The sequence below is a fragment of the Halomonas chromatireducens genome, assembly GCF_001545155.1.
GTDB classification, from domain to species: Bacteria; Pseudomonadota; Gammaproteobacteria; order Pseudomonadales; family Halomonadaceae; genus Halomonas; species Halomonas chromatireducens.
Genome location: NZ_CP014226.1, coordinates 3,877,267 through 3,973,651, shown reverse-complemented (window position 1 = coordinate 3,973,651; position 96,385 = coordinate 3,877,267). Strand labels below are relative to the sequence as shown.

88 protein-coding genes, 10 pseudogenes and 1 riboswitch (1 of these 99 cut by a window edge) are annotated in these 96,385 nt (G+C 63.9%); of the genes and pseudogenes, 63 read left to right on the top strand and 35 right to left on the bottom strand.

Annotated elements, in window-relative coordinates; all coding sequences use genetic code 11:
• From LOKO_RS19070 to mgtE, 17 genes and pseudogenes are all read left to right on the top strand, one after another.
• Nucleotides 1–357, top strand: a pseudogene (locus tag LOKO_RS19070) (transporter substrate-binding domain-containing protein); the annotation flags it as partial.
• A 100-nt stretch (nucleotides 358–457) separates the two neighbouring features.
• Nucleotides 458–1,129 carry an amino acid ABC transporter permease gene (locus LOKO_RS18450; protein ID WP_066452136.1) on the top strand — a complete coding sequence of 224 codons (672 nt, stop codon included), beginning with the start codon at nucleotides 458–460 and terminating at the stop codon, nucleotides 1,127–1,129.
• 21 nt (nucleotides 1,130–1,150) lie between these two features.
• The gene (locus LOKO_RS18445; RefSeq protein ID WP_066452135.1) at nucleotides 1,151–1,912 is read left to right on the top strand and encodes an amino acid ABC transporter ATP-binding protein; all 762 of its coding nucleotides are present in this window, start codon (nucleotides 1,151–1,153) and stop codon (nucleotides 1,910–1,912) included.
• 542 nt (nucleotides 1,913–2,454) lie between these two features.
• Nucleotides 2,455–4,350, top strand: coding sequence for a tRNA uridine-5-carboxymethylaminomethyl(34) synthesis enzyme MnmG (gene mnmG, locus LOKO_RS18440; RefSeq protein ID WP_066452134.1), 1,896 nt, complete (start codon nucleotides 2,455–2,457; stop codon nucleotides 4,348–4,350).
• Complete coding sequence (rsmG, locus tag LOKO_RS18435) at nucleotides 4,347–5,012, top strand: 16S rRNA (guanine(527)-N(7))-methyltransferase RsmG (RefSeq protein ID WP_066452133.1); 666 nt, start codon at nucleotides 4,347–4,349, stop codon at nucleotides 5,010–5,012. Before mnmG ends, rsmG begins: the two co-directional genes overlap by 4 nt.
• A 28-nt stretch (nucleotides 5,013–5,040) precedes the next feature.
• Nucleotides 5,041–5,811 (top strand): ParA family protein, encoded by a 771-nt coding sequence (locus LOKO_RS18430; protein ID WP_066452132.1) that lies wholly within the window; start codon nucleotides 5,041–5,043, stop codon nucleotides 5,809–5,811.
• 54 nt (nucleotides 5,812–5,865) lie between these two features.
• Nucleotides 5,866–6,780, top strand: coding sequence for a ParB/RepB/Spo0J family partition protein (locus LOKO_RS18425; RefSeq protein WP_066452131.1), 915 nt, complete (start codon nucleotides 5,866–5,868; stop codon nucleotides 6,778–6,780).
• Between the two features lie 206 nt (nucleotides 6,781–6,986).
• Nucleotides 6,987–7,391, top strand: a complete 405-nt coding sequence (locus LOKO_RS18420; protein ID WP_066452130.1) for an ATP synthase subunit I — start codon at nucleotides 6,987–6,989, stop codon at nucleotides 7,389–7,391.
• Nucleotides 7,392–7,403: 12 nt separating this feature from the next.
• Nucleotides 7,404–8,231 (top strand): F0F1 ATP synthase subunit A, encoded by an 828-nt coding sequence (atpB, locus tag LOKO_RS18415; RefSeq protein ID WP_066452129.1) that lies wholly within the window; start codon nucleotides 7,404–7,406, stop codon nucleotides 8,229–8,231.
• 65 nt (nucleotides 8,232–8,296) lie between these two features.
• Complete coding sequence (gene atpE, locus LOKO_RS18410) at nucleotides 8,297–8,524, top strand: F0F1 ATP synthase subunit C (protein ID WP_010625958.1); 228 nt, start codon at nucleotides 8,297–8,299, stop codon at nucleotides 8,522–8,524.
• A gap of 73 nt (nucleotides 8,525–8,597) precedes the next feature.
• The gene (locus LOKO_RS18405) at nucleotides 8,598–9,068 is read left to right on the top strand and encodes a F0F1 ATP synthase subunit B (protein WP_066452128.1); all 471 of its coding nucleotides are present in this window, start codon (nucleotides 8,598–8,600) and stop codon (nucleotides 9,066–9,068) included.
• Nucleotides 9,069–9,080: 12 nt separating this feature from the next.
• Entirely contained in the window at nucleotides 9,081–9,617 is a 537-nt protein-coding gene (locus LOKO_RS18400; protein WP_066452127.1) for a F0F1 ATP synthase subunit delta, read from the top strand.
• A 16-nt stretch (nucleotides 9,618–9,633) separates the two neighbouring features.
• The gene (atpA, locus tag LOKO_RS18395) at nucleotides 9,634–11,178 is read left to right on the top strand and encodes a F0F1 ATP synthase subunit alpha (protein WP_066452126.1); all 1,545 of its coding nucleotides are present in this window, start codon (nucleotides 9,634–9,636) and stop codon (nucleotides 11,176–11,178) included.
• A gap of 68 nt (nucleotides 11,179–11,246) precedes the next feature.
• The gene (gene atpG, locus LOKO_RS18390; protein WP_066452125.1) at nucleotides 11,247–12,128 is read left to right on the top strand and encodes a F0F1 ATP synthase subunit gamma; all 882 of its coding nucleotides are present in this window, start codon (nucleotides 11,247–11,249) and stop codon (nucleotides 12,126–12,128) included.
• 65 nt (nucleotides 12,129–12,193) lie between these two features.
• Nucleotides 12,194–13,570 (top strand): F0F1 ATP synthase subunit beta, encoded by a 1,377-nt coding sequence (atpD, locus tag LOKO_RS18385; RefSeq protein WP_066452124.1) that lies wholly within the window; start codon nucleotides 12,194–12,196, stop codon nucleotides 13,568–13,570.
• 25 nt (nucleotides 13,571–13,595) lie between these two features.
• Nucleotides 13,596–14,024, top strand: coding sequence for a F0F1 ATP synthase subunit epsilon (locus LOKO_RS18380; RefSeq protein WP_066452123.1), 429 nt, complete (start codon nucleotides 13,596–13,598; stop codon nucleotides 14,022–14,024).
• 160 nt (nucleotides 14,025–14,184) lie between these two features.
• On the top strand, nucleotides 14,185–15,558 hold the full coding sequence (gene mgtE / locus LOKO_RS18375) for a magnesium transporter (RefSeq protein WP_066452122.1): 1,374 nt from the start codon (nucleotides 14,185–14,187) through the stop codon (nucleotides 15,556–15,558).
• A gap of 11 nt (nucleotides 15,559–15,569) precedes the next feature.
• Here the strand turns inward: mgtE and LOKO_RS18370 are convergent.
• Nucleotides 15,570–16,292, bottom strand: a pseudogene (locus tag LOKO_RS18370) (TAXI family TRAP transporter solute-binding subunit); the annotation flags it as partial.
• A gap of 326 nt (nucleotides 16,293–16,618) precedes the next feature.
• On the opposite strand from LOKO_RS18370, the gene LOKO_RS20685 reads away from it, so the two are divergent.
• Nucleotides 16,619–16,897: an XRE family transcriptional regulator gene (locus LOKO_RS20685; RefSeq protein WP_066452121.1), complete on the top strand. Its 279-nt coding sequence runs from the start codon at nucleotides 16,619–16,621 to the stop codon at nucleotides 16,895–16,897.
• 168 nt (nucleotides 16,898–17,065) lie between these two features.
• Nucleotides 17,066–19,420, top strand: a complete 2,355-nt coding sequence (gene selD, locus LOKO_RS18360) for a selenide, water dikinase SelD (protein ID WP_066452120.1) — start codon at nucleotides 17,066–17,068, stop codon at nucleotides 19,418–19,420.
• Here the strand turns inward: selD and senB are convergent.
• Nucleotides 19,395–20,399, bottom strand: coding sequence for a selenoneine biosynthesis selenosugar synthase SenB (gene senB, locus LOKO_RS18355; RefSeq protein ID WP_201025342.1), 1,005 nt, complete (start codon nucleotides 20,397–20,399; stop codon nucleotides 19,395–19,397). The two genes, selD and senB, sit on opposite strands and share 26 nt — an antisense overlap.
• Nucleotides 20,400–20,478: 79 nt before the next feature.
• Here senB and senA point away from each other — a divergent pair, with 79 nt between their 5' ends.
• From senA to LOKO_RS18330, 5 genes are all read left to right on the top strand, one after another.
• The gene (senA, locus tag LOKO_RS18350; RefSeq protein WP_066452119.1) at nucleotides 20,479–21,828 is read left to right on the top strand and encodes a selenoneine synthase SenA; all 1,350 of its coding nucleotides are present in this window, start codon (nucleotides 20,479–20,481) and stop codon (nucleotides 21,826–21,828) included.
• A gap of 113 nt (nucleotides 21,829–21,941) precedes the next feature.
• Nucleotides 21,942–22,808: a putative selenate ABC transporter substrate-binding protein gene (locus tag LOKO_RS18345; RefSeq protein ID WP_066452118.1), complete on the top strand. Its 867-nt coding sequence runs from the start codon at nucleotides 21,942–21,944 to the stop codon at nucleotides 22,806–22,808.
• The gene (locus LOKO_RS18340; protein ID WP_066452117.1) at nucleotides 22,808–23,461 is read left to right on the top strand and encodes an ATP-binding cassette domain-containing protein; all 654 of its coding nucleotides are present in this window, start codon (nucleotides 22,808–22,810) and stop codon (nucleotides 23,459–23,461) included. Before LOKO_RS18345 ends, LOKO_RS18340 begins: the two co-directional genes overlap by 1 nt.
• Complete coding sequence (locus tag LOKO_RS18335; RefSeq protein ID WP_066452116.1) at nucleotides 23,461–24,942, top strand: PhnE/PtxC family ABC transporter permease; 1,482 nt, start codon at nucleotides 23,461–23,463, stop codon at nucleotides 24,940–24,942. Before LOKO_RS18340 ends, LOKO_RS18335 begins: the two co-directional genes overlap by 1 nt.
• Before the next feature lie 98 nt (nucleotides 24,943–25,040).
• Nucleotides 25,041–25,418: a DUF5362 family protein gene (locus LOKO_RS18330; protein WP_066452115.1), complete on the top strand. Its 378-nt coding sequence runs from the start codon at nucleotides 25,041–25,043 to the stop codon at nucleotides 25,416–25,418.
• A gap of 116 nt (nucleotides 25,419–25,534) precedes the next feature.
• On the opposite strand, the gene LOKO_RS18325 is transcribed toward LOKO_RS18330, so the two are convergent.
• The 6 genes from LOKO_RS18325 to LOKO_RS18300 all read right to left on the bottom strand — a co-directional run bounded on the left by LOKO_RS18325 (nucleotide 25,535) and on the right by LOKO_RS18300 (nucleotide 33,283).
• Nucleotides 25,535–27,016, bottom strand: coding sequence for a hypothetical protein (locus LOKO_RS18325; RefSeq protein ID WP_066452114.1), 1,482 nt, complete (start codon nucleotides 27,014–27,016; stop codon nucleotides 25,535–25,537).
• Between the two features lie 83 nt (nucleotides 27,017–27,099).
• Nucleotides 27,100–28,431, bottom strand: a complete 1,332-nt coding sequence (locus LOKO_RS18320) for a sensor histidine kinase (protein WP_144439701.1) — start codon at nucleotides 28,429–28,431, stop codon at nucleotides 27,100–27,102.
• Between the two features lie 71 nt (nucleotides 28,432–28,502).
• Nucleotides 28,503–29,174 (bottom strand): response regulator transcription factor, encoded by a 672-nt coding sequence (locus LOKO_RS18315; RefSeq protein ID WP_066452112.1) that lies wholly within the window; start codon nucleotides 29,172–29,174, stop codon nucleotides 28,503–28,505.
• A 192-nt stretch (nucleotides 29,175–29,366) separates the two neighbouring features.
• A complete protein-coding gene (ilvD, locus tag LOKO_RS18310; protein WP_066452111.1) occupies nucleotides 29,367–31,055 on the bottom strand; it encodes a dihydroxy-acid dehydratase in 1,689 nt (562 codons plus the stop codon).
• A gap of 129 nt (nucleotides 31,056–31,184) precedes the next feature.
• On the bottom strand, nucleotides 31,185–31,880 hold the full coding sequence (locus LOKO_RS18305) for a TenA family protein (RefSeq protein ID WP_066452110.1): 696 nt from the start codon (nucleotides 31,878–31,880) through the stop codon (nucleotides 31,185–31,187).
• Nucleotides 31,880–33,283 (bottom strand): sodium:solute symporter family transporter, encoded by a 1,404-nt coding sequence (locus LOKO_RS18300; RefSeq protein ID WP_066452109.1) that lies wholly within the window; start codon nucleotides 33,281–33,283, stop codon nucleotides 31,880–31,882. The genes LOKO_RS18305 and LOKO_RS18300 overlap by 1 nt, the downstream gene beginning before the upstream one ends.
• Nucleotides 33,273–33,386: riboswitch (TPP riboswitch) on the bottom strand. It overlaps the preceding gene by 11 nt.
• Nucleotides 33,387–33,520: 134 nt before the next feature.
• Here LOKO_RS18300 and LOKO_RS18295 point away from each other — a divergent pair.
• Complete coding sequence (locus tag LOKO_RS18295; RefSeq protein ID WP_066452108.1) at nucleotides 33,521–34,201, top strand: hypothetical protein; 681 nt, start codon at nucleotides 33,521–33,523, stop codon at nucleotides 34,199–34,201.
• A 44-nt stretch (nucleotides 34,202–34,245) separates the two neighbouring features.
• Here the strand turns inward: LOKO_RS18295 and LOKO_RS18290 are convergent, their stop codons facing one another.
• The 3 genes from LOKO_RS18290 to LOKO_RS18280 form a co-directional block, all read right to left on the bottom strand.
• Nucleotides 34,246–34,836: a peroxidase-related enzyme gene (locus LOKO_RS18290; RefSeq protein ID WP_066452107.1), complete on the bottom strand. Its 591-nt coding sequence runs from the start codon at nucleotides 34,834–34,836 to the stop codon at nucleotides 34,246–34,248.
• A gap of 73 nt (nucleotides 34,837–34,909) precedes the next feature.
• Nucleotides 34,910–36,769: a diguanylate cyclase gene (locus LOKO_RS18285; protein ID WP_066452106.1), complete on the bottom strand. Its 1,860-nt coding sequence runs from the start codon at nucleotides 36,767–36,769 to the stop codon at nucleotides 34,910–34,912.
• A gap of 257 nt (nucleotides 36,770–37,026) precedes the next feature.
• A complete protein-coding gene (locus LOKO_RS18280; RefSeq protein ID WP_066452105.1) occupies nucleotides 37,027–38,526 on the bottom strand; it encodes a CoA-acylating methylmalonate-semialdehyde dehydrogenase in 1,500 nt (499 codons plus the stop codon).
• A 224-nt stretch (nucleotides 38,527–38,750) separates the two neighbouring features.
• Between LOKO_RS18280 and LOKO_RS18275 the strand changes: the two genes are divergently transcribed.
• Nucleotides 38,751–39,692 carry a LysR family transcriptional regulator gene (locus LOKO_RS18275; protein ID WP_066452104.1) on the top strand — a complete coding sequence of 314 codons (942 nt, stop codon included), beginning with the start codon at nucleotides 38,751–38,753 and terminating at the stop codon, nucleotides 39,690–39,692.
• 12 nt (nucleotides 39,693–39,704) lie between these two features.
• Here LOKO_RS18275 and LOKO_RS18270 read toward each other — a convergent pair whose 3' ends face one another.
• The 6 genes from LOKO_RS18270 to LOKO_RS18245 are packed head-to-tail and all read right to left on the bottom strand — an operon-like array spanning nucleotide 39,705 to nucleotide 45,272.
• The gene (locus tag LOKO_RS18270) at nucleotides 39,705–41,117 is read right to left on the bottom strand and encodes an FAD-dependent oxidoreductase (protein ID WP_066452103.1); all 1,413 of its coding nucleotides are present in this window, start codon (nucleotides 41,115–41,117) and stop codon (nucleotides 39,705–39,707) included.
• The gene (locus tag LOKO_RS18265; protein WP_066452102.1) at nucleotides 41,117–42,070 is read right to left on the bottom strand and encodes a polysaccharide deacetylase family protein; all 954 of its coding nucleotides are present in this window, start codon (nucleotides 42,068–42,070) and stop codon (nucleotides 41,117–41,119) included. Before LOKO_RS18265 ends, LOKO_RS18270 begins: the two co-directional genes overlap by 1 nt.
• Nucleotides 42,071–42,073: 3 nt before the next feature.
• On the bottom strand, nucleotides 42,074–43,024 hold the full coding sequence (locus LOKO_RS18260; RefSeq protein ID WP_066452101.1) for a polysaccharide deacetylase family protein: 951 nt from the start codon (nucleotides 43,022–43,024) through the stop codon (nucleotides 42,074–42,076).
• Between the two features lie 34 nt (nucleotides 43,025–43,058).
• Nucleotides 43,059–43,733, bottom strand: a complete 675-nt coding sequence (locus LOKO_RS18255; RefSeq protein WP_066452100.1) for an isochorismatase family protein — start codon at nucleotides 43,731–43,733, stop codon at nucleotides 43,059–43,061.
• Nucleotides 43,734–43,755: 22 nt separating this feature from the next.
• Nucleotides 43,756–44,640 carry an isocitrate lyase/PEP mutase family protein gene (locus LOKO_RS18250; RefSeq protein ID WP_066452099.1) on the bottom strand — a complete coding sequence of 295 codons (885 nt, stop codon included), beginning with the start codon at nucleotides 44,638–44,640 and terminating at the stop codon, nucleotides 43,756–43,758.
• Between the two features lie 56 nt (nucleotides 44,641–44,696).
• Complete coding sequence (locus tag LOKO_RS18245; RefSeq protein WP_066452098.1) at nucleotides 44,697–45,272, bottom strand: nuclear transport factor 2 family protein; 576 nt, start codon at nucleotides 45,270–45,272, stop codon at nucleotides 44,697–44,699.
• A 155-nt stretch (nucleotides 45,273–45,427) separates the two neighbouring features.
• Between LOKO_RS18245 and LOKO_RS18240 the strand changes: the two genes are divergently transcribed.
• The 14 genes and pseudogenes from LOKO_RS18240 (at nucleotide 45,428) to urtE (ending at nucleotide 62,035) form a co-directional block, all read left to right on the top strand.
• Nucleotides 45,428–46,243 (top strand): GntR family transcriptional regulator, encoded by an 816-nt coding sequence (locus tag LOKO_RS18240; protein ID WP_066452097.1) that lies wholly within the window; start codon nucleotides 45,428–45,430, stop codon nucleotides 46,241–46,243.
• Nucleotides 46,244–46,390: 147 nt separating this feature from the next.
• Nucleotides 46,391–47,788, top strand: a complete 1,398-nt coding sequence (gene leuC, locus LOKO_RS18235; RefSeq protein WP_066452096.1) for a 3-isopropylmalate dehydratase large subunit — start codon at nucleotides 46,391–46,393, stop codon at nucleotides 47,786–47,788.
• A gap of 13 nt (nucleotides 47,789–47,801) precedes the next feature.
• Entirely contained in the window at nucleotides 47,802–48,440 is a 639-nt protein-coding gene (gene leuD / locus LOKO_RS18230) for a 3-isopropylmalate dehydratase small subunit (protein ID WP_066452095.1), read from the top strand.
• A gap of 95 nt (nucleotides 48,441–48,535) precedes the next feature.
• Nucleotides 48,536–49,537, top strand: coding sequence for a TRAP transporter substrate-binding protein DctP (gene dctP, locus LOKO_RS18225; RefSeq protein WP_066452094.1), 1,002 nt, complete (start codon nucleotides 48,536–48,538; stop codon nucleotides 49,535–49,537).
• A 79-nt stretch (nucleotides 49,538–49,616) separates the two neighbouring features.
• A complete protein-coding gene (locus LOKO_RS18220) occupies nucleotides 49,617–50,123 on the top strand; it encodes a TRAP transporter small permease (protein ID WP_066452093.1) in 507 nt (168 codons plus the stop codon).
• Nucleotides 50,123–51,436 (top strand): TRAP transporter large permease, encoded by a 1,314-nt coding sequence (locus LOKO_RS18215; RefSeq protein WP_066452092.1) that lies wholly within the window; start codon nucleotides 50,123–50,125, stop codon nucleotides 51,434–51,436. Before LOKO_RS18220 ends, LOKO_RS18215 begins: the two co-directional genes overlap by 1 nt.
• 537 nt (nucleotides 51,437–51,973) lie before the next feature.
• Nucleotides 51,974–53,609: pseudogene (locus LOKO_RS18210) on the top strand (sodium:solute symporter family protein); the annotation flags it as partial.
• A gap of 285 nt (nucleotides 53,610–53,894) precedes the next feature.
• Nucleotides 53,895–54,377, top strand: a complete 483-nt coding sequence (locus LOKO_RS19065) for a tripartite tricarboxylate transporter TctB family protein (RefSeq protein ID WP_083517752.1) — start codon at nucleotides 53,895–53,897, stop codon at nucleotides 54,375–54,377.
• Nucleotides 54,378–54,396: 19 nt separating this feature from the next.
• On the top strand, nucleotides 54,397–55,896 hold the full coding sequence (locus LOKO_RS18205) for a tripartite tricarboxylate transporter permease (RefSeq protein WP_066452091.1): 1,500 nt from the start codon (nucleotides 54,397–54,399) through the stop codon (nucleotides 55,894–55,896).
• Between the two features lie 309 nt (nucleotides 55,897–56,205).
• On the top strand, nucleotides 56,206–57,576 hold the full coding sequence (urtA, locus tag LOKO_RS18200) for an urea ABC transporter substrate-binding protein (RefSeq protein ID WP_083517668.1): 1,371 nt from the start codon (nucleotides 56,206–56,208) through the stop codon (nucleotides 57,574–57,576).
• Between the two features lie 186 nt (nucleotides 57,577–57,762).
• Complete coding sequence (gene urtB / locus LOKO_RS18195; protein ID WP_066452432.1) at nucleotides 57,763–59,352, top strand: urea ABC transporter permease subunit UrtB; 1,590 nt, start codon at nucleotides 57,763–57,765, stop codon at nucleotides 59,350–59,352.
• Nucleotides 59,353–59,355: 3 nt separating this feature from the next.
• Entirely contained in the window at nucleotides 59,356–60,501 is a 1,146-nt protein-coding gene (gene urtC, locus LOKO_RS18190; RefSeq protein WP_066452090.1) for an urea ABC transporter permease subunit UrtC, read from the top strand.
• Nucleotides 60,498–61,337: an urea ABC transporter ATP-binding protein UrtD gene (gene urtD / locus LOKO_RS18185; protein WP_066452089.1), complete on the top strand. Its 840-nt coding sequence runs from the start codon at nucleotides 60,498–60,500 to the stop codon at nucleotides 61,335–61,337. Before urtC ends, urtD begins: the two co-directional genes overlap by 4 nt.
• Nucleotides 61,337–62,035, top strand: a complete 699-nt coding sequence (gene urtE, locus LOKO_RS18180; RefSeq protein WP_066452088.1) for an urea ABC transporter ATP-binding subunit UrtE — start codon at nucleotides 61,337–61,339, stop codon at nucleotides 62,033–62,035. Before urtD ends, urtE begins: the two co-directional genes overlap by 1 nt.
• 50 nt (nucleotides 62,036–62,085) lie before the next feature.
• Here urtE and LOKO_RS18175 read toward each other — a convergent pair whose 3' ends face one another.
• Entirely contained in the window at nucleotides 62,086–62,652 is a 567-nt protein-coding gene (locus LOKO_RS18175) for a phosphoribosyl-AMP cyclohydrolase (RefSeq protein WP_066452087.1), read from the bottom strand.
• Between the two features lie 433 nt (nucleotides 62,653–63,085).
• On the opposite strand from LOKO_RS18175, the gene LOKO_RS18170 reads away from it, so the two are divergent.
• The 15 genes and pseudogenes from LOKO_RS18170 to LOKO_RS19975 form a co-directional block, all read left to right on the top strand.
• A complete protein-coding gene (locus LOKO_RS18170) occupies nucleotides 63,086–63,979 on the top strand; it encodes an urease accessory protein UreD (protein ID WP_066452086.1) in 894 nt (297 codons plus the stop codon).
• Nucleotides 63,980–63,996: 17 nt separating this feature from the next.
• Nucleotides 63,997–64,299: an urease subunit gamma gene (ureA, locus tag LOKO_RS18165; protein WP_066452085.1), complete on the top strand. Its 303-nt coding sequence runs from the start codon at nucleotides 63,997–63,999 to the stop codon at nucleotides 64,297–64,299.
• 24 nt (nucleotides 64,300–64,323) lie between these two features.
• Nucleotides 64,324–64,656: an urease subunit beta gene (locus LOKO_RS18160; RefSeq protein ID WP_066452431.1), complete on the top strand. Its 333-nt coding sequence runs from the start codon at nucleotides 64,324–64,326 to the stop codon at nucleotides 64,654–64,656.
• On the top strand, nucleotides 64,653–66,368 hold the full coding sequence (ureC, locus tag LOKO_RS18155) for an urease subunit alpha (protein ID WP_066452084.1): 1,716 nt from the start codon (nucleotides 64,653–64,655) through the stop codon (nucleotides 66,366–66,368). Before LOKO_RS18160 ends, ureC begins: the two co-directional genes overlap by 4 nt.
• A 194-nt stretch (nucleotides 66,369–66,562) precedes the next feature.
• Nucleotides 66,563–67,087, top strand: coding sequence for an urease accessory protein UreE (gene ureE / locus LOKO_RS18150; RefSeq protein WP_066452083.1), 525 nt, complete (start codon nucleotides 66,563–66,565; stop codon nucleotides 67,085–67,087).
• Nucleotides 67,077–67,811 (top strand): urease accessory UreF family protein, encoded by a 735-nt coding sequence (locus LOKO_RS18145; RefSeq protein WP_066452082.1) that lies wholly within the window; start codon nucleotides 67,077–67,079, stop codon nucleotides 67,809–67,811. Before ureE ends, LOKO_RS18145 begins: the two co-directional genes overlap by 11 nt.
• Nucleotides 67,812–67,897: 86 nt before the next feature.
• On the top strand, nucleotides 67,898–68,530 hold the full coding sequence (gene ureG, locus LOKO_RS18140; protein WP_066452081.1) for an urease accessory protein UreG: 633 nt from the start codon (nucleotides 67,898–67,900) through the stop codon (nucleotides 68,528–68,530).
• A 60-nt stretch (nucleotides 68,531–68,590) separates the two neighbouring features.
• Nucleotides 68,591–69,121 (top strand): HupE/UreJ family protein, encoded by a 531-nt coding sequence (locus LOKO_RS18135; RefSeq protein WP_066452080.1) that lies wholly within the window; start codon nucleotides 68,591–68,593, stop codon nucleotides 69,119–69,121.
• A pseudogene (locus LOKO_RS19585) lies at nucleotides 69,067–69,219 on the top strand (TraX family protein); the annotation flags it as partial. The gene LOKO_RS18135 and the pseudogene LOKO_RS19585, both read left to right, overlap by 55 nt.
• Nucleotides 69,152–70,489, top strand: a complete 1,338-nt coding sequence (locus LOKO_RS20535; protein WP_417935407.1) for a FlgK family flagellar hook-associated protein — start codon at nucleotides 69,152–69,154, stop codon at nucleotides 70,487–70,489. The pseudogene LOKO_RS19585 and the gene LOKO_RS20535, both read left to right, overlap by 68 nt.
• A 20-nt stretch (nucleotides 70,490–70,509) precedes the next feature.
• Nucleotides 70,510–71,808 (top strand): flagellar hook-associated protein FlgL, encoded by a 1,299-nt coding sequence (gene flgL / locus LOKO_RS18125; RefSeq protein ID WP_066452079.1) that lies wholly within the window; start codon nucleotides 70,510–70,512, stop codon nucleotides 71,806–71,808.
• Nucleotides 71,809–72,015: 207 nt separating this feature from the next.
• Nucleotides 72,016–72,378: an IS66-like element accessory protein TnpA gene (tnpA, locus tag LOKO_RS18120; protein WP_066452078.1), complete on the top strand. Its 363-nt coding sequence runs from the start codon at nucleotides 72,016–72,018 to the stop codon at nucleotides 72,376–72,378.
• Nucleotides 72,378–72,713: an IS66 family insertion sequence element accessory protein TnpB gene (gene tnpB / locus LOKO_RS18115; protein WP_066449715.1), complete on the top strand. Its 336-nt coding sequence runs from the start codon at nucleotides 72,378–72,380 to the stop codon at nucleotides 72,711–72,713. Before tnpA ends, tnpB begins: the two co-directional genes overlap by 1 nt.
• Before the next feature lie 91 nt (nucleotides 72,714–72,804).
• Nucleotides 72,805–73,059, top strand: a pseudogene (locus LOKO_RS19980) (transposase domain-containing protein); the annotation flags it as partial.
• Nucleotides 73,060–73,215 (top strand): annotated as a pseudogene (locus LOKO_RS19975) (transposase domain-containing protein); the annotation flags it as partial.
• 28 nt (nucleotides 73,216–73,243) lie between these two features.
• Here the strand turns inward: LOKO_RS19975 and fliR are convergent.
• From fliR to fliG, 12 genes and pseudogenes are all read right to left on the bottom strand, one after another.
• Entirely contained in the window at nucleotides 73,244–74,035 is a 792-nt protein-coding gene (gene fliR, locus LOKO_RS18105) for a flagellar biosynthetic protein FliR (RefSeq protein WP_066452076.1), read from the bottom strand.
• 7 nt (nucleotides 74,036–74,042) lie between these two features.
• Nucleotides 74,043–74,312: a flagellar biosynthesis protein FliQ gene (gene fliQ, locus LOKO_RS18100; protein WP_066452075.1), complete on the bottom strand. Its 270-nt coding sequence runs from the start codon at nucleotides 74,310–74,312 to the stop codon at nucleotides 74,043–74,045.
• 49 nt (nucleotides 74,313–74,361) lie between these two features.
• Nucleotides 74,362–75,066, bottom strand: coding sequence for a flagellar type III secretion system pore protein FliP (gene fliP / locus LOKO_RS18095; protein ID WP_144439744.1), 705 nt, complete (start codon nucleotides 75,064–75,066; stop codon nucleotides 74,362–74,364).
• 77 nt (nucleotides 75,067–75,143) lie between these two features.
• Nucleotides 75,144–75,581 carry a flagellar biosynthetic protein FliO gene (fliO, locus tag LOKO_RS18090; RefSeq protein ID WP_066452073.1) on the bottom strand — a complete coding sequence of 146 codons (438 nt, stop codon included), beginning with the start codon at nucleotides 75,579–75,581 and terminating at the stop codon, nucleotides 75,144–75,146.
• Nucleotides 75,578–76,153 carry a flagellar motor switch protein FliN gene (fliN, locus tag LOKO_RS18085; RefSeq protein WP_066452072.1) on the bottom strand — a complete coding sequence of 192 codons (576 nt, stop codon included), beginning with the start codon at nucleotides 76,151–76,153 and terminating at the stop codon, nucleotides 75,578–75,580. Before fliN ends, fliO begins: the two co-directional genes overlap by 4 nt.
• On the bottom strand, nucleotides 76,146–77,192 hold the full coding sequence (gene fliM, locus LOKO_RS18080; RefSeq protein ID WP_066452071.1) for a flagellar motor switch protein FliM: 1,047 nt from the start codon (nucleotides 77,190–77,192) through the stop codon (nucleotides 76,146–76,148). The genes fliN and fliM overlap by 8 nt, the downstream gene beginning before the upstream one ends.
• An 18-nt stretch (nucleotides 77,193–77,210) precedes the next feature.
• Nucleotides 77,211–77,684 carry a flagellar basal body-associated protein FliL gene (gene fliL / locus LOKO_RS18075; protein ID WP_066452070.1) on the bottom strand — a complete coding sequence of 158 codons (474 nt, stop codon included), beginning with the start codon at nucleotides 77,682–77,684 and terminating at the stop codon, nucleotides 77,211–77,213.
• 114 nt (nucleotides 77,685–77,798) lie between these two features.
• A complete protein-coding gene (locus tag LOKO_RS18070; protein ID WP_066452069.1) occupies nucleotides 77,799–79,079 on the bottom strand; it encodes a flagellar hook-length control protein FliK in 1,281 nt (426 codons plus the stop codon).
• 19 nt (nucleotides 79,080–79,098) lie between these two features.
• The gene (fliJ, locus tag LOKO_RS18065) at nucleotides 79,099–79,554 is read right to left on the bottom strand and encodes a flagellar export protein FliJ (RefSeq protein ID WP_066452068.1); all 456 of its coding nucleotides are present in this window, start codon (nucleotides 79,552–79,554) and stop codon (nucleotides 79,099–79,101) included.
• The gene (gene fliI, locus LOKO_RS18060; RefSeq protein ID WP_066452067.1) at nucleotides 79,551–80,951 is read right to left on the bottom strand and encodes a flagellar protein export ATPase FliI; all 1,401 of its coding nucleotides are present in this window, start codon (nucleotides 80,949–80,951) and stop codon (nucleotides 79,551–79,553) included. The genes fliJ and fliI overlap by 4 nt, the downstream gene beginning before the upstream one ends.
• Before the next feature lie 5 nt (nucleotides 80,952–80,956).
• A complete protein-coding gene (locus tag LOKO_RS18055) occupies nucleotides 80,957–81,703 on the bottom strand; it encodes a flagellar assembly protein FliH (protein WP_066452066.1) in 747 nt (248 codons plus the stop codon).
• Nucleotides 81,696–82,580 (bottom strand): annotated as a pseudogene (gene fliG, locus LOKO_RS18050) (flagellar motor switch protein FliG); the annotation flags it as partial. The gene LOKO_RS18055 and the pseudogene fliG, both read right to left, overlap by 8 nt.
• Here fliG and mltG point away from each other — a divergent pair.
• The 3 genes and pseudogenes from mltG to LOKO_RS19050 all read left to right on the top strand — a co-directional run.
• Nucleotides 82,570–83,154: pseudogene (mltG, locus tag LOKO_RS18045) on the top strand (endolytic transglycosylase MltG); the annotation flags it as partial. The pseudogenes fliG and mltG sit on opposite strands and share 11 nt — an antisense overlap.
• A 29-nt stretch (nucleotides 83,155–83,183) precedes the next feature.
• Nucleotides 83,184–83,837 carry a dTMP kinase gene (gene tmk, locus LOKO_RS18040; protein WP_066452065.1) on the top strand — a complete coding sequence of 218 codons (654 nt, stop codon included), beginning with the start codon at nucleotides 83,184–83,186 and terminating at the stop codon, nucleotides 83,835–83,837.
• Nucleotides 83,828–84,826 (top strand): annotated as a pseudogene (locus LOKO_RS19050) (DNA polymerase III subunit delta'); the annotation flags it as partial. The gene tmk and the pseudogene LOKO_RS19050, both read left to right, overlap by 10 nt.
• On the opposite strand, the pseudogene LOKO_RS18030 reads toward LOKO_RS19050, so the two are convergent.
• From LOKO_RS18030 to fliF (LOKO_RS18020), 3 genes and pseudogenes are all read right to left on the bottom strand, one after another.
• A pseudogene (locus LOKO_RS18030) lies at nucleotides 84,820–85,254 on the bottom strand (AAA family ATPase); the annotation flags it as partial. The pseudogenes LOKO_RS19050 and LOKO_RS18030 sit on opposite strands and share 7 nt — an antisense overlap.
• Nucleotides 85,251–86,450, bottom strand: a complete 1,200-nt coding sequence (fliF, locus tag LOKO_RS18025) for a flagellar basal-body MS-ring/collar protein FliF (RefSeq protein ID WP_417935406.1) — start codon at nucleotides 86,448–86,450, stop codon at nucleotides 85,251–85,253. The pseudogene LOKO_RS18030 and the gene fliF (LOKO_RS18025), both read right to left, overlap by 4 nt.
• On the bottom strand, nucleotides 86,447–87,223 hold the full coding sequence (fliF, locus tag LOKO_RS18020) for a flagellar basal-body MS-ring/collar protein FliF (protein ID WP_470303301.1): 777 nt from the start codon (nucleotides 87,221–87,223) through the stop codon (nucleotides 86,447–86,449). Before fliF (LOKO_RS18020) ends, fliF (LOKO_RS18025) begins: the two co-directional genes overlap by 4 nt.
• 352 nt (nucleotides 87,224–87,575) lie before the next feature.
• On the opposite strand from fliF (LOKO_RS18020), the gene fliE reads away from it, so the two are divergent.
• Nucleotides 87,576–87,905 (top strand): flagellar hook-basal body complex protein FliE, encoded by a 330-nt coding sequence (fliE, locus tag LOKO_RS18015; protein WP_066452062.1) that lies wholly within the window; start codon nucleotides 87,576–87,578, stop codon nucleotides 87,903–87,905.
• A 21-nt stretch (nucleotides 87,906–87,926) separates the two neighbouring features.
• Here fliE and LOKO_RS18010 read toward each other — a convergent pair whose 3' ends face one another.
• Both LOKO_RS18010 and LOKO_RS18005 read right to left on the bottom strand, forming a co-directional pair.
• A complete protein-coding gene (locus tag LOKO_RS18010) occupies nucleotides 87,927–88,295 on the bottom strand; it encodes a flagellar protein FlaG (protein WP_066452061.1) in 369 nt (122 codons plus the stop codon).
• Between the two features lie 203 nt (nucleotides 88,296–88,498).
• A complete protein-coding gene (locus LOKO_RS18005; RefSeq protein ID WP_235588902.1) occupies nucleotides 88,499–90,496 on the bottom strand; it encodes a methyl-accepting chemotaxis protein in 1,998 nt (665 codons plus the stop codon).
• A 396-nt stretch (nucleotides 90,497–90,892) separates the two neighbouring features.
• On the opposite strand from LOKO_RS18005, the gene LOKO_RS18000 reads away from it, so the two are divergent.
• The 4 genes from LOKO_RS18000 to LOKO_RS17985 form a co-directional block, all read left to right on the top strand.
• Nucleotides 90,893–93,415: an EAL domain-containing protein gene (locus LOKO_RS18000; protein WP_066452060.1), complete on the top strand. Its 2,523-nt coding sequence runs from the start codon at nucleotides 90,893–90,895 to the stop codon at nucleotides 93,413–93,415.
• A 174-nt stretch (nucleotides 93,416–93,589) separates the two neighbouring features.
• Nucleotides 93,590–94,618 (top strand): OmpA family protein, encoded by a 1,029-nt coding sequence (locus LOKO_RS17995; RefSeq protein WP_235588901.1) that lies wholly within the window; start codon nucleotides 93,590–93,592, stop codon nucleotides 94,616–94,618.
• A 205-nt stretch (nucleotides 94,619–94,823) separates the two neighbouring features.
• A complete protein-coding gene (locus LOKO_RS17990; RefSeq protein ID WP_083517664.1) occupies nucleotides 94,824–96,125 on the top strand; it encodes a sensor domain-containing diguanylate cyclase in 1,302 nt (433 codons plus the stop codon).
• A gap of 62 nt (nucleotides 96,126–96,187) precedes the next feature.
• Nucleotides 96,188–96,385: the start of a putative bifunctional diguanylate cyclase/phosphodiesterase gene (locus tag LOKO_RS17985; protein WP_066452058.1), read on the top strand. The gene runs 1,137 nt beyond the window's last position; the window shows 198 of its 1,335 coding nt (coding positions 1–198); it begins with the start codon at nucleotides 96,188–96,190; the stop codon falls past the right edge of the window.

Genomic DNA, 96,385 nt, shown 5'->3' with positions numbered 1-96,385 from the left:
TCTGTCGCCACCCGCATTGGTTCCACCAGCTACGACTTCCTGCAGGACACCCTTGGCGACAGTGCCGACATCACCCCCTACCCGGGCAACAGCGACATGTACATGGCGCTGCTGGGACGTAACGTGGACGCCGCCTTCTATGACGCCCCCAACGTCTCCTATTTTTCCCAGACCCGTGGCGAGGGCCGTACCAAGGTCGTCGGCCCCCTCTACGAAGGCCAGCAGTACGGCATCGTCTTCCACAAGGGCAGCCAGTGGGTAGAACCCGTGAACGAGGCCCTCGCCGAGATGCAGGATGACGGCACCTACGACGAGATCTACGAGAAGTGGTTCGGCGAAACCCCCGACGACGAATGATCTCCCAGGGCTGATCGGCCCATTCAGCGGGGCCGGGTGGCAAGACCCCCGGCCCCGCCTGCGTCTACGTTTCAGCCTCTGAGTTTCTGGAGTGACACCCGTGGAAGTGACCTTTCAATTCGACTGGGCGGCAGCGTTCCGCTCAATCCCCCATCTTCTGCCAGGCATTCCCTGGACACTGCTGATCTCCTTCGGTGGCCTTGCCATCGGCTTCTTCATCGGCATCTTCTTCGGCCTGTTGCGCATCAGCCCGATACGCTGGCTGCGCTGGCCCGCCATTCTCTATATCGAGGTGTTTCGTGGGACCCCCATCCTGGTTCAGGTGCTGTTCATCTTCTACGGCCTGCCCCAACTGCTGGGCGGCCCCATCAATGCCCTTACCGCCGGTATCGCCGCCATTGCGGTGAATTCCGGTGCCTACATCTCGGAAGTGGTGCGCGGGGGCGTGCAATCCATCGAACGGGGACAGCGGGAGGCGGGCCTTTCACTCGGCCTGTCTCGCAGCCAGGCGTTTCGCTACATCATCTGGCCCCAGGCATTTCGACGCATGATTCCACCGCTGGGCAACCAGGGCATCATCAGCATCAAGGATACTTCACTGTTCTCGGTGATCGGCGTCGGTGAGCTAGTGCGCCAGGGCCAGATCTACATTGCCACGACCTTTACCGCCCTGGAGGTCTATTTCATGGTGGCGCTGATGTATCTGGCCATTACCTGGAGCCTGTCCATCGCGCTGCGCATGCTTGAGCGCAGGGGCCTGGTCGGTCAATAAAGAGAAGCAAGGGAGCTTTGCATGACAGCGTCCACATCCGATCCCATCGTACGCATCGAGCGAGTCAACAAGCACTTTGGCGACCTGCACGTGCTGAAGGACATCGAACTGGCGGTGAAGCCCGGGGAAGTCGTCGTCGTCATCGGCGCCAGCGGTTCCGGCAAGTCTACACTGATCCGCTGTATCAACGGCCTGGAAGAGTTCCAGCAGGGCCACATCGAGGTCGACGGCAATGAACTGGTACCCGATGGAAAGAGCAGCAAGGCACTGCAGCGAATTCGTACCGAGGTGGGTATGGTCTTCCAGCAGTTCAATCTCTTCCCGCATCTCAGCGTGCTGGACAACGTGACCCTGGCACCCATGAAGGTGCGCGGCTGGAACCGGGCGGATGCCACCGAGACGGCCGAGCGGCTGCTCAACAGGGTCGGTATCAGCGACCAGGCCTCCAAGTACCCCAGCCAGCTGTCTGGGGGACAGCAGCAGCGCGTTGCCCTGGCCCGGGCACTGGCCATGGAGCCGCGACTGATGCTGTTCGACGAGCCTACTTCAGCACTCGATCCCGAGATGATCGGCGAGGTTCTCGATGCCATGCGCGAGCTGGCCCGCGAGGGCATGACCATGATTATCGTGACCCACGAGATGGGCTTCGCCAGGGAGGTCGCCGACCGGGTGATCTTCATTCATCGAGGCGAAATCGTCGAGGAAGGCCCGCCGAAGCAGGTGTTCGACTCTCCGGCAAATCAGCGCACTCAGAGCTTCCTGTCGCGGGTGCTCAAGCACTGAAACAGCACAGCTTTGCTTGATGAAAGCGTTGAAAAGGCCCTGTGGGGTTATCGAGGGGGCTTTTTGCGGGCTGGGGAAAAAATTTTTCCCGCAGGCTGCTTTTTCGCTCTGCAAGCCCCGCCGCAGGGGCATTGTCTAATCATCAAGCAGCTTGTTCACAGCCATGGTGACAAGGCAGGTAGCCGGCGGTGGACAAGCGGTGCAGGATTCCACCTGTGCGTAACTTTGCATTTCATCCACAGGCTCGTCACCGGTAGCCCTCAGGAGGCACGCCCCTTTCCACGCCACTAGTCAACAATCCAGAGTACTGAAAAATAAAGGGGTTAGTCAGTTACCCACAGATTTTGTCCACACTAGTAGTAACAACATCAACAGAACTACCTTTAAATCATTCTATTTATTTTATAGAAACCTGGAAGATCAAGGTCTCCCGGATGACGTGGTGTGGAAAACCCCTGACGCTTACCCACAGGAGGTTTATACTGCCAGGCTGATTTTCATCCCCTACGCAATATCCGCGCAGAAGCGCAATGAGGTGCACCTTGGATTACCCCGACCGCTTTGACGTCATCGTCATCGGCGGCGGCCATGCGGGAACCGAAGCCGCCCTGGCCTCCGCTCGCATGGGCTGTCAGACCCTGTTGCTGACCCACAACATCGAGACCCTGGGACAGATGTCCTGCAATCCCGCCATCGGCGGGATCGGCAAGAGTCATTTGGTCAAGGAAATCGATGCCCTGGGTGGTGCCATGGGCCTGGCAACTGACCTGGGCGGTATCCAGTTCCGTGTACTAAACGCACGCAAGGGACCGGCAGTGAGGGCGACACGAGCCCAGGCCGACCGGGTCCGCTACAAGGCAGCCATTCGCGGCATGCTGGAAAATCAGCCCAATCTGACGCTGTTCCAGCAGGCCGCCGGTGACCTGATCGTCGACAGCGACACCGTGCGTGGCGTGGTGACCGAGACCGGTATCCGTTTCCTCGGCGAAACGGTGGTGCTCTGCACCGGAACCTTCCTCGGCGGCGTGATCCATATCGGCCTCGACCAGAGTCGTGGCGGTCGTGCCGGGGATCCGCCCTCCAATGACCTGGCCAGGCGTCTGCGAGCACTGCCGTTCCGGGTCGATCGGCTCAAGACCGGCACGCCGCCGCGACTCGATGCCAAGAACGTCGATTTCTCGGTGCTCGAAGAGCAGCCCGGTGATACCCCCACTCCGGTGATGTCCTACCTGGGGAGTCGCGAGATGCATCCGCGGCAGGTGAGCTGCCATATCGCGCATACCAACGAGCGCACCCACGAGATCATCCTGGCCAACCTGGATCGTTCACCGATGTATTCCGGCGTCATCGAGGGGGTCGGTCCGCGCTACTGCCCCTCGATCGAGGACAAGGTGCACCGCTTTGCCGACAAGGCGAGCCACCAGATATTCATCGAGCCGGAAGGGCTCGACACCAACGAGCTCTATCCCAACGGCATCTCCACCTCGCTGCCCTTCGACGTGCAGCTGCAGGTGGTACGCTCGATCCCCGGACTGGAAAACGCCCATGTCACCCGGCCCGGCTACGCCATCGAGTACGATTTCTTCGATCCCCGGGATCTGAAACACTCGCTGGAAACGAAATTTATCCACAACCTGTTCTTTGCCGGGCAGATCAACGGCACCACCGGTTACGAAGAGGCCGGCGCCCAGGGCCTGCTCGCCGGGCTCAATGCGGCCCGCCGCGCCAGGGAGCTGGAAGCCTGGTGGCCGCGGCGGGACGAGGCGTATCTTGGGGTGCTGGTGGATGACCTGATCACCATGGGCACCAAGGAGCCCTACCGCATGTTCACTTCGCGGGCCGAGTATCGCCTGCTGCTGCGCGAGGACAATGCCGACCTGCGCCTTACCGAGGCCGGCCGCGAGCTAGGCCTGGTCGACGAGGGCCGCTGGGCGGCTTTCGCCACCAAGCGGGAGGCCATCGAACGCGAGAGCGCCCGTCTTGCGGCAACCTGGGTGCAGCCCGGTACCGCGGCTGCCGATGCCATCGCGGAGAAGACCGGCAAGGCGCTTTCTCGGGAGTACAGCTTGATGGACCTGCTCAAGCGTCCGGAGCTGAGCTACGGCGATCTTGCCCAGGTGGGCGGCGAACCGGTGAGCGACGAGGCAGTCGCCGAACAGGTGCAGATCCAGGCCAAGTACAAGGGCTACATCGACCGCCAGCAGGATGAGATCGATCGTCTCAAGCGGCACGAAGCCACGCCGCTGCCGGCCCAACTCGATTATGACCGAGTCGAGGGGCTCTCCCACGAGATCCGCCAGAAGCTCGGAGAAGCGCGACCGGCCACGCTGGCCCAGGCGTCACGTATTGCCGGTGTCACCCCGGCGGCGGTCTCCATCCTGCTGATTCACTTGAAGAAGCGTCGACTGCTTGACGACAGCCGAGTGGCCAACGGATGACGACGGACTCGACCACAGCGGTAGAAACACAGCTCGACCAGGGCCTTGAGGCTTTGGGCGTAGTCGCAACGTCGGCCCAGCGCAAGCAGCTGCTGGACCTGGTGGGGTTGTTGCACAAGTGGAATCGCGCCTATAACCTCACCGCGATACGCTCACCCGAGGAATTGGTGGCCAAGCACCTGCTCGACAGTGCCGCCGTGCTGCCTTTCGTCACCGACGAACCACTGCTCGACGTGGGGTCGGGGCCGGGGCTCCCGGGGCTCGTTCTGGCGATCCTCAAGCCCCGGCTTGCGGTCACGCTGCTCGACAGCAACGGCAAGAAGGTGCGTTTTCAACGTCAGGCGGTGATGGAACTCGGACTCGGCAACGTCACGCCGGTGCAGGCTAGGGTGGAGTCCTTCGAGCCACCCGCAGGAGGTTACGGCCAAGTCGTCTCCCGGGCTTTTGCCAGCCTCGGCGACTTCGTGTCGCTGACCCGGCACCTGCCTTCGCCCACAGGGCGCTGGCTGGCGATGAAGGGTCCCGCCGTGGATGACGAGCTGGCCGGGCTGCCCGACGCGGTGGTGATCCGTGAGCGTCATGGCCTGACGGTTCCCTTCACGACGGGAGTTCGTCAGCTGTTGATCGTCGAGCGATCCGATTCCAACCCTGGCCGCCGGTGAGCGTGCCATCGACGCAAGGATGTCGCCCGTGACCCAGATAATCGCCTTGACCAACCAGAAGGGCGGCGTGGGCAAGACCACCACCGCCGTCAACCTGGCCGCCAGCCTGGCGGCGCTGGACCGTCGCGTGCTGCTGGTCGATCTCGATCCTCAGGGTCATGCCACCATGGGCAGCGGTATCGACAAGCACAGCCTGGATGGCAGCGTGCTCGACATGCTGCTGGGCGACAAGAGCGCTTTGGAGGTGATGTTGGATTGCCCCGCGGCCGGCTACGCCCTGCTGCCGGGCAACGGTGATCTCACCGCTGCCGAGGTGGAGCTGCTCGATCGCCACGAAGGTCGCGAGCGCTGTCTGATCGAGTCCCTGAAGCCGGTCGCCGGTGAATACGACGTGGTGCTGATCGACTGCCCGCCGTCGCTCAACATGCTGACGGTCAACGCCCTGACCGCAGCCGATGGCGTGCTGATCCCCCTGCAGTGCGAATTCTATGCCCTCGAGGGGCTCTCGGCACTGCTCGATACCGTCGAGCAGATCAAGGATCGGGTGAACCCGGGACTGGCCATCTACGGTATCCTGCGCACCATGTTCGACTCGCGCAACAGCCTCACCCGCGACGTCAGCAAGCAGCTGCGGGACTATTTCGGCGAAGCCCTGCTCAAGACCACCATCCCGCGTAACGTGCGCGTGGCCGAGGCGCCGAGCCATGGGCTGCCGGTGACCAAGTATGCGCGCTTCTCGCGAGGCAGCCAGGCCCACCGGGTACTGGCCAAGGAGTTGATACGTCGGCTGTCGCTGTAACGTCGGTTCGTCGCTTTGCCGATACTTGCTCGTTGTGATGATGAGGGAAGATAAATGACGCGAAAACGCGCCCTGGGCCGCGGCCTGGATGCCCTGATCGGTGCCGGTGCCCGCCGCCGCGAGAGCCTCGAACTGCCTGAGGTCGAGATCGATGCACTCAAGGAAGGCGAGCCGCCGCCCACGGTGGTAGCCGAGGATCGGCTCGAGCGCTTGCCGGTGGGCCAGCTGTCTCGCGGCAAGTACCAGCCACGCCGGGATATCCAGCCCGAAGCGCTGGAAGAGCTGGCTGACTCGATCCGTGCCCAGGGGGTGATGCAGCCCATCGTGGTGCGGCCTATCGGCGAGGCGCGCTACGAGATCATCGCCGGGGAGCGGCGCTGGCGGGCCGCCCAGCTGGCTGAACTCGACACCATTCCAGCGGTAATCCGCGAAGTTACCGACGAAGTGGCCCTGGCTCTGGCCCTGATCGAGAACATCCAGCGCGAGGATCTCAACCCCGTCGAGGAGGCGATGGCGCTCAAGCGGCTGCTCGAGGAGTTCGAGCTGACCCAGCAGCAGGTCGCGGATGCCGTTGGTCGTTCCCGTGCCCAGGTGGCCAACCTGCTGCGTCTGTTGACGCTGGATCCGGAAGTGCAGACCCTGCTCGAACGCGGCGACCTGGACATGGGGCATGCCCGGGCCCTGCTGGCACTCTCCGGTGCCAGGCAGCGCAAGGCCGCCCATGAGGTGGTCAACAAGGACCTGACGGTTCGCGACACGGAGGCCCTGGTCAAGCGCCTGGTGAACGGTGAGCCGAGGAAGGCAGAGGCGGCCGCAACCAGCCCCGACGTAGCCCGCCTCGAGACCCGGCTTGGTGAAGTACTCGGTGCGCCGGTCAAGATTCAGCATGGCCGTGGCGGCAAGGGACGGGTGACGATTCGCTATTCGAGCCTGGATGAACTCGACGGTATCCTCGAGCACATACGCTAGGCGCTGTCATGTAGTTAGCTGGGGTACGAGTGTCGACAATCCTTGCACCTTTGGTCGCAAAGTCGCACCATTCGACAGCAAATGAGCGTTGTTCGGTTGAAGGCCCAGAGGCGCTTCCCTATAATCCGCCGTTGTTTGCCTGAGTGTCATGCTCGGTACAGCCGGCACCCGAACCCTGCCAAGGCGGGGCAGGAAATGTCGACAGGATGCACAGACACGTTGCCACAAGGCGCCGGCGCCCGGATTTCACACGCCTGTTCCTGGCTCAGGGTCTGGCCTCCCTGATGGTCGCATTGCTGGCTGGCCTTCGGCACGGCCACGAGGGGGTGCTGTCTGCCCTGCTCGGTGGCGCGGTCAGCCTGGTGCCCACGTTCTATTTCGTCTGGCGTGGCCTTCGCGTACGGGATGGCCGCCGGCCGCGGATCAGCGTGATGAATCTGTATCAGGCAGCGATGGGCAAGTTCGGTTTGACGGTAGCACTGTTCGTGATCGTCTTCGTCACAGTGCCCCCCTCAAACCCGGCTTTTTTCTTTGTCGCATATGTGGCGGCTCAACTCATGCACTGGCTCACACCCTGGCTCTTGCGTGACCGGCCGACCCACCAAACCTGAGGTAAGCAGCGTATGGCAGCAGATAATGAAATATCCGCCATCTATTACATACAGCACCACCTCCAGAACCTGACCTTCGGCAGGCATCCCGAGAATGGCTGGTCGCTTGCCAGTACCTCTGCCGAAGCCACCGAGATGGGCTTCTGGGCTATTCACCTGGATACCATGGGCTGGTCCATCGCCATGGGCGTGCTGTTTCTGGGGCTGTTCCACAAGGCGGGCCGCATGGCCACCACCGGCGTCCCCGGCGGGCTGCAGAACGCTGTCGAGATGGTCATCGAGTTCATCGAGAACCTGACCCGCTCCACCTTCCACGGCAAGAATCCGAACATCGCGCCGATAGCGCTGACGCTGTTCATGTGGATCCTGCTGATGAACACGCTGAAGATCATTCCGGTTGATTACTTCCCGGAGCTGTTCGGTCGCCTGGGCCTCGAATACATGAAGATCGTGCCTACCACCGACGTCAATGCCACCCTGGGCATGGCGCTGGGCGTGTTCTGCCTGATCGTCTACTACAGCATCAAGGTCAAGGGTGCCGGTGGGTTCGCCAAGGAGCTCTCGCTCACGCCGTTCAATCACTGGCTGCTGATCCCCTTCAACCTAATCCTCGAAATCGTCGGCCTGATCGTCAAGCCGATCAGCCTGGCGCTGCGTCTGTTCGGCAACATGTTCGCGGGCGAGGTGATCTTCATCCTGATCGCGCTGCTGCCATTCTGGGCGATCTGGGTGCTGGATGTGCCATGGGCCATCTTCCATATCCTGGTGGTGTCACTACAGGCGTTCATCTTCACGACGCTGTCGATCGTGTACCTGAGCGCCGCTCACGAGCACCACTGAGCCAAGCAATTTTGCAAACGCGGTAACTTGAAACCTGACCTCAACGTAAAACTAGGAGCAACATCATGGAAATCGTCTACCTTGCCGCCGCCATCATCATCAGCGTCAGCGCACTGGCAACCGGCATTGGCTTCGCCATGCTGGGCGGCAAACTGCTCGAGTCCACCGCGCGTCAGCCTGAGCTTGGCGACCAGCTTCAGACTCGTACCTTCATCATGGCCGGTCTGCTCGACGCCGTGCCGATGATCGGTGTTGGTATCGCGATGTACCTGATCTTCGTCGTTGCCGGTTAATGACAGCACCGAGCGCTGAGGCGCTCGGTTCGCTTCTATCCGGTCGCCACGAACCCGTCAGAGGTACATACCCGTGAATATCAACATGACGCTTATCGGGCAAACGATCGCCTTTGCGATCTTTGTCTGGTTCTGCATCAAGTACGTATGGCCGCCGATCAGCTCCGCGCTTCACGAGCGCCAGAAGAAGATTGCCGATGGCCTCGACGCAGCCAGCCGGGCGTCTCGCGACCTTGAGCTTGCTCAGGAGCAGGCAGCTCAGACCCTGCGCGAGAGCAAGGAGCAGGCCTCACAGATTCTCGATCAGGCGAACAAGCGTTCCAGCCAGATGATCGAGGAGGCCCGCGAGCAGGCCCGCGCCGAAGGCGAGCGCCTGGTGGCCGGTGCACGTGCCGAGATCGATCAGGAAATCAATCGCGCCAAGGAAGAGCTTCGCGCCCAGGTGGCCTCGTTGGCCATCGTCGGTGCCGAGCGTGTTCTGGAAGCCTCCATCGACGAGAAGGCACACCGCAAGCTGCTAGACAAGCTTGCTGCCGAACTGTGAAGGAGGTGACCCATGGCGGAAACGTCTACTGTCGCACGACCCTACGCCAAGGCCGCGTTCGAGTATGCGCGGGACCACAAGGCGCTTGAAGCCTGGTCCGACATGCTGGTCAAGCTGGGCCAGGTCGTCGCGGAGCGTGATGCTCAGAAATTGATCGCGAGCCCCAAGATTGCCACCGACCGCAAGGTCGACATGGTGATCGAGGTTGCCGACATCAGCGTGGATGATGCTGGTCGTCGCTTCCTCGAAGCCCTGGGTGACAAGGGGCGGCTATCGGCCTTGGGTGCCATCGCCGAGCAATTCGAGCGCCTGCGCGCCGACCACGAGAAGCGCATCGACGTTACTGTGGTCACGGCCTATGCGCTCGACGACAAGCAGCAGAACAAGCTCGCCGGCGCGCTCAAGAAGCGGCTGAATCGCGAAATCTCCATTACCACTCAGGTGGATCCGAAGCTTCTCGGAGGCGTCGTCCTGCGCGCCGGCGATACCGTCATCGACGGGTCGGTGCGCGGTCGACTGAATCGCCTCTCCGAAGCCCTTACCGCCTGAGTCTGAGGGACATGGCATGCAGCAACTGAATCCTTCCGAGATCAGCGACATCATCAAGCAGCGTATCGAAAAGCTGGATGTCGCATCCGAAGCCCGTAACCAGGGCACCATCGTCAGCGTCTCCGACGGCATCGTGAAGATTCACGGCCTCGAAGATGCGATGTTCGGTGAAATGATCGAATTCCCCGGCAACATCTTCGGCATGGTGCTCAACCTGGAGCGTGACTCCGTGGGCGCCGTGGTACTGGGTGACTACCTGCAGCTGGAAGAGGGCATGACCGCCAGCTGTACCGGTCGTATCCTCGAGGTGCCGGTGGGCCCCGAACTGATCGGCCGCGTGGTCGACCCGCTGGGCACGCCCATCGACGGCAAGGGCGATATCGACGCCAAGATGACCGACGCGGTGGAAAAGGTCGCCCCGGGCGTCATCACCCGTCAGTCCGTTGACGAGCCGATCCAGACCGGTCTCAAGTCGATTGACGCCATGGTACCGATCGGCCGCGGTCAGCGTGAGCTGATCATCGGCGACCGCCAGATCGGCAAGTCGGCCATCGCCGTCGACGCCATCATCAACCAGAAGGGCAAGGGCGTCACCTGTATCTACGTCGCCATTGGTCAGAAGCAGTCGACCATTGCCAACGTGGTGCGCAAGCTCGAAGAGCACGGCGCCATGGAGCACACCATCGTGGTCGCCGCCGGCGCCGCCGACCCGGCTCCGATGCAGTTCCTGGCCCCCTATGCGGGCTGCACCATGGGCGAGTACTTCCGTGACCGCGGCCAGGACGCCCTGATTGTCTATGATGATCTGACCAAGCAGGCCTGGGCCTACCGTCAGGTATCCCTGCTGCTGCGTCGTCCGCCGGGCCGTGAAGCCTACCCGGGTGACGTCTTCTATCTCCACTCGCGCCTGCTCGAGCGTGCCGCTCGCGTCAACGTCGAGTACGTCGAGAAGTTCACCAACGGTGAAGTGAAGGGCAAGACCGGTTCGCTGACCGCACTGCCGATCATCGAGACCCAGGGCGGCGACGTCTCCGCGTTCGTTCCGACCAACGTGATCTCGATCACCGACGGTCAGATCTTCCTCGAGACCGACCTGTTCAACGCGGGTGTCCGCCCGGCCATCAACGCCGGCCTGTCGGTATCGCGGGTGGGTGGCGCGGCCCAGACCAAGATCATCAAGAAGCTGGGTGGCGGCGTGCGTCTGGCACTGGCTCAGTATCGTGAGCTGGCGGCCTTCTCGCAGTTCGCCTCCGATCTTGACGAAGCGACCCGCAAGCAGCTGGAGCACGGCCAGCGCGTCACCGAGCTGATGAAGCAGAAGCAGTATTCGCCGCTGTCCGTGGCCGAGATGGGGGTGACGCTGTACGCCGCCAACGAAGGCTTCCTGGATGACGTCGATGTCAGCAAGGTGCTGGACTTCGAGCGTGCCCTGCACGACTACATGAAGTCCGAACATGCCGAGCTGCTCGATAAGATCAACCAGACCGGCGACTACAGCAGCGAGATCCAGGAAGGCTTGAAGTCGGGTCTCGAGAAGTTCAAGGCCACTCAGAGCTGGTAATTCCGCCGGCCCACCCGCGTGGGTGGGCCCTGGACATCTTCTGAGGGTCAAGAACGAGGTAGATCGCTATGGCAGCTGCAAAAGAGATACGCACCCAGATCGGGAGCATCAAGAATACGCAGAAGATTACCAGCGCCATGGAAATGGTGGCTGCATCCAAGATGCGTAAGGCACAGGATCTGATGAGGGCCAGCCAGCCCTATGCCCGTCAGATCCGCAACGTCGTGAGCCATATTGCCGACGCCAACCCCGAGTACCGCCACGAGTACATGATCGAGCGTGACGCGAAGCGGGTCGGCTATATCGTGGTCTCCACCGACCGCGGCCTGTGCGGCGGCCTGAACGTCAACCTGTTCAAGGCCGTGCTCAGGGATGCCAAGGCATGGCGCGACAAGGGCGCAGAGCTCGATTTCTGCGCCCTGGGCAGCAAGGCCAGCGGCTTCTTCAAGAGCTATGGGGGCAACCTGGTGGCGGCGAAGAGCGGGCTGGGCGAGTCGCCCGAGGTCGAGGATCTGATCGGTAGCGTCAAGGTCATGCTGGATGCGTATGACGAGGGGCGCCTGGACCGGCTTTTCGTGGTGTACAACGAATTCGTCAACACCATGACGCAGAAGCCGGTGGTCAGGCAGATACTGCCCTTGTCTCCCGATATGGGAGCGGAAACGCATGATGAAGACAACAAGCGTCCCGGTAGCTGGGACTACCTGTATGAGCCGGATGCCAAGGCGCTGCTCGATAGTCTGCTGGTTCGTTTCATCGAATCGCAGGTATATCAGTCGGTGGTCGAGAATGGCGCCTGCGAACAGGCAGCGCGGATGATCGCGATGAAGAGCGCCACTGACAACGCCGGCGGTCTGATCGACGACCTGGAGATGGTGTACAACAAGGCCCGACAGGCCGCCATCACCCAGGAAATCTCCGAGATCGTCGGTGGCGCCGCCGCCGTATAGCGCCAGGGGAGGGATAGCCCTCCCGGCATGCAGGTTTCATTTTCAGGTATTTGAGAGGAACCAAGATGAGCGGACGTATCGTACAAATCATCGGCGCGGTGATTGACGTAGAGTTTCCGCGGGACGATGTTCCCAAGGTCTACGACGCGCTGAAGGTCTCGGCTGCCGAGACAGTGCTCGAAACCCAGCAGCAGCTGGGTGACGGCGTGGTGCGCACCATCGCCATGGGCTCCACCGAGGGCCTCAAGCGTGGTATGGAGGTCAACAACACCGGGGCCGCCATCTCCGTGCCCGTGGGCAAGGAGACGCTGGGTCGCATCATGAACGTCCTCGGCGAGCCGATCGACGAAGCGGGTGACATCGGTGAGGCCGAGCGTATGCCGATCCACCGCAAGCCCCCGACCTATGCCGAGCAGGCGGCTTCCAACGAGCTGCTCGAGACCGGCATCAAGGTCATCGACCTGGTCTGCCCGTTCGCCAAGGGCGGCAAGGTCGGCCTGTTCGGCGGCGCCGGCGTGGGCAAGACGGTCAACATGATGGAGCTGATCCGCAACATCGCCACCGAGCATAGCGGTTACTCGGTGTTCGCCGGTGTGGGTGAGCGGACCCGTGAGGGTAACGACTTCTTCCACGAGATGACCGAATCCAACGTTATCGACAAGGTATCGCTGGTCTACGGTCAGATGAACGAGCCGCCGGGCAACCGTCTGCGTGTGGCACTGACCGGCCTGACCATCGCCGAGAAGTTCCGCGATGAAGGCCGCGACGTGCTGCTGTTCGTCGACAATATCTACCGCTACACCCTGGCCGGCACCGAGGTATCCGCACTGCTGGGCCGTATGCCCTCTGCGGTAGGCTACCAGCCGACCCTGGCCGAGGAGATGGGCGTTCTGCAGGAGCGTATCACCTCCACCAAGACCGGCTCGATCACTTCCGTACAGGCCGTCTACGTGCCCGCGGATGACTTGACCGACCCGTCGCCGGCGACCACCTTCTCGCACCTGGACGCCACCGTGGTACTGGCGCGCTCCATCGCCGAGCTGGGTATCTACCCGGCCATCGACCCGCTGGACTCCACCTCGCGCCAGCTGGATCCGCTGGTTGTCGGTGAAGAGCACTACGACACCGCGCGCGGCGTGCAGAACGTGCTGCAGCGCTACAAGGAGCTCAAGGATATCATTGCGATCCTGGGCATGGACGAGCTGTCCGACGAGGACAAGCTGGCCGTATCCCGGGCGCGTAAGATCCAGCGCTTCCTGTCGCAGCCGTTCTTCGTGGCTGAGGTATTCACCGGTGCTCCGGGCAAGTACGTGTCGCTGAAGGATACCATCCGTGGTTTCCAGGGTATTCTTGGTGGCGAATACGACGATCTGCCGGAGCAGGCCTTCTACATGGTTGGCAGCATTGACGAGGCCGTCGAGAAAGCCAACCAGATGAAGTAAGGCCGTCCACCAGGGGGACTTCGCTATGGCGAACAGCTTCAAGTGCAACATCGTCAGCGCCGAAGAGGCGATCTTCTCGGGTGAGATCGAGCAGCTCGTCGCTTCCGGCATGATGGGCGACCTGGGCATACTGCCCGGGCACGCCCCGCTGCTGACCGAGCTTCAGCCAGGTCCGATTCGAGTGATCCACGACGGTGGCGCAGAAGAGAACTTCTACGTCTCCGGCGGCTTCCTGGAAGTGCAGCCGGACGTGGTCACCATCCTCGCCGATGCGGCTTCACGGGCCGGTGACCTCGATGAGGCCGCCGCCGAGGAAGCCCGTCAGCATGCGCTGAAGGCGTTCAACGACAAGTCGTCGGAGCTGGATTACACCCGCGCTGCGGCTGAACTCGCTGAAGCCGTGGCCCAGCTGCGCACCATCCAGCAGCTGCGCAAGAAGGCCGGCAAGGGCTGAACCGGGCCCTTACCGTGTAAAACGCCCCTCGAACACTGTTCGAGGGGCGTTTTTGTCTCTGCTATGATGTCGCCCATGCCTCGGGTCGCTCCCGAAACGTCCTCATCCGCCCCGAGCAGGTGAAAGTCATCGACTTTCATGGTTGCGCCAGGAGATGCCCATGTCACTGAACGAAACGCTTCAGGAACAGAAAGATACCCTTTTGGAGGCGCTGCAGGATGAGCAGAGAGAGCACCTCGATGAGCTGCTCCCCGAACTGCGTGCCGCCGACCTGGCGGAGATCCTTGAGGATATCATCGAGGAGGAGGATGACCTTCCCCTCGTGCTGGGATTGCTGGACTGTCTCCCGATCGAGCGCCGGGCCAACGTACTCGGCTACCTGCCGGGTGATGAACAGTTGGAGATTGCCGAGGCGATTTCCGACGACATGCTGCTGTTGATTCTCGAAGAGATGGGGTCCGATGAGCGGGTCGACCTGTTCAACCTGCTGGGTGAAGACCGTCGCGAGACGCTGCTGCGCCGGATGGCGCGTCAGGAACGCGAGGATCTCAAGCGACTAGCGAGCTACGAGGAGGGTACTGCCGGGGCGATCATGACCTCGGATTACGTGGCGATCCCCAGTGGCATGACCGTTTCCCAGGCGATGATGCGTGTGCGGCAGACCGCACCGGATGCCGAGACCGTTTATCAGCTCTATATCATTGACGGGGATGGCCGACTGGCTGGCACCATGTCGCTGCGTCAGCTGATGGTTGCCAGGCCTGGAGCCCAGGTCGACGACCTCATGATCAAGGATGTGATCAGCATCTCGGTGGACGAGGAGCAGGAAGAGGTCGCCCGACTGATATCCCGTTATGACCTGCTGGCCATGCCGGTCACCGACCATGATGAGCGGCTGGTGGGCATCGTCACCCACGATGACGCCATGGACGTGGCGGAATCCGAGGCCACCGAGGATTTCCACAAGGGGATGTCCATCGGCCAGCTCGAGGATGGTGTCAGCCGGGTGCCGATATGGAGCCTCTATCGCAAGCGGGTGACCTGGCTGGTACTGCTGGTCTTTGCCAACCTATTCTCCGGCGCCGGCATCGCCTACTTCGAGGACACTATCGCCGCTCAGGTGGCGCTGGTCTTCTTCCTGCCGTTATTGATCGGCAGTGGCGGTAACGCTGGTGCTCAGGCCGCTACCCTGATGGTGCGTGGTATGGCCACCGGCGATGTCGGTGTCAAGGACTGGAGCAAGCTTCTCGGTCGTGAGCTATTGGTTGCCGGTGCGCTGGGCCTGACCATGGCGGTGGCGGTTGCCCCCATCGGGGTGATGCGCGGCGGTGAGGCGGTGGCAATGGTGGTGGCCATGAGCATGGTGACCATCGTTCTGTTCGGCAGCCTGCTGGGCATGTGTCTGCCCTTCGTGCTGGAGCGTTTCAAGGTGGACCCTGCCACTGCATCGGCGCCACTGGTGACCACCCTGATCGATGCCTGCGGCGTGGTGATCTATTTCACCATTGCCACGGCGATCCTGACAGGACTTTGAGCACTTTCAGCTACTGCCTCGTCCATGCCGTCGTACATGCCGGCACGCAGCTCATAGGCGGCAAACACCGGTTCTGCTTCACGGGCGTTCTCGATCTCTTCGTCCGAGAAACCGATCAGGCGAATGTCGCGGGTAGCCGCCAGGTTGAGGATCGAGCTGGTGGGCGGCCCCACGCTCCAGAAGCCGGCGTCGATGTCACCATCGCGAATGGCGTCGGCGGTTTCGTTGAAGTTCAACCGCTGCGGACGGAAGTCATCGTAGGAGATGCCATTGGCTTCCAGCAGGGCTCGGGCGTTGAGCTCGGTACCGCTACCCGGGGCGCCGACAGAGACCCGCTTGCCCACGAGGTCGGACAGCGACTGCACGTCGGAATCGGCCAGGGTAACCAGCTGCACGGCGTTCGGGTAGACCGAAGCCAGGGCGCGGGTGTTTTCGATCTGGCGGCCTTCGAAGTCACCGGTGCCGGACCAGGCCTGGTAAACGGTATCCGCCAGCGCCAGCGCCAGATCAGCATCGCCGCGCATGATCAGCCCCATGTTCTCCACCGAGGCCCCGGTCACTTCAGCGGTCGCACTGGCTCCCTCGATGTTGTCGTTGATCATCTCCGCAAAGCCACCACCGATCGGGTAGTAGACGCCCCCGGTACCGCCGGTGGCGATAGAGAGCTGCTGGGCTGCTGCCATGGGTGCTGTGACCAGCAGCGAAGCTGCCACTGCATACTTGAGAGCTCGCATGGAATTCCTCCGTCCTGAAACCGAACTGCTTGTGATTGTTGAAGCTGATTGCTGTACCTGCGCAAAAGCGCTGCCTGACGAAATCAGGCCCATCAGAAAGCTAGCACGCCACCCTCAGGGTAGCCACTCTCTACTTTCTACGTTTCAGCAAAGTTTCTGCAATAACACCATGGTAGCTTCCTCGGGAGGCTCCCTTCCCGGTTTTCTACCATGAATGGGACCTGATGTGGCCTTCCATGGCATGAGAAATACGCATCTAAACGACACTGGCAAAATCGAGAAAAAGCCCCCATGATGTACCTGTCGCAATCGCCCTTTGGAGCATCATGAGTACGGCATATCGCACGACAGGCGCGGACCTTCTCGACCCTCCGCGAAGTTGCCCTGACCTCGATGTCAGGGATTTGGAAAAACGTACACGCCTCATGCGCATCGTGACTCGGCTGATCGCCGTATCCGACCTGGGTTGCCGCGAGATCGCTCGCCGAGCCGGGTTGCCGGCACAGAAGATCAGTGATCTGCTGGCCGGGCGCCTGGAGCACCTTTCACTGGATGAGCTACGACTTCTCTATCGCACCATCAATCCGGAAGGCGCTCCGCACTAGCTTGCACTACCCGAACGCACCCCCCAACGCCCGGTCACCATGACCGGGCGTTGCCGTCTATGGCTATGGCACGGATCACTGACGGTAGGGCGAGATGTTTGTACAGGCCATGACGGCTAGACGGGACCCGCCAGGCGAACATCACCCAAATTCAGAGTGAGTCCCACGATGCAGCAACCGCAGCAGACTGTCTTGAGAGCGCTACGGGACATCGTCCTCGTTGGCGGCGGCCACACCCACGTGGGGGTGTTGAAGCGCTTCGCCATGAAACCTGAACCCGGCGTCAGGCTCACAGTGATCTGCCGAGACACCCATACCCCCTACTCGGGCATGCTGCCGGGCTATGTGGCCGGGCACTACAGCTATGACGACGTGCATATCGACCTGCGCCGCCTGGCGGAGTACGCCGGGGCACGCTTCTTCCGCGACGAGGCCATCGGCATCGACCACGAGGCGCAGACCGTCCTCTGCCGCTCGCGCCCGCCGGTGCCCTATGACTGGATGTCGATCAATATCGGCTCGACCCCCAGCGTGAATTCGGTCAGCGGTGCTGGCGAGCATGCGGTGCCGGTCAAGCCGATCCATCAGTTCAACGACCGCTGGCAGAGTCTGCTCGAACGCCTCACGCACCCACACACCGGGCAGCACCCGGGCCAGACCCGCATCGCGGTGGTCGGCGGCGGGGCCGGCGGCGTCGAGCTGCTGCTGGCCATGCAGTACCGGCTGAGCAACGAACTCAGCGCCCTGGCCCGCGACCCGAGTGAGCTGCGCTTCTCCCTCTTCACCCGTGGCGCGCAGATCCTGCCAACCCACAACTCCCGGGTGCGCGCCCATTTCCAGGCAACCCTCAAGCAGCGCGGCGTCGAGGTGTACACCGCCACCGACGTGGTCGGTGTCGAGGCGGGCCGGCTGCAGGCCGCCAACGGCAGCTGGCACGCCGCCGACGAGATCGTCTGGGTCACCAATGCCGGTGGGGCCGCCTGGCTGCGCGACACCCGCCTGGCACTCGACGACGACGGCTTTATCCAGGTCGGCGACACCCTGCAGTCGCTCTCCGACCCGCGCATCTTCGCCGCCGGCGATATCGCCAGCCAGGTCGACCATCCCCGCGAGAAGGCCGGGGTCTTCGCCGTGCGGCAAGGGCGCCCGCTGGCCGACAACCTGCGCGCCGCCGTGACCGGCCGCGCCCTGTCGCCCTACCGCCCCCAGGCGAAATGGCTGGCGCTGATCAGCACCGGCGACCGTCACGCCGTGGCCTCCCGCGGCGGCCTCTTTCTCGCCGGCGACTGGGTGTGGCGCTGGAAGGACGGCATCGATCGGCGTTTCATGTCCAAGTTCAACGACTTGCCGCCGATGGAAGAAGGCGCCATGCGGGCGCCCCGGGCCAGCCGCGTGGCGCTGAACGAGGAGGAGAGCGCCCAGGCGATCTCAGCCATCGCCATGCGCTGCGGCGGCTGTGGTGCCAAGGTCGGCGCCTCGGTGCTCTCCCGGGCCCTCTCGACCCTGCAGCCGGTGGAGCGGGACGAGGTGCTGGTGGGCCTGCACGCCCCGGACGATGCCGCCGTGGTACGGGTACCGCCGGGCAAGGACGTGGTGCATACCGTCGACTTCTTCCGCGCCTTCATCGACGACCCCTATGTGTTCGGCAAGGTCGCCGCCAACCACGCCCTGGGCGACATCTTCGCCATGGGCGCCGAGGCCCAGACCGCCACCGCCGTGGCCACGGTGCCCCAGGGCCTCGAGGCCAAGGTCGAGGACACCGTCTACCAGATGATGCGGGGGGCCGTTGAGGTGCTCAACGAGGCCGGCTGCGCCCTGGTCGGCGGGCACACCGGCGAGGGCAGCGAGCTGGCGCTGGGGTTTGCCGTCAACGGCCTGATCGACGCCGGTGGAGCGAGCGACAGCCCCACGGGAAAAGCGATCCTGACGAAAGGCGGCCTGCGCCCGGGCCAGGTGCTGATCCTGACCAAGCCCATCGGCACCGGCACCCTGTTCGCCGCCCATGCCCGGCTCGGCGCCCGGGGGCGCTGGATCGACGCCGCCCTGGAGAGCATGTGCCAGTCCAACCGGCAGGGGGCGAGCTGCCTACGCGAACACGGCGCCACCGCCTGTACCGACCTCACCGGTTTCGGCCTGCTGGGGCACCTGGTGGAGATGACGCGCCCTTCCGGGGTGGATGCCGAACTCGACCTGACGGCGCTGCCGCTGCTCGAGGGCGCCGAGGAGACCGTTGCCGCCGGTATCCTGAGCTCGCTGCAGCCCGCCAACGTGCGCCTGCGCCGGGCCATCCACGACCAGGCCGCCTGGGTCGACCACCCCCGCTATCCGCTGCTGTTCGACCCCCAGACCGCCGGCGGCCTGCTGGCCAGCGTGCCCGCCGAGCGCGCCGAGGCCTGCCTCGCGGCCCTGCACGCCCTGGGCTATGCCCGGGCCGCCATCATCGGCCGCGTCCTCGAGCCCGGCGACGCACTGGAGCCCATCCACCTGACGGATGGCATCAAGGAGTCAGCCCACAGGCGGTAATAACCCGCGCCAGCGCCTCCCGCTCCGCTGCGGGGCTGAACAGCGGCGCCCGCGCCAGCACCTGCCGGCGGAGACGGTCGACGAAGGCCGGTTCGGCCTCTGCTCGGCACAACAGGGCCCTCAGGGCCGCGGTGTCGGCCACCGGGAAGTAGCCGGCGTAGTCGTCGCCCAGCAGCCCGCGGTTTCCGGGGATATCGGAGGCCACCACCGGCAGGCCGGCCACGCAGGCCTCGCTGACCACATTGGCGCCCCCTTCCATGCGCGAGCTGATCCCCATCAGCCGTGCCCGGGCCATCCACTGACGCACCCGCCAACGGGGCAGGTCGCCGAGCCAGCGGTAACGCGCGTTGCAGGCCATCTCCTCGCGGGCGGCCTCGGCCCACTCCGGGCTGTGGGCGCCACCGAGTTGCACCACGCACAACCGCGACGTCGATGGCAGATCGCGCACGGCCAGGGCCGCACGCAGCGAATCCTTCTCCTCGCGCAGGTGGCCGGCGACCAGCACCTCGAAACGGCGACGGATGGGTCCCGGGGCACGGGGCGGCAGGGGCAGGGGCAGGGGCAGGGCCGACTGGTGGACGACATGCAGGCGCGACAGGAAGCGCGGCGGCAGATCCTCGGCCAGGCAGTCATGCAGGCCGATCAAGGCATCGCTGGCGGCGAGGCTGTCGAGAAACGCCTCCGGGTCGCTGTGCTGGAAGCGGTAGACGTCGGTTCCCGTCAGCACCACCACCAGCGGGCATGCCGGAAAGGCGGCGCGACAGGCGCGAATGGCGGCGTGGCTGCGCACCGCATGCAGCGCCAGCACCAGGTCGGGAGGCTGGCCGTCCAGGCGGCAGCCATCGGCGTCCACGTCGGATTGTGCAATGCGCACGCGACAGCCCAGGTCGTGCAGCAGCCCCGCCCAGCGGGTGGCCGTGGTCCGGTTGCCGGCATGAGAACCTCGACGCGCCGGCGTGATCAGCGCTACCTTCAACACTATCTCGACTCCTTAGCTCGACTCCTTAGCTCGACTCCCTATCCTTGCTCCCTGAGCACTCCACTGCGACGAGGTCGGCATGCTCTCCACACCACTCAGCACACCGCCTACGCCACCCCGGCCCGCCGTCGAGCTGGCGGCAATGCTCACCGATGCGCGGACGCGCAGCCTGGCGCTGATGCAGGACACCCTGGAGGCCCGCGAACTCGGCCCACGGCTGGCGATCGTCAATCCACCGCTGTGGGAGCTGGGCCACCTGGGCTACTTCCACGACCATTTCGCCCTGCGCGGCCTCTTTGGCCTGCCCGACTACCAGATCGCCGAGGCCGAGCGGCTGTTCGATTCCAGCAGCATCGCCCATGACGACCGTTGGTCGCTACCGCTTCCTTCACGGGAGCAGACCCTGGCGTACCTGTCGCGGGTCCAGCAGGCCATGCTCGAGCGCCTGCCCGACGGCGAGGCCAGCTCCGCCCAGAGCTATGTCTACCAGCTCACCACCCTGCACGAGGACATGCACGGCGAGGCCTTCCTCTATACCCGCCAGACCCTTGGCGACCCGGCCCCCGACCTGGGCACGCCACCGCCGGGGTTCGCCCCTGGCGAGCCCGCTGCCGGTGCGCCGCCCGGCGACGTCGCCATCCCCGGCGGTCGCCACCTGCTGGGCTCAGACGAAAGCGTTCCCTTCCGGTTCGACAATGAGAAGGCGCCCATGGAAGTCCATGTGGCGCCCTTCTCGATCGCCAAGGCGCCGGTGACCAACGCCGAGTTCGTCGCCTTCGTCGACGACGGCGGCTATACACGACGCGAACTGTGGAGCGAGGCCGGCAGGCACTGGTGTGAGCAGCAGGGCCTGCGGGCACCCGTCTACTGGCGCAAGGGCGCCAACGGCCGCTGGGAGGAGCGACGCTTCGACCGCTGGTTGCCGCTGGCCCCCCATCAGCCGGTGGTGCATGTGAGCTGGTTCGAGGCCGAGGCCTGGTGTCGCTGGGCCGGTCGTCGCCTGCCCAGCGAAGCCGAATGGGAGGTCGCCGCTAGCCGCGAGCCAACACCCGACGGGGCGTCACTCGCCCCCGGCAAGCGTCGCTTCCCCTGGGGCGACACGCCGCCGGTTGCCCGCCTGGCCAACCTGGACGGCTGGCGCCTGGCAGCGCTGGACGTGGCGGCACTGCCCGACGGCGACAGCGCCTTCGGCTGCCGGCAGATGCTCGGCAACGTCTGGGAGTGGACGGCCTCGCCCTTCGGCCCCTTCCCGGGCTTCGAGCCCGAGCTGTACCGCGACTACTCGGCGCCCTGGTTCAAGGAGGGCCGCTACGTGCTGCGCGGCGGGGCCTGGGCCACCCGGGGGCGGCTGATCCACAACGGCTACCGTAATTTCTTCACCCCGGAGCGCCAGGACATCCTGGCGGGGTTTCGTACCTGTGCGCTCTAAGAGGGGATAGATCTGCGTTTTTCGGTATCATGCCCCGTTCCGCTTACCCAGGCTCTATGCTTTAGAAGCCAAGATATTCTCGACTGGCCACTCCCCCACAAGGACGCCCTGACATGTTACGACGCCTGTTGCCTGCTATTGCGCTTGTCACGCTCATCACGCCCTCCCTGGCCGCCGCCCAGCCCCTGGGGTTCACCGCCATCCCCGACGAGGATGAGACACGCCTGCAGCAGCGCTTCCAGGCCGTGGCCGACTACCTCGCCGAGACGCTGGAGGTGGAGGTTCGCTTCATTCCGGTCACCTCCTACGCCGCCTCGGTCACCGCCTTTCGCAACAACCAGGTGCAGCTGGCCTGGTTCGGCGGCTTCACCGGCGTGCAGGCACGCCAGCTGGTACCGGGCTCCCGCGCCATCGCCCAGGGCGTGGAGGACCCCGAGTACAAGAGCTACTTCATCGCGAACCAGCGGACCGGACTCGAACCACACAGCGGCGAAACCGCCCCCGAGGGGCTGCGCGACCTGACCTTCAGCTTCGGCTCCCAGAGCTCGACCTCCGGGCGGCTGATGCCGGAGTACTTCCTGCGCGAGCACCTCGGCGCTTCGCCCGACGAGCTGTTTACCCGGGTCGGCTTCAGCGGCAACCACAGTCGCACCATCTCGGTGGTGCAGTCCGGCGCCTACCAGGCCGGCGTGGTCAGCTACAAGGCGTGGGAGAACGAGCTCGAAGCGGGCAACATCGACCTCGACCGGGTTCAGGTGATCTGGGAGACGCCGCCCTACCCCGACTACCAGTGGACGGTGCGTGGCGACATCGACGAGCGCTTCGGCGAGGGCTTCACCGAGCGCCTGCAGCAGGCGCTGCTCGACATGGATGACCCAGACCTACTGGCCAGCTTCCCCCGCGCGGGCTTCATTCCCGCCGTGAACGAGGACTACCAGGAAATCCTCGAGGTCGCGCAGTCCCTGGGGCTGCTCGACTGATGACCGTGCTGGCGCTGCGGGATGCCGTCGCCACCTATGGCGAGGTGCGCGTGCTCGGCCCGCTGAGCCTGACGCTGGCCCCCGGCGAACGCGTAGCGCTGGTGGGTCGCAGCGGTGCCGGCAAGTCGACGCTGCTGTCGGTGATGTATGACCGTTGGCGCGACCAGGGGGCGGCACTGATGCCCCAGGACCTGGGGCTCGTGACGACACTCTCGGTTTTCCATAACGTCTACATGGGCCGGCTCGACCGCCACCCCTGGTGGCGCAACCTGCTGACCCTGGTGCGCCCGCGGCCAGCCGACGTGGCGGAGATCGACACCCTGCTCGGCCGGCTCGGCCTGGCCGACAAGCGCTGGACGCCCTGCGGCGAACTCTCCGGCGGGCAACGCCAGCGAGTTGCAGCGGCGCGGGTGATCCATCAGGGCGGCGGCATGCTGCTCGCCGATGAGCCGGTCTCGGCACTCGACGGCCCGCTCTCCGAGGTGACCCTGACCGCGCTGACCGACGCCTACCCCACCGCGGTGCTGGCCATGCATGACGTGGACCTGGCGCTGCGCTACTGCACCCGGGTGATCGGCATCCAGGATGGCGCCATCGCCATCGACCAGCCCAGCCAGCGCCTCTCCGCCACCGACCTGCTGCCGCTCTACTGATGCCGTTGACCGCCACCCGCCGCGTCACCCTGGGGCTGACCCTGCTGGCGGCGGTGTGCCTGCTGTTCGGCGACTTCGAGATCAGCACCCACGACCCCTGGCATGCGCTGGGCCGCCTGTTCATGGGGCTGATCCAGCCCGACTTCTCCCGCGTCGACTTCCTCGGCGAGGCCCTGCTGCGAACCGTGGCCTTCGCCTTCGTCGGCGTGGGGCTAGGCTCGGCGGCGGGCATGCTGCTGGCCCTGCTCTTCCGGCATGTCTGGGTGCGCACCTTCTGCGCCTTCATCCGCGCCATCCACGAACTGTTCTGGGCGCTGATCTTCCTGCAGAGCTTCGGCCTGCACCCAATCACCGGGGTGCTGGCCATCGCCATTCCCTACGCCGGCACCTTCGCCAAGGTCTATGCCGAGATCCTCGACGAGTGCGACCCGCAGCCGGAACGCAGCCTGCCACAGCGCGCCGGGCGGCTATCGGCGCTGGTCTATACCCGCATCAGCCAGGCCTGGCCTCACCTGGTCAGCTATACCGCCTACCGCCTCGAGTGCGGCCTGCGCTCCAGCGCGGTGATCGGCTTCGTCGGTATGCCGACCCTGGGGTTCCACCTGGCAGGCGCCTTCGCCCAGGGCCACTACGGCACGGTGGGCGCACTGCTGCTGCTCTTCTACGCCCTGATCGCCAGCCTGCGGCTATGGGCGCGGCCACGGCTGCTGCCCCTCTACCTGGTGGCCTCCCCCTTCCTGCTGGGTACCGGGCTGCCGATCGTATGGAGCAACGTCTCGCGCTTCTTCACCGAGGACATCGTGCCCGCCCCGCTGCGCAACGGCGAGGGCCTGGAGGGCCTGTGGCCCTGGTTCGGCGACCTCCTCCTCGGCCAGGCCCTGCCCGGCATCTGGAACACCCTGCTGCTGACCCAGATCGCCCTGGTGCTCACAGGGGTGCTGGCGATGACGCTATTCCCCGTGATCTCGCGACACTTCACCGGGCGCCTGGGCGGCACCGCCGGACATGTGCTGCTGGTGGTAATGCGTTCGACGCCGGAGTACCTGCTGGCCTTTATCCTGCTGCAGCTGTGGGGGCCCTCAATGCTGCCGGCGGTGGTGGCCCTGGCGCTGCACAACGGCGGCATCATCGGCCACCTGGTGGGGCGCCGCAGCAACGAGATCCCGCTGCGCCAGGACGCCCCGGGCGGCATCAACCGCTACGCCTACGAGGTAGCGCCGCGGGTCTATGGCCCCTTCCTGGCGCTGCTCTTCTACCGCTGGGAGATCATCATGCGTGAGACGGCGATACTCGGGATTCTCGGCATCGCCACCCTGGGCTTCTACGTCGACAGCGCCATCCAGGAGCTGCGCTTCGACCGCGCCATGGTGCTTATCCTGATCACCGCGCTGCTCAACATAGCGGTGGATGTACTGGCCCGCCGACTGCGCGCCCACCTGCGCCTGAGCCACACTGCCCGGAGCGAGCCCGCCGCTGCATGACTGGGGCGATCCACCTGTTCGAACGGAGGGTGACAATCGGTCGGCACGGCCTAATAGTGGCAAGGCATCGCAACCACCATTGCACTAGGGGGAACATCATGGAACAGGGCAATACGCAGGCGGGCCTGCGCGACCTTATCGAGCCACCTCACCGGGGCAAGGTCTGGATGCAGCTCACCGGCGGGAAGCTGATCCTGTCGGGGATCGTGACGGCCCTTTCCATCGTCGGCCTGGTCGTGGCGTGGATTCCCATCTGGGCCGGCGTGGTGCTGATGCAGGCAGCAGGCTCGGCAGGCCGTGTCTACACCAGCGGTGATCCTGGCGAGATGAAGGTCGCCATGGGCAAGCTGAAGACCTACTTCACCATCTTCGGCGTCCTGCTCCTGATCTACCTGATTCTCGCCGTGGGCGGCATGGTCATCGGAATGGCCGGCATGAGCGGCATGATGGGTGGCATGGGTGGCATGGGCATGTAGTCGCCGATAGCGACCCTCCGGTCGCAACGAGCTGGCCGGCACCCAGCCTCGCAAGCTGGGTGCCGGCTTAATGAGCGCCCACAGGGCGCTCTTCGGTATTCTGCTAGTGGAAACCCTCAGTCAAGCAGGGTCAGCAGCCAGTCGTTGTTGGCACGGATGGCGTCATAGAGCTCACGGCTTCGCATCTCAAGCTCGGTGTCATCAGCCCAGTCGCCGGGGCGCTCGAAGAGTTCACCGCTACGGTAGGCGTTACTCGCCGTGGTGGCGAACCAGGCGATGGCAGCCACCTGATGGCGATCATCGATCACCTCGCCGTCTTCCACAGACAAGCGGCGATGCATCAGACCATCCTCGCCCAGTTGATGGTCCAGGGCAGCTTGAAGCAGTCGGTCACTCAGTTCGCCGATGCGCTCACCAAGCTCAGGCCGGGTCTCCAGGAAACTGGAGGTGCCGTCTCGCTCGCGCAGAGTGCCGAAGCCGCCGGTGAAGTGGTTCAGAAAGCGCCACTGACTCTCGGTGTCAATCCGATCACTGTCGACCCTGACGCCCTCAGAAGTGAAGACGACGCGTTCAGCCAGGCCCCAGTCGCGAACTGCCTCGTCACTGTCCAGCAGTGCCAGGGTCATCTCCGCCTTGCGCTCGAATAGCCGCTCGGCCAGTTCCCTGTCATCGTCGTCACCGAAGACGTAAAGGATCTCGTAGAGCGCCTTGTGGCCGCGCACCAGGCTGCCCAGGGTGTCCAGGTGATAGGCGCCGTCGTTGTCCAGGTCGTAGATCTTCCTCTCGTAGTCCCAGGCCTCATCCAGTGTGCCGGCCAGGTTGCGGCTGATCGCCACCAGGCGCTCGAGGGTAATGCCATGGGCGGCCTCCATGACCTCTTCGCTGAGCTGACCCATGTCATCGGCACCGCCCGGCTTGTGCCAGCGCACCCAGGAGTAGGCCAGGCTGTGGAGCACATCCAGGCCATGGGCCATGCTGGCGGCGTCGCGCTCGCGGCCAACGTCCTGGAAGCCGCGCTGGCCATAGTGATCCTGGTAGAGACGCTGGGTGATGGCCCCGAGGTAGCCGGCCGGGCCGTGGGTGATGGCGTTCTCGAGGCCGTGTTCGGCCCAGCGACCGCCGCTGTGGTGCATGTGGTAACTGAAGGCAGCCTGGGCAAGGTCGGCCAGGCTCATCTCGCGCCCGGGGACCCACTCGCCTTCCTCCTGGACCATGGTTCCCACGGCGCCCTCGTCAGTGAAGAAGGCCGAAGCCTGATGCTGCAGATCTAGCCATGCCTGGCCCTGAGCCGCCATGGGCTCGTCGGCCAGGCTGGCGTCATAGCCTTCGTGGCCCATCTCGCTGTCACGCATGATGCGCCCGACACTGGCCATGGCATGTTGCACGGCGGAGATGTCGCGATGGTAGAGCGCCTCCTGATAGAACAGCGCCTCGCCGTCGGCATCGACCTGGGCCGGGATCGGCAGGTCGACGCCGGTCGCCTCCGGCAGGGTGTCGTAGTTGGCTAGTGCCGACAGGCTGGTCAGGGCCAGGCTGCCCATGCCGGCGGCCACGGCGGTACGCATTAGGGAACGGGAAACAGGCGGTGTAAGGGTCATAGAAGTCTCCTTGTTGGCCATGACATCACACGATGCCGAGTCCTCACCCTAACTCGCCTTCCTGAAATCCAACTGAAAGCCGTTCAGATAGCCAGCGGCAGGGTCACCACCAGGCGGGTGCCCTCGCCCTCCCGGGAGAACAACTGCGCCTCACCGCCATGCTGACGTGCCACCTCATCAATGATGGCCAGCCCCAGCCCTGCTCCCGCCTGATGGCGCTGTCGGGAGGGGTCGCCGCGGTAGAAGCGCTCGAAGGCCCGCGCCAGCTGGGCTTCGCTCATGCCGGGGCCTGTGTCGACGATCTCCAGGCGCGCCCGCCCCGCCCGAGCCTGCAAGCGTACCTCGATGCGCCCATACTTCGGGGTGTAAGCCACGGCGTTGTCCAGCCCGGCCCCTATCAGACGTGCCAGCAGATCGGCGTCCCCAACCACGCAAAGTCCCGGCTCCAGAGTCATGCTGAGCGACTGCTGCCGAGACTCGGCCTGGGGCTGGCGCAGGCGCACCTGGCGCTGCACCACCTCATCCAGTGGCAGGTGCTCGTGGCGCTGCGATACCCCTCCGGCATCTATCCTGGCCAGCAGCAGCAGTTCCTCCGCCAGTCGCCCCAGGCGGCGCACCTCATCCCGGGCATCTACCAGGGTCTGGTGATGGAAGTTGTCCAGACGCTCACGACCCTCCCGCTCCACCAGGGCCAGGGCGGTGTTCATCACAGTCAGCGGTGCGCGCAGCTCATGGGAGGCGCTGGCGATGAACTCGCGCTGCTGGCGCAGCGCCTGCTGCAGGGGCAGCAGGCTGCGATCCGCCATCCACCAGCCGCCTAGCCCTGCCAGCACCACGAAGCCCAGCGCCAGCCCCAGCAACAGGACCAGCAATTGCTCCAGATGAACCAGGCTACCCCCCACATCAGTGGCGGCGTAGACACTGCCCAGGTAGCGCCCCTCGCTGTCCTTTACCGGGTGGCGCAGCAGGGCCAACTGCAGGGCACCCTCCTCGTCGGCAAGGATCTCCTCGAAGACCACCCGCCCCCGGGGCAGGGCGTTGCCCTTGAGCAGTGCCAGCACCTCTTCACGCAGAGCCGGGCGAGTCTCGTTGCCGTGTACCAGCCGCGCATCTGGCCCAAGAATATAATAGAAGGCGGTGCGATGGGGGCGAAAGCCGATGCTGACGTCATCGGGACCGCGCCGCCCCTCCATCCAGGCTTCCAGGTCCGGCTTATGGACCTCTGCCTCGCGCTGGGCAAGCTGCACAAGTTCGCTCTTCAGCGACTGCTTGACCAGTGCCGAGTGCATCAGATAGCCGACCAGCAGCACGGTGCAAAGCCCCATCGCCATGCCCAGGGCATAGCGCCAGGCCAGGCGGCGGCGGCTAGCCTCCAACTGGCGGAGATCGTGATGGGGTGGATCCGGGCGAGACATGCAGGTTTCCGAAAAATTGAATTGGCCCCTCAGCATACCCGGGGAAGCTGAAAGTCGCCTGAAAGTGCGACTCAGGGCGTAAAGCGGTAGCCCAACCCTCGTAGAGTCTCGATGGGCTGCCGGGTAGCGCAACGGGAAAGCTTGCGTCGCAGCAGGCGCAGGGTCGCATCCAGAGCGTTGTCGGTGACCACCTGGTCGCGTCCCCAGAGCCGCTCGTAGATCAGCTCGCGTGGCACGCTATGACTCGCCCGGCGCATCAACAGCTCGAGCAACTGGAACTCCCGCTGGGTCAGCTCGACAGCACGGCCCCGATGTTCGACGCGCCTCTCGTCGCAATCCAGCACCCAGTCGCCGACCTGCAATCGGCGGCCATCCAGAGGCCGACGAGCCCGTCGCCCCAGCGCCTCGAGGCGTGCCATCAACTCCTCAGGCTCGAAGGGCTTGAGCAAGTAGTCGTCGGCACCGACGGCGAATCCCTCCAGGCGGTCCTCCAGGGCGTCACGCGCAGTCAGCATCAGGATGCCGCCCTCGAAACCGCTGGCCCGGGCCCGCTCGCACAGCGCCACCCCGTCTTCGTAGGGCAGCATCCAGTCAAGCACCAGCAGGTCATAGTCGCCCTGCTGCATCAGTGCCACCGCCATGCGTCCGTCATGTGCCACATCCACCGTATGGCCCGCCTGACGCAGCATATGGTCCAGCAACCGTGTCAGGCGTTCATCATCGTCCACCAGCAGCAGATACATGGGTGCCTCCCTGTTCCGACTCTCTCGCCGGGTGGCGAGAAGCGAACATAGCTACCAGCCTTGTTCTCTGCAGACAAGTCCAGTTCGGTAGCCACACTCCAGGAAAGGATGGATATCCTGCAAAATCGGACCGCCCCCACCGGGAAACCGATAGGGGGCTAGAAAGTGATGCTTAGTGGATGGCGAGGCGAATCAATCCAGCCGGTCGGTCACCGCACCGGTAGAGGCGGAGCTGACCGTCCTGGCGTACTTGGCCAACACACCGCGGGTATAGCGTGGTGCCGGCTGCCGCCAGGCGGCCCGACGCCGCTGCATCTCGCCGTCATCGATCGCCACCTCGATGGTATTGGCCTCGGCGTCGATGGTGATGGTGTCGCCGTTCTCGACCAGCGCCAGCGGCCCGCCATCGAAGGCCTCGGGCGACACGTGGCCGACCACGAAGCCATGGCTGCCGCCGGAGAAGCGCCCGTCGGTGATCAAGGCCACGTCGTTGCCGAGCCCCCGGCCCATGATCGCCGAGGTCGGGGTGAGCATCTCGCGCATGCCGGGTCCGCCCTTGGGTCCCTCGTAGCGGATCACCACCACGTCACCGGCCACCACCGTGCCGTCGTTGATGCGTGCCTGGGCCTCCTCCTCCGAGCCGAACACCCGCGCACTGCCGGTAAAGCGCGTGCCTTCCTTGCCGGTGATCTTGGCCACGGCCCCTTCGGGCGCCAGGTTGCCGTAGAGGATCCGCAGGTGGCTCTCGGCCTTCAGCGGTGCCGACAGCGGCGCGATGATCGACTGCCCCTCGGCATAGGGCGCCACGTCGGCCAGGTTCTCGGCCAGCGTCCGGCCGGTGACCGTCAGGCAGTCGCCATGCAGCAGCCCGGCATCGAGCAGCATCTTCATCAGCGGCTGGATGCCGCCGATCGCCACCAGCTCGCTCATCATGTAGTGGCCGCTGGGGCGCAGGTCGGCGAGCACCGGCACCCGCTTGCCGATTTCGGTGAAGTCCTCGAGCGAGAGCGGCACCCCCACGGTGTTGGCCATGGCGATCAGGTGCAGCACCGCATTGGTGGAGCCTCCTAAGGCGATGACCACGGTGATGGCGTTCTCGAAGGCGTCACCGGTCATGATGTCCGAGGGCTTGATGTCCCGCGCCAGCAGCTCCAGTACCGCGGCACCCGCCGCCTCGCAGTCGTCGCGCTTCTCCTGGGACACCGCATTCTGCGCCGAGCTACCCGGCAGGCTCATGCCCAGCGCCTCGATGGCCGACGCCATGGTGTTGGCGGTGTACATGCCGCCGCAGGAGCCGGGGCCGGGAATCGCCTTCTCCTCGATCTGCTTCACCTCGATCAGGTCCAGGTCTCCGCGGGTGTAGGCACCCACCGCCTCGAACACCGAGACGATATCGGTGTGGCCCTCGCCGGGCAGGATGGTACCGCCGTAGACGAACACGCTGGGCCGGTCGAGCCGCGCCAGCCCCATCAGGCAGCCGGGCATGTTCTTGTCGCAGCCGCCGATGGCCACCAGGCCGTCGAAGCCCTCACAGCCGGCCACGGTCTCGATGGAGTCGGCGATCACCTCCCGCGATACCAGCGAATACTTCATGCCCTCGGTGCCGTTGGCGATACCGTCGGAGATGGTGATGGTGTTGAAGATCACCCCCTTGCCGCCGGCCGCGTCGGCGCCGTCACTGGCCCGCTCGGCGAGGGCATGGATATGGCTGTTGCAGGGCGTGAGATTGCTCCAGGTGGAGGCGATGCCCACCTGGGGCTTCTTGAAATCCTCATCGGTGAAGCCCACCGCACGCAGCATGGCACGGCTGGCGGACTTGCCGACCCCATCCACTACCGGGGCGGAATGACGGCGGCGCGGATCCTCGGGCGTATCGCTCATGATGCTTCCTCTATCGTTGTTCAGGGGAGGTAATAGAGAGAGGGTGGACCGCAGACGGGACGGCTGTCCATGCCAAACCGTCATGTCTTGCCACAAGACGAGGCGGCGACTGCACCTGCGCGCTCTGCCTCAGCGCGGCTGCACGGCGTCGTGGAAGGCACGCTCCTTCGCCACGGTGTCGCGGAAGCGCTCGGCCATCCGAGCGAAGGCGGTGTCATCGAGCGCCGCCGCCTCCTCGTCCAGGCGCTGGCGCAGCCAGGCCACGAACTCCTGAAAGGCGGGGTTGTCGTGCAGATCGATCCACTCCCCCATCAACGGGTGCAGCCCGTCTACGCGGGTCACCCGCAGCGCCCACTCGAGGTAGACCCACTCGGTGACCACCAGCACCGTCAGGATCTCGGCGTAGTCGCCGCCCTGGCCGGTGTCGTGCAGCAGCTCGCGAAACGCCAGGGTCTGCGGCAGGTAATCCGGCGCCTCGCGCAGGGACGCAGGCACCTCGAAGGCGTCGAAGGTGCGCTGGAAGGTGCTGTTCTCGTCGCTGGTCAGCATGCCCATGAACTGGCCCAGCACTACCCGGTCCGCCATGCTCGGCGCGTGGCCGATAGCGTGGCCGATCAGGGCGGTAAAGGGATCGACGAAGCCGTAGTCCTGCACCATGTAGGCGGCAAAGTCGCCCCCCACAAGCCGCCCCTCGGCCAGGGCGTCGAACAGCGGGTGGTTCACCGTGGCCGACCAGTCCGGCTCGCTGATCTCGCGAAGCCAGTCGGTGATGCGCGCCGATTCACGGCTGGCGGCCCAGGCGTTCCAGTCAGAGCGTGTCGTCATCAGGCGTCTCCCTTGCTTGCCAGGTGAAATTTCGTCCCGGGGCGCAGCCAGGCGATCAGCAGGCTGGCCAGGGTGGAAGCGAGCAGCGCACCGAGGAACGGCGCCAGGGTGGGAATGCTGTCGGGGAAGCTCGCCGCCAGCACACCGGCGGCCAGGCTGCCCTGGGCAACCCATCCCGGCACCACCGCGCCAAGCAGGCCCGCCACGCCGCCGGCCACCGCCGCCAGCGGTGACATGCGCCGCCACAGGCCCAGCAGCACCGGCACCACGATGGCCGCGCAGAGCAGGTCGGCGATCAGGAACAGCCGCAGCACCGAGAAGCCCTGAAGGGCCACCCATGCCACCGGTGCCATCAGCGCCACCGTGACGAGCCGTGCCCCGCGAACCGAGAGCCCGCGCCCCCCGGAGCTGGCCACAGCCATGGAGGCGATGGCGTTCTGCGGGGTATCCACGCTGGAGGCACCCAGCGTTACCGCCAGCACCAGAGCCGGAAGGCCCAGCCAGGCCGGCGCGGCGGAGAGCAGTGCGAAGAAGGGGATCGGCGGCTCGCCCAGCGGCAGCGCATGCATGGCCGCCAGCATGCCCAACCCGCCGATGGCCATCACCACCAGCAGGCTGCTGGCCCCACCCAGCAGCGCCCCGCGGCCCAGGGCGCGGTCATCCTCGGCCGCCCAGATACGCTGCCAGTAGCCCTGGTGGAAGAGGTTGGCCGCGGTGACCGCGATCACCAGGGTCAGCGCCACGGAGAGTGCGCTGCCGGTGGGAATCGAGGGCATGATCGCCCCGGCGGGCATGGGCGGCAGCCACCACCAGGCCACGCCGCCGACCAGTACCAGCAGGGCCAGCAGCAGCCAGGCCTGCCAGCGATCGGTGGCCAGGCTCGCCCGCAGGCCGCCAAGGGTGGTGTAGACCAGGGTGACCACCGCCACGCCGAGGATCACCAGTGAAGGCGGCACATCGGAGAGCAGCGCGGCAATGGCGCCGATGGCAGTTAGCTCGGCGGCCAGGAAGATGGCCATGTAGGCAACGGAAACGAAGGAGACCCAGCGCCGCACCCCGGCGCCATAGCAGGCCTCGGCGAATTCACCGATGCTGCGTCCCTGCGGCAGGTGGCGTCGGATGGCGGGGCCGTAGAGTCCCAGTATCAGGAACGGCAGCGACGAGCCGATGGCGTAGCCAGCCAGCGCCACAGGCCCGACGAAGGCGCCGATCTCCGGCGGCGCAAAGAGGATCCAGGCCCCCATGCTGGAGGCCAGGAACGACAGGCCGATGGCCTGGGCTCCCTGGGAGTTGCGGGCAGTCACGTAGTCATCGAGCAGGCCGTCGGCCCGCCGGGCGCGCAGGCCCAGATAGGCAAAGCAGAGCAGCGCCGCGCCGAGCACGGCAGACGTCAGGTAGGGCATGTCGCACTTCCTCCGCCGGTATGAACCGGATCAGGTTCCAGGGTCAGCGCTTGGCTCTCTCAGCCCCTGCCGGTTGCACGGCGGGACTCCCCTGGCGACAGTGAATGGATTGTCGAGTAATTTAACTCAAGTTATTGTCAGGATGGCCGATATAACCGTCTAGCGTCCATGATTGATGGGACGAGTGATGATACAACAGTCGCTACCAGCGAACGACCACTCTCGCCGAGACTACCGATGCCGTTTACCGAAGCCAAGGAACACGCCCCCGGACGGTTGCATGCCATCTTCGCCGACCCCTACAGCGCTTTCGACAACCAAGTGATCGAGCGGCAGCTGCACTTGCGGGTCGCCATCGATGACCTGCTGCTGCAGCCCATGGCCAAAGGCCAGCTAATGCTGAGGGTGATCCATGGCTGGGAAAACGGCAGCTTCGAGCCCGCCGACCTGGACCACAGCGACCATCGCATCGGCTCACTCGAAGACCTGCGCAAGGCGGTTGATCGTTACCACCAGGCCTTCGAGGCTTCGCAGCCTTTTCCCAAGGATAATGCCTCGCTGCTGGCCCGCCCGCTCGAGCATGCCATCAACCAGGCCGAAGCCAACGGCCAGGCCCTCGACGAGGAGACCCGCACCATTCCCGCCCGCTGGCCCGCCTTCGACCAGGGGCTCTATCTTTATACGTTCTTCAAGGTCTACCACCGCCTCACCTACGGCGAAGATGACTCCTACCGCACGGCACGCTGCACGACCCCGCACGGACCTCGCGAGATTCACGAATTCCATCTGGAGGAAGGTGAATTCGCCGTGATTTCCCCCACCGAGAGGGACGCCACGGTAGACACCGTGCTGGTGCTGCATGAAAGCCAGCTGGTTCCGGTGCTGCAGTTGTTGGAAGGATGCCGGGAAAGCGCCTGAGTGAGCTTCAATACACGTCGGACGCCTCGATTGCTTCCTACCTGTTAGACCTTCTCACGCGGCACCCGGCCCATCAGGTAAAACTCGTCGTTGGGCGGCGTGCCGGTGAGGGTAACCAGGCGATTGGAGAGCCCGAAGAAAGCGGTGATGGCGCCAATGTCCCAGATGTCATCCAGGGTGAAGCCGGCGTTCAGCAAACGCGTCTGCCATTCGTCGGTGAGTTCGCCCACGTCCAGGCCGCAGTGAAAGGCGAAGTCGAGCATGAGCCGATGGCGCTCGCTCAGCGGTGCCGTGCGGTGGTTGATGGCGACCTGATCGGCCAGCAGCGGGTCCTTGCTGTAGATGCGTACCAGGGCGCCGTGGGCCACCACGCAGTAGAGGCAGTGATTGCGGGCGCTGGTGGCCACCACGATCATCTCCTTCTCAGCCTTGGTCAGCGTGTCCGACTCCCGCTCCATCAGCGCATCGTGATAGGCGAAGAAGGCGCGAAACTCTGCCGGGCGATGGGCCAGCATCAGGAAGACGTTGGGCACAAAGCCGGCCTTCTCCTGTACCGCCAGCATGGCGTCACGAATATCCGCAGGCAGATCCTGGATCGATTCGGGTATGGGAAAGCGGCTGATGGGCGTCGACATGGCGGACTCCTGCTGGGACTCTATGGACTGGACACAGTTAACGTCAACGTAAACACATTGTCCATGCTCGTACTCAGTCGGACGCATTCAAATGCGAGCACGTCACCACCCGGTTCCGATGATGCGCCTTGGCCTCGTACATGGCGTGATCGGCAAGGCGGTAGAGGGTTCCAACATCACGCACGGCATCGCACCCACGACAGGCGACCAGACCAAACGAGGACGTGATAACCCCATAGCTGGACGTCTCATGGCGAATGCTCAGCTCCTGAAGGGCTCCGCGAAATTTTTCCAGCGCCCGCTGGCCCTCCTCCAGCGACTCTACGTCCAGCAGCAGGCCAAACTCCTCCCCGCCCAGGCGGAACAGGCGGTCGCCGGCCCGACGAAAATGCTCCAGCAAGAGAGTGGATACCCTCACCAGCACTTCATCGCCGGCATGGTGGCCATAAGTGTCGTTGTAGAGCTTGAAGTCGTCGATATCCATTATTGAAAACAGCAGCGGCTGGCCGCTGCGACGCCGTCGCTGCAGCTCCTCTTCCATCAACTCCTGAAACTGTCGCCGATTCAACAGCCCCGTCAGAGGGTCGGTGCGAGCCAGGGTGGTAAGCTGTTGGTTGGCTTTTTCCAGCTCCTGTGTACGCTGAGCCACCTCCCGTTCCAGGCGCTCGTTGAGCGAACGCTGCAGATCAAGGGTGGCGCGCTCGGCGGCGAGCTTTTCGTTCTTGAACTTGTTGATCTTCCAGGCCAGCCCGAGGGATAGCAGTAGAAACTCGATCCCCGACCCGACCTGGACGGCGTATTCCGTGACGACATTGTAGGGCAACACCCCCGCCACCCGCAGGAAGTAGAGCGTTATCCCGATGAGTAGCACGCTCCACGCCACCAGGTAAATGCGAGCCAGGGTGTCGCCGCTATAGCTGCGCCAGACTGCCACACCGAGCAACAGGCAGGAAAGCAGGATGGCACCGGGAATCATCAGGTGGAATACCGCCGCATAGTGACCGAAAAGTGCCGGTAGCGCGCTGATCATGCACAGGCCGGCAAGACCATACAGCACTCGGGTCAAGCGGGGTGCGTGCTGGCGAAGGTTCATGTAGCTTTCACTGAAGATTGCGAGGGTGACGGCGAACAGGCCGATATTGAGCGGCACCATCTGGTTGTTGAACATCGGCATGTCCGGCCACCAGTACTGAAAGGCGAAGCCTCGCGACGAGAACATCAGGATGAAGAAGGTGCCGAGATAGGCGACGTAGTGCAGCAAGGGCCGTTCACGGGTGGCAAGGTAAAGCAGCAGGTTGTAGATCAACAACGCCAACAGGGCACCGAAGTAGAGGCTGAATGCCATCAGCTCCCGCTGGGCCTTGGCCAGAAAGCTGGCATCATCCATGAGGTAGAGTGGCGTCGCATCATAGAGCCCGTCGTGGGTATCCAGCCGCAGGAAGACCTGCCGCGACTCGCCAGCCGGCACATGGATGGGCAGCACGAAGGTGCGATGGGAGATAGGCCGGGTGTCGAAGCTGCGACGGTTGCCAGTCTGCCACTCCCTGACGATTTCGCCCTGCTGGTCCACCACGTAACCATCGAGATAGTCGTGCAACGGCATGGCCAGTTCCAGCAGCCGGCGCACAGGGAGAGCGGTATCGTTCTCGACCCGCAGCGTTAGCCACCAGGCGGAATCGGAAAAGCTGAAATTGAGGGTTTGCTGGCGGGAGCGCTCCCACTCCAGTGCCTCACCGTGACGCAGCAGCCGCTCGATATCAAACTCACGCGCCCTGTCTTCCAGCAACAGAACGTGCGGACTGAGGTTAAGCTCCCCTCTCAGGGTACCGACATCGATAGCGGCCAGCGCATGCCCTGGCAGCAAGAACAGCAGCAGTGCCAGCCAGCGAAACGCCACGAAGGTTGGCAAGAAATACAAGAGGCGCCTGGTCACGTGAGCTCCTCGCTGGCAGGTGTTGAATCTACCATATCAGCTAATGAGACTTTGGCGCCGTTGAAAAAAGGGATATCCCCAAAACCAGCCAGGCAAGCCTTGACAACAGTCAGAGTGTCCGGCGGCCAAGCTCCGTGGTGGGCCGCCCCTTGTGGCCACCCTTTCTCCAACAACTGAAACGCTCCCGCCCAGAAGCTGAAACGGCCCCGCTTCTCGATGAAGCGGGGCCGGGCGTCAGGCGGTCAGCCGATTCCAGCTCAGCTCAACGAGATGGTGCTGTTGATACCGCTTGAGACGTTCTCGGGCTCGAACCAGCGCGCAGTGACGGTCTTGGTCTGGGTCCAGAAGGCGATGGCCTGCTTGCCGTTGGGGCCCAGGTCGCCCAGCTTGGAACCGCGGGAACCGGTGAAACTGAAGTAGGCCACGGGCACCGGAATCGGCACGTTGATGCCGACCTGGCCCACGTCGATGTCGCTCTCGAAGCGACGCGCCACCCAGCCGGAGTTGGTGAAGATCGAGGTGCCATTGCCGTTGGGATTGGCGTTGACGAATTCGATCGCCTCATCCAGGGTATCGACGCTGACCACGCAGAGCACCGGCCCGAAGATCTCCTCCCGGTAGATGGTCATCTCAGGCGTCACGTCGGCGAACACGGTGGGCCCGACGAAGTTGCCATGCTCGTAGCCCGATACCTCATAGCCGCGGCCGTCGACCAGCAGCTTGGCGCCCTCCTGCTCGCCGGCGTCGATCAGTCGAATCACACGGTCACGGGCGGCCGGAGAGACCAGTGGGCCGAGATCGGCATCGCGCTGGGTGCCGGGGCCGACCTTCATGTTGCGGGCGCCGTCGACGATATCATCGAGCCACGCCTTGGCCTCGCCTACCAGCACCACCACGGAGTTGGCCATGCAGCGCTGGCCAGCGGCACCGAAGGCGGAACCCAGCAGGTTGTTGATGGCCTGGCTGCGGTTGGCGTCGGGCATGACGACACAGTGGTTCTTGGCGCCCATCATCGCCTGCATGCGCTTGCCGGCCTTGGCGGCACGATCATAGAGCAGCGAGCCCACGTGGCTCGAGCCGATGAAGGAGAGCGCCTTGATGTCGGCATGGTCGGCGATCTGGTTGGCCACGTCCGGTCCACCGTGAACCACGTTGAGCACGCCGGCCGGTACACCCGCTTCGTGGGCCAGCTCGACCAGACGCATGGTGGAGCTCGGGTCCTGCTCGGAGGGCTTGAGCACGAAGGTGTTGCCGGTGGCGATGGCCAGCGGGAACATGAAGCAGGGCAGCATGATCGGGAAGTTGAAGGCGGTGATGCCGGCACCCACGCCCAGCGGCTGGTTGAGGGTGTAGACGTCGATCTCGGTGCCGGCGTTCTCGGCCAGCTCACCAAGCTGCAGCGAGGTGATCGAGCAGGCGTGTTCGATCACTTCCAGGCCACGACCCACCTCGCCCTCGGCGTCGGGCAGCGTCTTGCCGTGCTCTTCCGTGATCAGGGCGGCGAGCTCCGGGGTGTGCTCACGCACCAGCGCCTGCAGCTTGAGCATGATGCGCATGCGCTTGCCCAGCGGCACCTTGCGCCAGGTCTTGAAGGCTTCCTTGGCGCTGGCGACAGCGCGGTCGACCTCCTCGGCGGAGCAGAACGGTACCCTGGCGACCACTTCCTGGGTCGCCGGGTTGACCACGTCGCGCCACTCCTGGCTATTGGACGGGACGGGCTTGCCGTCGATGTACATCGGAATCTCGCGGACTGACATGGTGCGTGCTCCTCTCTTGTGTCTGCTGGCTCTAGTCTGCCTGCACTGTCTGCTTATCGTTGTGATGGGCTTGTCGCGGCAAGGCAGATATTAGACTTTGTGTGTATTAGCACACGGAATGGAATGCCATGAGTCTAGCCAGAGGTCGGATTGCCTGACAACGGGCACTCGGGCACATTGCTTGTGCGCCAATGCACAACCGCACCGCGCACCCGGAGGCCCTCATGCTCGACTGGCAGGACATACAGATCTTTCTGGAAGTGGCCCGCAGCCAACGGCTGACCGACGCCGCCCGGCGCCTGGGGCTTGACCACTCCACCCTGTCGCGGCGCACCCGCCGCTTCGAGCAGAAACTCAATACCCAGCTCTTCGAGCGTAGCACGCATGGCTACCATCTGACCGAAGCGGGCCAGCAGCTGCTGGCCCACGCCGAGGAGATGGCCCGGCACGCCTTCGAAGCCGGCGAAAACCTTACCGACAAGAACCACCAGCTCAGCGGCCAGATTCGCCTGGGGGTCACCGAGGGCTTTGGCACCTGGGTGATCGCCCCGCTGCTCTCCCTCTTCTGCGAACGCCACCCCGGCATCACCCTGGACCTGCTGGCACTGCCACGGGTGGTCAACCTGAGCCGCCATGAAGCGGACCTGGCCATCACCGTCGAGCGCCCGGTCAGCCCCGGCATGGTGATCTCACGGCTCTGCGATTACCGGTTGCGCCTGTACGGCAGCCGTGACTACCTCGCCCGCCACGGCAAACCCGCAGGGCTCACGGAACTCGGCCGCCACCGGCTGATCGGCTATGTGGATGACCTGATCTTCAGCGAGCAGCTCAGCTACCTGGAGCCACTGCTCGACCCCGCCGTGGTGGGCCAGCCGGGGCCGCACTTCTCGATACGCAGCACCAGCGTGACCACCCAGCATGCCGCCACGCTGAGCGGGGCCGGGCTTGCCGTGCTGCCCTGCTTCATGGCCGAGACCAGCGATACGCTCGACAGCGTGCTGGACGACGAGGTAGAGATCGTGCGCCATTTCTGGATCACCGCACGCCAGGAACAGCGCCGCCTGGCCCGGGTAAGGCTGCTGTGGGACTTCCTGCGCGAAGCGCTGGAGGTGAACCACGCCTTCCTGATGGGTGAGGCGCGTGAACTGGTGATGCCCGCGCCCTGAGCACTCTGTCTGTCAGGCCGTCCCGCCCCGCCGTAGCTGGCGTGACGCCTCACGCCCGGCAATGGCCCCCATCACCACGGCGCTGAGCAGGCCGTTGCCCGACAGGTAGCCGCTGTCATTCGAGCCCGAAACGCCCCGCGCCGCGCCGCCGGCGGCAAACAGGTTGGGAAAGATACTGCCCTCCTGCCCCACTACCCGCGCCTGGGTGTCGACTTCCAGCCCTCCCTGGGTATGGAACAGCGCACCGGTTACACGAATGGCGTAATAGGGAGGCACTAGCAGGGTCTCCGGCGAGAAGCTGCGACCGAAGGCATCTGCCTCGCCGTTCCCGGCCAGGGTCCGCATTTCGTCGAAGGTCTGTTCAAGGGCATCCAGTGGCAGATCCAGCCCCTTCGCCATCGACTCCAGCGTCGCGAAGGTGCGCACTGCCCCGGCAATATGCGCGTTGCGGTAGTCCTCGAACTCGAGCGCTGCATGATGGATACGCGCATCGAACAGGTTCCAGGCCACACGGCCCGGCTGAGCCAGCACCTTGGCCGCCTGCTCCGAATAGCCACCGTGCTCGCTGGAGAAGCGCCGTCCTTCAAGGTTGACCTGGATGCCTCCGCGCATCATCAACGCCCAACTGATCAATGTCTGATGTGGCGTGGCCAGGGAGCCATGCCCCTGGCAGGCTCCCAGATCCTTCAGGCTGGCTCCCATGGCCTCGCCCCAGAGAAGGGCATCACCCTGGTTCCCTTCGTGGCCGTAGTAGAGAGCATTTTTCAAGGTGGGCAGGTAGCGCGCCACCAGTTCCGGGTTGCCGCCGTAGCCGTTGCAGGCCAGGATCATAGCCTCGCAGCCAATGCGCTCCTGACTCCCATCGGGGCGCTCGAGGGTGACACCGCGCACCCGTCGAGCCTCGTCGACATGCAGATCGACCACCCGGGCCTGGGTCAGGATATCGATACCCGCCGTCTCGGCAGCGGTCAGCAAGCTCCCCATCAGTTCCTCACCGGTTCGCCGCGGCGTGGCATGCATCCGCATGCGGCTATGTCCGGGATAAAGAAAGCCGTCGACCAGGTCGAACGGCACGCCATGGGTATCGGCCAGCCACTCCACCACTCGACCGGAGTATCCGGCCAGCGTCTGGACGATGGCCGGGTCAGCCTCATCACCGTTCTTCGCCTGGATATCTTTCGCCATCAGCTCGGGGCTGTCGTCTACCCCCTTGTCGGCCTGAAAGCGGGTGCCGGCGGCGGGTATGAAGCCGGAAGACATGAAGGTGCTGCCCCGCGGCAATGCATCGCGCTCGAGCACCGCCAGCTCGATGCCACACTCCCGGGCCGCCAGTGCCGCCACCAGGCCGCAGGCTCCCGCGCCGACGATCAGCAGCGGCAGGGACACCTCGAAGGTATCAGCGTCATGGAAGGCCACGATGCCCATCAGCGCGCCTCCTCTTGGCCAGCGCCCTGGAAGGCGTCGAGTATCTCGCCGGCCGGTGCCTGCCAGACTTCGTCATGGCCGGCGATATGGGCCAGCACCTCCTCCAGGCAGGCGATACGGTGGGGTTGACCCACCAGCCAGGGATGCAGGCTGAGCGCCAGCATCCGTCCCCCTTGCTCCCTCGACTCCTGCAGGAGAAAGTCGAAGGCATCCTTGACCTGCTCGACCCAGGCGTCTTCCGAATGGAGGTTCTGGCACATCACGAACTGATCCTCGATCTCGGTCGACAGGGGCATCATGGCCAGCGGCCCGTTGTCCGTGGCGAAGGCGTAGGGCATATCGTCGTTGACCCAGTCGGCGCAGTAGGCGATGCCGTTCTCTGCCAGCAGCTCCGGCGTGTGCCAGCTCTGCGAGCGAGCCGGGCTGAGCCAGCCGCGAATGGGCTGTCCGATCTGCTCGCGCAGCGTCTCTACCGAGCGGCGTACGATCTCGGCCTCCTCGTCGCGATCCTGCCCGCCATAGTGCAGATGGTCCATGTTCCAGCCGTGGCAGAGGAACTCGCCGCCGTATGCCTTGAGACGCTCCACCAGGTAGGGTGTCTGCTCGGCAAGCTGGGCATTGATCGCCCAGGTGGGACGGATGCCATGCTTCTCGAAGGCCGCCAGCATGCGGTAGATACCCACCCGGTTGCCGTAGTCGCGCAGCGAGTAGTGGCGCAGGTCGGGATAGGGCATGGTCATGCCGTTGGGCACCTTGAAGGGTACCCCACGCTGGTTGAGCGGGTAGAACTGCAGCGACACGTTGATCCAGACCGCCAGGGTCTTGCCGCCAGGCCATTGGACCGGGGGCCGCTGTGCCAGCATCGACCAGTCGTAGCGGTCATGATCGTAGCCGTGTCGGCGCCAGGGATAGGTCAGGTAATCCTTGTCGAGAGACGAACTTTTCGAGGACATGGCTCAGCGCCTCCTGGCGGGGATGGCCCTGGCGTCGATGTCGCGCAGGGCATCGTCGTAGTGGTGGGCAAGATAGTGGCTGGCGATCACGCGGCCGGGGGCGAGCCAGACGTCGCTGTGGCCGGTGATGTACTCCAGCGCCTCCTCGAAGGCCTTGATTCGATGCGGGCAGCTGACCTGGTAGTTGTGGGTGGGAATGCACATCACCGTGCCCGATTCGGCGCCTTCGGCATAGAGCCGGTCGAAGTGGCGCTTGAGCATGGTCAGGTAATGGCGTGGCTCCACCTTGTTCACGGCGTAGACGATGGTGTCGTTCATCTCCAGCGAATAGGGCATGGAGACGAAGCGGCGGCCCGAGCGCAGCCGGATCGGCGTGGGCTGGTCATCGTGGAACAGGTCACAGGTATAGAAGCCCGCCTCGTCGCCGAACAGCGCCTGGCCCTCCTCGGCGAACAGGTCCAGGGTCCGCTCCGAATGGGAGAGCGCCGGGGCCAGGTAGCCCGCACACTTCTGCCCGGTGTGGCGGTGGATCGCCTCGAGGCTGTCGCGAATCATCTCCCGCTCCTGGGCCTCACCCATGCCATAGGTGTAGCGGGTGTTGTAGATGCCGTGGCTGAAGAACTCCCAGTCGCGCTCACGGCACATCTCGATGATCTCGGGATGGTGTTCGCAGAGCGCCACCGACAGCGACACCGAGCCGCGAATGCCGTACTTGTCGAGCAGGGCCATCTGGCGCTGGTGGCCCACTCGGTTGCCATAATCGCGAATGCTGTAGCCAGGCACCGAGGGGTGGGGCGTCGGCCATGGCTTGCGCTGCGGATTCTGGGGCGGGTCGAGCTCGTAGTACTCGATATTGGGTGCCACCCAGAAGGCGACCCGCGCCCCGCCCGGCCAGGTGATCTTCGGGCGATTCTCGTAGGGCCAGTAGTCATAGGCACCAAGCGTTTCCTTCATGTTGCACACTCCTCTTCCACTCTCGCCGAGACGCTCAGCCCTGCTCGGCAGCACGAGCTTCGAGCCAGCTCAGCACCTCGGCCACCGGCATGACATCGGCGTACTTGAGATGCAGGTCGGTCAGGTTGGCGTAGTGGTAGCTCTCGTGCTTGTCGGCAACGCACTCCATGGGCACGACGGTACGGTAGCCACGGGAGAGGCTATCCACCGCGGTGGCACGGATACAGCCGGAGGTGGAGCCGCCGGTAACGATCACGGTATCGACCTGATGCCATACCAGCAGCGACTGCAGCGGGGTCTCGAAGAAGGCCGAGGGCATGCGCTTGGTGTAGACGACATCGTGTGGGTCGATCTCCACCCGCTCATCGAATTCGGCACGCTCAGAGCCGTACTTGATGTTCTGCAACGAGTCGGGGGTATCGGTCCGTGTGCCCCATACGCCGGCGTCTTCTGCGGAGTCGAGGAACGCCACGTGGGTCCAGACTACCGGCCAGCCGAGCTGTCGGAACGAGCGGGCCAGCTGGTTGACGTAGTCGAGCTGGTTGGGGTCGGTCTCGTAGGCGGTCTTGAACAGGTCGGTTCGGGTATAGGCCTTCTGCGGGTCGACGTTGACCAGCACCGCCTTGTTACCGAAACCGAACGGCACGCGCTGGGGGTTGGCCATCACCTCGAAGAAGATCTCCTTGGCGGTCTTGTCGGTGGTAATCATGCGCTCTCTCCTGAAGGATCGGTCATTGTTCTCTTCGGCCGTCGTACTTCTCGCCCAGCTCGAGCATCTTTCGGGTGCCGAGCACCTCGTTGAGCTGTCCGAAGTCGAGCATGCGCTCGCGAAAGGCGTCGGTGGTACCGTCACGGCGCAGGGTGGTGAAAAACTGGCTCGCCATGTGGGTGAAGGCGCGTACCAGGGCACCGGGGAAGATCACCAGCGAAAAGCCTAGCTGCTGGAGCGCCTGGGCGTTCTGCAACGGCGTGTCGCCCCCCTCCACCATGTTGGCCATGATCGGAATCTTGCCGCGAAACTCGGCCATGATGCTGGCGATGTCTTCGTCGCTGCGGATACCCTCGATGAACAGCACGTCGATCCCGGCCTCGCGGTAGGCATGGGCTCGCTCAATGGCCCGCGCCGTACCCTCCACCGCCACCGCATCGGTGCGGCCGATGATCAGGGTCGAGTCACTTTCACGGGCATCCATTGCCGCCTTGAGCTTACCCACCATCTCGCCCTCGGACACCAGGGTCTTGCCACGCAGATGGCCGCAACGCTTGGGATAGGTCTGGTCTTCCAGCTGTATCGCATTGGCACCGGATCGCTCCAGCATGCGCACGCTGCGCATCACGTTCATGGCATTGCCGAAGCCGGTGTCGCAATCGACCACCACCGACAGCTCGGTGCGCTCACGGATGTGAGACATCACGTCGTTGACCTCGCTCACGCTGACCAGGCCGATGTCGGGACGGCCGAGCTGGGTATAGGCAATGCTGGCCCCGGAAAGATAGACAGTGTCGAATCCGGCATCGGCGGCAAGCGAAGCGCTCAAGGCGTCGTAGACACCCGGGGCGACGACGATCCCCGGATCGCTCAGCCTGGCCTTGAGGTCACTGGCGTGAAGAGTCATGGCAAGAGAATTCCTCGAATGTTCATGAAATCGAAAAGGGAAACGAAAGGGCCACTTCAGGGCCGTGCCAGCGCCAGGTCGTTCCAGACCTGCTGGCGAACGATCCTGCCGCGGCGCAGTTCGAAGCGGTCGATGAAGCGCACGCCGGAGAAGGGGGTACCGTCGGGCCACTCACCGCTGAGTTCGCCGTGACAGAACACCGTCGTCTCATCGCCATCGCCACAGGTTTCCACTGCTGCAATGCACTTGCGCACGAAGCGGTAGCGGCCGCCGGCCCAGGCCACCAGTTCTTCGAGACGATGCATCTCGCCGCTGCCGGGGAACGTCATGACGAACTCATCGTCGAGCAGGGTCTTGGCAGCACCGAGATCACGAGCCTCCATGGCCGAGAGAAAGGCGCGCACCACTTGCTCGGGGCTCATGCCGGGCTTGCCGTCCTTACCTTCCGCTCCCGGCATGCGCTGGCGACCGCCTCGCATGTAGGCATCGGGCTCCACTTCATGCACCAGCACGGTGATGCCTTCAGGGTCAGCGGCAATGCTGTGGCGCACGGCATCGGTAAGCCGAGCGCACAGGCGCTGTTTCAATTCGCCGGAGTAGCCTCGGATCAGACTGACCTGAATGACGGGCATGGGTGTTCTCCAAGGAAGCCTTTATCGTTGTTTGGCGCTATTCTTCATATTGCATGGCACAGCAACCTGTCCTATGCATAATACATTTCTATGTCTACCCAATGCCTCGCGTCAAGCTCTTCATACAGACCGGCAACAACGACAAGGACCCAACCATGAACGATACGCATGCGAATTCCGTCGGGGGCACCAAGTCCCATCGCATCTATCTGCTGCTCAAGGATGCGATTCTCAGCGGTCGACTGGCCCCGGGGCGAAAGCTCCCCGGCGAGCTGAAGCTGGCCGATCAGTACGGCGTATCGCGGGTCACTGTCAGGCGCGCCATGCAGGCACTCAACGAGGCGGGGCTGGTGGCACGCAAGCCGGGGCTCGGCACCGTTGTGCTGGAGCAGCCTCTGGACGCCACCGTCATGACTGCCAGCGTCGCCAACCTGATGCCCAACATGGTCAAGATGAGCAAGGCCTCGCGGGTGCGCCTGCTGGAGTTCTGCTACGTCAAGCCGCCGGAGCCGGTGCGGGAGGGCCTGGGCCTCCGCGAGGGGGAGCGCGTGCAGCGTTCGATTCGCGTGCGCATGGCCGATGACAAGCCATTCTCCTACCTGGTGACCCACGTCCCGGAATACATCGCCCTGCACTACAACGAGGCTGACCTTTCGCAGACACCGCTTTTCGCTCTGCTCGAGCGCAGCGGTGTGAAGGTCGATCACGCCGCGCAGACCATCTCGGCAACACTGGCCACCCATGAGGTGGCTGAGGCGCTCGATGTATCGGTGGGCTCACCGCTGATCGCTCTGACCCGGGTGGTTTACGACGAGGAGGGGCGCGGCGTGGAGCATCTCGACGCGCTATACCGCCCCGACCGTTACCGCATCCAGATCGATCTGAACCGTACCGGCGATGAAGCCGCTCGATACTGGGAGCCGATGTCGTCGGAGCCCCAGCGGGCGAAGCCCGAACATCAGGAAGCGTGAGACGCAGAGTGACACGGCACCAAGGCTGTTCTATTTTTAATACATATAAAAAAGGAAATAAAATACATTTGACCTGTGCGGCGGTCTGGGATAGTTGTATGAGTATAGCGGGATGAAAATAACACAACCTCGGTAAAACGAACCGTCATGACAATGCCAACGACACTGTTCGACAAGGTGTGGGACGCCCACGAGATCCATCGCAGCGAAAGCGGCGAGAGCCTGCTGTGGATCGACCGTCACTTCGTGCATGAGGGCTCCTTCCACGCCTTCAACAAGCTGCGCGAGCGAGGCCTGCCCGTGGCGCGGGCCGACCTTACTTTCGGTATCGCCGATCACTACGTGCCGACCCTGACCCGCCGCCTCGACGACATCGACGATGCCAAGGTCCGCGGCATGATCGAACAGTTGGCAGACAACACCCGTGAACATGCCATCACCCTGTTCGGCCTGGACGACCCCCGCCAGGGCATCGTCCATGTGCTGGGGCCCGAGCAGGGCCTGACTCAGCCCGGGCTGCTGATGGTCTGCGGCGACAGTCACACGTCCACCCACGGCGCCTTCGGCAGCGTTGCCTTCGGCATCGGTGCCTCGGAGGTGGCCCATGTACTTGCCACCCAGACCCTGTGGCAGAGCCGCCCCAGGCAGATGCGCCTGACCGTGGAGGGCACCCTGGCCCCCGGCATTACCGCCAAGGACATCGCCCTGACCTGGATCGCTCGCCTGGGCGCCGACGGCGCCCGTGGCCACGCCATCGAATATGCCGGCAGCGCCATCCGCGGACTCTCCATGGAGGCACGGCTGACCCTGTGCAACCTCTCCATCGAGGGCGGCGCCCGCTGCGGCATGATCGCCCCGGACGACACCAGCTTCGCTTATCTCGAGGGCCGCCCCTGGGCGCCGGAAGGAGAACGACTGGAACAGGCCATCCGCCATTGGCAGACCTTGAAGAGCGATGACGGGGCCCGCTTCGACCGCGACATCACCCTGGACGCCGCCGAGATCGTTCCCACCGTGACCTGGGGCGTATCCCCGGAAGAAGCCCTGCCCATCGACAGCTGCGTGCCGGATCCCGCAACCCAGCACGACGAGGGCAAGGCACGCCAGATGCGCGACAGCCTCGACTACATGGGTCTCACCCCCGGCCAGAAGCTGACCGATATCGCCATCGACCGGATCTTCATCGGCTCCTGCACCAACGCCCGCATCGAGGACCTGCGCGCCGCAGCCGAGGTGCTGCAAGGTCGGCGTAGCCGCGTGCCCGGCATCGTCTCTCCCGGCTCCACCCAGGTGAAGAAGCAGGCGGAAGCCGAGGGGCTGGACACCGTCTTCCGGGAGGCGGGACTGGAGTGGAGGGAGTCGGGCTGCTCCATGTGCGTGGCCATGAACGGTGACCTGGTGCCCAGCGGCGAAAGGTGTGCCTCGACCACCAACCGCAACTTCAAGGGTCGCCAGGGGCCTGGGGCCAGAACCCACCTGATGTCGCCGGCCATGGTGGCTGCCGCTGCCGTGGCCGGCCATCTGGCCGACATCCGCGCGCTGTAACGGGAGGACTGAGATGACACCCATCAAGATTCTGGACACCCTGGCCTGTCCGCTGGCCCTGGCCAGCGTGGATACCGACCAGTTGATCCCGGCGCGCTTCATGAAGGAGCCGCGCAGCATCGGCTACGGCCAGTTCCTGCTGCATGACCTGCGCTACGATGAGCGTGGCAGCCCCCGTCCGGGCTTCATCCTCAATCATCCGAAGGCCGAGCAGGCCCAGATCCTCGTGGCACGACGCAACTTCGGTGGCGGTTCAAGCCGTGAAGCCGCTGTCTACGCCTTGGTGGACCATGGCTTTCGCTGCGTGATCGCCCCGAGCTTCGGTGACATCTTTTCGTCCAATGCGGTCAACAACGGTCTGCTTCCGGCCACGCTGCCAGAGACCTATATCGAGCGCCTGCTTGCCCACCTGGGCAGTGAGCCCGGGCCGGTGCGGGTAGACCTGGATGAGTGCCGCGTCCGTGCCGGTACGCTCGACCTGAAGTTCGAGATCGCTCCCAGCTGGCGCACCAAGCTGCTGAACGGCTGGGACGACATCGACATGACCCGGCAGCACCAGGCGAAGATCGCCCGATTCGCGGCCGACTATGCGCGCCGACACCCCTGGCTCGAGACACCGCCAGGCGACGCCACGATCATTTCCAGAGGGTGATACCAGGCCCTTGCCCGGCTTGTGCATGCACTGCGTGATGCAAGCCTCCAACAACAATCGGCAACATCCGTACCATCCCATCGAGGAGAAAAACGATGAACAAGCAACTACTGGCCACCCTTGGCGTAGCGACCCTGCTCGCCTCCACCCACGCAGCGGCCGTGGATCGCATCAGCGCAGTCCATGCCTTCCCTCCCTCACTGATCTATACCCAGAGCTTCCTCGAGTTCGTGGACAAGGTGAACGAGCGCGGTGAAGGCGTGGTACAGATCGATGTACGTGGCGGCCCCGAGGTCATCGGCCTATCGGAGCAGCCCGACGCGGTCCGCAACGGTGTGGTCGACATGGCCTATACCGCGGCCAGCTTCTACGCCGGCACCGTACCGGAGCGCGATGCCATGGTCGCCTCGAACACCAACGCCATCCATGCCCGCGAGAACGGCGGCATCGACCTGCTCAACGAGATACACCAGGAAAAGATGGGCACCTATTACCTGGGCTGGTTCGACAGCGGTGTCAGCTACAACCTCTACACGATCAACGAGCCCCGCCTGGACGACGACGGCAACCTGAGCGTCTCGGGAATGACGCTGCGCAGCAACCCGGTCTACGACGCCTTCTTCCAGGACTACCTGGGCGCACAGCCGATCAGCCTGCCCACCACCGACGTCTACTCGGCGCTGGAGCGCAACGTGGTCAACGCCACCGGCTGGACCCAGATCGGCCTCAAGGACCTCAACTGGGATCGCTTCCTGAACTACCGGATCGACCCCGATTTCTTCTCCACCGACATGGGCGTCATCCTCAACCTGGATAGCTGGAACGCTCTGAGCGAAGAGGCTCGCGAGATCCTCCAGGAAGTGGCCATCGAACATGAGCGCGCAAGCGCAGAGCGTTTCGAGGTGCTGGCAACGGAGCAGCTCGAAGAGCTGGAAGCCGACGGCATGCAGGTCTTCCGCCTGGAAGGCGAAGCCGGCGAGCGCTTTTCAGAAGCAGCCCGTGAAGCCACCTGGGAGCGCATGCGTCGCCAGATGGAACGTCACCCCATGGGCCTCGAGCACTATGACGAGCTGATCGAGAAGTTCAACGACCTCTGAAGCATGACGAGCCGGCCGCCAGGCGGCCGGCTCTCCTTCCTGTTCCCGCCTGGCTCGCTGCCGGGCCCTGGATGACGCTATGCGATACGCAACCCGCGCCTATCTTCTGCTGCTCAACGGCATGGCCCTGCTGGCCGCCATCATGCTGGTGTGGCTGATGGTCGCCATCGTGCTCTCCGTGGTGATCCGCAACCTGGGCCTGCAGCCCTCTGCCTGGTTCTTCCTCTCCACCGAGTACGCCATGTTCTATCTGACCCTGCTGGGTGCGCCCTGGCTGGTCAGGCACAAGGGGCACGTGCATATCGAACTGCTCACCTCGATCCTGCCACCGCTGGCCCTGCAGGTATTGAGCCGGCTGGTCGCCCTGCTCTGCGTGACGGTCTGCGTGGTATTGGCCTGGAAGGGCTATGACCTGGTGATGCTGAACCTCCAGCGCAGCGACTATGACGTGCGCGCCTTCTTCGTACCGAAGTGGATCCTCACCATCGCCTACCCGGTCTGTTTCTCTCTCATGGCCATCGAATTCGCCCGCTTCGTGGTGGGTCGAGACATTCTTCACAGCGGCGAAGCGGGGATAAAAGAATAATGGAATGGTATCTGGCCCTGGCCTTTCTCCTGGCCCTGATCCTCGGCTTCATGGCCATCGGTACGCCCATTGCGCTGGCGTTCCTGGCCGCCAACGTCATCGGCGCCTGGTACTTCATGGGCGGACAGAACGGCATCATCCAAATGCTGAACAACGGCTTCGGCGCCCTGTCAAGCTTCAACCTGGTGCCGATCCCGCTGTTTCTGCTGATGGGCGAACTGTTCTTCCGCACCGGCATGGGCATGAAGATGTTCAATGCCATCGACCAGCTGATGGGCAAGGTGCCTGGCCGGCTATCCTATGTCACCGTCGTGGGGGGTACCGGGTTCTCGACCCTGAGTGGCTCCTCCATGGGGTCCACGGCGCTGATGGGCTCGCTGCTGGTGCCCGAGATGGAGCGCCGCGGCTACAAGAAGCACATGGCCATCGGCCCGATCCTGGGCACCGGCGGCCTGGCCATCATCATTCCACCCTCGGCGCTGGCGGTACTGCTGGCCACCCTGGCCAAGATCGACATCGGCGCCCTGCTTATCGCCGGCATTCTGCCGGGCCTGGTGCTGGCCTGTCTCTATATCGCCACCATCTGGATCCACACCCGGATCGACCCCTCTGCCGCCCCCAACTACGAACTGGAGCCGGTTCCCCTCAAGCAGAAGCTGATGCTGATTCTCACCGACATCGTGCCGATGATCAGCGTGATGGTGCTGATCGTGGCGCTGATGCTGATGGGCTTCGCCACCCCTTCCGAGGCGGCTGCGTTCGGAGCCCTGGGCGCCATGGTGCTGGCCTTCGTCTTCCGCTGCATGACCTGGGAGGCGTTCAAGCTATCGGTCACCGGGGCACTGAAGGTCACGCTGATGGCCTACCTGATCGTTTTCGGCTCCGCCACCTTCAGCCAGCTGCTGGCCTTCTCCGGCGCCTCCAGCGGACTGATCCAGTGGGCCACCAGCTTCGACCTGGCACCCATCCTGATGCTGCTGGCGATGTTCGCCGTGCTGCTGGTACTCGGCACCTTCATGGAGCAGATCTCCATCATGATGCTGACGGTGCCGTTCTTCTTCCCGCTGGCGCAGGTGCTGGGCTTCGATCCGATCTGGTTCGGCATCATCGTGCTGCTGGCCCTGGAGATCAGCTTCTCGACGCCACCGCTTGGGCTGCTGCTGTTCGTGATGAAGGGGGTGGCCCCCAAGGGCACCACCATGCGCGAGATCTACGCCGCGGCGATTCCCTATATCCTCTGCTCGATGCTGCTGGTCGCCCTGCTGATCGCCTTCCCGGCCATCGCCACCTGGCTTCCTGGAATGATCAACTGAGCCCGCAGCGGGATCGCAGCCGACATTTCGGCGCAACTAGACGCAATTTTCCGCCGATTCGGCACCGATTGGACTTTTTCAGGATAGATCAGTAGGGTATACGACCCTTGGATCAGGCAATAATACTGATAACCGATCCCTGACAGGTCCCGCCATGGGACACCCTGGTCTTGCCTACATGCAGACTGGATCACCGGTACTCTCGACTGTACGTCGTCGACGCCATCGATAGAGAAGGAATCCATGTCGCGCCACTACGCCGATGAAGGACGGTGCATGCCGCGCCGCCCGCCCCCCGACCTCGCCGCTGCGGGGTAATGCCTGACTGACGGCATCGTCTTGCCGTGCCTGATCGATAGCACCCGAGGCTGCGCCACGCCTGGCGTCAGCCTGCTTGTCTCTGCGCTAATGCCTGAGCGCTGATCAGCCTCAAGCCGCCTTTGGGCCTGGCCCCCCCACAGCACCATCACTGCGTCCGGCATGTCGACCTGATCGACCGGCCCGGGCGTGTTCGTTCCATCCACCGAGGGATTGCCCTTGAACAGCGAATCGCTCTATCAATTTTCGACCCTGACCGTCATCTTGCTGCTGCTCGCCTTCTACGGCGGCACCTACCTGATGACGCTGGGCATCCGCAAGAAGAACGAAGACGCCGACGCCTTCATGGTCTCCAACCACCGCGTGGGCTTCGGCATGGGCGCCGCCAGCATGACCGCCACCTGGATCTGGGCCGCCTCCTTCTACGCCGCCGCCACTTCCGGCTATACCTACGGCGTCTCTGGCCCCATTCACTACGGACTGTGGGGGGCACTGATGATCCTGTTCATCTACCCCTTCGGCCGGCGCTTTCGCAAGCTCGCCCCCAATGCCCACACCCTGGGCGAACTGATCCACGCCCGTCACGGCTCCTCCAGTCAGCTGATCCTGGCGCTCTCCAACGTGCTGGGCAGCGTGATCAGCCTGATGGTCAACTTCACCGCCGCCGGCGCGCTGGTCTCGGTGCTCTCGCCGCTGTCGTTCCAGGCCGGGGTGATCATTGCCGGCTTCGGCGTACTGCTGTATACGCTGTGGTCGGGGTTCCGCGCCTCGGTGATGACCGACTTCGCACAGCTGGTGGCGCTGATGGCGATTGCCATCGTGATCATCCCCGCGGTGTTCTTCGCCATGGGCGGTCCCAGCGAGCTGGTGGCTGGCCTGGATAACCTGACGGTCGAGCAGGCCAACCTGTTCTCCATGGATGCCATTCTCTACCAGGGCGCGCCCTTCTTCGTCGCCGTGCTGGCCTATGCGATCGGTAACCAGACCATTTCCCAGCGCCTGTTCGCGGTGAACGAGAGTCATATCAAGCCAACCTTCATCACCGCGACCATCGGCTACGGTGCCATCGTCATCGGGCTGGGCATGATCGGCCTGATGGCGCTGACCTTGGGCGTCGAGCCAATGGGCGGTGACATGAACAACCTGATCCCGCAGATGGTGTCCGGCTATCTGCCGCCGCTGTTCATTGCGCTGTTCTTCATCCTGGTGATCGGCTCGCTCTCCTCTACCGCCGACTCCGATCTCTCCGCGCTGTCGGCGATCATGATGGCCGATGTCTACGGCAAGAACATCGCCCGCGGCAAGGCCGACCCCAAGCGCATGCTGCTGGTGGGCCGCCTGACCATGATCGTCGCCACCGCGGTGGGCATCGTCTTCGCCAGCTTCTCGCTGGATATCCTGGTGATGCTGGTGTTCGTCGGCGCGCTGTGGGGCGCCATCGTCTTCCCGGTCATCGCCAGCTGCTTCTGGAACCGGGTCACCAATCAGGCCTTCACCACCTCGGTACTGGTGGCCATGGTGCTGTTCTGCCTGGCGCGCTTCGAGCTGCTGCCCATGAGCGGCGCCAGCGGCCTGTTCTTCGAGGTGCTGGCCAGCATCGGTGGCGGCGTGATCATCGGCCTGATGGTGTTCGGCTTCCTGGGCCGCATCGCCGGGTTCATCGCCGCCGCCCTGGCGCTGGTGGCGATGCTGGTGTTCGCCACCGACTTCCTGCGCGACTACACCGTACTGCTGGCCTCGCTGACCGCCTATGGCGCCAGCACCCTGGTCTGCGTGGTGATGAGCCTGATGAGCCGCCAGGAAGACTTCGACTTCGCCACTATCGGCGAGCGGGTCGGCGACTACGACACCCACGAACCCAGCGTGCAGGAAGGCGACGTGGCCACGGCCATGAACCCGGGTCCGCGCTTGTTGTGCCAGTGCTTGGCCAGCGATGGCAGCAGCCTGGCCAGGGCGGTTTCATGCTCGTCGCCCTGGGCGCCCCCGTCGAAGGAGCGAGCGGTGCCACCACCCGGGCCAGTGACGTATCGGGTCCGGCGCGCATATCCAGGGGCTCGGTGGCCAGCCAGATTTCGTCGATGCGAATCATCACAACAGCCCCTTCAGCCACTGCTTGAGCCCCTCAGGCTCGAGGTCCGCCATGACTCGACTCAATTCCAACCAGATCATTGCTCTGGTGCTGGCCGCGCTAGCGGTAGGCTACCTGGCCATGGCCTGGCAGATCCGTCCCTTTCCGCTGCCAAGGCCGATCGACTCCGATCTCTTCCCCAAGGTGCTGGGCTTCACGCTGCTGGGCCTGTCCCTGCTGTTGTTCCTGGAGAAGCCCAAGTCACAGGACGTACCCGAGGAGCTGGACCCCGAAGAGCAGGCCGCCCCGCTGCTGCTGAAGCCATGGTCGCGGGTCATCGTGACCACCCTGGCTATCGTGGCCTACGCGCTGCTGCTGGTGCCGGTAGGCTTCGTGCTGGCCTCCGTATCGCTGGTCTTCGGGCTGGCCTGGTACTACGGCTATCGCCGCCATGGGGTCAACCTTGCCACCTCGCTGGGCGTCGTGCTGACTCTCTACCTGACCATGACTCGGATCATGGGTGTCTATCTGCCCACCGGTTTGCTGCCGCTCTGACCACGGCCCGGAGTCTCCCATGGAATCGCTGAACAACCTGATGTACGGCTTCGGTATCGCGCTGGAGCCGATGAACATCGCCTACGTCTTCGCCGGTGTGTTTGCCGGCACCATCATCGGCATGCTGCCGGGCCTGGGTCCGATCAGTGCCCTGGCGCTGATGATCCCGATCACCTTTGCCATGGAGCCCTCGTCCGGCTTGATCCTGATGGCAGGGGTCTACTACGGTGCTATCTTCGGTGGCTCGAGCTCATCGATCCTGCTCAACGCGCCGGGCGTCGCCGGTACCGTGGCAACCTCGTTCGACGGCTATCCAATGGCCAAGCAGGGGCTGGCGGGCAAGGCCCTGGCCATTGCCGCATATGCGTCCTTCGTCGGCGGCACCATCTCCATCGTCTTCCTGATGCTGGTGGCACCGATGCTGTCGAAGGTCGCGGTCAGCTTCGGGCCGGCCGAGTACTTTTCCCTGATGGTGCTGGGCCTGACCGCGGTGGTGTCGCTCTCCGACAAGTCACTGGTCAAGGGACTGATCGCTGCCGTGATAGGGGTGATGATCTCGATCATGGGCATCGACCTTCAGACCGGCACGGAGCGATTCACCTTCGGCACTGCTCATCTCCTCGACGGTATCGACTTCCTGGTGGTGGCGCTGGGTATCTTCGCGCTGGCTGAAGTGTTCTACATGCTGCTGCGTGGTGGCGGGGGCAAGGAGCAGCCGCGCAATGCCATCGGTTCGCTGAAGCTGAGCCGAAGCGAGGTTCGCGAGATCGCGCCGCCCATCGCCCGTAGCTCCGTGCTCGGTTTCTTCACCGGCGTATTGCCTGGGGCCGGTGCCACTATCGGTTCATTCCTCGGCTACAGCATGGAAAAGCGCCTGGCCAAGGATGGGGATACCTTCGGCAAGGGCAATATCAAGGGCGTCGCGGCCCCCGAGGCGGCCAACAATGCCGCCTGTACCGGCTCCTTTGTCCCGCTGCTGACGCTTGGCGTGCCCGGTTCCGGCACCACGGCGGTGCTGCTGGGCGCGCTGCTGGTCATGGGCGTCAGCCCGGGGCCGGCCATGCTGGTCGACCGTCCCGACGTGTTCTGGGGCGTCATCGCCAGTATGTACATCGGCAACATCTTCCTGCTGGTGCTCAACCTGCCGCTGATTCCCTATATCGCCAAGATCCTCGAGATGCCGCGTCCGCTGCTGCTCGCCCTGATCCTGATCTTCTGCATGGTGGGGGTCTACGGCATGAGCTTCAGTGTCTTCGATCTGCTCCTGCTGCTGGGATTCGGCCTGGTGGGACTCGGCATGCGCCTGTTCGGCTTCCCGGCGGCGCCGCTGATCCTGGCGCTGATCCTCGGTGCCATCATGGAAGAATCCATGCGCCGGGCGCTGCAGATCTCGGGTGGTGACTGGATGATCTTCATCGACAAGCCGATCTCCATGTGGCTGCTGATCATCGCCGCGCTGTCGCTGCTGCTTCCAGTGGTGAAGCAGGGCCTGGCAAAGGCGCGCCGCGCACGGACATGATCACGCCAGGGTTTTGATGTTGGGGCGCCGGTGCAGACCGGTGCCCCTTTTTTGTGTGCCCTGCACGCGAACGGTGCGGGAAGTGCGGAGAAAGGGGACTCTGTCTGCACCATGGTAGTGCCGAGGGATATGTGAATGGTCCTGGCGGGTGTTTCCAATATATTGAAATTTAAAAGATTTACGATTTTTGCGTGAGGGTGGCGCAGGCCTTGCAAAGACTGATGGCTGAGACCCGCACGGACGGTCCTTTGACCCAGTGCGATGCCATCACAATGAAACCTTCCCGCAGGAAGGTGCAAGGAGTGACAAGTGAACGAATCCCGACGCAAGGTCCTGTCCCGTCCCTATCTCCATCCCTATCTTCGTCCTTCACGGCTGGCGGCTGCCGCACTGGTTACCACTGCCAGCCTTGGCTTCAGCGCCCAGGCGCTGGCCGAAGAACCGATCAAGGTGGGCATTCTCCACTCGCTGTCCGGCACCATGGCGATCAGCGAGACGGTGCTCAAGGACACCGTGGAAATGCTGATCGAGCAGCAGAACGAGCAGGGTGGCCTGCTGGGTCGCCAGCTCGAGGCGGTGGTGGTCGACCCGGCCTCCAACTGGCCGCTGTTCGCCGAGCGTGCCCGCGAGTTGCTGGCCCAACATGAAGTCGATGTGGTCTTCGGCAACTGGACCTCGGTCTCGCGCAAGGCCGTGCTGCCCGTCTTCGAGGAGCTCAACGGCCTGCTGTTCTACCCGGTGCAGTATGAGGGTGAGGAGTCCTCCGAGAACGTCTTCTATACCGGAGCGGCGCCCAACCAGCAGGCCATTCCCGCCGTCGAGTACCTGCTGAACGAGGTGGGCGTGGAGCGCTGGGTGCTGGCCGGCACCGACTACGTCTATCCGCGCACCACCAACCGTATCCTCGAGGCCTTCCTCAAGGAAGAACACGGGGTGGCCGACGACGACATCATGATCAACTACACGCCCTTCGGTCACTCCGACTGGCAGAACATCGTCTCGGATATTCGTCGCTTCGGCAGCGAGGGCAAGAAGACCGCGGTGGTGTCCACCATCAACGGGGATGCCAACGTGCCTTTCTATACGGAACTGGCCAACCAGGGCGTTGACGCTGCGGATATCCCGGTGGTCGCATTCTCGGTGGGCGAGCAGGAGCTGACCGGGATCAACACCGGCCCGTTGGTCGGCCACCTGGCCGCCTGGAACTACTTCATGAGCGTCGACACCGATGAAAACTATGACTTCATCGACGCCTGGATCGATTACACCGGCGACGAGGAGGCGGTGACCAACGATCCCATGGAGGCTCACTACATCGGCTTCAACATGTGGGCCGAGGCGGTGCGCAAGGCCGGTACCACCGACGTCGACGCGATCAAGGAGGCGATCATCGGTGTCACCGTACCCAACCTGACCGGCGGCTATGCGGCGATGATGCCCAACCACCACATCACCAAGCCGGTGCTGATCGGTGAGATCCAGGACAATGGCCAGTTCGACGTGGTCTGGCGGACACCCTCCACCGTGGCCGGCGATGCCTGGTCCGACTACCTGCCGGGCTCCCGTGACCTGATTGCCGACTGGCGCGCACCGATGCGCTGCGGCAACTTCAATGTCGCCACCGGCTCCTGCGGCGGCAGCACTGCGGCCGAAGAAGCCGAGGCTGCCTTGGCCGAATAAATCGAGTGAGTCGATTTCCCCGCCGCCCGGCCGGGCGGCGGGACGCACGCCATCTTGTCTCTATCCAGATGCCTTCTCGTCTCTATCCAGAGGAAAGCTCCGATGAGGATTTTCCCGTTGCCCTGGCCAGTGGCGGTCAAGGCGAGTGCCGGCAGCGCTGCTGGCCGACCTTCTCGCTGCCTGGCGATGTTGATCCTGCTGATTTCCCTGTGTATCACGGCTGGGGCTGCGCAAGCACAGTCTTCCTACGCCGGCGATGACGCCGCGGCCCTTGAGCTGCTCGAAGCGCTCGATGTCGACTCCTATCCGGCCAAGGGCGAAGCCATAGATGCCATCGTCCAGAGCGACGATACGCGCGCCCGCGACTGGCTCTCGGCGCTCCTCGACGGTCGCCTGCAGCGTACTGACGATGGCCGCTTCGTGGTGGTGCTCGACAACCGTGGTCGCGATTGGCCGGTGGCGGATGCGCTGTCCGGGGAAGCGCTCGGTGAGATGTCGCGCCGCGAGCTTGATCGCATCGGTATCAACAATGCCCTGCGCAATCAGCTGCGCAGCGCCATTGCCGTGGTTGATCTCTACTCACCGGATCTCGAGCTGCGCCGCGCCTCGGCGGAGCGCCTGCTCGGCGAGGTCGATGCCGATCTGGCGGAGCCATTGGCCGGTGTCATCGAGCAGGAGGAGGATCGCCGGGTGCGCGCCAGGCTGACCCAGGCGCTGGCGATCCATCGTCTGGAGCAGGGGGAACTCGATGCCGTTGCCGACCTTGAGGGCAGTCTCCATCCCCGGGTGCGTGTTGCATTGAATCGGGCGGTGATGGGCGATGACCCGGTGGTCGCCGACGCCGCCCAGGCGGCGCTGAACAGCATCGAGCAGAACCTGCGGATCAACCGCGGCCTCGAGACCCTCTATTTCGGTCTGAGCCTGGGTTCGGTACTCGTGCTGGCGGCCATTGGCCTGGCCATCACTTTCGGTGTGATGGGCGTCATCAACATGGCCCACGGCGAGCTGATCATGCTCGGCGCCTATACCACCTGGGCCATGCAGCAGCTGATTCCGGGACAGCCCGGTCTGGCGCTGATCCTGTCGATACCCGCCGGGTTCATGGTCTCGGCATTGGCCGGCATCGCCATCGAACGCGGCGTCATCCAGTTTCTCAAGGGACGCCCCCTGGAGACCCTACTGGCCACCTTCGGCATCAGTCTGATCCTGCAGCAGCTAGTGCGCACGGCCATCTCCCCGCAGAACCGGACCGTGGTCACCCCGGATTGGATGAGTGGTTCGCTGGTCGTCAACGATGCCCTGTCGCTGACCCTCAATCGCATGTATGTGCTGGGCTTCACCCTGGTGGTATTCGCCGCCCTGATGCTGATCATGCGCCGCACCCGGCTCGGCCTGGAGGTGCGCGCCGTGACCCAGAATCGCGCCATGGCGCGCTCGATGGGCATTCGCGCCACCCGGGTCGACATCATGACCTTCGCCCTGGGCTCCGGCGTCGCCGGCCTGGCCGGGGTGGCGCTCTCCCAGCTCACCAACGTTGGCCCCAACCTGGGGCAGAACTACATCATCGACTCGTTCATGGTGGTGGTCTTCGGTGGGGTGGGCAACCTCTGGGGCACCCTGGTGGCGGGACTGTCGCTGGGCGTGATCAACCAGATTCTCGAGCCCTGGGCCGGTGCCGTGCTGGCCAAGATCATCGTGCTCGTCTTCATCATTCTTTTCATCCAGAAGCGCCCCCGCGGACTCTTTCCGCAGAAGGGCCGGGCAGCGGAGGGTTAACGCATGCATTGGCTAGGAAGACCCTTTACCGAGCGATCGACCCAGCTGTTCCTCGGCGTGCTGCTCGCCGCGCTGGTCCTGGTGACGATCCTTCATGTGGCCGTACCCCAGGGGCATCCGCTCTACGTCAACGCCTATACCGTCAACCTGTTCGGCAAGTACCTGAGCTATGCGCTGCTCGCCGTCGCGGTGGACCTGGTGTGGGGCTATCTGGGCATTCTGAGCCTGGGGCACGGCGCCTTCTTCGCCCTGGGCGGCTATGCCATGGGCATGTACCTGATGCGCCAGATTGGTGACCGCGGTGTCTACGGTCATCCCGAACTGCCGGACTTCATGGTGTTCCTCAACTGGGACAGCCTGCCCTGGTACTGGACTGGCTTCGACATGGCCTGGTTCGCCTTCGCCATGGTGCTGCTGGCACCTGGCCTGCTGGCCCTGGTGTTCGGCTTCCTGGCATTCCGCTCGCGGGTGACGGGGGTCTATCTGTCGATCATCACCCAGGCGTTGACCTTCGCCCTGATGTTGGCGTTTTTCCGCAACGAGATGGGCTTCGGCGGCAACAACGGCCTGACCGACTTCCGCGACATCCTCGGTTACAACCTGAGAAGCGATGCCACCCGGCTGGGCCTGTTCATCGCCACCGGGGTGGCCCTGGCCGTGGGCTACGTCCTGTGCCGTGCCATCGTCGGCAGCAAGCTGGGCCGGGTCTGCGTGGCGACCCGCGATGCGGAGGCGCGAACGCGCTTCATCGGCTATCGGGTCGAGCGCTTCCAGCTCTTCGTCTTCGTGGTTTCGGCGATGCTGGCCGGCCTGGCTGGGGCGCTCTACGTACCCCAGGTGGGCATCATCAATCCCAGCGAATTCTCGCCGGTATTCTCCATCGAGATCGTGCTCTGGGTGGCGCTGGGCGGCCGCGCGACGCTCTACGGCGCGGTGATCGGCGCCATCCTGGTCAACTACGCCAAGACGGTCTTCACTGGGGTGATGCCGGATGCCTGGCTGTTCGCCCTGGGCGCGATGTTCGTGCTGGTGACGGTATTTCTGCCCAAGGGGGTGGCTGGACTGCTGGCCTATCGCGTCCGGCGCCGGAAACACCGTGGCAAGGACGACGAATCGCCCACTCCACGCGGCAAGGAGGTAGCGGCATGAGCTTTCTCAGATCACTGGCCGACCGGGATCGTGTGTTCGACTTCCTGGTGCCGGCGGCATCGCCGGTGGATGTGCGCCATGGGCCCATCCTTTACCTCGAGGACGTCACGGTCAGCTTCGATGGATTCAAGGCGATCAACGACCTGAACCTGACCATCGACGACGGCGAGCTGCGCTGCATCATCGGGCCCAACGGGGCCGGCAAAACCACCATGATGGACATCATCACCGGCAAGACCCGCCCCGATGCCGGCAAGGTGTGGTTCGGCAGCCGCCATGATCTCCTGACCATGAACGAGCCGGAGATCGCCAGCCTCGGCATCGGCCGCAAGTTCCAGAAGCCCACCGTGTTCGAGGCATTGACGGTGTTCGAGAACCTGGAGCTGGCCATGGCGGCGGACAAGCGCATCCTGCCGACCCTCACGGCCAGAATGACGCCGTCCATTCGCGAGCGCATCGAGGAGGTGCTGGAAACCATCGGCCTTGCCGAGCTTCGCCTACGTCCGGCGGGCATCCTCTCCCACGGCCAGAAGCAGTGGCTGGAGATCGGCATGCTGCTGATGCAGCGGCCGCGTCTGCTGCTCGTCGACGAGCCGGTGGCCGGCATGACCGAGCAGGAGATGGAGCGCACCGCCGAGCTGCTCACCGGCCTTGCCGGCAAGCAGTCGGTGGTCGTCGTGGAGCACGACATGGGCTTCGTGCGCTCCATCGCACGTAAGGTGACGGTGCTCCACCAGGGTAGCGTGCTGGCCGAGGGCAGCATGGACCAGGTGTCCAACGACCCGAAAGTGGTCGAGGTCTACCTGGGGGCCGACGCCGAAGAGGAGGTGGCCTGATGCTGACCGTCGACAAGCTCAACCAGTACTACGGCGAGAGCCATACCCTGTGGGACCTCGATCTGGACGTGCCTGCCGGCCAGTGTACCTGCGTGATGGGTCGCAACGGCGTCGGCAAGACCACGCTGCTGAAGGCGATCATGGGTGAGGTGGCCATCTCCAGCGGCAGCATCCGCTACGCGGATGACGTTGAGCTGACCAGGAAACGGGTTGAGGAGCGCTCGCGCCTGGGCATTGGCTATGTGCCCCAAGGACGCCAGATATTTCCGCTGATGACGGTGGAGGAGAACCTGCGTACCGGACTGGCGGCACGCCGCGATGGCAAGCGCAGCATCCCGGAACGGGTATTCGAGCTGTTCCCGGTGCTCGCCGAGATGAAACACCGCCGTGGCGGTGATCTCTCCGGGGGGCAGCAGCAGCAGCTGGCCATCGGCCGGGCGCTGGTAATCGAGCCCCGCCTGTTGATCCTCGATGAGCCGGGGGAGGGGATCCAGCCCAATATCGTCGCCCAGATTGGCGAGGTGATCCGCAAGCTGATCGACGAGGATGGGCTCACGGTGCTGCTGGTGGAGCAGAAGCTGCCCTTCGCCCGCAAGTACGCGGATCGCTTCGTGATCATGAACCGTGGTCGACCGGTGGCCAAGGGGGGGATCGGGGAGCTATCGGATGCACTGATCAAGGAGCACCTGACGGTATAGGGCCGCAGATTGGATACTCATACAGTGCATCCGGCATATTCCGTGTGGGACTATTCGGTGTATGGCAGTGAGGAGTGATGCAGAACGATACGGAGCTCACCCTCGTCGTCCAGATGGTAGCCCCAGGTCTTGTCCACAGTGGTGGTATGTCCATCGGCATCGAGAATGGACACGGTGCCAATGGTCATGGCGACGTCGCCGCTGATGAAGATAGCGGAATTGTCGATGCTGACTTCCTGCCAGCCTTTCAAGGCGAAGCCACTGTCATCAGGATAGGCGTCATCATGACCCACAAAGTAGGCGAGTGCGCCTTCCGGAGTGGTGCGGAACGTCTGGGGAGCCTTGGTAAGCGTGGGCTTGAACAGTATCGGACCCATCGCATGGCCGTAGGCGCTGTCGATGACGTTGCGGGCGAGCTCGGTGGCGGCGTCGATGCCTTCTGCTTTGTACGTATCAGAAATGTCGACCAGGGCCTCTCCCCATGCCCGCTGAGTGGCGAGTACCTGTTCTTCTGTGATGTCCCCTCCCATATGGGTGACCGGAGCAGCGTTTGCCAGAGCGGTGACGCCAAGGCTGAGGCTCAGGGCGGTTCCGGCGAATAGTGTCTTGAACATCATGAAATATCTTCCTTCCCATTGGAGAAACGCACTGCAGTCTAAGGTGCGCTATCACTCTAGCTCATAGTGCCTGTGATGCCACTCCCCGTATGTCTCTCTTCGTCACGGTGAGCCCATCGGGTCAGGCACTTCGGTCGCCTGTTCTGCGCTAGGCGGTAATGTCAGGGTCAATCGCCGGCCCGGCTGTTGGCCCGATATTCGTATTTCGTCCTGCCGGCAGACTAATTGCACCTAATTGGCTCACCTTGAGAGTGGTCCGCACCTTTATGAAGCGACAGGGCGTAGTCGGACGCTCCGCGATAAGGCATACAGATCTCGATAGTGGCATCTTTCAAGATCCAAGTAGTTGGATGTAAATATGTAATCTTTGTTTTCACCACCATGGTACGTCCTTTGCTTAATGTGTTCATGACCATGCTGCTTAAGGCCGCCCATGAGCGCTTTCGAGACTGCCGTTTCCACCGAACCACCGACGAACTCCGGCCACCGCTTCGATGCGGGGCGCCACTGGGCGGCCTCGCTGGCGCTGGCCTTCGAGGCGCGTGGCGGGGTTACGAGAATGGTGCAAGCGCGCCACCAGGGGCCGCTACGGGTACAGCGGCCGTTCTATCCCGAAGGTCGGACGGGCCCCTGTCACGTCTACCTGTTGCATCCGCCGGGGGGGCTGGTCAGTGGCGACAGGCTGGCGATCTCGGCCCGGGTGGGCGCGGATACCCGTGCGCTGCTGACCACGCCGGCTGCCAACAAGCTCTACAAGGCCGACAGCCATGGCGTGGCCTGGGGCCAGCATACCCACCTTGAAGTGGCCGACGGCGCCTTTCTCGAATGGCTGCCTCAGGAGACCATCGCCTTCGACGGCTCGATGGGAGAGCAGTCGACGCATATCGACCTGGCCGGCTCGGCGCGCTGCCTGGGCTGGGAGGTGCTGGCACTGGGGCGTCCGGCGAGCGACCTGCCCTATGTCTCCGGCCGCATCGACCAGCGCTTTCGACTGATACTAGACGGCAAGCCGCTGTGGCTGGAGCGTCAGCCGTTGGACCCGCTGCACCCGCGTTTCGCCGGGCGCTGGGGGCAGGGTGGTGCCACGGTGCAGGCCACGTTATGGGCGGTGGGGCTGGGCGACGAGGGCGAGGCCATCGAAGCGTTGCGTGATGCCATATCCACCAGCCCACGCTGGGCGGTGACGGTACGCCATGGCGTCCTGCTGCTGCGCTATCTGGGCAACGAACGCAATGAGGCATGGGAAATCTGCCAGCAGGCCTGGGCGTGTCTCAGGCCGTTGCTGAGCAGTACATGTGCCCATCCCCCCCGTATCTGGTTTACCTGACTCTCCAGGAGAATCGCATGGAACTGACCCCCAGAGACAAGGACAAGCTGCTGCTGTTTACCGCCGCCCTGCTTGCCGAACGTCGCCGAGCGCGCGGGCTCAAGCTCAACTACCCCGAGGCGGTGGCCCTGATCAGTGCCGAGATCATGGAGGGCGCCCGTGACGGCCGCACCGTCGCCGAAATGATGAGCTACGGGCGCGAGATCCTGAGCCGTGATGACGTCATGGAGGGCGTGGCCGAGATGGTCGACGAGGTGCAGGTGGAGGCGACTTTCCCCGACGGTACCAAGCTGGTCACAGTCCACACGCCGATTGTGTAAGGAGACTCCATGATTCCCGGCCCCATGATCCCAGGACAGTACCAATTGAAGGACGGCGAGATTGCGCTCTGCGAAGGGCGCGATCGCATCACCGTCGAAGTGGCCAATACCGGCGACCGGCCGATCCAGATCGGCTCCCACTATCACTTTGCCGAGGCCAATCCGGCGCTGACCTTCGATCGCGACCGCGCGCGTGGACATCGCCTCGACGTGGCGGCGGGCACGGCCATCCGCTTTGAGCCCGGCCAGTCCCGCAAGGTGACCTTGATTCCCTTCGTCGGCCGTCGTCATGTGTATGGCTTCCGCGGCGAGGTGATGGGCGCGCTCGACACGGCGGACAAGGGAGGCAAGCCATGAAGCCCGATAACAAGATCAGCCGCCAGGCCTATGCCGACATGTACGGCCCCACCACCGGCGACCGGGTGCGCCTGGGCGACACCGAGCTGTGGATCCAGGTCGAGGACGATGCGACCCATTACGGCGACGAGGTCAAGTTCGGCGGCGGCAAGGTGATCCGTGACGGCATGGGTCAGAGCCAGCGCCATGACGACGCGGTGATGGATACCGTGATCACCAATGCCCTGATCCTCGACTGGTGGGGCATCGTCAAGGCCGACGTGGGCCTCAAGGCCGGACGCATCAAAGCCATCGGCAAGGCGGGCAATCCCGACACGCAGCCCGATGTGGCGATCGTCATCGGCCCCGGCACCGAGATCATCGCCGGCGAAGGCATGATCCTGACGGCTGGCGGTATCGACGCCCATATCCACTTCATCTGCCCCCAGCAGGTGGAGGAGGCGCTGATGAGTGGCATTACCACCATGCTCGGGGGCGGTACGGGGCCCGCCACCGGCACCAAGGCCACCACCTGCACGCCCGGGCCCTGGCACATCGGCAAGATGCTCCAGGCGGTGGACGAGATGCCCATGAACATCGGCCTGCTGGGCAAGGGCAACGCCAGCCTGCCGGAGGCGCTGGAGGCCCAGCTCGTTGCCGGCGCCATGGGCCTCAAGCTTCACGAGGACTGGGGCACCACCCCGGCATCCATCGACAACTGTCTCAGCGTCGCCGACGCCTACGACGTCCAGGTGGCGATCCATACCGATACCCTGAACGAGTCGGGTTTCGTCGAGGACACACTGGCGGCGTTCAAGGAGCGCGGCATTCATACGTACCATACCGAGGGGGCGGGGGGCGGCCATGCGCCGGATATTCTGACGGCCTGTTCGAAGCCCTACGTACTGCCGTCGTCCACCAACCCGACGCGGCCCTACACGGTCAACACCATCGACGAGCATCTCGACATGCTGATGGTGTGCCACCACCTGGACCCGAACATACCCGAGGACGTGGCCTTCGCCGATTCGCGCATTCGCCGTGAGACCATCGCCGCCGAGGACATTCTTCACGACCTGGGGGTGATCTCCATGATCGCCTCGGACTCCCAGGCCATGGGCAGGGTGGGCGAGGTGGTGTGCCGCACCTGGCAGACCGCCCACAAGATGAGAGTGCAGCGCGGGCTGTTGCCGGAAGACGCGGCATTGGGCGCCGACAATTTTCGCGCCAAGCGCTATATCGCCAAGTACACCATCAACCCGGCCATCACCCACGGCATCGCGCATGAGGTGGGCTCCATCGAGCTGGGCAAGCTGGCCGACCTGGTGCTGTGGGACCCGGCCTTCTTCGGCGTCAAGCCGGCACTCATCATCAAGGGCGGCATGATCGCCGGTGCCCCCATGGGCGACCCCAATGCCTCGATCCCGACGCCGCAGCCGGTGCATTACCGTTTCATGTTCGGTGCCCTGGGCCGTGCGGCCAGCGCCACTCGCCTCAGCTTCGTCAGCCAGGCGGCCATCGAGGCCGGCATCAAGGAGCGGCTGGGGTTGCACAGTGAGCTTTCGGCGTGTCGCAACGTGCGCGGCGTGCGCAAGCAGCACATGAAACTCAACGACGCCTGCCCGGAGCTGACCGTCGACCCGCAGACCTACGAGGTGCGCTGCGACGGCGAGCTGCTGACCTGCGAGCCGGCCACCGAGCTGCCGTTGGCCCAGCGCTACCACCTGTTCTGAGTGCCGAGCGCCGCACTACGGGCTGCGACCGCCAAAGTGAGCGGCGCTGGGGGCAGGTCGTAGCGGGGGTCCGATTCCAGGGAAGGAATCGGTAGCGTACAGGGACGTATTCACAGCGCCCCCGCCTAGACCTGTCGCCGGGTTAGCCGCGGTAAATAGGCTACGGGTCCGAGGCTCAAAAAAGGAAATGAACGATGCTGAAACTGACCGAACGCCTGGGGCCCGTCGTGGCCGACCAGGCCAGCGACACCCTGACGCTGCCCTTCGAGCTGCGCATTCGCGGCCGGCTCAAGGCGAAAAGCGATGCCGGCCGCGAGCTCGGCCTGTTCCTCGACCGGGGCCCGGTGCTGCGCGACGGCGAGGGGCTGCGTGCGGAGAGCGGCGAGATCGTGCGCATCAGGGCGGCCATCGAACCGGTAGTCACGGCACGTGTAACCGCCGGCCTGCTGCTGGCGCGGCTGGCCTACCACCTGGGCAATCGCCATGTGCAGCTGGCTCTGGGCAGCGACGATGCCAGGCCCGACCAGGGCTGGGTGCGCTTCCCGCCGGACCATGTGCTGGAAGAGCTGGCCGAGCTGCTGGGGGCGACCCTTGAGCGGCATGAGGCACCGTTCGACCCCGAGCCCGGTGCCTACGCCCAGGCCGGGCATGCCCACCACTCCGGGCATGACCATCGGCACAGTCACTCCCACGATCATGGCCACAGTCATGCGCACTGAGCAGTCAGCGGCGGCGGGGCAGGGAGGTGGTGATGACCTGGCCCTGCTGGGGCTCCTGCAACTGGTCAGCCCGGCACTGCCTATCGGCGCCTTCGCCTTCTCCCAGGGCCTGGAGAGTGCCTTCGAGCTGGGCTGGGTCAGCGATGAGGCGAGCCTCGGCGAGTGGCTGGAAGGGGTGCTGGAGGACGGCCTGACCCGATGCGAGCTGCCGGTGCTGGCGCGTCTTCAGGCGGCCTGGGCGGCAGGCGATGGGGAAGCGGTGGCCGAGTGGGACCGGTGGCTTGCGGCCAACCGCGAAACCGCCGAGCTGGCGGCGGAAGATTCGCGCCTGGGGGCTTCGCTGATCCGGCTGCTGGGCAGCCTCGGCCTGCTGCCGAATAGCCCTGAGAAAAGTCCTTCGAGAGCGTCGCCCGCGCTGCCGCCGGGGGCCGGCTACGTGACGGCTTTCGCCTGGACGGCCCATGTCCGTGGCGTGCCGGCGCGCCAGGCGCTGCTCGGCTTCGCCTGGGCCTGGCTGGAGAACCAGCTTGCGGTGGCCTGCAAGGCGCTGCCGCTTGGCCATACCTCGGCCCAGCGGTTGGTGGAGCGGCTGCGCCCGGCGCTCGTGACGTCGGTGGATGAGGCGCTGGCCCTGGAGGAAGACGAGCTGGGGCCTGTTCTGCCCGGCCTGGCGCTGGCCAGCGCACTACACGAAACCCAATATTCGCGGCTGTTTCGCAGTTGATGGAACAGCGGATGTCACCAGGCAGAAGTTGGCCCGGCATCCCATGAACCTGACAAAGCCGCCCAAGCGGCCAAGGAGAGATCGACATGACACACTGTTTACGCATCGGCGTCGGCGGCCCGGTAGGTTCCGGCAAGACGGCACTGCTCAAGCAGCTCTGCCTTGCTCTGCGTGACCACTACGATATCGCCGTGGTCACCAACGACATCTATACCCGCGAAGATGCCGACTTCCTGCTCAAGCACGATGCGCTGCCAGCGGATCGCATTCTCGGGGTGGAAACCGGCGGCTGCCCGCATACCGCCATCCGCGAGGACGCCTCCATGAACCTGGCGGCCATCGACGACCTGCAGGCGCGTCACCCCGGCCTGGAGCTGGTGCTGGTGGAGTCCGGCGGTGACAACCTGTCGGCCACCTTCAGCCCCGAGCTCTCCGATCTCACCCTCTATGTGATCGACGTCTCGGCCGGCGACAAGATTCCGCGCAAGGGCGGGCCCGGCATCACCAAGTCGGATCTGCTGATCATCAACAAGATCGATATCGCCGAGCAGGTGCATGCCTCGCTGGATGTCATGGAGCGGGATTCGAAGAAGATGCGTGGCGAGCGCCCCTTCGTCTTCACCAATCTCTATGACGGAGTGGGCCTCGAGAGCATCATCCGCTTCATTCTCGACCGCGGCATGCTCCCGGAGCGCCGGCCCCAGGCCGCGGTCGTCTGACAACCGACCTTCCATCATCGCCTCACCATTGTTCCAGTCATTGCACAGGAGAACGCTCTCATGATGTCAGCTCTTTCCCCCGCCACCCGGGCGGCCTTGGTCGCCGCGCCGGCCCTGTTGCTGGTGGCCGGCCTGGCCGTTGCCCACCCCGGTCATCACCACGAAGGCGGCTTTGCGGCCGGCTTGACCCACCCGCTGCTGGGGCTCGACCACCTGCTGGCGATGCTGGCCATCGGCCTCTGGAGCCTTCGCCAGTCCCGCCCGCTGCGCCTGGGGGCGCCCCTGCTTGCGGCCGGCGGCATGCTGCTGGGTGCCGGCCTGGCCTGGGGCGGGCTGGCGCTGCCCGGGGTCGAGTTCGGTATCGCCCTGTCGGTGCTGCTGGCCGCGATACTGACCGGCTGCGTGCTGGTCGGGGTGCTGACCTTCTATATCGGCTTGGCCCTGATCCTGCCGGTTCTGGGGCACGCCAGCTGGCATGCCTATGAGGACCTGGTACGTTGTGAACCCGNCAGGCTGCCGCCAGCGCGGGGTCGGATCGCCCCGTTTCCACCTGGACCGCCTGGGGCCAGTGGCTGGCACTCGCCACCATGACCATCGATCATCTTACCCGCTACGTGCTGCCTGCAGGCTGGCAGCTCGACTGGGCAGGGTCGTCGATCGGACGTATCGCCTTCCCGCTCTTCGCCGCTGGTAGCCGGCACCAATCACTATCGCCTGGAAGCCATGGACGCCCCGAACGATCCGCAGCGCACCGTCCTCGGCTATCGGGACTCCGGCGGCAACCTGGTGGCCATGCCCGAGGACACCATTAAGGGTGGCACCCTGGGCGGCCTGATGACATTCCGCTCAGAGACCCTGGACAAGACCCAGAACCAGATCGGCCAACTGGCCGTATCGATGGTCACCGGTTTCAACGAGCAGCACCGTCTGGGCCAGGATCTCAACGGCGAGCAGGGCGGCGACTTCTTCAGTATCGGCCAGCCCCAGGCCTACTCCTACCCGCGTAATACCGGTGGTGCAGAAGTCATCGGTACGAGCTTCGATGCGGCAAATATCCATCAGTTGCGCGCGACGGACTATACGGTGCGTTTTGTAGACGATGCTCCGCAGGTGATTCGCAAGGACAATGGCCAGCAACTGGCAGCCGATCAAGTAGAGTGGGACGCCGTTAACAGCACGCTGGGCTTTGGTGGTATCACGCTCGCGTTCAGCGATACGCCAGACAATGGTAATCGCTATGAGGTCCAACCGGTTCGCCGCGCCTCGGCCAACATGGAGTCGCAGATCATCGATCTGGACAAGATCGCGGCGGGAAGCTTCGTGGCCGCCGGCGGTGACATGGTCAGTGGCCAGCTACGTGCTGAAACGGATGCGCTTACTGGACTTGTTGGTAGCCAAAATTATGCCATGTCTTTGAACACCGTTGGCACGTTGATATTCGGCGCTGGAGATGGCGCAGTTCGGCCTGCCACTGTGCTGGTTAACGGCGAGGAGCGCACCGTGGACGTTGATGGGACGGTGAGTGGCGCTTCTTTGACAGATGGAGCGACACTCACTGTGGACGGGGTCAGCTTCAAGGTAAAACTGCCCAATGCCAACCAGGGTGAGTTTACGCTCGACTTGGGCATCGCCGCTTCCGGCACCGGGGACAATCGCAACGCCCTGGCGCTGCAGAACCTGCAGAGCCAGGCGCTGGTGGCCGGCCGGTCGTCGCTTAGCCAAGCCTACGGCGGTATGGTCAGCGACGTCGGTAACCAGGCGAATATCGTCCAGGTCAACCTCGATGCCCGCCAGGGCCTGACCGCACAGCTAAAGGCGGTGCAGCAGTCGGAATCCGGGGTCAACCTGGATGAGGAAGCGGCCAACCTGATTCGCTACCAGCAGTTCTATTCCGCCAATGCCCGAGTGATCGATACCGCGTCAACGGTGTTCGATACCATTCTCGGTCTGCGTAACTGATTCGAAGGGAGTCCAGCGCGATGCGTATCAGCACCGTCACCATGTTCGATCAGAGCGTCTCGTCCATGAACCGTCAGCAGGGCGACTTCCTCAAGGTCGGTCAGCAGATCGCCAGTGGCCGTCGGGTGGTGAATCCCTCCGACGATCCCCAGGCCTCGTCGCGGGCCGTTGGCGTATCCCAGGCCAAGGCGATTACCCAGCAGTTCGCCGATGCGCGGATTTCTGCCCGCAATTCGCTGTCACAGGCGGAAAGCGTCCTCAACAGCGTCAGCGATGCCGTGACCAGCGCCAAGACGCTGATGGTCCAAGCGGCAAGCGACACCCTGAGCGATGTGGACCGCCAGTCGGTGGCAAGCGAACTGCGCGGTATCTACGAGACGCTGATCGGCCAGGCCAACGCCACCGACGGCAATGGCCGTTACCTGTTCGGCGGCTACCGCGACGACTCCCCGCCCTTTGCCCGCACCGGCGGTGAAGGCGTCCAGGGCACGCGATATACCGGCGACGAGAACACCCGTGAGCAGCGCATCGATGCCTCGCGCCTGCTGCCGGTTGCCGATAACGGCAAGTCGATCTTCCAGAGCGTGCCCAGCGGCGCAGGTTATGTGGCCAGGGCCGAGCGTGATAGCGGTGGGGAGAGCATTGGCACTCAGGTGGGTTTTGACCGCAATCAGGGCTCGGTTAGCTTCAAGGGCCCTAGCCGTGTTGATCCTGGTAACGAGCTATTTGGCGAGAGCTTTACGATACAATTTGATGTTGATGTAGACGGTTTTCCTGTTGTCCAAGCAGTAGATTCTAATGGCAACCTTTTGACGTACGCCAATGGTGACGAAGTCCTTAATGAGTCATATGAATCTGGCAAATTGGTCAGCTTCGGCGGTATCAGCATTACCCTCGAGGGAGAGCCGGAAATGGGCGACCAGATCCAACTGCGTCCGGCCAACGCCCAGGGCGCCAACCAGGACCTGTTCAAGTCGCTGAAGGACGCCATCGACGTGCTGGAGATGGACCAGCAGGGTCAGCCCGAGAATCGCGCCCACTTCCGCAATACGATCAACTCCGTGATGCGTGAGCTCGACAACAGCCTCGACAACGTCCTCACGGTGCGCGCCTCAATGGGCGCACGTCTCAACGAGCTGGATGTGGTCGATGCGGTGGGCAGCAACCGCATGATGAACTACGACAAGACGCTTTCCGACCTGGTGGACCTCGACTACAGCGAAGCCATCGCCGAATACAGCCTGCGTCAGGTGGGTCTGCAGGCGGCCCAGAAGGCCTTTGTCGATGTGAAGGGCTTGTCGCTGTTCAACTTCCTGTAACCCCATGTCCTGATGTCATTTCCCTGAGGCAGGGCGTTAGCCCGGCCTTTTTCGCCGCCCCGGCCTGCCTGGGCGGTTTTTTTTGATGTGTCCGAGCGGGCAGGGAAATCAGGTCCCCAGAGGGTAACCGGCTGGTGAACCCATCTACCGGAGAGGCTCGCCTTCTGTGACGTTAGGTGCCCACTTATTAATAGATGGGCACCTATCATGACTACCCCAAGCACTCAGGGTGAGATTCGCCGTCGTCGTCGCTACGCGTCGGCCTTCAAGGCCAAGATCGTGGCGGCCTGCCTGCAAGGCGATGCTTCGATCGCCCAGGTCGCGCTGCAGCACGGGCTCAACACTAACCTCGTCCAGACCTGGATCCGCAAGGCCAAGCGTCAGAGCCAGTTGCCAGCCGTGCCGGACTTCGTGCCCCCCCCGATGCCGCCCGAAGGAGCGGTTCGGCCAACGCCTCCGGCCACCGCCGAGATCCGCATCGAGATGCCCACGGCGCGCGGCACGATCAGCGTGCATTGGCCGGTAGCCGAGGCAGCCCAGTGCGCGCAGTGGCTGAAGGGGCTGTTGTGATGATTCGCATCGACGAAATCTGGCTGGCCACCGAGCCCCTGGATATGCGCGCCGGACCCGATACGTCACTGGCCCGGGTGGTGAAGGTGTTTGGCGCCGCCCGGCCGCATTGCGCCTATCTCTTCGCCAACCGGCGCGGCAACCGGATGAAGGTACTGGTTCACGATGGCCTGGGGATCTGGCTATGCGCCCGGCGTCTGAATCAGGGCAAGTTTCACTGGGCGGCGACCTGGCGCGGGGATCGGGTCGAGTTGTCGCCCGAGCAGGTCAGCGCTCTGGTGCAGGGCTTGCCCTGGCAGCGAATCGGCGCCGGTGGCGTGATCTCGGTGGTCTGAGGGATCTGCCACGGACGGCATAGAAACAACGGGCAGGCTATTCGCTGATGCGCTAATCCCACTGCCCTCGGCAGGCTGGCATACTCGCTGAATGAACGCGCCTTCCGACCTGTCTCAGCTCTCTCCCGATCAGCTCCGCCACCTGGCGGCGACGCTGATGTCGCAGGTCGAGCAGCAGGGGCAGGCACTCGAGCAGAGCCAGAAAACGCTGCGTCATACCGAGCAGGTCAACCAGAAGCTGACCTATGAACTGGCGCTGCTCAAACGTCATGCCTTCGGCAAGCGCAGCGAGAAGCTCAACGTCCTGCAGATCAGCCTGCTGGAAGAGGGGGTGGATGCCGACANGCAGCGCGCTGCCGCCATCATGAGCCTGATTCAGTGCGCCAAGCTGAACGGCCACGACCCCTACGCCTATCTCCGAGACGTGCTGGAACGGCTGCCGACCCAGAAGGCCAGCCAGATCCACGAACTCCTGCCTCACCACTGGCAGCATACTGCCTGATCACTGACAAGCGGTGATGCCCGGTCGCTTACCCCAGAGGGGCAAGCATGTCGATCAATTGGTACATGAACTGCAGGCCATTGCTGAACAGGCGCTGGAGAAAACGGCCCATGTCGGTCATCAACACCATCAGCAGGATGAGGCCCACGGTGAGGGAGGTTGGGAAGCCGATGTTGAATACCGTCAACTGTGGCGCCGAGCGGTTGAGGATGCCCATGGCCAGGTTGATGATCAACAGCGATCCGACCAGCGGCAGGGCCAGCGACATGCCGGCAACGAAGATGGTGCCGCCGTAGCGCACCATCATCTCGAAGGCCGCAGGGTTGAAGGTGCCTATGCCGACCGGCAGGCTATAGAAGCTGGTTGCCAGCGCTTCCAGCACCATCAGGTGTCCACCCAGGGCCAGGAACATCAGCAGCGTGATCATGAAGAAGATTCGCGACAGGATCATGGTGTTGGTGCCGCTGCCGGTATCGAAGAAGGTGGCGAAGGCGAGGCCCATCTGCAGGCCAATGAACTCCCCCGCGGCCTGGACCACGGCGAATACCACATGCATGACCAGGCCGATGGCTATGCCGATCAGCATCTGCTCTACCATCAGGCCGAAACCGGCCCATGAGACGATCGGCACGTCGGGCATGGGGGGCAGAACCGGGGCGATCACTAGCGTCACCAGGAACGCCAGGCCGATCTTGGCCTGGTTGGGTACGCTGGAGTGGCCCCACAGCGGTGAGGCGACCAGAAAGGAGGTAATCCGCACGAAGGGCCAGAACAGGATTACCAGCCAGCCGTGAAGCTGGGCAAAGGTCACCTCGACCATGGCGGGCTCACATCAACATGCTGGGGATATTGGTGAACAGGTTGCGGGTGAAGTCCGTGATCAGCTTGAGCAGCCAGGGGCCGGCGAATACCAGTACGGTAAAGACGCCCAGGATCTTGGGGATGAACGAAAGTGTCATCTCGTTGATCTGGGTGGCGGCCTGGAACAGGCTCACGGTCAGGCCGGTCAGCAGTGCGGTGATCAGCAGCGGGCCGGCCAGCAAGAGCGTGACGCGCATACCCTGGTAGGCGGTGCCCATTACCATTTCCGGTGTCATTCTTCGCTCCTTGCCGACATCTGGGTGTCGACCCAAGTATTGATTACCGCTATATATAGAAACTTTCCGCCAGCGAGCCGATGATCAGCTGCCAGCCATCCACCAGCACGAACAGCATCAGCTTGAAAGGCAGGGAGATCGTGGCCGGCGGAACCATCATCATGCCCAGCGACATCAGGGTGCTGGCTACCACGAGGTCGATGATCAGAAAGGGAATGAAGATGGTGAAGCCGATCTGGAACGCCGTCTTCAGTTCACTGGTCACGAAGGCCGGCACCAGAATGCGCAGGGGGACGTCCTCCGGCCCCTGCATGGGGCCGACCTCCGCCAGCCGGGCGAACAGCGCCAGGTCGGGCTCCCGGGTCTGGGCCAGCATGAACTCGCGGAACGGCTGCTGGGCCAGCAGCAGGAATTCGTCGAAGTTGATCTCGTCGCCGGTCAGCGGTACCCAGGCCGTTTCGTAGACGATGGAAAAGACCGGCGCCATGACGAAGAAGGTCAGAAACAGCGCCAGGCCCAGCAGCACCTGATTGGGCGGCGTCGCCTGGGTGCCCATGGCGGTGCGCAGCAGGCTCAGCACGATGATGATTCGGGTGAAGCCGGTCATCATCAGCAGCGCCGCCGGCAGGAAGGCCATGGCGCTGAGCAGCAGCAGGGTCTGCAGCTGGATCGACCACTGCTGCCCGCCATCTTCCAGCGGCTGGCTGACGATACCGGGCAGCTGCTGGGCGGTAGCCGTTAGCGGCATGGCCATCAGCAAGCAGGCCCCCAGCAGGGCAAGCAGGGCCTTGTGCCGGTTGATAGGCCGGTAATTGGGCAGCGCTGGGTGAATCATGACGTTCCCCGACCGGGGCCTCCCAGTCCGGCGTTGTGCTTGAGGGCACGGGCAAAGCGGGTGGCAAAACGCTCCCCCTGCAGCTCGGCGATTTCAGGCTCGCTGGGCCGCTCGGGTGCCGCCAGTTCATGCAGCTTGTTGATCTGGCCACCGCCCACGCCGAGGATGAGCCAGGTGCCTTCCACCTCCACGATCACCAGTCGCTCGCGGCTTCCCAAGACGGTACTGCCGACGATCTGCAAATGCCCTCCGGCGGCACGACGCTGTGGCCCCCAGCGCTTCAGCAGCGCCGTGCAGACCAGGATGATGGCGATGACCAGTCCCAGGGCGGCAGCGGTCTTGCCCAGCGTCGCCATGCCTACCAGGGCATCGCCGCCGACAGCCAGAGACTCCAGCCCTGTTGCCTGAGCCTCGGAGGAGGGGGTGTCTTTCATCGGTTGAGCTTCTGGACCCTTTCGGAGGGTGTAATGATCTCGGTGATACGGATGCCGTACTTGTCATCCACCACGACCACTTCACCCTGGGCGATCAGGTAGCCGTTGATCAGTATGTCCATGGGCTCACCGGCCAGGCCGTCCAGCTCAATCACAGAACCCTGGGCGAGTTCCAGCAGTTGCTTGATGGTCAGCTTGGTGCGGCCCAGCTCCACGGTCAGCTTGACCGGGATATCCATGATCATTTCCAGGTCGCGAGCCGTACCGGCTTCGCTGCCCTTGTCCAGGGGACGGAAAATGCGGTCGCCGGCCGCCTGGGCAACCGGTGCAGAGGCAGCCTGGGCAGCGCTTGCTGCTTGCTGTTCGCTGGACTCGCTGGCTTCCTGCTCGGCCAGCGCCTCGGCCCAGGGGTCGTCATCGTCAGCTGGGCCGCTGGCTGCTTCCTGCTCAGCCATGGCTTCCGCCCAGGGGTCGTCTTCGGCCGGGGTTTCCGCCGCTTCCTGTTCGGCCATGGCTTCCGCCCAGGGGTCGTCGTCGGGAATATTCTGATCGGGTTTCTTGGGATCAGTCATGCTTGGATTCCTTGGCTTGAGGCGCAGCGCCCTTCTTGAAGGCATCAGGTGAAACTGAGTTCTGCGCACCATGATCGATGATGCGAATGACACGCAGCGCGCGCTGCTCGTGCTGGCTGCCGTAGTCGCACTCCATGACCGGAACGCCATCCACGCTGGCGAAAACGGTTTCCGGAAGCTCCAACGTCAGTACGTCCCCGACCTTCAGCGCCATTACATGAGCAATGCGGCTGGGAACATCGGCAAAATTGGCGATGAGCTCCACCTCAGAGTGGCGGATCTGGCCGGCCATGCGCTTCGACCAGGTACCGTCCTGGTCGTGATGGCTGTCGTTGAGCGGGTTGGCCAGCAGGTCCCGCACTGGCTCGACCATTGTATAGGGAATGCAGATCTGGAAATTGCTGGAGAGATTGCCGACTTCGATATTGAAGTTGGTATTTACCACGATCTCGTTTGGCGAGTTGGTGATATTGGCGAACTTGGACTGCATCTCCGAGCGAAGATACTGGATCTCCAGCGGATAGACGGACTTCCACGACTCCTCGTAGGCTTCGATGGCCAGTCGTAGAAGCCGCTGAATGATGCGCTGTTCGGTGTTGGTGAACTCCCTTCCCTCGGACTTGGTCAGGAAGCGTCCGTCGCCGCCGAACAGGTTGTCCACCACCATGAAAACCAGGTTGGGGGGGAATACGATCAGCGCCGAACCGCGCAGCGGCTTCATGGCGATGATATTGATATTGGTCGGCACCGGCACGTTGCGCGAGAAATCGCTGTAGCTCTGGTAGCGTACCGAATCCACTGTAATGTCCGCACTACGGCGCAGCAGGTTGAACAGCCCCATGCGGAAATGCCGCGCGAAGCGTTCGTTGATGATATCCAGGGCCTGCAGGCGCTCGCGTATGACGCGATGCTGGGACGCGGGATCATAGGGACGGATGCGAGACGCCTCACTGCTGCCTGCAGCAGGTTCGTCGTCTCCGCTGACCCCCTTTAGCAGGGCGTCGATCTCATCCTGTGACAGCAGATCGTCTTGGGACATGGTGGCAGGGGCACCCGGTTATTGCACGATGAACTCGGTGAACAGCACGTCCCGTATATCCAGGGGTGGCTGCGGCTGGGTCAGCGGTTCGGAGAGAACGGCGATGACTTCGTCGCCGAGGCGACGCTTGCCCTCCGGTGAAGTGAGCTCGCTTGCCTGCTTGCCGGAAAACAGCATCAAGAGGCGGCTGCGCACCTGGGGCATGTGTTCATGGAGAAGCGCACGTGTCTCCTCGTTGCCTACCTTCAACGACAGCCCGGCATACAGTAGTCGGGAACCGAAGTCGTCGTCGGCGAGGTTCACGGTGAAGGGGTCGATCTTGAGAAAGATCGGCGCCTGACGCTCGAGCTGCTGTCCCTGCATGTTGCCGGAGCCATCACTGCGATCGTTCATGACCAGATAGATTGCTACCCCGGCTGCCGCCGTGGACATCAGTACCAGCAGTATCATCAGCCACAGCAGCTTGGATGAGCCACCCGTCGATTTCGCCATTGCCTTGCCTATCGTGAAATGTTTGTCCAGCCGGAAAAGGGCAGTATGCGGAAATCGCGCGGGTCGTGATGAAAGGAACAGACCGCGCGAACGGCCCTATCTTGGCAATTTGTCTCAGGCGTAGAGATTCACCCGGCCATCCAGGCTGACGCCCGTTACATTCTCTGCCAGGCCGATATCGGTCGCGGAAGGCAGATGGGCGTCTGTCTCATCGGCCCCGCTGCCCCGCTGGTTCTCTTGGCTGGCAAAGGCCTGGCCCTCTTGCTGACGCTGCTCGCCGACCGAGGTCTCTCCCAGGGAAATACCCTGTTCGGCCAGAGCTTCGCGCAGCTGCGGAATGGCCTGCTCGAGTACCTGGCGTACCTGTGCATGGGCGGAGAGGAACTGCGCCTGTGCTCCCTGCTCGGTCATCTTCAGGGTGATGGAGAGCGGACCCAGCTCGGCCGGGTTGAGCTTCATCTCGATCTGCTGCTCGCCCCCGAGGCGGGCAAACTGCACCAGCTGCTGGCCAAGCTGGCCGGTCCAGGCCTGGCCTTGCACCGGCGCGGGCAGGCTGGCCTGGGCAGGTGTTGCCGGGGTTGGCATGGCCTGGGTTGCAGTGCCGGCGGGCTGTTGGGCTGTCTGCAGGCTTGGCGCTGTCGGTTCGATAACCGCCGGGCGGAGCGTATCCGTGCTCATGCCACGCAGGTCTCCTGCGGTCAGCTGAGGTACGGCAGCCGTCTCGGCAGTTCGGACAAATTCAGCGGTCCGCATGGGTCTCTCGGCCGTGCTTGAATCGATCTGGGCGAGGAAGCCCGGGCGCGGCGTGCTTTCAGCCACATCTCGACTTGCTTGCTGTGGTGTCGAGAGAGCCTGGGCGCCATTCAGCGATACCTTCGCAGTTGCAGGGGCGTCACCGAGGGGGCGAGCGGGGGGGGCGGCCTGACGTAGCGCATCGGCTGCTGCGAGAGCAGCAACGGCGTGGTCGGCAGACGAATCAGGCTCTGCTACGGCAGCCTGCTCGGCTATTGCTTGCATGTTGATTGTTTGCGGGTCAGTGGCATCGACAAGCGGACGAGTCCCGGCGGGCTGATTTCCCTCGATCAGCGTCAGGCGCTCCATGATGTCGGAGAGTGACAGCGTGTCGGGCAGGGGCACCGCTTCCATGTCCGCAACAAGATCCGGATCATGGACGCTCAGGGCCTGTAGCAGCACCTGCTGTGCCGCCATGGAGGGCCTGGCGCCTTCTTGCTGCTGGGCAGACAGCTGGGCGGGGAGCGCTGCCTTGGCATCCGGCTGCGATCGACCGGCACCGGCCAGGGCCAGGGCGAAGTGGCCACCGGCTGCTTCGGCACCCGGCTGGGCCTTGCTCATGGGCTTGCCCGGAAGGGCGGACAGCATCATCTGAATATCCATTGCGATCTCCTGGCTCGGATCACGAATCGCGCTCGGGGCGCTGGCGAAGCAGCCTTCCGGCGGCCATTTCGTCACTGTTGCGTTGCTCGCGCCGCGCTTCGTGCTTCTGCAGTTCGGCGTTGCGGCGGGAGGAAAGAGTGTCGTAGGCCGACAGGCGCTTCTGCTCCTGTTGCCACTGTTGCTGGCTCTGCTGAACGCGCTGCTGCTGCGAGTCCAGTGCGTCCCTGGCGCGCTGGAGGGCAGCATCCAGGGAGGCGAGGAACTGCTGGTAGTTATGCATGCTGGCAGGATCGATGCCGTCTCGCATGGCCGCCTGAAGCCGCTCTGCGTATTCCAGCCGATATTGGCTGAGGGCGTCGAGCTGGGCAGCAACCTGACGTTCGCTCATGCGCTCACCGGCCAGCAGTTGGCCGGCCTGGTCGCGGGCATCCCGGGCGAGATCGCCCAGCATGGCAAGCTGTGATGATGCACTCATTGCCTGACTCCTAGGGTCTCAGTAAGAACCTGTCGAGAGGCCTCGATCGAGGCATTTTCATGAATGCTCTGCTGGAGGAACTGCTCCAGCAGCGGATAGCGCTGGACTGCCTCGTCGAGCTGGGGGTCGTGGCCCGGGCTGTAGGCCCCCACGCTGATCAGGTCCCGGTTGCGCTGGTAGCGAGAGAACAGCCGCTTGAAGGCCTGGGTCATGGCCAACTGCTCGTCGTCGATGATGTGTGTCATGACGCGACTGATAGAGGCTTCGATATCGATGGCGGGGTAGTGCCCCGCTTCAGCCAGCGTCCGGGACAGTACGATATGACCATCGAGAATGGCACGGGCCGAATCGGCAATCGGATCCTGCTGATCGTCGCCTTCCGTCAGCACCGTGTAGAAAGCGGTAATCGAGCCCCGGCCGCGTTCTGCATTGCCGGCGCGTTCCACCAGGCTGGGGATCTTGGCGAAGACCGAGGGCGGATAGCCCTTGGTTGCGGGTGGCTCGCCAATGGCCAGTGCGATCTCGCGCTGGGCCATGGCGAAGCGGGTCAGCGAATCCATGATCAGCAGCACGTTCTTGCCCTGGTCGCGGAAGCCTTCGGCCAGGCGCGTGGCATAAGCGGCACCCTGCAGGCGCTGCAGCGGCGAGGTGTCGGCCGGAGCCGCTACCACCACGGCGCGGCGGCGGCCCTCTTCGCCGAGGATATTGTCGATGAAGTCCTGAACTTCGCGTCCCCGTTCACCGATCAACCCCACAACGATGACATCGGCACCGGTATAGCGGGCCATCATGCCCAGCAGTACCGACTTGCCTACGCCCGATCCGGCGAACAGCCCCATGCGTTGGCCACGGCCCACGCTGAGCAGCGCGTTGATGGCGCGAATGCCGACGTCGATCTGCTCGTTGATCGGGGCACGGGCAAGCGGGTTGAGCGGCGGGGTAGAGAGCGGTGCCCGGGGAGCGTTGTCCAGCGGGCCGAAGCCGTCGAGTGGCTCGCCGTTGCCATCCACCACCCGGCCCAGCAGGGATTCACCGAGCGGAAAGCGGCGCGCCGTGTGGTCGGGCCCATCGCCCAGTGGGTAGACGCGGGCACCCGGCATCAGGCCGGTAATCTCCGTGAGCGGCATCAGGAACAGTCGTTCGCCGGCGAACCCGACCACTTCGGCCTCCGCAAAGCGCGGTGATTCACTGCTACCCGGTGAAACCAGCTCGATGCGACAGGCGTTGCCCAGGGCGACCCGCAGACCAATGGCTTCGATTACCATGCCCGTGGCCCGCAGTACGCGCCCGCTGGCACGAAAGCCCGGCACAGTCTCCACGCGCTCGCGGACATGCTGCAGCGTCTGCTGCCAGCGTGCCTGGTGCGGATTGCGTGGTTGTGCCAGGGTCTCGGGCATGTCGCTCACTCCTGTTCGTCTTCCGCTGCGGGTGTGGCAGGGCGCCGGCGACGCACCTGGGCCTTGACCGCCTGCCACCGGCTCTCCCAGGTGGCGTCGAGCTCGCCGCTGGCGCTGGTGACGCGACAGCCGCCGCGGCTGAGCTGATCGTCGGGCTGAAGTTTCCAGCCGGCGGCCCCCAGCTCCTGGCCGAGATGCTGTTCCACCAGCTTGTGGTCCAGGGGATGCAGCCATAGGCGCTGCTGTCCCGTCAGGGGCGGGTCGGTGTGCAGCAGTGCCCTGACCAGTTCCAGCACCTGTCGTGGGCGGGCCTTCAAGGCTTCGCCGGCCAGTTGGCGCCCGGTGGCCAGTGCCAGCTCGACCATGTCGTTGGCCACTTCCTCGTCGAGCACGGCCAAGGCTTCGGAAAACTGCTCCGCCAGCGGCTTGAGCGGCGCCAGGACCTCACGGGTGAGCAGCTTCAGCTCGCGCTCGGCTTCACGGCGACCCTCCTCCAGGCCCTGGGCATGCCCTTGGGCACGTCCCTCATCGAAGCCGGCCTTGAACCCCTCGTCTCTGGCCTCCCGCAGGGTCTTCTCGCGTAGGGCCTTGAGCTCGGCCTGACGGCGAAAACGCTCCTGGCGCGCGTGGTCCTCTGCCGGCTTCGCGGCTCGCTCTGCCTCGCTGCGGCGTTTCTCATCCTGGAGTTCCCCCATCTGCCAGCGGCGCCAGGACGCCGACTGCTCGGGGGGCGAGGGGGAGCGATCAGACATAGGTGTCGTCCCCGCCGCTCAGCACGATATCTCCGGAGTCGGCAAGGCGGCGAACCACCTGCAGGATCGACTTCTGTTCGGCCTCCACCTGGGAGACACGAATCGGCCCACGCGCCTCCATGTCCTCGCGCATCAGATCGGCGGCGCGGCGGGACATGTTGCGCAGGAATTTCTCCATAAGGCCTTCCGGTGCCCCCTTGAGCGCCACCACCAGCGAGTTGGTGTCGATCTCCTTGAGCACCATCTGGATGCTGCGGTCGTCCAGGTCCATGAGATTCTCGAACAGGAACATCTCGTCGATGATCTTCTGGGCCAGGTCTTCGCTGTGCGCCCGTACGGTCTCGATGGCGGTCTCCTCCTGATTGGAGTTCATCAGGTTGAGGATCTCGGCCGCGGTTCTTACGCCGCCCATCTTGCTGCGCTTGAGATTCTGGCCGTCGAGCATGCCCGACAGTACTTCGGTGAGCTCCTGCAGGGCGGCCGGCTGCACGCCGCTGAAGGTGGCGATACGCAGCACCACGTCGTTGCGCAGCTTGTCGTCGAACAGTTCGAGCACATCGGCGGCTTGATGACGCTCCAGATGCACCAGGATGGTAGCGATGATCTGCGGGTGTTCGTCGCGGATCAGCTCCGCCACCATGGGGGCTTCCATCAGGTTGAGCGAGTCGATACCGCTGCTGCTGCCCGATGACTCGAGGACGTCCTCGATCAGGCTGGTGGCACGTTCGCTGCCCAGGGCCTTGGTCAATACCGAGCGAATATGCTCGCTGGAGTTGAGGTTCAGCGCGATGAACTCTTCGGTCTCGTCGTTGAAGTCCTGCATGACCTTCTGCATGTCTTCATGGGAGACCTGGCCCAAATCGGCCATCTCCGACGAGGAGGTGATGGCCCTGCTCGACCGCGAAGGCCGCTTTCCCGAAGGCTGGTTTTTTCCCGATACCTATCGTTACCACAAGGGCATGAGTGACGTGGATATCCTGCGCCAGGCGATGGTGCGCATGGAGCGGGTTCTTGATGAGGTGTGGGAAGGGCGTAGCGACGACTTGACCATCGAAACGCCCTATGAGGCATTGATCATGGCTTCGCTGATCGAACGTGAAACCGGTGCGCCGGAAGAGCGGCGCGAGATTGCCGGCGTCTTCAAGCGGCGCATGGAGACCGGGATGCGCCTGCAGACCGACCCGACGGTGATCTACGGGATGGGAGAGCGCTACGAGGGACGCATCACCCGGGCCGACCTGCGCGAGGCCACTCCCTACAACACCTATGTCATCGATGGTATGCCGCCCACCCCAATCGCCATGCCGGGCCGTGCCTCGCTGGAGGCGGCGGTGGACCCGCTGCCCGGCGATACGTTCTACTTCGTCTCCCGTGGCGATGGAACACACCACTTCTCGCGCACCCTGCGCGAACACAATAATGCCGTGAACCGCTACATTCGCAACCGTTGATCGGCAGCCACCGGCGCACAGGAGACTCGATGCAGCAGCGTGGACGTTTCATCACCCTCGAGGGCGGTGAAGGAGTCGGCAAGTCGACCAACCTCGCCTGGGTGGCCCAGTGGCTGACGGCACGGGGCGTCGAGGTGGTCCGTACCCGCGAGCCGGGCGGCACCCCGCGTGCCGAGGCCATACGTGAACTGCTTCTGGACCCTTCCGGCGACGAACCCCTCGATGTGGATGCCGAACTGCTGCTGGTCTTCGCCGCTCGCGCCCAGCACCTGGCGCAGCAGATTCGCCCGGCGCTCGAGCGGGGTGCCTGGGTCCTGTGCGACCGTTTCACCGATGCCACCTTTGCCTATCAAGGCGGTGGGCGCGGCATCCCTGCTTTGCGCATTGCCGAACTCGAGCGGTTCGTCCAGCGCGATCTTCAGCCCGACCTGACGCTGCTGCTCGACATGCCGGTGGCCTCGGCTCAGCGACGCCTGCAGGGGCGTCTGAGCGCCAACGGCGAGGCGCGGGATCGCTTCGAGCAGGAGCGCAGCGATTTTTTCGAAGCGGTGCGTAGCGCCTATCTGGAACGCGCCTCCAGCGCACCGGAACGCATGGCGGTCGTCGATGCCGATGCGCCCCTGGAGGTAGTACAGGCTCGCCTCGCCGCCTGCCTGGATGCCCGGGTGACGCCATGGCTATAGAGCTCGGGACGGAGCAGGGTGAAGGGATTGCCCAGCCGCTGCCCTGGCAGAGCGAGCGGTGGCGGCGGTTCCTGTCGCAGTATCAGAGCGGGCGCCTGCCTCATGCGCTGCTGCTGTCCGGCCCCCGTGGGGTCGGCAAGCAGCAGTTTGCCGAGGCGCTGATCGCCCGCCTGCTCTGCGTCACGCCGGGAGAGGCCGCCTGTGGCCATTGCCACGGCTGTCATATGCTGGCCGCGGGCTATCATCCTGACCTGCTGCGCGTCTCGCCGGAGGAGGGCAAGCGACAGATCCGCATCGACCCCATTCGCGAGGTCAACGCCTTCGTCGCCCAGACGGCCCAGCAGGGCGGCCATCGCGTCATCGTGCTCAGCCCGGCCGAGGCGATGAATGTGGCGGCCTCCAATGCCCTGCTCAAGAGTCTGGAGGAACCGGGGCAGCGGACCCAGTTCATTCTGCTCGCCGACGTACCCTCGCGGCTGCTCGCCACTATCCGCTCTCGCTGTCAGCACTGGAGCCTGCCGGTGCCCGAGGCGGAACAGAGCCAGGCATGGCTGGCCGAACAGCTGGGCGGCACGGAGGAGGCCGCCTTCTGGTGGCAGGTTTCCGGTGGGCTGCCGCTGCTGGCCTTCGAGCTGGCGGCACCCTCCGCACGAGCTCTGCGGCAGCAGTTACATGAAACCTTCGATGCGCTGGTGCGTGGTGCCGAGCCGGTGGCCGAGGCCGCACGCCTGGATCGGCAATCCACCGAGTCCATCCTGTGGTACGGTATTGCCTGGCTCGAGGATCTGATTCGTTTGGGGCTTTCCGGAGATGCGGCCCGGATCCGCAATCCCGACCTGCTGCCGCTCTACCGGCAAGCGGTCAAGAACGCCCGGGTTCGCGACTGGTTCCGGCTACTGGACTATGCTCGAGAACAGCGACGCCTGCTGGCTGTGGGCGGCAATCCTAACCCTCAGCTGGTTCTCGAGGCCTGGCTGGTACGCTGGTCGACCTCGTCGAGCAGCAGCACCGCCTGCTTGTCGCGGGCGCGCTGGAATAGCTCGGCGATCTTCTCTTCGGTGCCGCCCACGTACTTGTCCATCAGGCTGCTGGCGTGGGCGGTNCCCGATGACTCGAGGACGTCCTCGATCAGGCTGGTGGCACGTTCGCTGCCCAGGGCCTTGGTCAATACCGAGCGAATATGCTCGCTGGAGTTGAGGTTCAGCGCGATGAACTCTTCGGTCTCGTCGTTGAAGTCCTGCATGACCTTCTGCATGTCTTCATGGGAGACCTGGCCCAAATCGGCCATCTCCATGCTCAGCTGCTGGATCTCCTTGGGCCCCAGGAACTTAAACACTTCAGCGGCGCTGTCCTCGTCCAGAGCCAGCATAAGGATGGCGCTGCGGCGTACGCCGGTCATGGCTCTTGCAGTACTCATTCTTTATTCATCCAGCTGCGAACGATCATGGCGATCATGCGTGGATCCTCCTGGGCCAGTTCACGCAGATCGGCCAGGTGGTCTTCATAGGCCGAGGACTTGCGCTTGCGCTTCGGCTTCTTGTAAGTCCGTGTCGACTCCAGATCGTCTTCCAGTTCGCCGTCGATGCCTTCCGGGGTCTCATCGTCAACCCTGACACGCAGGCCGGTGCCCGGCGCCGAGGCCAGCATGGGCTGCTGCGTATGACGCTTGATCAGCGGACGCAGGATCAGTAGGTAGGCGAGCAGGGCGCCCAGTGCCACCAGCAGGTAGCGGCCGATGGTCAGTGCCAGGTTGTGGACCTCGGGGGACTGCCACCACTCCAGCAGTTCGTCGTCGTCGACGGCGCGGCTGAAGGGGCTGTTGACCACTTCGATTTCGTCGCCACGGGCCTGGGAGAAGCCCATGGCCTGACGCACCAGCCGCTCGATCTGGGCAACTTCCACATCGCTCAGCGGTACGCGCTGCAAGTCACCGTCTTCATCGCGTTGTTCGCGATAGTCCACCACCACCGCGGCGGACAGGCGTTGCACCTGCCCCTGGCGGTGCTGGACATGCTCGATGTTGCGGTCGACCTCATAGTTGATCACGCCGTCCTGGCGCAGATTGCTCAGTGCCAGCAGCTCCTGCTCGGCTTCCTCGATGAGTTCGCCATCCTCATCGACCGGCAGGTTGATCGGGGAGGGCGCGATACCGGGAGGCGTATTGCTCAGGGCCCCGGGGATGCCCATGGCCAGGTCGTCGCCACCGCTGTAGGAAACGCTGGACTGGCGGCTGCGCACCGCGGCTTCGTTGGGTGGCTGGTTGGGGCCGAATCGTTCGTTGGTCTCTTCGCGGCGCGAGAAGTCGATCTGGGCTGCCACCTGGGCCCGCACGTTCTGCTGGCCCAGAATCGGTGCCAGGATATTTTCGATGCGCTGCTGGAAGGAGCGTTCGACCTCGGCGATATAATCGAGCTGCGTGGCATCCAGGCCGCGGCGGTTGGCCCCGGGCATGGAAAGCAGGCGACCGCCTTGGTCGACCACCGTGACGTCTTCGGCGGCCAGTTCGGGCACGCTGCTGGATACCATGTGGATGATGGCATTGACGTCGGGAATGAAGCCCATCGACAGCATGCGGTCCGCCTCGTCGAGCACCAGCACCTCGACCTGAGTCAGGTCGACGTCGCGCTTCTCGTGGAAGTCCAGCAGCCGGCCGGGGGTCGCNGCGCTTCGAAGTTGTGGTAGTCGTCCTCGATTTCCGGCCCCACGGCGACGTCATAGCCGATGCGAGTGAACAGACCTTCAATTCGCTCCAGGGTGAGCGTCACGGGATGCAGGCCTCCGCTTGGCTGGCCACGACCGGGCAGCGTCACGTCGATGCGCTCGGCGGCCAGTTCGGGCACGCTGCTGGATACCATGTGGATGATGGCATTGACCTGGCCATCACCGATAACCCGGCCCGATTCAAGGGTCACGATAACCGACGCCTTGGCCGGCTCCTGGTCCCGTACGAATACCGAGGAGCGTGCCATGGCAAGATGGACACGGGCCCGGGATACCGGGCCAAGCGACTCGATGGAGCGTGACAGTTCGCCTTCCAGGCCGCGCTGGAAGTTGACCTGCTCGGCAAACTGGCTGACCCCGAAGGCCTGGCTGTCCATCAGCTCGAAGCCGACATTGCCGCCCCGGGGCAGGCCTTGCTCGGCGAGCTGCAGTCGCAGGCCATGCACCTCATCGCCGGGCACCAGCAGGGCCGTGCCGCCTTCGCTGAAGCGATAGGCCACGCCGCGGCTTTCGAGCTCATTGATGATGCGGCCGCCATCCGCTTCGGTGAGGTTGCTGTAGAGCACCCGGTAGTCGGGTTCTCTCGCCCACATCAGCAGTACCACCACGATAGCGATCGAGGCGGCACCGCCGATCAGGATCGCGATCAGCGGGTTGCCACGCATCTGATCCTGAACGCGCTGCAGCAGCGCGCCGGCCGGCTGGTCAGGCGCGGTCTCCTGGCGACCCGGCGTCGCGGCGCCATTGCTCATGCGCACCTCCATGGAGATGCGTCGTTCGCCGCTTGAAACGTATTCCTAAAAGATGGCATTGAGTGCATCCGTCCACCGCATTCTGGCTACCCTTGCGGGCGCAACTGTGATGAACGCTATTATGCGAACCCTGGTCGAGTCCAAAGGCGGGAAAAGCCCGTGTTTTTCATGCCATTTGCCGGTATGGCGTCGTGACCATAGCTGTTAGCCTTGGCTACATTCGTTACGTGACACTTCCGAACCAACAGAACGGGGGCCGCAAGCCATGAGTTCACCTGCCATACAGTCCGCGCTGGCCCAGATGCAGACCCTGGCGACACAGGCCGGCGGACAGGCTGCCAAGGGGCAGCAGGTCTCGACCATGGTGGGGCAGGGCGGCTTTGCCGGCGAGCTGCAAGCCTCCATCCAGCGCATCAACCGCTTGCAGCAAGCCTCCAGCGCCAAGGCGATGGCGTTCCAGGCCGGCGATCCCAACGTGGAGCTGAACGACGTCATGGTCGACATGCAGAAGGCCAGCGTGGCCTTCCAGATGGGGCTGCAGGTAAGGAACCGCCTGGTTTCCGCCTACCGCGACGTCATGAACATGCAGGTCTAGCAGCCAGTTTTCGGACAGAGCCTAGGCTTCCAGGCGAATCAGGCGCCCCTGCAGCTCATCCAGCCTTTCGGCAATGGCCAGCACTTCCTCGCTGGGGATCTGGCGCAACACGTCGCCGGTCTCCCGGTCCACGATCCGCGTCACCACCCGTGACGGCATCTCGTTGAGTTCGAATTCCACGCCATGCTGGCGAAGTACTTCATTGATACGCTGAATCGGCTCGACCAGATCCGCCTGGGCGGGTGAGTTGCCGTGGCTCTCGGCCTGGCTGAGCATGGTGCCCGCGGCCGGCAAGGATGCCAGAACGCTCTCCTTGCGCTGTCGCGGTGTCAGGTCGTGCAACGCCGAAGCGCTCAAGCTGTTGGTGGCATCGGTAAGAGGTGAAGACATGGCCTGTTTTCCTTGTATGCGCCCTTGGCAAGCATTCAACCATCCATCGCCCGGTTTCCCGGTCCAGCTACGACAGATCGTAATGCCGCCCCCCGAAGCCGGCTGACGAGCCGGCTTCTCCCAATAGTGCTATGCACCTCTTCTATCGGCAGGGTCGAACAAAAACTTTAGTAACAATGTTACCGGCCGTTTCCATGCATGTGTCACGCCGCAGAGTAGGCGAGCTTTCGCTGCGTCTCTGTGCCGGTTGGCTGGACCTCGCTTTCCCAGACATTGCTGCCCTGCAGCGCTTCATCGACCTTGAAGCGGGCGATCAGGCGCGTCATGTCGTTCGCCTGCTCATCCAGTGATTGGCTTGCCGCAGCGACCTGCTCCACCAGCGTGGCGTTGTGCTGTGTCATCTCCTCGAGCTGGCCGATTGCCTGGTTGATCTGCTCGATGCCCGCCGACTGTTCGCTTGCCGCCGTCGACATCTCGATGATCAGATTGGCCACTTGTTCTATCCCCTGGGAAATCGTCTCCAGGGTTTCACTGGTGGCATTGACCAGTTTCTCACCCTCGTTGATGCGGGCGACATTGATACCGACCACTTTGCGTATCTGCTCGGCTTCCTCGGCGCTGCGGCTGGCCAGCTTGCGCACCTCCGAGGCGACCACGGCAAAGCCGCGGCCATGCTCTCCGGCCCTGGCCGCCTCCACCGATGCATTCAGCGCCAGAAGGTTGGTCTGGAAGGCGATGCTGTCAATGGCCTCGACGATGCGGGTGACCTCACGGTTGGCCTCATGAATCTGCTGCATGGCGCCGCGGGCACTGTTGGCCACGCTGCTGCCCTTGCCGGCCTGGTTTGCCGCTTCACGGGAGAGCGCCTCGGCCTGCCGGGCATTGTCGGCGGTCTGACGCACGCTGGCCGTCATCTGCTCCATGCTGGAAGCGGTCTCGACCAGGGAGGAAGACTGCTCCTCGGTACGCTGAGCGAGGTCACGGTTCCCCTCGTTTATCTGTCCGCTGGCCACGCCAACCGACATGGCGCCTTGCTTGATATTCGAGACCAGCAGCTCGGAATCGGCGTTGGATTCATTGAAGGCGCGATAGAGCTGCGCCAGTTCGTCTTTGCCTGGGGCATCCAGCCGCAGGGTGAGATCTCCGCTGCTGCGCTGGATCGCTGCCAGCGTCGCACGCAGTGGCAGCACGATGCTGCGCACGATCACGGCGGCAAGCAGCAGTGCCAGGATACTGGCAACCGCCGCCACGACGAGGTAGCTGGTCAGGTCACCTCTTGCTTCACTCCTGAGCCGTGAGGCCGTGGCCATTACGTCTTCCGCCACGGCATCCTCTACCTGCTTGAGCAGGTCTATCCTGTCGGTCTGCCAGTCGAACCACTGCTGTGCATCGATGCCGTAGCCACCGGCCGTGCCTCGTTCGATGGCGACGTTGCGCAGTGACGTCAACCGCTCGGCTGCCGGGCTCTCGCCCACCGCCTGGAACCGCTGATGCATTTCAGGGGTGGAAAGAGTGGTAAAGGCCTCCTCGAAGGCATCCTGTCTGCCCAGCAGTTTGAGCAATTGCTGATAGCTTGCCGGTGTCATGCTGTCAGAGCCGAAGGCACCGGTGAGCATGGCACGCTCAATGCCGGCCAGTTCCTTGGTCTGCAGCAGGTTGTAATAGGCCGCCATGCGGCTGGCCACGCTGCCTTCTCCCTTGGCCAGGGCCATGCGTCCAATGATAGTGATCAGGGCGCCATTGATTTCCGTGTAATGGGCGACTGCCTCACCGCTGGTCAATGTTTGTTCATCGACTCGCTGACGCAAGGATGAGGTCTGCTGAAGCCGTGAAAGGGTCGTCTCGATGCGCTCGGCAAGTGTCGGGTCCAGTGCGACCAGGTCGACGTTGGCGAGATATCGCTGGAAGGTATCCTGCTGGAGGTCCGTTTCACGGCGTTGATCGGGCAGCGCATCCCGAAAATTCTCACCCTCGCTGGCCAGGAACCCAGCAGTCATTCCCCGTTCCCGCTGCAGCTCATGTATCAGGTTGCCTGCCCGTTGGGACAAGCGAGTCATCTCCTCCAGGGCTGCCATGTCGGCCGTTACCTGCTGGCGATCCAGAACGCCGGATGCGGCAAACCAGGCCATGGCCAGCAGCGGAAGGGAGAGTGCGAGAAAGAATTTCCAGCCCATGTCGATGCGGTGAAGCAGTCGGTTCATCGTAGGCCTTCCTTTGGGAGTGAGAGATGTTTCGTGGGCAGGTCGGGGTCGCGTCATGCTCACGTTGCGCTCAGGTATCGGCATGCGGAGTAGTGGCTTTAGCGGATCGGAAGGGGATCGAAGGGGTTGTTGATATGGGTCATGAAATTGCCGACTAGCCAAGATTTAACCCGCGACATGGCGATGGGGTAGCGACCAGGTGTTGTCCCGTTGACACTCAGTTAATCATTGCGACTAGTTATGTAATACGGGATCATTGAACATAGTGTTAAGAATAATCAGGATTTATCTTGGTTCTGAATCGTTTTTCGGCAGTTCGGGGTATGTCAAGCGTGGTCCCGGAAGAAAAGTACGGGAAGAAGAGTCCCGTAGGAATCGTCCCGTCAGTGAGGCGTCATGAATCACGAGCTACCCATTGAACGCATCATGCAGACCGGTCTGCTGACCTGTGAATCCGATACGCCGCTTTGCATCGCAGCCCGGCGCATGGCCGACCGTCAATGCAGTTCAATCGTGGTGACCCGTGAGGGCAAGGCGCAGGGGATCTGGACCGAGCATGATGCGCTGGCAGTTAACTTCGCCGACCCGCAAGCGGGGCAAACCCGTATCGGTGAGGTGATGAGTCAACCGGTGGCGTGCCTGCACCTGGATACGCCGATCAGCGAGGCCGCACTACGTTTCAGTGCCGAAGGGCGGCGACATTTCGTCGTGGTCGATGGCGCCGGCCTGCCGAAGGGAATCCTCTCCCAGACCGACATGGCCATGAATCAGGGCATCGAGCCCTACCTGCGCCTGCGGGAGGTTCGGGCCGCCATGCGGCAGCGTGCGCTGGTACTCCAGGGTACTCAGCTGTTGGCCGAGGCGGCCCGGTCGATGCGCCTCTCCAGCTGCGATGCCGTGGTAGTGAAGTGCAGCGAACAAGAGCTGGGCATTCTCACCGAGCGCGATATGGTGCGCTTTGTTGCCCACTACCCCGGTAACACCCCGATTGCAGAGCTGGCTAGCCGTCCCCTGCTTTCCGTAGTTCATGACGAACCCCTGATCACTGCCCGGGACAGGCTCCTGGAACAACGGGTGCGCCACTTGGCGGTGCTGGACGAAGAGGGCAATGTGATCGGCCTGATTGGTTTCCGCGACATGCTGGCCGGAGCCGAACAGCACTACATGCAGGACCTGCGCGACGCCTTGGAAGAGCGCGACCGGGCCCTTGCCCGATCCCATGAAAACCTGCAGCTGGCCGAACGGGTCATCGAATCCTCGCTGGAAGGGATTATCGTTACCGACCCGAGCAATCGCATCGAGTTCGTCAACCCGGCATTTTCCCACATGACCGGCTACGCGGCGGAAGAGGTCATCGGCAAGACCCCCGAGATACTCTCCTCCGGGCGTCACGATGCCGCCTTCTACCGGCAGATGTGGGAGGCGCTGAAGACTAACGGCTACTGGCGGGGCGAGATCTGGAACCGTCGCAAAAGCGGCGAGCTCTATCTCGAGCTGCTGACCATCACCGCCATCACTGGCGAAAATGGTGAAGTGACGCACTATGCGGCACTGTTCAATGACATCACGCACATTCGTGAAAATGAAGAGCGGATTCGCAAGCTTGCCTACTACGATCCTTTGACCGCGCTTCCCAACCGACGCCTGCTGGAGGACCGGCTACAGCTGGCCATTCGGCATGCCCACCGTAACAAGAGTCGGCTGGCGGTTGTCTTCGTCGACCTGGACCATTTCAAGCAGATCAACGATGCCATGGGGCATGCCGTGGGGGATGAACTGCTGGTGATGGTCGCCGACCGACTTCAGAGCCGGCTGCGCGAGGACGATACCCTGGCGCGCCTGGGGGGGGACGAGTTCCTGATCCTGCTGCCGGACCTGGAAGAAGTCGAGGAGGTGACCCGGGTGGCCCGGCGGCTGGTCGATGCGGTGGGCGAGCCCTGTATCATCAATGGTCATGAGTTCAGCATTGGCTGCAGTCTTGGTATCAGCCTGTACCCGGATGATGCCACCAATGCCGAAGCCCTGATCCACGATGCCGACGTGGCCATGTATCGGGCAAAGCAGGAAGGGCGTAATGCCTATCGGCTCTATCGTACCGAAATGAACATCCAGGATGACCGTCAGCGGGCGCTGGAAGCCGCACTGCGAGACGCCGTCGAAAGTGGCGAGGGCCTCGAGGTCCACTTCCAGCCGCTCTTCGAACGGGAAAGCGGTGCCTTGCACAGTGCCGAAGCCTTGATGTGCTGGCATCACCCGGTGCTGGGGAGCATCCCCCCGGGGGAGGTCATACCGCTGGCCGAACGTGCCGGCCTTATCGTGGCCTTGGGCGATCGCATGATGCGGATGGTCTTCGCACAGCTGAGTGAATGGTGTCGGGCCTCTGCCGAGCCGGTGCCGGTGAGCATCAACCTGTCACCACGTCAATTCTGGCAGCAGGACCTGACAAGCAAGATTGCCGCCATGCTGGCGGATCATGACCTGCCGACCGGCCTGGTGGGCTTCGAGCTCTCGGAAAGCACGCTGCTCGACAAGCCGCTGCAGGCGGCGGCCGTTTTACAGCAGCTGCGGGACCTGGGTGGCGAGATCACCATCGATGATTTTGGCACCGGCTACGCTTCGCTGAGCTACCTGGAGGAGCTGCCGGTCACCACATTGAAGATCGACCGCCGCTTCATCCAGCGCCTCGATGGCGAACAGCGTGGCAGTGCGGCAATCGTCGCCGCCGTCTGTGGCCTGGCCAGGGAGCTGGGGCTGCGGGTGGTCGCCGTTGGGGTGGAAACCGAGGCACAGCAGGATGCGCTGCTGCGCCACAACATGGACCTGATCCAGGGGTTTCTCACCGGAAGGCCCGTTTCCGCGGCTCGTTTTGCCAGCCGTTACCTGGTATCCCGCCAGGGCGAGGTCACCGAGGAGGCCTGAGCCTGCCAAGCTGTCGGCAAGTAGCGCCACAAGCTGGCGCTTTTCCCCGTTTCATCTCAGCGTCCCTGCGGTTAGGCTAGGCAGCCTGCTCATGGCGACCCGGCTGTCCAGATGACCCGATTGAACTCCATCGCTGGTAGCGATCATCGTGGCCCCATGCGGCATGGATCGCTGATGGCGACGCATGCCGACTCCGATCAGGACAGTACCTGGATGATCGGCTACCTGGACATCATGACGCTGCTGGTGGCCCTGATGGTGCTGCTGTTTACCATCACCTATGCCACTAATCGTGACACGGATACGACTGGCGCCGACGATACCCCGGAATCCATGGCCATACCTCTGCCCGGTGAACTGCGCTGGGCGATGGCGAATCACGCGCCAATTCCCTACCCCAGTGGCCAGCTTAGCCCCCTCGCGGTTTCCGCCGCACTAGGTGTCGCCGGTTTGCCGCGTCGAGTGGCACCGCCCCCACCAAGCGCTGCACCACCCTTGTTGGCGCTGTTGGCGGGGGAAGCTGAACGAGAGGTGCGTCCGGCTTTCGTCGCACCGCCCACGCCGCTGGCACTGCTCGCTCAGCGGGTGGAGCGAGTGCCCCCGGCAGTCGCCGTTGCTGAGCAACCGCTGCCTCAGCCCCTGCTCTCCGACGACGACGACGAGCTGCCGGCTGGCCCGGCGGATTTCATGCTGGTACTCACCGACCGTCCACCGTCGCGGGTGCGCGAAGTGGCGCCAGAGGCCATCGCCGGCTCGCTGGCGCTGCAGCGGGCGCTCGAAGCCCGTGTCGAAACCGCTCCCTACCTGCCGGATCTCGAAGGCGTGGCGGTGTCCAGAGTCGCCGAAGGCATCAAGCTGCGCGTAGAGGATCAGTGGCTCTTCCCCACCGCCGAGGCTGAACTGACCGAGGATGGCCAGGCGCTGGTACAGCGGCTGGTCGAAGTCATCCAGCGCCATGACGGCGAAGTGGCGGTGGAAGGGCATACCGACAGCCGCTCCATCCAGACTCCTGAATTTCCCTCCAACTGGGTGCTATCCAGCGCCCGTGCCATCGCCATCGTGCATGCCCTGGAGCAGGCCGGCGTGGAAACCCAGCGCCTGCGCGCGGTGGGCCTGGCCGATACCCGTCCGCTGGCGCCCAACGACAGTGCCGAGGGGCGAGCCCAGAACCGGCGCGTTGAAGTGATCATCCACTCACGCTAGCTCTTGTACAATTATTGGCAATTTCTGGCCAAAAATGCGCCCAAAACTTGATTTCTATCAAGTAAACTTAAAATTCCTTCTTCAGAAGTTATACATTCCTGGTGACTGGCCTTATCATCGACCTTGATAGGCACCCATCGCCACGTCTGATCCAGCACACGAACCAGGCCAGCCCAGAGCCAACACCCGGATGAGGACCCCTTGCATGACGCAGCAACACGAGTTTCCGGAAGGCGACGCCTCACCGGATGCCTGGGATCATATCGATGCAAGTGGCTCGCCGGGTACGCTGGTCCAATCGCTCAAGCATTTCTATACCGCCGTGGAACATAGCCCCATGGCCACTGCCATCACCGATCCCAGCGGGCGTCTGCTCTATGTGAACCTTCGCTTTGTCGATATCACCGGCTACAGCCGTGATGAGCTCATCGGCAAGACGTGTTCGCTCATCAAGTCCGGCAAGACCTCACCCGAGACCTACCGAGAGCTATGGCAGACGCTGAAAGCGGGCAATATCTGGCGAGGTGAGATGCTCAACCGTCGCAAGTGCGGCGAGGAGTACTGGGAATATGAGGTCATTACGCCGATCAAGGACGAGCACGACAAGGTCATCAGCTTCATTACCGTCAAGGAGGATATTTCCGAACGCAAGCGCCAGGAAGAGGAGCTGCGCCTGCTGGCGACTGCCTTCGAAACGGGACAGGCCACGCTGATCGCCAACGCCGAGATGCGCATAGAGCGAGTCAATCAGGCTTTCGTCAATATTACCGGCTATACCGCCGATGAAGTGGTTGGCCACACGCCGCGCATGTTCAAGTCCGGGCGCCACGACGCCAGCTTTTATGCCGGGCTCTGGCAGTCGCTGACGGTCAAGGGGCATTGGCAGGGGGAGATCTGGAATCGTAACAAGCGGGGCGAGATCTATCCGGTGTGGCAATCGATCACTGCGGTAAAGGGTGAGAGTGGCGAAGTGCGCCACTACGTGTCGGTTTTTCACAATATCGCCGAGCGCAAGCAGGTGGAGCAGGCGCTGGTTCATGAAGCCAGCCGCGATCACCTGACCGGCGCCGCCAATCGACGCGCCTTTGACCGCTCCCTGATTACTGCTGTCAGACTGGCCGAGAAGGAGGGCGGCGAGTTCGCCATGATGCTGTTCGATATCGACCACTTCAAGGCAGTCAATGATACCCATGGTCATGATGTCGGGGATGCCGTGCTTTTTGCATTGACCGATTGCGTCCAGCGAAGGCTACGCAAGACCGACCTGCTGGCACGCTGGGGCGGCGAAGAGTTCACGCTGCTGCTGTCGGGAACACCGCTCAATGGTGCCCTGCAGCTAGCGGAGCGGCTGCGCAGCGACGTGGCCAGCGCCGAGTTGCCCGGCGGCGCCATCACCATCAGTATCGGCTTGACCCTCTACCAACCAGGCGATACGGCCCGTGATCTGCTGATGCGGGCCGACAGGGCGCTATACCGTGCCAAGCAGGGTGGCCGCAACCGGGTGTAACTCATCACAGGCGAGAGATCAACTGCCCTGGTTGCCGTGGCAAATGACGGGGCGGAGGTCTGATGTACGCGTTTGACGGCACTCAGCTATCGATGTTGATGAACGAGGCGCTCGCCAGGGCGATCAAGGACCAGGGGAGCCTGACGGTCTGCGTGCTGGATGTGGACCATTTCAAGTTGATCAACAACCGCCTGGGCCATCAAGGCGCCGACCGGCTGATCGACGCCTTGGCGCTACGTCTCGCGCAATATGTCGGTGGT

What these genes read in the sequence shown, in the direction of transcription:
- LOKO_RS18295 (WP_066452108.1), top strand. Translation starts at nt 33,521, where the DNA reads ATGCCGTTTACCGAAGCCAAGGAACACGCCCCCGGACGGTTGCATGCC.
- tnpB (WP_066449715.1), top strand. Translation starts at nt 72,378, where the DNA reads ATGATTCGCATCGACGAAATCTGGCTGGCCACCGAGCCCCTGGATATG.
- LOKO_RS18270 (WP_066452103.1), bottom strand. Translation starts at nt 41,117, where the DNA reads ATGGGCATCGTGGCCTTCCATGACGCTGATACCTTCGAGGTGTCCCTG.
- LOKO_RS18215 (WP_066452092.1), top strand. Translation starts at nt 50,123, where the DNA reads ATGGAATGGTATCTGGCCCTGGCCTTTCTCCTGGCCCTGATCCTCGGC.
- atpE (WP_010625958.1), top strand. Translation starts at nt 8,297, where the DNA reads ATGGAAATCGTCTACCTTGCCGCCGCCATCATCATCAGCGTCAGCGCA.
- LOKO_RS18305 (WP_066452110.1), bottom strand. Translation starts at nt 31,880, where the DNA reads ATGACGACACGCTCTGACTGGAACGCCTGGGCCGCCAGCCGTGAATCG.
- LOKO_RS18175 (WP_066452087.1), bottom strand. Translation starts at nt 62,652, where the DNA reads ATGATGTTCAAGACACTATTCGCCGGAACCGCCCTGAGCCTCAGCCTT.
- fliO (WP_066452073.1), bottom strand. Translation starts at nt 75,581, where the DNA reads ATGAAAGACACCCCCTCCTCCGAGGCTCAGGCAACAGGGCTGGAGTCT.
- LOKO_RS18010 (WP_066452061.1), bottom strand. Translation starts at nt 88,295, where the DNA reads ATGTCTTCACCTCTTACCGATGCCACCAACAGCTTGAGCGCTTCGGCG.
- dctP (WP_066452094.1), top strand. Translation starts at nt 48,536, where the DNA reads ATGAACAAGCAACTACTGGCCACCCTTGGCGTAGCGACCCTGCTCGCC.
- leuC (WP_066452096.1), top strand. Translation starts at nt 46,391, where the DNA reads ATGACAATGCCAACGACACTGTTCGACAAGGTGTGGGACGCCCACGAG.
- LOKO_RS18335 (WP_066452116.1), top strand. Translation starts at nt 23,461, where the DNA reads ATGCCGTTGACCGCCACCCGCCGCGTCACCCTGGGGCTGACCCTGCTG.
- LOKO_RS18400 (WP_066452127.1), top strand. Translation starts at nt 9,081, where the DNA reads ATGGCGGAAACGTCTACTGTCGCACGACCCTACGCCAAGGCCGCGTTC.
- LOKO_RS18340 (WP_066452117.1), top strand. Translation starts at nt 22,808, where the DNA reads ATGACCGTGCTGGCGCTGCGGGATGCCGTCGCCACCTATGGCGAGGTG.
- selD (WP_066452120.1), top strand. Translation starts at nt 17,066, where the DNA reads ATGCAGCAACCGCAGCAGACTGTCTTGAGAGCGCTACGGGACATCGTC.
- LOKO_RS18420 (WP_066452130.1), top strand. Translation starts at nt 6,987, where the DNA reads ATGCACAGACACGTTGCCACAAGGCGCCGGCGCCCGGATTTCACACGC.
- flgL (WP_066452079.1), top strand. Translation starts at nt 70,510, where the DNA reads ATGCGTATCAGCACCGTCACCATGTTCGATCAGAGCGTCTCGTCCATG.
- rsmG (WP_066452133.1), top strand. Translation starts at nt 4,347, where the DNA reads ATGACGACGGACTCGACCACAGCGGTAGAAACACAGCTCGACCAGGGC.
- fliM (WP_066452071.1), bottom strand. Translation starts at nt 77,192, where the DNA reads ATGTCCCAAGACGATCTGCTGTCACAGGATGAGATCGACGCCCTGCTA.
- LOKO_RS18055 (WP_066452066.1), bottom strand. Translation starts at nt 81,703, where the DNA reads ATGTCTGATCGCTCCCCCTCGCCCCCCGAGCAGTCGGCGTCCTGGCGC.
- tnpA (WP_066452078.1), top strand. Translation starts at nt 72,016, where the DNA reads ATGACTACCCCAAGCACTCAGGGTGAGATTCGCCGTCGTCGTCGCTAC.
- LOKO_RS18275 (WP_066452104.1), top strand. Translation starts at nt 38,751, where the DNA reads ATGCTCGACTGGCAGGACATACAGATCTTTCTGGAAGTGGCCCGCAGC.
- LOKO_RS18315 (WP_066452112.1), bottom strand. Translation starts at nt 29,174, where the DNA reads ATGTATCTGCTGCTGGTGGACGATGATGAACGCCTGACACGGTTGCTG.
- LOKO_RS18000 (WP_066452060.1), top strand. Translation starts at nt 90,893, where the DNA reads ATGAATCACGAGCTACCCATTGAACGCATCATGCAGACCGGTCTGCTG.
- tmk (WP_066452065.1), top strand. Translation starts at nt 83,184, where the DNA reads ATGCAGCAGCGTGGACGTTTCATCACCCTCGAGGGCGGTGAAGGAGTC.
- LOKO_RS18345 (WP_066452118.1), top strand. Translation starts at nt 21,942, where the DNA reads ATGTTACGACGCCTGTTGCCTGCTATTGCGCTTGTCACGCTCATCACG.
- LOKO_RS18255 (WP_066452100.1), bottom strand. Translation starts at nt 43,733, where the DNA reads ATGATTACCACCGACAAGACCGCCAAGGAGATCTTCTTCGAGGTGATG.
- LOKO_RS17990 (WP_083517664.1), top strand. Translation starts at nt 94,824, where the DNA reads ATGACGCAGCAACACGAGTTTCCGGAAGGCGACGCCTCACCGGATGCC.
- LOKO_RS20685 (WP_066452121.1), top strand. Translation starts at nt 16,619, where the DNA reads ATGAGTACGGCATATCGCACGACAGGCGCGGACCTTCTCGACCCTCCG.
- LOKO_RS18245 (WP_066452098.1), bottom strand. Translation starts at nt 45,272, where the DNA reads ATGCCCGTCATTCAGGTCAGTCTGATCCGAGGCTACTCCGGCGAATTG.
- LOKO_RS17995 (WP_235588901.1), top strand. Translation starts at nt 93,590, where the DNA reads ATGGCGACGCATGCCGACTCCGATCAGGACAGTACCTGGATGATCGGC.
- LOKO_RS18170 (WP_066452086.1), top strand. Translation starts at nt 63,086, where the DNA reads ATGAGCGCTTTCGAGACTGCCGTTTCCACCGAACCACCGACGAACTCC.
- LOKO_RS18005 (WP_235588902.1), bottom strand. Translation starts at nt 90,496, where the DNA reads ATGAACCGACTGCTTCACCGCATCGACATGGGCTGGAAATTCTTTCTC.
- urtE (WP_066452088.1), top strand. Translation starts at nt 61,337, where the DNA reads ATGCTGACCGTCGACAAGCTCAACCAGTACTACGGCGAGAGCCATACC.
- fliR (WP_066452076.1), bottom strand. Translation starts at nt 74,035, where the DNA reads ATGGTCGAGGTGACCTTTGCCCAGCTTCACGGCTGGCTGGTAATCCTG.
- LOKO_RS18380 (WP_066452123.1), top strand. Translation starts at nt 13,596, where the DNA reads ATGGCGAACAGCTTCAAGTGCAACATCGTCAGCGCCGAAGAGGCGATC.
- LOKO_RS18240 (WP_066452097.1), top strand. Translation starts at nt 45,428, where the DNA reads ATGAACGATACGCATGCGAATTCCGTCGGGGGCACCAAGTCCCATCGC.
- LOKO_RS18280 (WP_066452105.1), bottom strand. Translation starts at nt 38,526, where the DNA reads ATGTCAGTCCGCGAGATTCCGATGTACATCGACGGCAAGCCCGTCCCG.
- LOKO_RS18445 (WP_066452135.1), top strand. Translation starts at nt 1,151, where the DNA reads ATGACAGCGTCCACATCCGATCCCATCGTACGCATCGAGCGAGTCAAC.
- ureC (WP_066452084.1), top strand. Translation starts at nt 64,653, where the DNA reads ATGAAGCCCGATAACAAGATCAGCCGCCAGGCCTATGCCGACATGTAC.
- urtC (WP_066452090.1), top strand. Translation starts at nt 59,356, where the DNA reads ATGCATTGGCTAGGAAGACCCTTTACCGAGCGATCGACCCAGCTGTTC.
- ilvD (WP_066452111.1), bottom strand. Translation starts at nt 31,055, where the DNA reads ATGAGCGATACGCCCGAGGATCCGCGCCGCCGTCATTCCGCCCCGGTA.
- atpB (WP_066452129.1), top strand. Translation starts at nt 7,404, where the DNA reads ATGGCAGCAGATAATGAAATATCCGCCATCTATTACATACAGCACCAC.
- urtB (WP_066452432.1), top strand. Translation starts at nt 57,763, where the DNA reads ATGTTGATCCTGCTGATTTCCCTGTGTATCACGGCTGGGGCTGCGCAA.
- fliI (WP_066452067.1), bottom strand. Translation starts at nt 80,951, where the DNA reads ATGCCCGAGACCCTGGCACAACCACGCAATCCGCACCAGGCACGCTGG.
- LOKO_RS18070 (WP_066452069.1), bottom strand. Translation starts at nt 79,079, where the DNA reads ATGGATATTCAGATGATGCTGTCCGCCCTTCCGGGCAAGCCCATGAGC.
- LOKO_RS18330 (WP_066452115.1), top strand. Translation starts at nt 25,041, where the DNA reads ATGGAACAGGGCAATACGCAGGCGGGCCTGCGCGACCTTATCGAGCCA.
- fliP (WP_144439744.1), bottom strand. Translation starts at nt 75,066, where the DNA reads ATGGCCATGCCGCTAACGGCTACCGCCCAGCAGCTGCCCGGTATCGTC.
- senA (WP_066452119.1), top strand. Translation starts at nt 20,479, where the DNA reads ATGCTCTCCACACCACTCAGCACACCGCCTACGCCACCCCGGCCCGCC.
- LOKO_RS18250 (WP_066452099.1), bottom strand. Translation starts at nt 44,640, where the DNA reads ATGACTCTTCACGCCAGTGACCTCAAGGCCAGGCTGAGCGATCCGGGG.
- LOKO_RS18290 (WP_066452107.1), bottom strand. Translation starts at nt 34,836, where the DNA reads ATGTCGACGCCCATCAGCCGCTTTCCCATACCCGAATCGATCCAGGAT.
- atpD (WP_066452124.1), top strand. Translation starts at nt 12,194, where the DNA reads ATGAGCGGACGTATCGTACAAATCATCGGCGCGGTGATTGACGTAGAG.
- mgtE (WP_066452122.1), top strand. Translation starts at nt 14,185, where the DNA reads ATGTCACTGAACGAAACGCTTCAGGAACAGAAAGATACCCTTTTGGAG.
- leuD (WP_066452095.1), top strand. Translation starts at nt 47,802, where the DNA reads ATGACACCCATCAAGATTCTGGACACCCTGGCCTGTCCGCTGGCCCTG.
- LOKO_RS19065 (WP_083517752.1), top strand. Translation starts at nt 53,895, where the DNA reads ATGACTCGACTCAATTCCAACCAGATCATTGCTCTGGTGCTGGCCGCG.
- LOKO_RS18160 (WP_066452431.1), top strand. Translation starts at nt 64,324, where the DNA reads ATGATCCCAGGACAGTACCAATTGAAGGACGGCGAGATTGCGCTCTGC.
- ureG (WP_066452081.1), top strand. Translation starts at nt 67,898, where the DNA reads ATGACACACTGTTTACGCATCGGCGTCGGCGGCCCGGTAGGTTCCGGC.
- urtD (WP_066452089.1), top strand. Translation starts at nt 60,498, where the DNA reads ATGAGCTTTCTCAGATCACTGGCCGACCGGGATCGTGTGTTCGACTTC.
- atpG (WP_066452125.1), top strand. Translation starts at nt 11,247, where the DNA reads ATGGCAGCTGCAAAAGAGATACGCACCCAGATCGGGAGCATCAAGAAT.
- LOKO_RS18325 (WP_066452114.1), bottom strand. Translation starts at nt 27,016, where the DNA reads ATGACCCTTACACCGCCTGTTTCCCGTTCCCTAATGCGTACCGCCGTG.
- LOKO_RS18425 (WP_066452131.1), top strand. Translation starts at nt 5,866, where the DNA reads ATGACGCGAAAACGCGCCCTGGGCCGCGGCCTGGATGCCCTGATCGGT.
- LOKO_RS18260 (WP_066452101.1), bottom strand. Translation starts at nt 43,024, where the DNA reads ATGAAGGAAACGCTTGGTGCCTATGACTACTGGCCCTACGAGAATCGC.
- LOKO_RS18300 (WP_066452109.1), bottom strand. Translation starts at nt 33,283, where the DNA reads ATGCCCTACCTGACGTCTGCCGTGCTCGGCGCGGCGCTGCTCTGCTTT.
- LOKO_RS18320 (WP_144439701.1), bottom strand. Translation starts at nt 28,431, where the DNA reads ATGTCTCGCCCGGATCCACCCCATCACGATCTCCGCCAGTTGGAGGCT.
- LOKO_RS18145 (WP_066452082.1), top strand. Translation starts at nt 67,077, where the DNA reads ATGCGCACTGAGCAGTCAGCGGCGGCGGGGCAGGGAGGTGGTGATGAC.
- LOKO_RS18220 (WP_066452093.1), top strand. Translation starts at nt 49,617, where the DNA reads ATGCGATACGCAACCCGCGCCTATCTTCTGCTGCTCAACGGCATGGCC.
- ureA (WP_066452085.1), top strand. Translation starts at nt 63,997, where the DNA reads ATGGAACTGACCCCCAGAGACAAGGACAAGCTGCTGCTGTTTACCGCC.
- LOKO_RS18205 (WP_066452091.1), top strand. Translation starts at nt 54,397, where the DNA reads ATGGAATCGCTGAACAACCTGATGTACGGCTTCGGTATCGCGCTGGAG.
- fliL (WP_066452070.1), bottom strand. Translation starts at nt 77,684, where the DNA reads ATGGCGAAATCGACGGGTGGCTCATCCAAGCTGCTGTGGCTGATGATA.
- fliE (WP_066452062.1), top strand. Translation starts at nt 87,576, where the DNA reads ATGAGTTCACCTGCCATACAGTCCGCGCTGGCCCAGATGCAGACCCTG.
- fliN (WP_066452072.1), bottom strand. Translation starts at nt 76,153, where the DNA reads ATGACTGATCCCAAGAAACCCGATCAGAATATTCCCGACGACGACCCC.
- fliJ (WP_066452068.1), bottom strand. Translation starts at nt 79,554, where the DNA reads ATGAGTGCATCATCACAGCTTGCCATGCTGGGCGATCTCGCCCGGGAT.
- fliQ (WP_066452075.1), bottom strand. Translation starts at nt 74,312, where the DNA reads ATGACACCGGAAATGGTAATGGGCACCGCCTACCAGGGTATGCGCGTC.
- LOKO_RS18265 (WP_066452102.1), bottom strand. Translation starts at nt 42,070, where the DNA reads ATGTCCTCGAAAAGTTCGTCTCTCGACAAGGATTACCTGACCTATCCC.
- atpA (WP_066452126.1), top strand. Translation starts at nt 9,634, where the DNA reads ATGCAGCAACTGAATCCTTCCGAGATCAGCGACATCATCAAGCAGCGT.
- ureE (WP_066452083.1), top strand. Translation starts at nt 66,563, where the DNA reads ATGCTGAAACTGACCGAACGCCTGGGGCCCGTCGTGGCCGACCAGGCC.